Here is a 114,349-nt window from a genome sequence, read left to right on the forward strand (position 1 = left end):
GCCCGTCGCGTTGCAGGGCGTCGAGCTGACGCACCAGCGTGGACGCCTCGATCCCCACGCGCTCCGCGAGCCTCGCGCTGGAGGAGGCCGCCGTCTGCCTTCGACAGGACAAGCAGCAGCTGCCAGCGACTTTGCGTCAGCCCGGTTCTTCGGAGACGCTCGTCCAGGCGGGCGCGCCAGCGCCGGTGGATGAAGGCCAGTCGACGGGACAACTCGGAGTGAGGGTCAGTCAGATGCACTCGCTGCATGGCCAGTAGTTGGCATGCTAACTATCGCGCCGCAACCGGGTGCGGCAATCCGGCGCCCAATCGTCGCCGCTGAAGCCGGCGCTTGCTGACAGGCGCATCCCACGCGGCGCGCGCCCGCCCCTGCTGTAGCCCCTTGAGACCTGAACCCGGGAATGGCGACAAGGCGCGCCGCGTCGATGTCGCTCCGGCTAAGCCAGCCGGCCGTCGTCGGCAAGCCAGCGAATGGCTTCTGCCAAGTCGTTGTAGATCACCCGAAAATTGCCCTCCCCAAATGCCAGCCGGGCGATGTAGGCCAATCGCGTATTCGGAACCAGGAGCGCTGCGCGGACGCCGCGTCTCCGGAGCTCTTCACTGTTCGGCTGCTGCGCGAGGGTCAAATCGACGTCCGGAGGTTCCATCTCGAGGGCGTCATACAGCACCCGTGATCGGCCGCTTTCCGACAGGAGAAGCATGACTTGTGACTGGAGTTCGGTCACATCCTCGGCGGTCAACGCCCCTCGGATTCTTGCAACAATGATCTCGCCGCTGAGCTCGACCCAAATCCGCTGACTCTTCGGCATTTCTCTCACCCACGGTGCACCGTCACATCCGCCGCGGCTTGCGCGCGGATGCAGGCTGCTCTGCCCTGTAGCCCTCCGCCCCAGTTGCAACAACGTCTCAGCATCGAAGCCCCCTCCCATCGCAGCCTCGTCGACATTGTCGGCGGCCCGCGCGTGCAGGGGCGTCGTGGGGTTGAACCCGAAGGCGCCGGGTCATCGGCTGGGCGACGGCGAGGGCAACGCAGGGCGTCGCCAGAACTCCAAGTCGGCTCGGAGGAATAAACGATTGCCGAAGAGCCGCCGAGCGCAGCCGGACCGAGCTGTGAACCCGCCCAATTCCCGCGCACGACGCCACGTAGACGCTCTAGATTCCTTGGTGCGATTCCAATCCTGATCGAACCCGTCTGCGCCGCCTTTTCGATCTTGCCAACCAGGTCGGGAGACGACAGCGCCAATATTCTCAGCACGGCTAGCAGCTTGCCGGCCTCGCCGGGCGCAGGGCTGGTTCGCTCTCGCGTCAGGTCGCTCGCGAGCGGCGCAAGCTTTCGGGCAACGTCAAAAGATGGGTTGCGCAAGTTGCAGCTCGCCCTGCCGCCCTATCTGGCGCTGGTGCTGCGAAACTTCGTCACGGCTAGGGGGTTCGTTCGGCGACTGGCTGCTCATTGCTCGACCGGGCTTGCGACAACGGAAGTTGGGCTATGCCGGCTTCCGAGGACGCGCGGCGTCGGCGCTGACGCTGCGGATTTCACGAATCCAAGGCGCTCGCTTGGGCTTGGCCCGGTCCAACCGTCCCCCCAGCTGCTTTAATGCTGTACCATTCGTCCATCTTCGGGACGCGGCGCCACAGTGGATTGGCTGAACAGGACGGCCGGTCAGCAGAAGCGGAGACTTTCGCGATGAGCGGCATTCGCCGGCTGACCGACAGGGATGGCGGCGGCGTCCCCAGCGCTGACATTCTTGTTGCCGGGCTCAAGGCGGCAATGCGGCGCCACGGACGCGCGTTGAAGACGCTCCACGGCTTCATTGGAGCCGCCCTCGATCCCAACCATGCCGACCTGCTACGACCTGGAGAATCCTACCTCTTCCGCCACGAGGACGTTCTGCGGCCGGTAATCGCCGAGGTCGCGTCGGTCGTGGACGCGGGAATTCGCTCCGGAGAAGTGCGCGCCTGCGACTCCGGGGTGGCTGCAAGGGTCGTGCTCGGCCTCACGTTGTTCGCGCCGCTCGTCGGCCCAACCCCACTAACCGGTGCAGGAAGGCGTCGGACAATCGAAGCTCTGCAGGACCTGATCACGTACGGCTGCGTCGGCAATCGCGGAACGTCGCCGACCGGTGAGAGGAATCGGCACCAGCGCTTCCAGCCACTTGAGGCAGGTAGCCGGGACGCAATCCTCGCCAGCGCGTCTTACCTGTTGAACCGGCGCCCCCAGGCTCCCATGGAGGAGATCGCCGCATTTCTGAAGGTGAGCTCCCACACGCTTGGCCTCTACTTCGGCGAACGGGACCATCTCGTGTCCGCCTGCCACTCCCGCACCCTCACGATCTTCCTACACGTGCAGGACGCCACCCTTGCGCCTGGGCCTGTGACGGCTGCGGGCGTCGGACGCTTTGTCCGGGCGACGGCGCTCAGTTATTTCAGCCCCGACGTGCAGCCGCTAAGTCCGATCGCAGCGCTGAGCGGAGCGGACGGCCATAGCGAAGCCCGACGGCGACTACAGTGGGCGGGCCTTTGGATGCTATTACGGCCGCGCTTGATCGACGGCGTCGGCGCAGGCGAACTGCGGGAGCGGCACCATCAGTTGGCGCCCCGCTTCTGGCTGGCCCTTTGCAGTTCTCTCCCGTCCGGGCTCTGGCAGGAGGCGATCCAAGACCCAGACCGCGAGGCAGATAACGTGGCCGAGCTGATCTGCCTCGGATTGGCGCCGGCCGAACGGACGTTTTGATCTGCGTGACGGCTCCGAGCGGCGCACGACCTCGGACGTGGATGACTACTCCGTGGCGCCGTGGGTGCGGGTTCAATGGATGGGGGAGCGGGCAGGCTCAGCCCGGGCTCGTCGGATGGGCGAATGAGAGGGGGGCCGGCTGACCGCCCACCAACGCTCAGCGATGCCAGCTCTCGCGAGCGGTCGGCGCTCCTGAGCAGACGCGCTCGAGTCTTCAACGTGGGCGCCTATCGGTCCAGTTCGGCGCGGCGCCCGCGCCGGCCCCTCAACAACTCCGACCTGCCAGAACCTGCCGTCCTCGCTCTCAAGGGCCGCCGGTCACCCCTAGTCACGGCCAGCGCCTAACGACCCCATCGCTCGCAGCGCCGGCTGACGTTCAACGGCGGCGAGGCGCAGGTACATCCGCTGGAGGTCGAGGAGGTTCTGAGCGGCCAGTTGGATGACCGCGCCCCGCTCGAGCGCGGCGTCCGGCACGACAAACCCCCGACGAGCCCGCACGCAACTGCCCATTTCGGCAAGGTCCCACAGGCGGCGGCGCGTCGTTTCTATCGGTAAGCGCAGCCGCCGGGCGGCCTGCGAAGCCGTCACGGGCTGCCGGTCCACTTCGGCTCCCAGGCACGCGGTCCGGCAATCGAGTTCGGTGTTCGACCGAAAGACCTCAAACCAGATTGCCGCACTGACCACGTCTCCGAACGCCGCAAGCGCGAGCACCACAACGCGCAAGAGGTACTCGGACCAGAGACGGGCGGCGGCGCGTACCGGGGAGGCCTCGCCTTGGCGAGGCGCTGGCGCCTCAAACACGACGCCCGCTTGAGCGAGGGCGGCGTGAAGCGCCGATATCGCTGCATATCCTGCTTCGAGTTCGCGATGATGTCCTGGGAAGCCGACACGCGCTGCGGGTATCACCACTATCCCCCGGGGGCGTTGCGGCAAAGGCCGAGCTGAGCAAGCCGCCGCACCCGGCGACGGACCGTTTCGAACGGAAGCCCGAGGCTCTGCGAAATGGCGTTGATGCTGATCGGCCGCAGCAGGTCGTCCGGCGGCGAGGCGTCGTAGGTGACGAAGGCTGACTGGTGACCCGAATCGGGCATCCAGGCGCCTGAGTTGGCCTGTGTGAGCGTGGCCAGGACCACCGCATCGGTCAGGCTCGGGCCACGACGGGCGTTGACCTGGTCCATTAGGAACCCAGTCGTGATGCTCAAGACGCATAGTGTGTCCGTCATGCACGCCCTTTCGCGCTCGAGTTCACCCCGGGGGCTGCGGCAGTCCTCGTCTCGCTGGCGCCGGCGCTCCCTTGCCGACAATCTCTTGCGCGGCCAGTAACCTGTGCTGGAAAGCAGCAGCCATGCGAAGCGGTCGCAAGCCGTTTGCGCGAGTTCGTTCCTTCGGCGAAGGTGGCGCCGAATCCCTGGAGACACCCGCGGAAAGATGACGTCACGGCAGAAACAACACCCGAGGGGCGAGTCGGCGTACGCCGCCCAGGTCGAAGGCGCGGGCTTCCTGCTCGGTGACGTGACCCGCCTGATGCGGAAGGGGTTCGATCGACGGGTCCGGGATCTTGGCCTTACTCGCCCTCAATGGCGCGTGCTGGTCTACGTGCTTGAAAATCAAGGGTTGTCACAGTCAGAACTTGCAAGACGGCTCGAGCTCGAGCGCGCTCCGCTCGGGCAGCTCGTGCGAGCGCTGGAAGGCCTGCGCCTGGTAAGCCGCCAACGCTCGCCCTCGGACCAGCGGGAGTGGATCGTGGTTGCGGGAGAAGACGCCCCCTCAGTCCTCCCGCAGATGATAGCGGCGGCGCACTGGCTTCGTGAGATCACCTTTCAAGGCATCAGCCGTGAGGAACAGATCACCCTGCTTCGACTTCTCGATCGCATGAGGTCGAACCTCAGTTTCGAACTCGATCGCTGACGCCATCCTTGCGGCGACTTCCGCTCGGGACAGTGCGACGTCGCCGCAGTTGCCTCGACTCCACGTAGGCCCACCCGCGCAGGCCCAGAGGTGCGCCTCAAGGTAGCGCGCCTCCGAGAACTCGAAGTCCAGAGTTCGGCAACACGCCAATCCCACGCCGCCTAGCGCCGCATCAGCGGCCGCAAAAATTGACCGCGCCCAGAGAGCGCGGTCAAGGGGCTGCTGCGGGGAAGAACGGTGCGCAGCAAGTCAGATAGTAATGTCAGATACAAGCGGCAGGGGTCAAGCTGGGCGCGGCCAGCGGTATGACCTAAGCGGCAGGATCGGCGAACAATGGTCTCGCTCTTGACGTGGCGCTGAGACCGACAAAGGATGTCCCATACAATATTAACCGGGATCAATTCGCGGTTGTGGGGAGGAATAGATGTCGAAAAGGCAGTTGATGGCCACAGTCGCCGCAGTCGGCGTGATGGTGGCTCACGAGGCGCGCGCACAACAGGCAAACACGATCGAAGAACTCGTGGTCACCGCTGAGCGCCGAGAGCAAAGTCTACAGGACGTTCCCGTCGCGATTTCAGCATTCACATCTGAGAAGCGCGACCAGCTCGGCATATCGACGGTTTTCGACCTAACCAACTTCACGCCCGGACTGCAATATTCCAGCCAATTGGATCGGGTCAGTCTTCGCGGGGTGGGACGAACGACGAACGTACACGCGGCCGATCCATCCGTTTCGGTTTATTCAGATGGAATTTACACCACCTCGACGGTGGAAGCCGGCAAGACACCGCTGTTCGTGGAGCGGATCGAGGTGCTGCGGGGGCCACAAGCGACGCTGTACGGGCGCAATGCCATCGCGGGGGCGATCAACCTGGTGTCCAAGCGACCTACGGATGAGCCTTACGCCGAGGTCAGGGCGACCTATGCGAACTACAATCGTCACGTGCTCGAGGGCGCCGTTTCCGGCCCAACGACCATTCCCGGCGTGAAATTCCGACTCGCCGCCAATTGGGAAAAGCAGACGGAAGGCTGGTACGACAACATCGTGCCCGGGCAGCCCGATGAGGGCAACGTGATCGACACCAACATCGTCGAGGGCCAGCTGAAATTCGACTTCAACGACAATTTCGAAGGCTGGACCAAGCTCACCTGGATCCAATGGCGCAACGGCTCTGGCGGGCCCGGCGCCCGCGGCACGTTCACGCCGGGCCCCTACGCCAGCTTTGAGGTGGCCAACGGCGCAACGTCCCAGGAGCCGGGTTATGGCTGCAGCGGCCGGGTCACGAACGTGGTCAACCCCTCGCCTCTCGGCTGCGAGAACCCGGCTGACCGCGACCCTCGGAAGATCGCTTCGGTCATACCCTATCAGGTCAAGTTGGACGGCACCTGGATCTTTGCCAGCGAATGGATCTGGCACGCGCCCAGCTTCGACGTGAAGTACACCACCGGTGGCGCGCGCTATCACTACACGCTCAATCGGCCGCCGGACGACACCGTGGCGCCCGTGCAGAGCTATACGTTGGCCGGCGGCCTTCGGGTCTTCCCGCAACAGGTCTACAATTACCAGGAGATCGAGGAGTGGTGGAGCCACGAGCTCACCCTCAGTTCGACCCACGAGGGACCGCTACAGTGGCTCGCCGGCGTCTACTCCTGGAACGAGCACTTTGAGCAGCCCACGTCCACGTACCTGTTTCTTCAGCCACAGATCGCCGCCCCCTTGGGCGTGAGCTGCCCCCGCTTCGGCAACGCATGCCCGCCAAACCCGCTGTTGCAGCGGAGCTATGACGAGCCCAAGTTCCATATCCAGTCGAAGGCGGTCTACGCTCAGGTGGACTATGAGTTCACCGATGCCTGGAAGCTGACGGTCGGCGGACGATACTCGCTCGACGAGAAGTCGGGCTCGGAGGAGGCGCGCGTCCTGTGCTTCGCCTTCTTCGCCTGCACGCCCGGGCTGACGCCGGAGCAGACCGGGCCCTTCACGCCGGCGATCGACCTCACCCAGGCGCTGTTCATCCCCGGAGCCACGCCGCCGAAAGGCGTGTCGCAAGACTTCACATTTGACCCGGCCACAGGTCGCGCTCGGCGGGAGTACGACGCCGATTGGGACGCGCTTACCGGCAACGTCACGCTTCAGTGGGAGCCAGATCCCGCCACGACCGCCTATGTCCGCTACAGCCGCGGCTACAAGGCGGGCGGCTTCCGCATCGGCGTCGATACGGCGCTTACCGCCAACCCCTATACGAAGGCGGAATATCTGGACGACATCGAGGTGGGTCTCAAGAAGACCTTCGGGCGCAACCTGCAGACCAACATTGCGCTGTTCCACTATGACTACAAGAATGCGCAAATCCCGCTAACGATCATCGACACCGCCGGAGGTGTCACCCAGGCCCAGTCGGTGTTCTACAACGTGCCCAAAGCTATCTCGATGGGCGTTGAGCTGGAGACCATCTGGCAGCCGTTGGCTAATCTGCAGATACTCTTCAACTATTCCTATCTGAACTCCGAGATCAGACGAGCCAGCGGGGTGGTCGACCCCGCGGACCCGGCCGCACTCGACCCGGATGCAACCCCGCTGGGTTCAATCGGGGACTGCGTGGCCCGCCAGGCGACCCCGTCGGCCGCGGACAATTGCCCGGCCGACGTGTTCACCGCGCTCACGGGGGGCGGGTTCCAGCTCGGCCAGGACCTCAAGGGTCAGAAGCTGCCCAACGCGCCAAAGCACAAGGTCGCGTTGAATGTGAACTACACTTGGCTGTTCGAGGCCGCTTCGCTGACGGCTTCGGCCAGCTACACCTGGCGTGACGCTCAATACGGATCGATCTTCAACCGCGCCTACTCGCGCTCACCTTCCTGGGAACAGGTTGACGCGCGCGTGACCTGGACGCCTGCCAACGAGCGCTACACCGTCATCCTCTTCGCCAAGAATATCTTCGACGAGGTGGGGTATGAGGGCGGCGCAACGGCGGCGCGGCGAGCCGGCTACGTCGGTTCCGCCGCGGCCGGCGGCTCCACAATCATTCCTGTCACTCAGGGGGTTGCGACGAGCTATCCGCTCACGCCGCCCCGAACCTACGGGATCGAGCTGCAGTATCGGTTCTTCTGACGGTCGCTCCAGGCGGGGGCGGCCCTATCCCGCCGCCCCCGCTGACCGGCCCGGTTCGGGCCACGCGCCCGACGAGCCGACCATTGCATCCAGGCCAAACCGTCCCACCAGTCCTTCGCTTTGCACCCCAGATGCGGCAAGCGGCGCTTCGGGCGCGCCGGCTGGGCCTGAATTCGAATTCGTGACACCGGTGATCTCGATGGGACGAGATCCACGAAGTGGAGGTGACCCTAGGTGTGACCCGAAACTTCCTTGTTCGCCGGCTGGAGCGGATCACTCGCCAGCGGCCGACGAAACGTGCTGGGTTCATGTCGAGGCGGAAGTCATGTTCGGGGCGCTGGCCGGGGCCACCGCGTCGGAGGCGCCGCGCCGCGGAGATCTGCGGCCGCGGTCGGTGTTCGGCGGTCTGCGCGAGGCGCGCAACTGCCAGAGCTTCCCGTCCGCTGGTGACCAGACCCGGCGGAGGGATCTTGGAGCCGGCGGCCGCTGGGCAGGTCAGCGACCACCAACCGAGCCTCCGCTGATCCATCTCTGATCGCTGGCTTCGAAGCGAACGGTCGTGGCTCTGAGATTCAACTCACGGCGATCCGATCTCACTCGATCGCCAGCTGCAGCGTTTCTGCGAGGCGGCCGGCCAGGCCCAGGCGATCCGCTTCGTCTTCGAGGCCGTTGTTGTCGATCGCCCGGGACAGGGCAGCGCCCATGATGATCGCCCCTACCGCGCGGGCCCGGATCTGCGCATCCGGCCCACCCAGCCAAGCCTCTATCGGTTCGTAGAACCGTTCCTGAGTGTTCCGCCGAACCAGCGGTCCGGCCCTGGCGGACGACGCCGAGCGCAGGATGATCTGCAGCACCGCCAGCTTATGATCCTCTACGGGATCGAGAAGCAGCATCCGGGCGGCCCGGGCGCCGAAATCCTCGCGCGGGCCCTCCAGGAGGTCTCGAACCGAGCCGCTCTCGGCAAGTACCGCGGCGAGCAACTCCTCCTTCGAGCCGAAGTAGCGCAGCACCAACGCCGGATCGACGCCCGCTTCGCCCGCGATGCCGCGCACACTAGCGGCGTCGTAGCCTTCCTCCGCAAAGCGCGACCGCGCCGCCGAAAGGATAGCGCTCCGTGTGGCCACGGCGTTGCGGGCGCGGGTCGGGCCCTCAGCCTGCGTCATGGAAGTTCCTCCGCCAATGTCCACGCCCGTTGACTTACACCGATGGCGCCCATAGGTCACCGACCGTTGACTGACTGACCCGCGCCTCCCCAGCGCGCTCGAGGGACAGAGACCGATGCAAACCTTCCGAACGCTTGCGCTGATGGCGCTGGCGAGCTTGGCGCTTGTTGGCTGCGGACGGAAGGAAGGACCGCCGGTCGCCGCCGCGCCCGTCGTTTCCGTCGCAGCGCCGCTGAAGGCCACGGTCCGCGACTGGGACGACTTCACCGGCCGGTTCGAGGCGGTGCAGCAGGTCGACGTCCGCGCCCGCGCCGGCGGCTATCTGCAGGCCGTTCACGTCCGCGACGGCGAGGCGGTGCGCAAGGGCCAGTTGCTCTTCACCCTCGATCCTCGCCCGGCCCAGGCGCAGCTCGCCGCCGCCCAGGCCCAGGCAGGACAGGCCCGCACCGAGCTGAAGCGCGCCGAGAGCCTGCTGGCCGCAAAGGCGATCTCCCAGGAGGAATACGAGAGCCGCCGCTCGGCCGCCGCCGTCGCGGACGCCACGCTGCGCGCCCGGCAGCTCGACGTCGAGTTCACCCGCGTCACCGCGCCCATCGCCGGGCGCGTCTCCGCCCGGCGTGTCGATCCCGGCAACCTGATCGCCGGCGGCACCTCGGCCGGCGACGTGCTCACCACCATTGTCTCCGCCGATCCGATCCACTTCGTCTTCGACGCCTCGGAGGCCCAGTTGCTGAAGCTCCAGCGGCAGGCGGGCGGCGTGACCTCCGCGCCCGTGCAGGTGCGCCTGCAGGACGAGGCGGAATATCGCTGGGAAGGGACCGTCGACTTCCTCGACAACACCGTCGACCCGCAATCGGGCTCCACCCGCATCCGCGCCCTGATCCGCAACCCCAAAGGCTTCCTGAAGGCCGGCATGTACGGCGCAGCCAGGATGGCCGGCGCGGGCGCCTATGAGGCCCTGCTCATCCCCGAGACCGCCATCGTCGCCGATGGGCCGCGCAAGGTGGCCTATGTGGTGGCCGCCGACGGCGCCCCGCAGAGCCGACCTCTCACGCTCGGCCCGGTCATCGACGGCCTGCGGGTGATCCGCGCCGGCCTGCGTCCGGACGACCGGGTGGTGGTCAATGGGGTCCAGCGCGTCCGTCCGGGACAGAAGGTCCAGGCCCGCAACGTCGCCATCAGCCGCCAGGCCCGGGCCGCCGCCACGCGGCCCGCGCCCAATGCGGCGCCCGCCTCCACCGGCTCCATCGTCCGCTAGGCCGCCCCACATGAAGTTCTCCCGCTTCTTCATCGACCGGCCGATCTTCGCCGGCGTGATCTCGGTGTTCGTGGCCCTGCTCGGCCTCTTCGCCTATCCGCAGCTGCCGCTCTCCCAGTATCCCGAGATCGCGCCGCCCACGGTGGCGGTGATGGCGACTTACCCGGGGGCCTCAGCCGAGACGCTCGCCGAGACCGTCGCCGCCCCCCTGGAGCAGGAGATCAACGGCGTCGAAGGCATGCTCTACATGACCTCGTCGTCTTCCAACGGCACAGTCCAGCTGACGGTGACCTTTGAACCAGGGACGGATCTCGATTCGGCCCAGGTGCTCGTTCAGAATCGCGTGGCGCTCGCCGAGCCCCGTCTGCCCGCCCAGGTCCGCCAGATCGGCGTCACCGTGAACAAGCAGCAGACCGGCTTCCTGATGCTGATCGCACTGACCTCCAAGGATCCGGCCGTGGATGTCGATTTCGTCGGCAACTACGCCAACTCCACCTTGCGCGACCGGCTGCTGCGGGTGCCCGGCGTTGGCGGCGTGCAGCTGTTCGGCGGCGGCTTCTACTCCATGCGGATCTGGATCGACCCGCAGAAAGCCGCCGCCCGCAATTTGACCTCGCAGGAGATCGTCGCCGCGCTGCAGGCGCAGAACGTCCAGGCTTCGGGCGGAGCGCTCGGTCAGGCCCCGGCCGATCGCGGCGTGGCCACCCAGCTCCCGGTGGAGGTCCAGGGCCGCCTCGGCACGCCCGAGGAGTTCGCGAACGTGGTCATCCGCACCGACGCCGAGGGCCGCGTCATCCGCGTCCGCGACGTCGCCCGTGTTGAGCTGGGCTCGCAGGACTACAGCGTCCGCGGCTATTTCGGCGGCGAGCGCGGCATCGGCGTCGCGGTCATCCAGCAGCCCGGCTCCAACGCACTTTCCACCGCCGCCGGCGTGTTGAACGCGGTTGAAGCGGCCAAGGCCGACTTCCCGCCCGGCGTCGCCTATACGATCCCCCTACAATCCCACGGAGTACGTCCAGGCGTCTGTCGAGGCGGTGCAGCATACCCTGCTCGAGGCGGTCATCCTCGTGGTTCTGGTGATCGTGGTCTTTTTGCAGACCTGGCGGGCGGCGATCATCCCCATCCTCGCGATCCCTGTCGCGTTGGTCGGCACCTTCGCCGTGCAGCTCGCGCTCGGCTACGCGATCAACTCGCTGTCTCTGTTTGCGCTCGTGCTCGCCGTCGGAATCGTCGTCGACGACGCCATCGTCGTCGTGGAGAATGTGGAGCGGAACATGCGCGAGGGCCTCTCCCCTCGCGAGGCCGCGTACCGCACCATGGACGAGGTGAGCGGCGCCGTTGTCGCCATTGGCCTCGTGCTGCTGGCGGTCTTCGTGCCCACTGCCTTCGTGCCCGGCATTCCGGGCGAGTTCTACCGCCAGTTCGCGGTGACGATCGCCGCGGCGGCGACCATTTCGCTGCTGATTTCGCTGACGCTGTCCCCGGCCCTCGCCGCACTGCTGCTGAAGCCGCACCGCGAAGGGCACCACGGTCCGCGCTGGCTGCGCCCCCTGCAGCGCGCCGGGGATTGGTTCAACCAGTCCTTCGACGCGCTCTCCGAACGGTACGGTCGCATGACCGCCCGCCTGCTTCGCGCCAGTGTGATCGTGCTGGTCGTCTACGGCGGCCTGCTGACCGTCACCGGCTGGCGTCTCATCGCCACGCCCACGGGGTTCATCCCGCAGCAGGACCAGGGCGTGCTGATCGGCGTCGTCCAGCTGCCGCCGGGCGCCTCCCTGGAGCGCACCGACGCTATTGTTCGGCAGGCTGCCGCCGAGGTCGCCCAGATGCCTGGCGTCGAGACGGTCGCCGCCATGGCCGGCCTGGACGGGGCGAGCTTCTCCAACGCGTCGAACGCCGCAACCATGTTCATCCGCCTGAAGGACTGGCAAGAGCGTGGCTCCGCGCTGGGCGCCGACGCCATCGCGGGCGCGATCATGGGCAAGCTGGGCGCCGTCGAGGAGGCCAACATCTTCGTCCTGTCCCCCCCGCCCGTGCAGGGCCTGGGCAACGGCGGCGGCTTCAAGCTGATGGTCCAAGACCGCTCGGGGCTGGGTTACCGGGAGCTCGAACAGGCGGCCAATGGCTTGATGGGCGCCGCTTCCGGCACGCCGGAGGTCCAGGGGGTGTTCAACCAGTTCAACACTGGCGCGCCGCGCGTCTCCGCCGATGTGGACCGCGACCGGGCGCTGATGATGGGCGTCCAGCCGCAGGCCATATTCGACACCCTCGGAACCTACCTGGGCTCGACCTACGTCAACGACTTCACCCTCGGTGGCCGCACTTTCCGGGTGACCGCCCAGGCCGAGCCCTCCGGCCGGGAGGAGAAGGCAGATATCGCCGACTTGCGGGTCCGCTCCGCCGGCGGCGAGATGGTCCCCGTCGGATCGGTGGCGCAGCTTCTGGACGACACTGGCCCCACCCGTGTGGTCCGCTTCAACCTCTTCCCTGCAGCGGAGGTGATCGGTTCGGCCGCCTCCGGCGTCTCCTCGGGGGAAGCCCTCGGAAGCATGGAGCAGCTTGCCGACCGAACCCTGCCCCAGGGCATGGGCTACGAGTGGACCGAACTGGCCTTCCAGGAGAAGGCCGCCGGCAACTCCGGCGCCCTCGTGTTCGTCATGGCCGTGGTTCTGGTGTTCCTGGTGCTGGCCGCCCAGTACGAGGCCTTCACCCTGCCGCTGGCAGTGATCCTGATCGTGCCCATGTGCATCCTGGCGGCGCTCGTGGGCGTAAGCCTGCGGGGCATGGACAACAACATCCTGACCCAGGTCGGCATGGTGGTGCTCGTGGCGCTGGCCGCCAAGAACGCCATCCTCATCGTCGAGTTCGCCAAACAGGCCGAGGAGCGGGACAGACAGAACCGTTTCCAGGCGGCGGTCACCGCCGCCCGGACGCGCCTGCGGCCGATCCTGATGACCTCCTTCGCCTTCATCCTGGGCGTCGTGCCGCTGATGCTGGCCACCGGCCCAGGCCAGGAGATGCGCCAGGCGCTCGGCACGTCCGTGTTCTTCGGGATGCTGGGCGTGACATTCTTCGGGCTGGCCTTCACCCCCGTCTTCTACGTGGTCTGCCGCAAGCTCGCCGAAAGGCTTCCGAAGCGGGCGCCCAAGGCAGCTGCGCCGCAAGCCGAAATTAAAGGGAGCCGCCCGTGAGCGCCCGCAATCTCTCGACCGCGGCCGCTGCGGCCGTCCTCCTCACTGCCTGCGCCACCGGGCCTGACTACAAGGCGCCGGTCGCCCCGCCCGGAACCGGCGGCGGCTTCGTCAGCACCGCGGTCGCTCCGGTGAGCGCCGACCAGCCGCCCGCCGACTGGTGGCGCCTGTACCAGGATCCCGCGCTGGACGGCCTGATCGCCGAGGCCCTCGACAACAATCGCGATGTGGCCGTCGCCGCCGCCAACCTCGCCCAGGTCCGCGCCTCGCTCTCGGAGGCCCGGGCCGGCCGGCTCCCCGGCACGACGATGAGCGCCGCCGCCGCCCGCAGCCGCCAGCCCGACGCCACCGGCCGGATGGTCGAGGCGGACACCCTCTCCACCGGCCTGGACGTATCCTACGAGGTGGACTTCTTCGGCCGCGTCGGCCGCTCGATCGAGGCCGCCCGCGCCGAGCGCGACGCCGCCCGGGCCGCCCTCGACGTGGTCCGTGTCTCCGTCGCCGCTGAGACGGCCCGGGCGTACGCCGACGCCTGCGCTGCCGGCGCCCAGTTGGCCGTGGCCCAGCGCACCCTCGCGCTGTCCGATGAGACGGCCGGCCTGACCCGTCGTCAGATGGAAGCTGGCCGCGGCACTGGCCTTGACCTTTCCCGCGCCCAGGCCCAGGCCGAAACCGCGCGGGCCGCCATCCCGCCGCTGCAGGCCCAGCGCGACGCCGCCCTTTTCCGCCTGTCGGTGCTGGTGGGTCGTCCGCCGGCCCAGGTGTCGCCGGAGGCCGCCGCGTGCCAGGCGATCCCGCAGATCACCGCCGCGCTTCCGGTCGGCGACGGCGCCGCCCTCCTGGCTCGCCGCCCCGATGTGCGTCAGGCCGAACGCCGGCTCGCCGCGGCGACGGCGCGGATCGGCGTAGCTGCCGCGGCGCTCTATCCACAGGTCACCCTCGGCGGGTCCGTCGGCAGCGTCGGAGGCGGCGGGCGGGGCTTCGGCGACCAGGTGTCGTTCAGCGTGGGTCCGCTGATCAGTTGGAGCTTCCCCAACATCGCTGTGGCCCGCGCCCGCATAGCTCAGGCCGACGCCGCGACTCAGGCCGCGCTCGCCACGTTCGAGCAGACCACGCTCACCGCGCTCCAAGAGGCGGAGACGGCGCTCAGCGCCTACGGCCGCGAGCTCGATCGCCGAACTGCCCTGCGCAGGGCGCGGGACCAGAGCGCCGAGGCCGTCCGCCTGGCCCGCTTGCGACATGCGGCCGGTCTCGACAGCTTTCTCACCGTGCTCGATGCGGAACGCACATTGGCCGGCCTGGAAGCCCAGCTCGCCCTGTCGGAAGCGGCTGTGACGTCCAACCAGATCAGGCTCTTCAAGGCGCTCGGCGGGGGTTGGGAGCGTAGGGCTCTGTAGGCGTCGGGAGAGTCCGCCGCTCCCCGCCTTGTGCGCGGCGGCTCGCAGGGGCCCGCGGCCCGAAGCCCGGGCGGAAGAGCGGCGAGGTGGCATCAGCCGCCGTTGAGTTCACCAGGCAGCGCGGCCTCTAAGTCATATCCATGGCGAACGTTTGGACGAAGCTCGGCCTCTCTCCGACCGCGCTGCATAACCTGCGTCGCGGCCACCCTTTGAACAGCGATGTTGGATCAAGGCCTCGAGGCGCAACCGGGACGCCCGGGAACTCGCCGCAACGCAGAAAGTGCCGGCGCAGGTCGGACGCGCATGTGGGCTGATGCCCTAACGCCATGGTGGCGGCTCGACATGCCGGCTCCTGAAGTTCCGGCGGCCAACGCCGCACTGGCGGCCGTCTACGCCGCCCTGGAAGAAGGCAGCTTGGATGCGCCACCCGGCGCGCGCCGTGATGACGGTGCGGAATCAGGTGGAAGGCGCCCTTCGCGCCGCATTGCTCGCGCGGGGGCGGTCCCACTTGCAGTTTGTCCGCGGCGCTCTTGACACCGCAAGCCCCCGGGGCGGCCCTGACGGCGGACCTGCGACCGCTCCATTTCATCACCGAGACAGGCTTCCATGAGCACAGCGCCGACGGCGATTGGGTGGTGTCCCCGGACGTGGTGTAGCTGGGCGGTAGCGAAGCCGCTCGCGGAGCGCGCCCCTACAAGGCGCCGTAGGGAGCGAGCGGCGTAGCGGGGTGGTCATCCGCGATCTTCGGTTAGGGTCGGGTTTGCAGACACAAACCCCAAACCAGGAGACCGAAGATGACCGACGACATGATCGCCTTTCGCGGGCTGATGGAGAAGAGCGCCGACGCCGATTTGCTGCGCGAGATGATCGGCTTCACCGCCCAGCGGCTGATGGAGCTGGAGGTGGGCCAGCTCACCGGCGCGGGCCATGGTGAGAAGAGCGCTGAGCGGCTGGTCCAGCGCAACGGCTATCGCGATCGGGATTGGGAGACCCGGGCGGGCACGGTGGAGCTGCGGATCCCGAAACTTCGGAAGGGCAGCTACTTCCCGTTCTTTCTCGAGCCGCGGCGGCTGGCCGAGAAGGCGCTGACCGCAGTGATCCAGGAGGCCTACATCCAGGGCGTCTCCACCCGCTCGGTGGACGACCTGGTCCGGGCCTTGGACATGAGCGGCATCTCCAAGAGCCAGGTCAGCCGGCTGTGCGAGGAGATCGACGAGCGGGTGCAGGCCTTCCTGGAGCGGCCGATCGAAGGCGAGTGGCCCTACCTGTGGATCGACGCCACCTACGTGAAGGTGCGCCAAGCCGGCCGTGTCGTCTCGATGGCGGTCACCGTCGCCGTCGGCGTCAACACCGACGGCCGGAGAGAGGTGCTCGGCATGGGCATCGGCCCGTCCGAGGCGGAGACCTTCTGGACGGAGTTCCTGCGCAAGCTGGCCCGCCGCGGCCTGCGCGGCGTCAAGCTGGTGATCTCCGACGCGCACGAGGGCCTGAAGGCGGCCGCCGCGCGGGTGCTGAGCGCCACTCATCAGCGCTGCCGCGTGCACTTCGCCCGGAATGCGCTGGCCCACGCCGGCAAGAACGGCCGGCGGGTGGTCTCGGCGCTGATGGCCACCGCCTTCGCGCAGGACGACGCCGAGGCCGCAAAGGCCCAGTGGCGCAGGGTCCCCGACCAATTGCGCCTCAAGCTGCCGAAGCTCGCCGAGCTGATGGAGCGGGCCGAGGACGACGTGCTGGCCTACATGAGCTTCCCCGCCGCCCACCGGGTGAAGATCCACTCGGTCAATCCCATCGAGCGGGTGAACCGGGAGATCAAGCGCCGCACCGAGGTGGTCGGCATCTTTCCGAACGAGGCCGCGCTCGCCCGCCTGGTCGGCGCCATCCTGCTCGAGCAGTCCGACGAATGGGCCGTCCAGCGCTCCCGCTACATGCCGCTGGAAAGCTTCGCACTGCTCAGCGATGATGCCCTCGTCAGCCTGCCCGCCGTGGCCGCCTGACAAGTCCGGCCCAGCTGGAGAGCGCGGTGATCACACCGCCGAAGCTACACCACGGCTTGGGACACGATCGGCGATTGGCAAGCGCGGTTGGAGTGGCTCAGGCCGCCGATGATGAACCGGATCATTTTTCCGATCTCTCGCACTCGCTCACCAGATCAATTCCTGAGCGGTGGATGGGGTCGGGCGCGGCGGCCAGCCTTGCGTTATGTGATCGATCCGATCATCCCCGTCCCATGGCGCCCTTGACCTTTTCTCCCAGCGACTATCGCCGTCTTGCGACCGTGCTCCGCACCCTCGCTCGGACCGGTGCTCGACCTGTCTTGGTGCGGTTAGGTCTGCTTCGCGGCGCAGCCCCAGACGAGGTCGCCGAGGGCGCGGCATACGAAGGCTTAGTCGCGGCCCTCGAGGAGCTCGGCCCCACGTTCGTGAAGCTTGGCCAAATCCTGGCGACGCGGTCGGATCTGCTTCCGCCGGCGCTGACGGACCGGCTGAGCCGGCTTCACGCAGACGTCTCGCCCGCGCCCTTCGAGTGGATTCGCGAACAGCTGGCGATCGATCTGGGCGGCTCACCGGACGAAATCTTCGCGGAATTCTCCTCGACGCCGATCGCTGCGGCCTCGATCGCGCAGGTCTATGCCGCGCGGCTTAGGTCCGGTGAAGAGGTCGTCGTGAAAGTCCGCAGGCCTGGGATCGAGGCGATCATGCGCGCCGATCTGCGGCTGCTCGTGGCGGCCGCGCGTGTGGTCGAGCGCCGCGCGCCCGCGCTGCGCCGCCACCAGCCCGTGCGCGTCGTGACGGAACTCAGCGAGGCGCTTCTGGAGGAGATCGATTTGCGGATCGAGGCCCGCAATCAGTCGGAGATCCGCGAGCGGCGAACCGCGTTCCACGTGCCTCCTGTTCATGAGCGATTCACTACGGAAAGGACCATGGTCAGCACGCGCGTCCGTGGTCGCAGCCCGAACGGCGCCTTCCGCAAGGACGAGCCCGCCTTGGCGCGCGCTCTGGCGCCCGAAGCAGCCCGGGGGCTGCTGAGCATGATCCTGCTGGAGGGCGTGTTCCACGCAGATCCGCATCCCGGGAATGTTCTGGTTACGCCAGATGGCAGACTTGCTCTGCTGGACTTCGGATCGGTCGGAAGGCTCTCGGCGAAGCGGCGAGAGCAGGTCCTCGTCGTTCTCGGCTCACTGGTCGACGCGGATGTCCGGGGGTGTCCGATGTGCTGATGGACTGGTCTGGGCGCTCGGGCGCCCCGCCGCCTGGGCTCGAGCAAGCTGTCGACAGGTTCTTCCTGCGCTATGCCGCTGACTCAGGCCGGCCGATCCGGCTTGCGGAGGCGATCTCCGAATTCATCACGATCGCCCGCGAAAACGCGCTGACGCTGCCGTCGGACCTGCTGCTCTTGCTGCGCGCCCTGGGCATCGCCGAAGGCCTTGCGAGAACGCTCGATCCAGACCTGGATGTTATCGCCGCGATCGCGCCCGTGGTCGTCAGGGCGTTCGCCGCCCGGTTTGAACCGAAGGCGCTGGCCGCCCGCGCGTTCCGCACCTTCAAGGAACTGGACCAGGTTCTGGCGATGGCGCCCGAAGCGCTCCGGCGTGGAATCGGACGGGTCAGCCGCGACGGCCTTGTCGTGCAAGTGTCGAGCTCCGACTTGACCGACTTGCCGCGCGCCGTGAGACGCGCCGGCGACAGCATCGCGCTTGGGATCGTTGTCGCCGCCCTGCTTGTCACGGTCGCGATAGTCACGGTCGCGCAAGACGACCAACTCGCAGCGCTCGGGCGCGTCGCAATTCTACTCCTTGGGGGGCGCCGGCCTGATCGCCTTCTTGCGCCGTCTGTACCGGGACTGACGCTTGGCGCACGGGGGCGCGCTTGGCGTCGCCGCGCGTCCAAGCGGCCTTGGTCATTTCCACCACCAGCACGCCATTCTCAAGTGTCGCCTTCACCTGATCAGCATCGACGGCTTCCGGCAGATTGACGGTGCAGTCAAAGGGAGCTCCGATGCCACCGGAGCGGCGTGGACGACCGACCGCCTGCAATCGCAAACGCTGCGGTCCCACGTCCAGGATCAGGCCCTCTCTGCCATGGCCCGGGATGTCGAATTCTACGGTGACGGCCTCCACGGTCTGGCTGACGTTGAAGGGCGGACGCAAGTTCGCAGGGGAACTCACTCCCGCCTTGAGCCGGCGCCGAACGCCTTCGAGGCCCCGGCCGATGCGGCTGACGTATTCCAGCCGGGCTGAAGACACCCGCCGGCCCAACGTAAGGGACACATCACCGATCATCGCCAGCTCCTGGAAACATTTCGCTAGCTCAAGACCATGGCTGCAATGGCGGCGGATTCAAGGCGGCTCACCGCCTGACCTCGGACCACAGCTCAATGAGTTCTGCGGCGCAGAAGCCAACCACCGCGGGCACAACGGACAGGGCCGAGTTCAAAGTGGCCATAGTCTCGGCCGCGCGCCCATACGAGGACGCCTCAGCAGGTTCCATCCCGTCTTGTGATTGAGATGTGGCCGCTACCGCCTGGAGCGCGTCGCCCGGCTCAACTATCGGCGGCCGAAGGTGGACCTGGTGCGCGATGCGCAGTGTCCCGCCCGCATCGCCGTGGGCGCCCTGCGCAACGCCGCCGGCGCCCCCCGCCTGCCAGACCTCAGGTTACCGGATTATGGGCTGCGCCGCGTGTGGCTATGATGTAGGATCAGGCATCGTCAGTTCGAGGCCCGGCCGCGGGCGGCTGAGAAATCCTTCGCGCTCCCGCCCCGCTCCGTCTGGTTTGGCGCAATGTCTTCAGCCGTCGTCGAAACCCTTGAGGCCCTGGCGCGCGCCACGGCCACGGCGATGGAGCAGGTCCGCCTCGTGGCGGCGTTGTCGAAAGCTCTGGAGGAGGCGGAACTCGCCCGAGACGAACTGCGCCATCGGGTGAAGAACGCCTACACCGCCACTCAGGCGCTCGCGAGCCTGACCCTGCCGCCGGACCAGGCCCGCGCGCTCTCGGCGCGCATCGCCGCCCTCGCCCGGGCGCACGACCTGTTGGACCGCAAGCTAGCGCGCCAGGACCGCATCACCCTGCAGGAGCTGATCGACGCCGAACTCGAACCCTACGGCGTCGAGCTGCCTGGACGGATCAAGGTGTCGGGCCCGGCGGTCACCTTGCGAGGCGAGCGCGCTCTGGCGCTCGGCCTCGCGCTCAACGAGCTCGCCACGAACGCACTGAAGTACGGCGCACTGTCGGTGCCGACCGGCCGCCTGGACGTGAGTTGGCGAATCCAGCGGGGCCATGTCGTGCTGGAGTGGCGGGAGTCGGACGGACCCGCGGTGCAGGGGGGCCGGGATAGAGAGTTTCGGCTCCAGGCTCCTGCGTCGCCTGATCGAAGGGCAACTTGCCGGCTCGCTGCGTCGCCACCTCCACAATTCGGGCGTGACCTGCACGATCGAACTCCCCGCCCAGGAGTTGATCGGCTCGACCGTTTCCAGCGAGCCCTAGCCGCAGCGACCGGCGCAGTCTCCGCAGAAGAAGTAGAGTTCGTGCGCTCGGGCGGGGCCGCCGCCCGCTCGCGTTAGCGCCGCAGGCGTGGCAGGCGCGTTCCAGCGCACGGGCGTCGAAGGCTGCCATAAGGTCGCGGGAACGCCGGGCAAGACGACGGTCGGGCTGGTGCGAAGCACCCAGAGCACAAAGTCCGGAGCCCTCAGTAGGAGGGTTTCGGCCGTGCGTCCGTCGTTGCGGCCATCTGAAGGCGCATCCCGGACGGTGATCCCCGCGCCTTGCGCAGACAAGCCTCGCAAGGGAAGGCCGCCTCGAGTGCGGCGCTTCGTCGATGGCCTCGCCGCGCGCTCGGCTTGCCGGACGGACCGGTCCCTCGCGTCGCGGCGCCCGATACTCCGCCGATCAGCGGCGATTGAGACCATGGAGGCCGAAGAGCACCAGATCCGAACGATCCGCTCCCGCCCCTTCAGCGGGCGGCGCCTCAGAGCTGATGGAGGCGAAGGTGCTCAGTCAGAACTGTGCGCCCCCTTTGCCAGACGCGCCGGCGCGAGTTCTGCGGATACCCGCCTGCTGTTCGAGGCCACTCACGATATGGTCCAGGTGCGAAATCGCCTTCTCAAGCGCTTCTAGCTCTCCGGTCGACAAGCTGCCGAAGGTCTGACCGACGACCTCGTCGTAGAGCGGCAGCCCCTGCTCCAGCATCTTCCTACCGGCGTCAGTTATCTGAACCATCTTCGCTCTACGGTCTCCTTCGACCGGAGAGCGGCTGGCCAGGCCGTTCTGCTCCAGCCAATCGATCGCCTGGGTCACCGTTCGAGGCGCCTGATCGAAAAAGCCCGCGATATCGGTCGAGCGGCGCGGCTCTTCTGCAAGGAACGCGAGCAGCTTCAGGCGCGCCATCGACGCGCCATGGGCGGAGAGGTGCGTGTCGATTAGCCGTCGCATCCTGTACCACGCCCATCCAAACCTCGTCGCGACCGTGCGCAGCTCCTCTTTATTAGGTTCCATATGTTATGCGATTGCCACTTCTGGCGATGTGTGGCAAGGGCCGCGCCTTTCAACCAATGGGTGGCCAGGGATGGCGGATCATTCAGCGGGCGCCGTGGAGAATGGTGAAAGGACGGAGGGGCGTCGGGGTTCCCCACTCAAGTCCGGGCGGGTTCGGCTTGCGTTGCTCCTTGGCGCAATTGCCGTCCTGATTTCTGGAGCCCTCTGGTATTCGGATTACCAGGTACGAGGCAGATACTTGCAAAGCACCGACAACGCCTATGTGTCGGCAGACTCGGTTGTCGTGGCGCCAAAGATCGCCGGATATGTCGAGCGCGTGTTCGTTACGGAAAACCAGGCGGTCAGGAAGGGCCGGCCACTCGCGGAGCTCGATCCGCGCGAATACCGCGCCCAGGCCGAGCAGATTACCAGCCAGATCGATGCGGCGGCCGCCGCGGCGGAAACTGCGCGGTCCCAGATTGCTGAGCAGCAGGCGGCGATTGCGCAGGCGCAGGCGCAGCTAGGCGCCGCGCGTGCTGAGGCCGCGTTCGCCGGCCAGCAGGTCGCGCGCTACCAGCCGCTCGCCGCGTCCGGCGCAGAGCCTCGCGAGCGGCTGGCGCAGCTCGAGACCCAGGCGCACCAGGCGCGGGAACGGGTCGATGCCGCGCAGGCGGCGCTTCTGGCGGCGCAACGCCGTGTCAATACCCTCCGCGCTCAGGTGCGCCAGGCCCAGTCGCAGGCCGCGGCCGCACGCGCGCAACTCGCGGCGGCCCGCGTCACCGTCGAGTCGACCTCACTTAGGGCGGCGATTGACGGGCGGGTCGGTGATCTTGCGGTCAGGGTCGGCCAATTCGTGCAGCCCGGCACGCGGCTGATGACCCTGGTTCCGGTGGACCGGTTGTTCATCGAGGCGAATTTCAAGGAGACGCAGCTCGGGCTCATGCGGGTCGGTCAGCCGGTGAGCATCGAAGTCGATGCGCTGCCGGGCGTCGAGCTGACGGGACGGGTCGCCAGCTTTGCTCCCGGGACAGGCGCGCAATTCTCCGTGCTGCCGCCGCAGAACGCGACCGGCAACTTCACCAAGATCGTCCAGCGCGTGCCTGTTCGGATCGCGATCGAGGCGCCGCCGGAGGTGCGGCGGCTCCTGGTCCCCGGGATGTCGGTCGAAGTCATCGTCGACACACGCTCGGCGAAGGGCGAACTGGAGCGGATTCGGCAGGCTGCGAGCCGGGAGCGCTAAACCATGGCGACGGCCGCCGCCCCTGCAGGTGCAGTTCGCCCAGAACGGGCCGACGCGACCGCTTGGATCGCTGTCGCCGCCGGTGCGCTGGGGGCGCTGCTCGCGACGCTCGACATCTCGATCGTCAACTCCGCACTTCCCACCATCCAGGGCGAGATTGGCGCCACAGCCACGGAGGGGACCTGGATCGCCACGGCCTTTCTCGTCGCCGAGATCGTCATCATCCCGTTGAGCGCATGGCTCGAGCGGCTGTTGGGGCTGAGGACGCTGCTTCTCATCGCCGTCGTCGGCTTTACCGGCTTCTCGATCCTGTGCGGGGTGGCCACCGACTTGACAACCATGATCATCGGTCGCACCGGCCAGGGGTTCCTGGGCGGGGCACTCATTCCGACCGCGATGACGATCGTCGCCAAGCGCCTTCCGCCCCAGCAGCAGCCGATAGGCATGGCGCTCTTCGGAATGACGGTGATCCTTGGACCGGTGCTGGGGCCGTTGCTCGGCGGCTGGCTCACCGAAAACCTGAGCTGGCACTACGCCTTCTTCGTCAATGTGCCGGTTTGCGCCCTCCTGCTCATCCTCCTGCTGCTGGGCCTGCCGCACGAACGGACGAACTGGGTCTACCTGCGCGAGGCGGACTGGTTCGGAATCCTCGGGATGATCCTCGGCCTGGGAGGGCTGACCGTCGTTCTCGAGGAAGGGCACCGCGAGGAATGGTTTGAATCGTCCCTCATCGTCCAGCTGACGATCGTGACCGTCATCGGCTTCGTGATGTTGGGGATCGGCCAGATCCGGGCGGCGAAGCCTGTCTTGAAGCTGCGGATCGTTCTCAACCGGCAGTTCGGCAGCGTGGTGGTCATGGCGCTGGCGCTCGGGATGGTGATGTACGGCTCGATGTTCGTGATCCCCCAGTTCCTCGCACTGATCGCCGACTACAACGCGCTGCAGACCGGCCAGGTCATCTTTCTCATGGGCGTGCCCGCCTTCGTCTTGATGCCCATCGTGCCGTTCCTGATCCGGGTGGTCGACATCAGGGTCGCTGTCGGCGCAGGCCTGGCCATCATGGCGATCAGCTGTTTCGCAAGCACCAGTCTTACGGCGGAGTCCGCGGGCGAGGCCTTCACTGCCGGACAGCTGCTGCGCGGGGTGGGAATGATCCTGACCATGCTTTTTCTGAACCAGGCGACCATCGCCTCGGTCAGCAGCGAGGACGCCGGCGACGCCTCGGGCATCTTCAATGCGGCGCGGAACCTGGGCGGCTCATTCGCGCTCGCGGCGCTTGCCTCCTTCCAGGACCAGCGGATGTGGCTCCACAGCCGACGGATGGAGGAGACTCTCTGGGCCAGTGATCCCCTTCTGCAGGAATATCTCGCGGGGATGTCACATGCGCTCGGGAGCCCGCAGGCGGCGTTCCAGGCGCTCGCCGGCACCATCCAGCAACAGGCGTTCGTCATGACCTACAATGACATATTCTGGGCGATGGCCGTTGCGACGCTGGCGACCCTGCCGCTCGTGCTCTTCCTCCGTCCCCTGCCCAAGGGGCTGTCGCTAGCGATGCACTGAGACTTCGATGAGCAGGTTCAGACATTTCATCCTTGCCCCGCTGCTGCTTGGCGGATGCGTCGTCGGCCCGGACTATTCTGGACCGCCGGAGCTCGGCCGCGCGACCCCAGGCCCCACGTTCGTTCAAAAAACGGCAGGCGTGAGTTCACACGAGCCCACCGTGGCCGCCTGGTGGAGCGCGCTGCAGGACCCGGTGCTCAACGAGCTTGAGCGGCGCGCGCTTGCGTCGAACCCGTCGATCGAGGCGGCGCAGGCGAGAATCCTGCAGGCTCGCGCATCGGTCCGCCAGGAGCGCGCCGCCCTGTTCCCGACCGCAGGGGCTCAGGCGACGGCAGTGATCGCAGATCTGCCGGGCTTGGATCTACAGTCGGGCCGGGCAAGCGGCGCCCCCTCGCCTGCTCCCGTGCCGTCGTCCGAACAAGGTGGGGACACCTCGCTCGAGTTCTACAATTTCGGGCTGAACGCCAATTGGGAGATCGACCTTGCCGGCGGACAGGTCCGCCGGATCGAAGCGGCCAACGCCCTCGCGGCGGCGGCGGCCTACAACGCTGCGGATGCGCAGGTCCAGCTGACCAGCCAGATCGCGGATGCCTATACGAACCTTCGCGACCGGCAGCAGCGCGCCGCCGCCCTGGGGCGGGCGCTCGACCTGCAGCGTCAGCAACTCGACCTTGCCCAGCAGCGCTTCCGGCAGGGCACGGCGCCGGCGTTCGCCGTCGGCCAGGCGAACCGAGCGATGCAGGCGACAACCAACGATCTCGCAGTGGCGGAAGCCGAGATCGAGATCTACCTAAATGCGCTGGCTGTGCTCGCGGGCGAGGCGCCGGGATCGCTCGACGCGTTGCTGGCTGAGCCGCGTGACGTCCCCTTACCTCCCCAAAGCGTGGCGATCGGCGATCCCGCCTCGCTGTTGCGCCGGCGGCCGGACATCCGCGCCGCCGAGCGTAGCCTTGCGGCCGCGACGGCGCGCATCGGCGGCGCGGAGGCGGCCCGGTTCCCCAGGATCAGCTTCATGGGCATCCTCGGGATCGGCGGCACGTCGCTGGACGATCTCGTGGCCGGCGGCGACGTTTCCAAAATCGCCGTGCCTCAGCTTCAATGGGGCGTGCTGGACTTTGGACGAACCTCGGCGGCGGTCGCGCAGGCGCGCGCCGGTCGCGATGAAGCCGAGGCGCAGTATCGGCAGGTGGTGCTCAGCGCGTTGCGGGACGCCGAAACCGCGCTCGCGCGCTTTGCGCAGCAAAGGCGGACCGTCGCCGCATTGGCCGAGATCAAGCGGGCGGCCGACGAATCGGCGGTGCTGATGCGACAGCGCCACGAGCATGGCGTCGTCTCACTAGGCGACAGCCTGGAGGCCGAGCGCCAGCGGGTGCTGGCGGAGGCGAACCTGCGCAGCGCCGTCGCGGCGCTGACCGGTAGCTACGTGGCCATCCAAAAATCACTTGGCCTCGGGTGGACAATCCTGCGGAAGCCACCAGCAGCCGCCTGTCATCTTGAGCGGCCGCCTAGCACTGCCTTGGCAGATTCCGTGTGAGCCGTGCTCTGCAATGCGGACATCGTCGCGAGTCTGCCAGGAAGAGTTGATCGATGAGGGCCTGTCGGCTCGCCGGCAGGCTCGGCTGAGATGGCGGGCCGAAGGTTCGTTTTCCCCACCCGCCCGAGTCAGGCGGCGGCTTTGCAAGAAAGCGTAGGCGATCATTGTCATCAGCGCGTGCCGGTGCAGCCCTGTCCATGACCGCCCCTCGAATGGTCGAGGCCAGTTGTTCCTTGAGCTGCTGGTGGGCTTGCTCGCACGCCCAGCGCGCCTTGACCGCCGCGGCCAAGGTCTTCAGCGTGCTGTCTGTCAAACGGCGCGCAAAAATGGCTCTGACTCACTTTTGATAAAATCCGGCCGCCGGCTGGCGTTGGTTCGCAAAAGGAGTCAACGCCATGGGGCAGTCCCTCCGACCATCTTCCCCTCGTCCCGCGCGGCTTTGTAGTCGACGCCGCTATCAACGAGGGCGAGGCGACGTTGATCACGGTTCGGCCCTCGTACACTTCGAGCTCCTGTCCAGGCTGCGGAACGAGATCGGAGCGGATTCACAGCCGATATCGGCGACGGCTGGCGGATTTGCCGATTGCGGGTAAGCCTGTCCACCTCGTCGTCGTGGCGCGACGCTTTCACTGCGCCGCCGTGCTGTGTGGCCGGCGGATATTCGCCGAGCGCTTCGACAAGGACGTTCTGGCGCCATGGGCACGTCGAACTGCCCGCCTGGATCATATTGTCCACCATCTCGGGCTTGCCCTGGGCGGGCGACCGGCCGCGAGTTTCGCCCGCAGGCTGATGTTGCCAGTGAGCAACGACACGTTGTTGCGCGTCGTGCGACGTCGCGGCAGCCCGCGTTTCATTCCGCCGACGGTGATCGGGATCGATGACTGGGCGTGGCGGCGCAACCAGCGCTATGGGACCATCATTTGCGACCTGGAGCGGCGCAAGACCATCGCCCTGCTGCCAGACCGGGAGCCGGCGACAGCCCAGGCCTGGCTATCAGACCAACCTCAGATCGTATCGTCGCCCGTGACCGCGGCGGCGGCTACGCCTTGGCGGCGGCAAAAGCGTTACCAAGGGCGACCCAGGTGGCGGACCGGTGGCATTTGATGGAAAACGCCAGCCACGCCTTCCTCGATGCCGTGCGTAAATCCATGCGCCAAATTCGAACCGCCATCGGAGCCGCCACGATCAATCCCGACCTGCTCACCGCTGCCGAGCGGATCCAGTACGAGGGATATCTTCGCCGGGAAGACACCAACGCCGCCATTCTCGGGCTGGCAAAGGGCGGGGCGACCATCAAAGAGATTGTTCGTCGGACCGGGTACAGCCGCGGCTTTGTTCGCCGTGTGCTGCGCGGTCAACGCTCGGATGTCTTCCGCGTCCGGGAGAGTTCGCTTGAACTGTACCTGCCCTGGCTTGACGCTCAGTGGGCAGCCGGACAACGGAATGGCGCCGAGCTATGGCGACAGCTCAAGAGCCAAGGGTTTCGCGGCTGTCGTAGGGTCGTCACCGAGTGGGCTACGCGACGGCGTAAGGCTGAGAAGATGGATGGCGACGCCTTGAGCCGAGCCCCCTCGGCCCGGACCATTGCGCGGCTCATGACCATCGGTCGCGACGATCTTTCCAAGTCCGAGAGCGTCACAGTCGCGGCGATCGAGGGTGGCGTGCCTCTGTTGGTCGAGGCGCGGGAAACCATCGCCGCCTTCCAGGCCATGATCCGCAAGAAGTCTCTCGCCGATCTCGAGCCCTGGCTGGAGCGAGCCCGATCGAGCTTGGTCGCTTCCTTCGCCAACGGCGTCGTCAGAGACCGGGCGGCCGTCAGCGCGGCGATCGCCTCGCCATGGTCCAACGGCCAGACCGAGGGGCAGATCACCAAACTCAAGCTGGTGAAACGCCAGATGTACGGCCGTGGAAAGCTCGATCTGCTGCAGGCTCGCGTCATCGGCGCCGGATAAGCTCCCTCACCACCAAGATTGCGTCAGAGCCAATTTTCCACGCCGATTCACAATCCTTGTCCAGGCCGGCGAGGTCTTCAGCCAGCCGGTCGAGCTCACGGACATGCCGCTCTATCGCGACCCGCTCATCGTGGGGGACTGGCTGCCGCTCAAGCCAGGTCCGACCGACGCCGCTGAACAAATCGGCATGGGATCAGGTGCGCGTGCAGGATGGCGTGCACTTCGTTCTTGAGCCGGGTGCGGTGCCGAACGACCTGGTAGCGGCGAGCCGTCAGGCGTCGCCTCCGCTCGGTCTCGGCGTCCGGCGTCCAGATCTCGGGCAGGTAGCCGGCCGCGCGCAGGCTCGCCAGCGTGCCGGCGTCGATCTTGTCGGTCTTCACGCGGGCATGAGCGATCGCCTTCACCTGGAGGGGGTTGGCGATAATCACCCTCCCGACGAACGGCGAAAGGACCCGCGACACGGCCATGGCGTTGCCGGTCGCCTCGATCACCACCTCGTCGGTCTTGAGTAGGCTGCGGCCGAAGCCCTCCAGCGCGGGTCGGGTCATGTCCACTCGCCCCGCGCGCGTGAGCTTGCCTTCTTCCCAGATCACCACCTCGCCGAAGGTCCGGTGGATGTCTATTCCAACAACACGTCGCATTGCCTCCTCCTGTCGGGTTGGATGACGGGAGCGGCGGGCGACACGATAACTACGAATCCGCGCTCACAGCGCAACCGGGCGAGTCGCAGAGGCGGCCAGCTACTAACTCGAGCTCACGGCTCATCATGTGCATCGGCCTGCCCGCACCTTCGTGCTCCCGGCGCCTCTGTCCCGGATGGTCGCACGATAAGCCGCAGCTGCGACAGCCACAGCGGGACTTCGGCGCCGCCATCCTCATACCGGTTACGAATACGCTGGAGCGGCTGAACAAGGAGGTGAAGCGCCGGGCCGACGTCGTCGGCATCTTCCCCAACGAGGCCTCGATCATCCGCCTCGTCGGCGCCGTGCTCATGGAGCAGAACGACGAATGGCAGCTGCAGCACCGCTACCTCAGCCTGGAGCCGCTCGCCGATCTCGGCCAGCCCCCCGACGAGGATCAGATCCTACTTGTTCCACCCGCCGCAGCGCCCATACTTACACCGCGCTCGGCCTGAGACGTCACACCGCTAGGCCAGCCCAATTTCCACCACTCAGGGACGTGACCTGGGCGGATCCTGAAGGGCATCGGCTACGCGCGATTGTCGGCCCGGGCCACATGCTCTTTGTCCCTCGCGCCGCTTCAGTCGACGGGTCTCGCCGGCTGAATCTCCTCGCTACGCCGCCTGCAGCTGAGGCTGCTTGTACACGCCGCCCGAGCGAAGAAGTGCCCAGACCGCCCGCGGGGCCGCGGCTGGCGCCTCATAGACCGCCGCCAGCACAAGCAGTCGTCGGACCTGCCAGGCGTCGTTGTTGGCCCGTGCAAGCGCGCGAAGCTGAGCGGCGTCATAATCCTGGCGAAGCGCGATAGCTGGCATGGCGAACCCCTCCGGCTCGACCATCGAACCCTCTTCTCCGCTCAAAGGGAATCCCCACAGAGTCAGACGCAGCGCCGGTCGGTATATCATTGAACCTGGATCACCTCTCGGGGGCAGGCCACAGGCAGGCGCCCCACCAATCAGCGCCGTGGCGTGAGAATAGCGCTTGCATCTCAGAGGCACCTCGACGAGCTTCTCCCGTGGGCTTATACTCCCTTCTGCTGCGGCGTGATCGCCTCACCCGACTCGCATGGTCGCAGCGCCACCCTAGTAGATTCTCGCCAGCGGCACAGAGCAATCTGGACGTACGTTTCCGTTCCGGCCGGCAGATCAAGCGGTCGTCTCGCGGTTCAGCGTTGGCTCTGCGGCATGCGTGCGACGAGGCCGTTCAGGGCGTCGGTCACTTTGATCTGACAGGAGAGGCGGCTGTTCTCCTCAACCTCCTCGGCGAAGTCCAACATCGCGACCTCCGTGGCCGAGCGCCAACCGGCCACGTCGAGCCAGGCTTCGTCCACATAGACGTGGCAGGTCGCGCAGGCGCAGGCGCCGCCGCAGTCGGCGTCGATGCCCGGGATGTTGTTCTTCACCGCGCCTTCCATGACGGAGAGGCCGGACTTCACGTCGATCACGTGCTCGGTGCCGTCGTGTTCGATGTAGGTGATCTTGGCCATGGCGCTCCCCGTGAGCCGCGCGTTTAAGCGGCGACCTCTTTCATGGAAATCGTGGGATCGGCAAGCCGCGTCTTGTCGACGGGCTTGCGGTTGAGGATGAGCTGCTTGCCCATCATGAACTCGGGCGGGGCGTTGATCGCCTCCACCGCCTGCAGCTGGTCGCCCTTCAGATGGAAGACCGCGAACTTCGCCGTCGCGGGATCTCCGCGCAGCACGATCTGGTCGGCGTCGAACGGATAGCCGGCGATCTGGAGCTTCAGGTCGTACTGGTCGGACCACTGCCAGGGGCACTCGCCCGCCGGTCGCGGACGGCCGGTGATGGCGGCGGCGGCCTGCTTGGCCTGCTCCAGGGCGTTGGGCACGCTCTCCATCCGGAACATGCGCTCGTAGATCGGCATCGGCCGGTGGGCCACGTCGCCGATGGCGAAGATGGCCGCGTCCGAGGTGCGGGCGTCGAGGTCGACCACGATCCCGCGGGCGGTCTCGAGGCCAGCGTCGGCGGCGATCTCGTCGTTGGGCGCAGCGCCCACGCCGACCACGACGGCGTCGCAGGCGATGACTTGGCCGCTGGCGAGGCGGACGCCGGTCACACGCCCCTCGCCCTCGAAGGCCACCACGGAACAGCCCAGCTCGAAGCGGACCCCGTGGGCCTCGTGATAGCTGCGGAAGAAGTCCGACAGCGCGTTGCGGGCCACCCGGGCCAGGAGGCGCTCTTCGCGCTCCAGCACCACGACCTCTGCGCCCAGGGCGCGCCCGGAGGCGGCGACCTCCAGCCCGATATAGCCGCCGCCCACCACGGCCAGGGTCTTGCCCGGACCGACGGCGGCCTTCAGCTGCTCGGCGTCGGCGGCGGTGCGCAGCGCCATGACCCCGGGGAGGTCCGCGCCGGGGATCGGCAGGGCGATGGCGCGGGCGCCCGTGGCGATGATCAGGATGTCGTAGGAGAGCGCCCCGCCGTCCGAAAGGAGGACGACCTTGTCGCTGCGCTTCAGCTGGACGGCGCGGACGCCCGGCCGGAAGTCGATCCCGTGCTCGGCGTAGAATTCCAGCGGCTTCAGGGCCAGGGAGTCGGCGTCGGCCTCGCCCTTCAGCCAAGCCTTGCTGAGCGGCGGGCGCTGGTAGGGCGGGATCGGCTCCTCGCCGACCAGGGTGATCGGCCCCGCATGGCCGTACTGCCGCAGCAGGGCCGCGGCCGTGCCGCCGGCATGGCCGGCGCCCAGGATCAGCACCTTCATCATGTTGTTGGAACAGGCGGCGCGGGGTGAAGCACGGATCGGAACTCCTAAACTGTCGGTCTGAACGGCATCAGCTGATTATTGAGGCCTTCAGCTTTCCAGCTGCGCATAGACCAACCAGCTGGCGACAACGCCACAGAGCAGAGAGCGACCAGCGCCCAATGAGCCAGGCCCGCCGCGCCGAGCCCAAAAGGACCGGCGAGCAAGTCGCTCAGCTCGCCGGCGGAGACCGGACCGCCGGCCGGCGCGCTTTGGAGAAGGCCGCCGCCAGAGTCACCCAGCACATTGGGCAGCTGCACCCCGTCAGTCACGCAGACGAGGGCCACCTTCGCACTGTGGCCAACCTGGTCCACCGAGCCGGCGAGGCTGGCGCCGGCCCCGACAATGGATAGTGGGGCCTCCGGACACGCGCCGAAGTCGATCGGCGCATAGCCGGCTCCCTGCAGGTCCAGCGCCAATCGCGCGGCCAGCTCCACCAGGCTGACGGAGCCCCCACCAAGGTCGGCGGCCATGGTCAAGGCGCTGTTTCCCTAAGGACGTGACCGACGAGCGTCTTGACCTCCTGGGCCTTGTCCCATTGATCCCATTCGCGGGATTTGCCGAAGACATGCAAACGCACCTCCGGTAGGAACTTCAGGAGCAGGGAGGCGTGATCGAGGGTGACCGTCCGGTCATCACGCCCCCAGATCAGCAGTGTGTTTTGCGCGACCAACGGCGATAGCGCCTCGCCGGAAGGCAGAAGGCTGCGACTGAACGGCGGGTTAGCCGCATCGCCCGGATCATGGCTGGCATCAAAGCCTGGCATGAAAGCGGCATTCGACTAACTCGTCCGTGAGTTCGAGGGGGTCACGAACCCTGACATCCGCGGAACTGCCAGGCCTCTCGCGAGACGATACGGGGCGCTCGTAGGAGGCGAGAAGATGTTTGACACCGTCGCCTAGCATCGGCGCAGCGATTTCTCGTACTTTTATAGATCGCTTCGAAATCTCCCTATCTATAACCACCTTCATACACCACATTGTAGTTCACCACTTTAGACTCTAAGGAGATTCAGTTCCAGCCCCTGCCTGGGAGGCGAGATCGAGGGCGACATCGACGATCATGTCCTCCTGTCCGCCGACCATGCCTCGGCGTCCGAGTTCCAGGAGGATGCTGCGGACATCGACGCCGTAGGTGTCCGCCGCACGCTCTGAATGCCGCAGGAAGCTTGAGTAGACGCCGGCATATCCGAGGGTCAGGGTCTCACGATCCACGCGAACGGGGCGGTCCTGCAGAGGGCGAACAAGTTCGTCCGCCGCGTCCATGAGCGTGAAAAGGTCGGCGCCGTGTGGCCAGCCGTACAGATCCGCCACTGCGATGAAGACCTCCAGCGGGGCGTTCCCCGCCCCCGCGCCCATACCCGCCAAACTGGCGTCCACGCGGGTCGCGCCAGCCTGGACCGCCGCGACAGAATTAGCGACGCCGAGGGAAAGGTTGTGATGGGCGTGGATGCCACGTTCCGTCTCTGGCCTGAGGACCCGGTCGTAGGCCTCGAGCCGCGCCGTGACGCCGTCCATGGTAAGCGCGCCGCCCAGAATCCGTGACGTACACGCAATTCGCGCCATAGCTCTCCATGAGGAGCGCCTGCTGCGCCAGCTCTTCCGGACAAGCTCTATGGCTCATCATCAGGAAGCCGGCGACGTCCATGCCGAGGTCGCGCGCGAACCCGATGTGTTGTCTGGAAATATCGGCTTCCGTGCAATGCGTCGCGATACGAACCGACCGCACCCCCGCGTGGAATGCGCGCTTCAAGTCATGAACCGTTCCGATGCCGGGCAGAAGGAGGGTCGTAAGTGTCGCGTGGGTCAACTGTTCAGCAGCGGCGGAAATCCACTCCCAATCCGAATGGCGACCAAACCCATAGTTCAGCGAAGATCCGGCAAGACCGTCACCGTGCGCGATCTCGATGGCGTCCACCTTGGCCGCGTCCAGCGCCTTAGCGATCTTGATGATGGCGTCTAGACCGTACTGGTGGCCTATCGCGTGCATGCCGTCACGCAGGGTGACGTCCTGGATATAGAGCTTCCTCGGCTGTGCAATTCGGGTCACGCGCGCACCGCCTTAGTCCGGGCCGCCGCCACGCGCTCTGCAGTGTTGAGGGCGGCTGACGTCATTATGTCCAGATTTCCGGCATAGGGCGGAAGATAGTCCCCGGCACCTTCGACCTCCAAAAACGTCGTAACCTTATACCCGGTAAAGTTTTCGCTCGTATCTGGAATGTAGATCGGCTGATTATCTCCAATCCGCTCGATCTGCACTTCTTGCTTGAGCCGATAACCCGGAACGTAGGCCTGAACGCTTTCGACCATCTTTTCTATAGCCGCCTTGATCGCCGCAGGCTCCCCCCTTCAGCCAGACAGTACACTGTGTCGCGCATAACCAGCGGGGGCTCGGCCGGGTTGAGAATGATGATTGCCTTGCCGTGATCAGAGCCTCCTACTGCAGCGATGGCCCGGGAGGTTGTTTCGGTGAATTCATCGATGTTCGCTCGGGTCCCTGGCCCAGCCGACTTCGAGGCGATGGACGCCACGATTTCCGCATAGCGGACGCGCGCCACTGAACTTACCGCGGCGACGATGGGGATGGTGGCCTGGCCGCCGCACGTGACCATGTTGAGGTTCTGTGCGTTGAGGTGAGCGTCTCCGTTCACCACGGGGACGACATATGGGCCGACCGCCGCAGGCGTCAGGTCGATCATGACCTTGCCGTCCGCGAGACAGATCTCCTGATGCCGCGCGTGGGCTGCGGCCGAGGTTGCGTCAAAAACGATTTGAACCTCGGGCCAGCAATCAAGTTCGCGCAGACCGTCAATGCCGCGGTCGGTTGTGGCGACTCCCCAGGCGCTTGGCTCGCGCTAAACCCTCTGAGGCGGGGTCCACGCCCGCGAGGGCCCCCAGCGCGAGGTGGCGAGATCTGTAAAGGATCTTAAACATCAGATCCGTACCAATGTTGCCGGACCCGATGATCGCGACCTTCGTCTGTAAGCTCACGCTGCTACTCCGTACTTGAACCCGCGATCGCCGAGCCGGCCGATGGAAACCGTGACTGAAGCCCCCGGTGCGACCGACACCGCCGGCCCAAGCGCGCCCGTCAAAATCAGATCGCCCGCCCACAACGGCTCGCCCCTCGCCGCGAGCGTGCGCGCCAACCATGCGGCGGCGGTGAGCGGACTGCCAAGGCGAGCGGCGCCAACCCCCATCGAGGCAGCGCGCCATTGACCTCGAGGATCATTCCGCACCCGTCGGCGATCTCCATGTCAGAAAATAACGCGCCGAAGTCAGGTTGATTGAACCCGAGTTGCTTTTGTACGGCTTCGGACATCAGGCCTATCTTCTTGCCGATGATCCTTCGGCCGCCCTCTACCCAGTAGCGGGTATTGATGCTCAGGACGGCACAAGCGCCCTCCATGCCCGACAGATCAAGGCCGTCTCGCAGGGGCGTAAGAGGCCCCCGATCGTGGGCCTGCCGCAGATGCGCGGCCAAGTTATCAAGTTTCTCAGACGCCACTTAGGGCGACTCCCGATTTTGTGTTGTTGTTGGCGTAAGCGTAGAGCTCCGACGTGTCGACCAGCAATGGGTGCGTAATGGAGAGTCCCACATCGTGAGAAGACCAGGCGACACTCCTAATCTCGTGACCTGCCCCCCGCCGGTCCCTCGATCATTATGAGAGTCCTGGGGGGTTGGTAGCTGATCTCCAGCGTCGGCGGTAGCGGCCGGCCGGTGGAGCTGATCAAGTTGCGCAGCCGGCCGGCCGCGGGGTTCAGCCGCACGGCTTCGGGGGTAAGCCCGCCATGCGCCGAGTGCGGGCGCACGTGGTTGTAGTCGAGCCGCCAGCGCTCGATCACGGCGCGGGCCTCAGCCAGGTTGGCGAAGACCTCCTCGTTCAGACACTCGTCGCGCAGCTTGCCGTTGAAGCTCTCGACGAGAGCCGTTCTGCTGCGGCTCGCCCGGTGCGATGTAATGCCAGTCAACGCCGGTGCGGTTGGTCCATTCCAGCATGGCCCGGCTGGTCATCTCGGTCCCGTTGTCGCTGACGATGGTGGCTGGCTTGCCCCGCCGGGCGATCAGACCGTCCAGCTCGCGGGCCATGCGACGGCCGCCGATCGAGGTGTCCACGACCAGCGCCAGGGCTTCGCGGGTGAAGTCGTCGACGATGCACAGGATCCGGAACCGCCGGCCCCAGCTCAGCGCATCGGCCACGAAGTCCAGGCTCCAGCGCTGGTTGGGACCATCCGGCAGCGCCATGGGCGCGCGCGTGCCGGTCGCGCGCGCGGCCACGGCGCCTGCGCACCGCCAGGCCCTCCTCGCGGTAGAGCCGGAAGAGCTTCTTCTTGTTCATGCTGACGCCTTCACGCTCGAGCAAGATGCCCAGCCGCCGGTAGCCGAAGCGGCGACGCTCCGCCGCCAGGCTCCGCAGCCGCTCACGCACGTCCGCATCGCCCGCCTGAGCCACGCGACGCACCGTCTTGGGATCGATCTGGACCAGCCCGAAGGCGCGCCTCTGGGAGAGGCCGCGCTCCGTCACCAGACGATGCACGGCCGCCCTGCGCGCTGCAGGCCCGATCAGTTTTTTCCTAGAAGGTCCTTCAGGGCCGAGACGTCCAACATGGACTGGTGGTGTCCCCGGACGTGGTGTAGCTGGGCGGTAGCAAGCCGCTCGCGGAGCGCGCCCCTACAAGGCGCCGTAGGGAGCGAGCGGCGTAGCGGGGTGGTCATCCGCGATCTTCGGTTAGGGTCGGGTTTGCAGACACAAACCCCAAACCAGGAGACCGAAGATGACCGACGACATGATCGCCTTTCGCGGGCTGATGGAGAAGAGCGCCGACGCCGATTTGCTGCGCGAGATGATCGGCTTCACCGCCCAGCGGCTGATGGAGCTGGAGGTGGGCCAGCTCACCGGCGCGGGCCATGGTGAGAAGAGCGCTAAGCGGCTGGTCCAGCGCAACGGCTATCGCGATCGGGATTGGGAGACCCGGGCGGGCACGGTGGAGCTGCGGATCCCGAAACTTCGGAAGGGCAGCTACTTCCCGTTCTTTCTCGAGCCGCGGCGGCTGGCCGAGAAGGCGCTGACCGCAGTGATCCAGGAGGCCTACATCCAGGGCGTCTCCACCCGCTCGGTGGACGACCTGGTCCGGGCCTTGGACATGAGCGGCATCTCCAAGAGCCAGGTCAGCCGGCTGTGCGAGGAGATCGACGAGCGGGTGCAGGCCTTCCTGGAGCGGCCGATCGAAGGCGAGTGGCCCTACCTGTGGATCGACGCCACCTACGTGAAGGTGCGCCAAGCCGGCCGTGTCGTCTCGATGGCGGTCACCGTCGCCGTCGGCGTCAACACCGACGGCCGGAGAGAGGTGCTCGGCATGGGCATCGGCCCGTCCGAGGCGGAGACCTTCTGGACGGAGTTCCTGCGCAAGCTGGCCCGCCGCGGCCTGCGCGGCGTCAAGCTGGTGATCTCCGACGCGCACGAGGGCCTGAAGGCGGCCGCCGCGCGGGTGCTGAGCGCCACTCATCAGCGCTGCCGCGTGCACTTCGCCCGGAATGCGCTGGCCCACGCCGGCAAGAACGGCCGGCGGGTGGTCTCGGCGCTGATGGCCACCGCCTTCGCGCAGGACGACGCCGAGGCCGCAAAGGCCCAGTGGCGCAGGGTCCCCGACCAATTGCGCCTCAAGCTGCCGAAGCTCGCCGAGCTGATGGAGCGGGCCGAGGACGACGTGCTGGCCTACATGAGCTTCCCCGCCGCCCACCGGGTGAAGATCCACTCGGTCAATCCCATCGAGCGGGTGAACCGGGAGATCAAGCGCCGCACCGAGGTGGTCGGCATCTTTCCGAACGAGGCCGCGCTCGCCCGCCTGGTCGGCGCCATCCTGCTCGAGCAGTCCGACGAATGGGCCGTCCAGCGCTCCCGCTACATGCCGCTGGAAAGCTTCGCACTGCTCAGCGATGATGCCCTCGTTAGCCTGCCCGCCGTGGCCGCCTGACAAGTCCGGCCCAGCTGGAGAGCGCGGTGATCACACCGCCGAAGCTACACCACGGCTTGGGACACGATCCATGGACTCCGCCAGCAGCTTCTTCAGCCGCCGGTTCTCGTCCTCCAGGGTCTTCAGATTCGTGGCGTCCGAAACGCTCATGCCGCTGTACTTGGCCTTCCAGCGGTAGAAGGTCTGCTCGCTGATCCCGTGCCGACGGCGAACCTCCGCCGTCGGGCTCCCGGCCTCCTGCTCCCGCAGCACGCCGATGATCCGTAAGCGGCGCTCCGAGGGCACCTTCCAGGTCTGAATTGAAGCGATGACAATAGCGATCTCGATCGGAGACGAGATCCGCAGATGTCTGGTTTTGACCCTACGCACGACCTTACGTGCGAGCCGAAGCCGATTGTGGTGCGTCGGCTGGAGGTGATCACCGGTGTCGGCGGGCGGCGGACGTGGTCGGCGGACGCCAAAGCCGAGATCATGCTGGAGGCGCTGGCGCCTGGCGCGACGGTGTCGGAGGTGGCGCGTCGCCACGACCTGCGGCCGCAGCAGGTGTTCGGCTGGCTGCGCGAGGCGCGCAAGGCGGCAGAGCCGGCGCCGGCGTTCGTGCCCGTGGTGGTCGAGCCGGCCGAACCGCCGAGGACCGTGGCGGCGAAGAGACGGCGCAAGCCGCGGGTCGGCGGCGACATCGAAATCGAGATCGACGGCGTGTTGGTGCGGATCGGCCGCGGCGCTGAGGCCAAGACGGTGGCGACGGTGATCCAGGCGCTGAAGGCTGGCCAGTGATCCCAGGATCGGGGCCGCCGGCGGGCGTGAGGGTGCTGGTGGCGACCAGGCCGGTGGACTTCCGCCGGGGCATGATGGCCTGGCCCGGGCGGTGAAGGAGGATCTGAAAGCCGATCCATACTCGGGCGTGATCTACGTCTTCCGAGCGAAGCGGGCCGACCGGATAAAGCTGCTGTACTGGGACGGATCCGGCCTGGTGCTCTACGCCAAGCGCCTGGAACAAGGCGGCTTCCGTTGGCCGCAGATCACCGACGGCGTCATGCGGCTGAGCGCGGTGCACCTGGTCGCCGGAATGGAGTGGACGCGGGTGATGACCCCGCGGCGGACGCGGGCCCCGCAGGAGGTGTCCTGAACCCTGCGGCGAGTTGACTCAGGAGGCGCGCGAGGGCGCCTCAAAGCGGCCGCGCCGTGATCTACTTCGCTCGTGGAACTGCCGCGTGACATCGACGCCGGGACGCTCTGGGAACTGCTCCAGGCCGAGCGCGCGCGCCATGCCGCAGAGCTCGATGAGCGCGATCGGAAGATCGCCGCTCACGAGGACGCCCGGGCCGCGGACCACGAGGAGATCGCGCGGCTGACGCGGATCATCCGCGATCTCCAGCGAACTACCTTTGGCGCCGCTCGGAGAAGCTGGAGCCCGATCAGCTCGCGCTGGCGCTGGAGGATCTCGAGCAGGAGCTGGCCAGCGCTGAGCTGCGCCTGTCGACGCCGGCCGAGAAGGCCGCCACGGCGGCGAAGCGGCGGGCCAACCGCGGATCCCTGCCGGCCCATCTGCAGCGCGTCGAACGCGTGATCGACATCGACGACAAGACCTGCCCCTGCTGCGCGGGCGCCCTGCACCGGATCGGCGAAGACGTCGCCGAGCGGCTGGACGTCATCCCGGCGACCTTCCGGGCGCTGGTGATCCGCCGGCCCAAGTACGGCTGCCGAACCTGCGAAGAGGTGGTGGTGCAGGCCCCGGCCCCGGCGCGTCTGATCGAGGGCGGCCTGCCGACCGAGGCCACCGTCGCCCACGTCGTGGTCGCCAAGTACGCGGACCACACGCCGCTGTACCGGCAGGCCCAAATGTACGCCCGCCGCGGCCTCGTGCTCGACCGCTCGACCCTGGCGCACTGGACCGGGACCGCGGCCGAGCTGCTGAAGCCGCTGCATGCGCGGCTGCTGGAGAAGCTGAAGGGCTCGGGAAAGCTCTTCGCCGACGAGACCAGGGCGCCGGTGCTGGACCCTGGGCGAGGCCGAACCAAGCTCGGACAGCTATGGGCTTAGGCGCGTGACGACCGAGCCTGGGGCGGCCCCGCGCCGCCGGGCGTGGCCTTCGTCTATGCGGGGGATCGAGCGACCTCGTCGCCGGCGCAGCATCTGGCCGGCTACCGCGGCGTGCTGCAGACCGACGGCTATGGCGCCTACAAGGCCTTGGCCAAGGGCGGCGCTGTCGAGCTCGCCTTCTGCTGGACCCATACGCGCCGCTACTTCCACAAGCTGCTGGACGAGAAGAACCCGGCGAAGACGCCCATCTCCGCCGAGGCGATCGCCCGCATCCAACAGCTCTACGCCGTCGAGGACGAGATCCGCGGCCGATCGGCGGACGACCGGCGGGCCGTGCGTCAGGCAAAGAGCGCGCCGCTGCTGGCCGATCTGAAGCCGTGGCTGAGCGCCCGCCTCGAGCTGATCAGCCAGAAGGGCGACCTGGCCAAGGCGATCCGCTACGTCCTGAACCACTGGGAAGGCCTCACCCGATTGCGCATTCCAGTGATCGTGGGCACGGATTCCACGCGATGGTGGGCGCCTGTTCCACGTGATCGTGGGCGGCTCGGTCGGCCGACGTGGGCATGGAGTCATGTGTGGATGGCCCCACCCCGGCATGTGTGGATGGCCCCACCCCGGCAACCGATTTCCGCGCAAGAGCCCTCGCGCCAGCGAGGGCTACCCTTCCCTGGAGGGCATGGCAGCCCCACAGACGGCTGGTGAAGAGCGGTCAAGGAGCGCGCGGGACGCGCGCCCGGCGAAGCCGGCTTGTCCTTGACGGCTCGAAGCCAGCCGGCTCCCCTCGCTGCCGGCCTCCACCGGAGCGATCAGACACATCAACGAAGGTGAGTGGCGGTGGCTCGGCGCGCGGTCATGTGTCCGGCCTGTCGGTGCAGTCATCTTCGGCTGCTGGCCCTGATGGAGTGCGCGGGGCTCGGGTCCCGATCAAGGGTACGCGCTCGAGGCGCTACGACTCGCATGGTTTGCCGAGCCCAGGTGTCGACCCGTCGCCATCACCTCCGTCGTCGCCGACGCACACACCGCCCGCCGCGAGATGCAGCGGGCAAGCTCCTAAGCCGCCGCTTCGCGATAGACGCCGCCCTTCGCCAGCAATGCCCAGACGATCCGCGCATGCTTGTTCGCGAGCGCTACGGCTGCCAGCAACAGCGGCTTCCGCGCGAGCAGGCGGCCAAGCCAGCTGTCGCTAAAGCCGGGTCGCCGGCGCGCGGCCAACAGCACCGCCACGGCGCCCGAGACCAGCAGTCGTCTCAGGGTCCTGTCGCCCATCTTGCTGATCCGGCCCAGCCGCGCCTGGCCGCCTGTGGAGTGCTGTCGGGGTACGAGCCCCAGCCAGGCTGCGAAGTGTCGGCCACATTTGAAGCGGGCCGGATCCGGCACGGTCGCCAGGAGAGCGCTCGCGGTGAGCGGTCCTATGCCCGGGATTGTCATCAGGCGTCGGGCGTCTGGATCGGCGCGGCAGCGGCGCGCGATCACGACGTCGAGCTTGCCGATGCGGTCGCTGCAGTCCTCGATCTGGTCGATCAGCAGTTGCAGGCTCTCCCGTGCGTAGTCCGGGGCCTCCGTCGTCGCGTCTAATCGCTCCAGCAGCGTCGGCAGGTTGTGCAGCCCGACGCCGGCCGTGATGCCGAACTCCGCCAAGTGCCCACGCAAGGCGTTGACCGCCATGGTGCGCTGTCGGACCAAGAGTTCCCGGGTGCGGAGCGCCGCCTGGGCAGCCTGCTGGTCGGTCGTCTTCACCGGCACGAACCGCATCGACGGCCGGCTGATCGCTTCGTAGATCGCCGCAGCGTCCGCCGCATCGTTCTTCTGGCGCTGGACGAAAGGCTTCACGTAGATCGGCGGCACAAGCCGAACCTCGTGGCCCATGCCTGCGAGAAGCCGGCCCCAATAGTGAGCGCCGGAGCACGTCTCCATGCCCACGATGACCGGGCTCAGCTTCTCGAAGAAGGGCAACACCTCTGACCGACGGAGCTGGCGCCGCAGCACCACGTTGCCGGCCGCGTCGACGCCGTGAACCTGGAACACGCGCTTGGCCAAGTCGACGGCCACTGTGGTAATCTCACCCATGGATGGTCTCCTCCGCGCAATGGCAAGATGACGACCACCATGACGCTTCGGCGTCGGTCTGAGGGGGCCATCCACCCCATCAAGGGGTTGGCCTGAGCGTCAAGCTCGCGGTGGCCGGAGAGCCTGCGCAGGCTGTCGCCGGCGAGGGTCAGGCGGTGGGCGTTGTGGACCAGCCGGTCGAGGATGGCGTCGGCCAGGGTGGGGTCGCCGATGACGTCGTGCCATTGGTCGACGGGGATCTGGCTGGTGACGATGGTGGAGCCGCGGCCCTGCCGGTCTTCGACGATCTCCAGGAGGTCGATGCGCTGGTTGGGCGTGAGCCCGGCGAGGCCCCAGTCGTCGAGGATCAGGAGGTCGACACGCCCCAGCGTCTTGAGCAGGCGGGCGTGGCGGCCGTCGCCGCGGGCGAGCGCCAGGGCCTCGAAGAGGCGCGGGACGCGCTGGTAGAAGACGGAGCGGCCGTCGCGGCGGCCTTGTGGCCGAGCGCGCAGGCGATCCAGCTCTTGCCGACGCCGCAGGGGCCGGTGATCAGGCAGTTCTGATGGCGGCCGATCCAGTCGCCGGCGACGAGGCGGGCGAGCAGCGCGCGGTCCAGCCCGCGCGGCGTACGCAGGTCGATGTCCTCGACGCAGGCGTCCTGGCGGAGCGCGGCAAACTTCAGCCGCGCGGTCAGCCGCTTCCTGTCGCGCTCGGCCGCCTCGCGGTCGGCCATGATGCCGATGCGCTCCTCGAAGCTGAGCGCGGCGAGATCGGGCGCGGCGCGCTGCTCCTCGAAGGCCTTGGCCATGCCGGGCAGGCCGAGCGCGATCAGGCGCTCATAGGTGGGGTGGGCGAGCATCGGGTCTCCTTGGGTTTGAGGGTCAGTGGAAGTAGTTGCGGCCGCGGATGTTGCCGTGGCGCAGGGGCTGGTCATCGGGCTCGGGCTCCAGGAAGGCGCGGTCGAGGCCGGTCTGCAGGATCGAGCGGACCGAGCTGGCCGAGCGGGCCCTGATCTGGGCGGCGCGCTGGCAGGCCGCCTCCAGACGGGCGCGGCGTAGCGCTTCTCCAGGGCCAGGATGCCCATGCAGCTGCGGAAGCCCTGCTCCGGATGCGGCCGCTCGGCCATGATGGCCGAGACCAGCGCCGCCGCCGGGCCGATCTTCTGCGCGCCGGCCATCAGCCGCGCCGGCGTCCACTCGGCGTGCCGGCGGTGCGAGCTGGGCATGTGCTCGGGGATCGTCGTGTGGTCGCGGCGGCCTAAGGACCGGGCGTGGCTGGCGAGGCGCTGGCCCTTGTGGAAGACCTCCACCGTGCGTTCGCTCATCCGCACATCGACCTGCTCGGGGATCAGCCGGTAGGAGACGGAGTACCAGGAGCCGTCGATCTCGACGTGGTAGTCGAGCCCCGCCCGGCAGACCTTCCACTCGGCGAAGGCGTAGGGCGCCGCCGGCAGCGGCTTCAGCGCCGGGGCGTCCACCTGGGCGAAGAGCTCGGCGCGGCTCATGCCGTAGGCGCGCATCACCCGCCCGTTGAGCTCCGCCGTCAGCTCGGCGATGGCGGCGTTGAGCTCCGCCAGCCCGAAGACGCGCCGGTTGCGCAGCCGCGCCAGGATCCAGCGCTCGGCCAGCAGCACCGCCTGCTCGACCTTGGCCTTGTCGCGCGGCTTGTAGGGCCGGGCCGGGATCACCGCGGTCCCGTAGTGCCGCGCCAGGTCCTGGTAGGTCCGGTTGATCTGCGGCTCGTAGCGGTCGCCGCGCGCCACCCCCGCCTTGAGGTTGTCGCAGACGATCGTCGCCGGGACCCCGCCGAGGGCGGCGAAGAGCCCGACATGGCAGCCGATCCAGTCCGCCGGGCCCTCGCTCGGCCGGGCCTCGGCGTAGAGTAAGCGGTGCTTTTCCACCGTAGGTCGACGGCTTGACGGTCAGGCGGCGGCCTGAGCGGCCTTCCAGTTCCAGGGCGTGAGGTCGTCGAGGCGGCTGTTGAGGTGGCCGTTCACCAGTCGGGTGAGGACGTCCTCGAGATAGGCCGCGGGGTTCACGCCGTGGAGTTTGCAGCACTCGATGAGGGTGGCCAGGATCGCCCAGTGCTCCGCGCCTTCGTCGGATCCGGCGAAGAGCGCATTTTTCCGGTTGAGAGCGATGGGGCGCATCGTGCGTTCGACCGGATTGGTGTCGAGCTCGATGCGGCCGTCGTCGAGGAAGAGGGTCAGGCCGTCCCAGTGCGTCTGGATGTAGCGGATCGCCTCGGCGGTCTGTGAGCGCCCTGGCAGCCGCGTCAGCTGCTCCTCGAGCCAGGATTTCAGCGCCGCGATGAGCGGCGCGCTCCGCTGCCGCCGCACCTGTCGCCGCGCTTCGGCGGATTGGCCGCGGATCTCGGCTTCGACGGCGTAGAGCTGGCCGATACGGGCCAGGAGTTCGCCGGCGACCGGTGCAGATCCGCCCTTGGTCAGGTCGAAGGCTTTACGGCGGGCGTGCGACCAGCAGTGCGCCAGGGCCACGTCGTTGCGACGCGTCGCCAGGGTCTTGTAGGCGGTGTAGCCGTCGGTCTGCAGCACCCCGGAGAAGTCCTTCAGGAGCGTGATCGCGTGATCGGCGCCGCGGCCCGGGGCGTAGGTGTAGACGACGGCTGGAGGATCGGTTCCGGCCCAGCCGCGATCGTCCCGGGCGATTGCCCAGAAGTAACCGCTCTTGGTGCGTCCACGTCCTGGATCGAGCACCGGCGCCTTGGTCTCGTCGACGAAGAGTCGGGAGGCGCTCAGCAAGGTCTGGCGCATGTGCGCCCAGATCGGCTTCAGCTCGGCCGCCGCGTAGCCGGTCCAGAAGGCCAGAGTGGAGCGGTCGAGGCTGATCCCCTGGCGGGCGAAGCCCTGCGCTTGGCGGTAAAGCGGGACATGGTCGGCGTACTTGTCGACCACCACCTGCGTCACCAGCCGCTCGGTCGGCAGGCCGCCTTCGATCAGCCGTGCAGGCGCCGGGGCCTGGACGATCGGCCCCTCGCAGGATCGGCAGGCGTATTTCGGCCGGCGGGTGACGATCACCTGGTACTGCGCCGGGACGACGTCGAGCCGCTTGGAGACGTCCTCGCCGATCACGTGCAGCTCTCCGCCGCAGCACGAGCAAGCCCGCGTCTCCGGCTCGATGGTCACGTCGATCTGCGGCAGATGATCGGGCAGCGAGGGCCGGCGGTCCCGGCGCTGGCGCGTGCGATGCGCCTTCAGCTCCGGATCGGACCGCTCTTCTTCCTGTTCGATTTCGGCCAGGCCTTGGACCAGGTCCTCGAAGGCCAGCTGCAGCTGATCCTTGTCCAGCTGCTCCGAGCGCTTGCCGAACTGCAGCCGGCGGAGCTTGGCGATAATGAGCGCGTAGCGCTCATTCTGCGCCTCGAGCTGGGCGACCTGCGCTAAGAGTTGAGCGTGCTCGTTCTCGACGGCGGCAAGCTGGGCCTGCCCGGCCCGGATCTGCTCGATCTCGGCCTCCGCGGCCGCCGCCCGAGCCCGCGCCGCCAGGATCATGGCGCGTAGCGTCTCCACATCGTCGGGAAGATCGGCGGCGCCCAAATCCATAGGCGGAGTGAAGCACAAGATCGGCGGTTTGAGGCGCCCCCCGCGGAGCGGCTGATTCAATCCGCCGCAGCTAGCGGATCGCCTTTGGCGCCGCCCGTCTGGGCGGGTGAATCCGCGTCCAATCGAGCCCGTCGAGCAGCGCCGCCAGCTGCGACGAAGACAGGCGCATCACCCCGTCGCTGATCGGCGGCCATTTGAACGCCCCCTCGTCGAGCGCCTTCCACAGCATCACCAGGCCCGAGCCGTCCCAGGCGATGATCTTCACCCGGTCCGCGCGCTTGGCCCGGAACACCAGGACCACGCCGGCGGCGAACGGATCCTGACCCAAGCTCTCCTTGGCGAGGGCCGCCAGGCTCTCAGCCCCGCGGCGGAAATCCACCGGTTTCGTCGCCACCAGCACCCGGGCCCCGGATCCGATGCCGATCAACGTCCGCCCGCCCGCAACGCCATCACGATCGCGGCCGCCATCTGCCGATCCGCGTCGGGCCAAATCCGCACCGACGCGCCGCCCAGCTGGAGCTCGATCAAGCCCGCGGTGGGCGCACGCGGCGCCTCATCGGCGCCCGCCACTTCAATCTGCGCGAACGTCATGCCCGCGCTCGCCTCCCGGGCTTCTCGCCGCCAGTTGAACAACTGAGACTTCGACACGCCATGCCGGGCGGCCGCTTCGCCCACCGTCGTGGCGTAGCTGTCCTCGACAACCTGCGCCTTCTGCTCAGCGCTCCATCGCCGCCGACGCGCTGTCCCCGTGAAGACCTCGATCCGATGCGCCGGAGGCATCATCAGCACATCATCACCCGACATCATCAGCTCTCTTAAGCCCGCGGCCGCGACCGATGGGCCAAGCTCAGGGATCAATCCGTCGAGGGAAAGGTGGGGAAGAAGCCGCGCTTACGGCGTAGACGTAGCTCGACGCCCCCATGGCGGCCACGAAGAGCTTCATCGGCCGGACCGCGCCGGTCTCGGGATCGATCACCTCGAGGGTGTCGCCGGCGTAGTCGACGAAGACCTTCTCGCCGCCCCGATGCCGCTGGCGCATGGTCGGCGCCTGCCGCGCCTTCCAGGCGTCGTAGTGCTGGCAGAACCAGGCGTAGCCGTAGCCGTCGGGATGCTCCGCCCGGTACTCCTGCCACAAGAGCGAGCGGGTCACGCCCTTGCGCCGCAGCTCCCGGTCCACCGCCGCCCAGTCCGGCTCGGCCCGCGGCGCCTTGCTCGGCGGCTGGCCGGGAAACAGCCGCCGCTCCAGCGCGGTGTCGTCCAGCGCCTCGGGCAACGGCCAGCCCAGCCCCGCCACCTGGGCGCGCTGCAGGTAGTCGCTCACCGCGCCCTTGCTGATCCCCAGCGAGCTCGCGATCAGCCGGGTGCTCAGGCCGACCTCGAACCTCAGGCGCAACAACTCTCGTATCCGGCGCATCGACAATCTCTCGCTCGGCATCGGGTCCCCCCTGCTCACACAGAGGGGCTCCTTAGCCCTCAGATTGTCGGCCGAACCGTGCTCACCCCTTCAGATCAGGGGCGCCCACCATCCCGTGGAATGGCTGCCCACCTTCGCGCGGAATCCGCGCCCACCTTGCCGTGGAATCCGTGCCCACGATCGCGTGGAACACGCAACCCGATTCCTCGACGACGGCCGCGTCGAGCTCGACACCAACACCGTCGAGCGCGCCATCCGGCCGCTGGCTCTGACGCGGAAAAACAGCCTCTTCGCCGGCAGCGAAGGCGGGGCGGAACACTGGGCGGTGCTGGCCTCGCTCATCGCCACCTGCAAGCTCAATGGCGTCGAGCCCCAGGCCTACATCGAGGACGTCATCACAAAGCTGATCAACGGCCATCTCCAGAGCCGCCTCGACGAACTCCTGCCCTGGGCCTACGCCCCGACCTCCACCGCAATCGCGGCCTGATCTACATCCCGACCGCCGACTGCAGCGTGCCCGCCCGCGGCCCCGCAGCGCCGCTTACGATGATCCGCACCTCGTTGAACCTGCTCTTCTTCACATCCGTCTCCTCTAGGTGACGGACTCTCACTCAAACCGAGGGATCAGGAAGGCGGCAGGTCACCGGCCGACGTTCTCTGATGCGACGAGCCATGCCCAGGATCTGCGCCGCCAACGCATCACGGACCCGGCGCCGTGGATGAGCAGTCGCCTGAGATAGCTGTCCCCGCGCTTGCTAATCCCGCCGAGCTTGTCGACGCCGCCGGTTGAATGCTGGCGTGGGACCAAACCTAGCCAGGCAGCAAAGTGCCGCCCGGACTTGAAGTCGGCCGGGTCCCTGACAGAGGAAATGAGGGCTGCGGCGGTGATCACACCCACCTCCCCCCTACCAGGGCAATCAGGTCGAAGTCTGCGGGAAGCCGAGGCCGAAAAAGCGCAGCGCATTCCCGCGAAGAATCTGCCGTTTTTCGCTTTCGGAAAGTCCCAGTCGATCGATGCGCTGATTGGCCTCGCGGTCCATGATGAGGAACGGATAATCCGTCCCAACCATGAGTTGAGATATACCGAATTTTTCGATCAAATAGCGTAGTGCTCCCTCATCGTAAACCAGCGTGTCGTAGAAGAACTTGCGGGCGACTTCGTTGGGCGAGAGTGTGAGCTTCTCTTGAAGCTCCGGGGCCATGCTCCAAGAAAATTGTAGCCGCGGCAACACTTGTCCGAATGCTCCACCGCCATGGCTGAAAGCGATGCGCAGGTCGGGGTGCGCCTGCATGATTCCGCCGGTAACGAAGGAGGCGGCGGCAAATGCCGTCTCACAGGGGAATGCAATCACTTGTTCCAGCATTGCCCCGCCCACGAGGCGTTCTACACCCACCGGCCTCAGGGCATGCACAAAAACGGGAAGCGAAAGTTCATTCACTACCGCAAAGAAGGCCGCAAAATCGGGATGCCCGATCGGCTTTCCGTTGATGTTTGTACCAAGCTCGATCCCGTGGAGACACTCGTTCTCCGCAATATAGTGCAGCTCCCTGATGGCGAGATCGATCGATTGCAAGGGCACCATGCCGAGGCCCAAGAAACGGGCCCTATCAGCCGATACCATCTGCGCGATTTCATCGTTCGTATGCCGGGCCAGAATTGCCGCGTCGTCGGGCTGCAGCCAATACGACAGAAGCTCCGGCATCGGCGAAAGTGCCTGCCGTGCGATGCCACTGGCTTCCATTTCTTCCGACCTAAGGCGCGGGTTCCAGGAATTTGCCGTGATCGCCCGAAATGGCTTCTCGCCGGTATAAACGCAGGCATGGCCGCAGTCCTGGTGCACGACAGAGGGCCAAGCCACATCCTTCCTAATTCCCCTGTACGCAGGGAAGCTGGACGGAACCACGTGGGTGTGAATGTCTATCGTGCCAGTCATTGCCGCCTCAAGCGAGTCATTGGGGATTGAGCGCTAGTCGCCAAGGTCAAGCGGCGGACACGATTCTCCACTCGAGCAGGTGGTCTCTCGGCGCGCTACTGCCACTACTTTTATGAGCCAGCGCGAGAGAACGGCAAAACCAACTTCCCCGCGTCCGTTTAGAGCATCGTGCTTCCGCCATTCACGCTAATGACTTGGCCTGTGACGAAAGCCGCCTCCTCAGATGCGAGATAACGAACCATGGAGGCGACCTCGGCAGTCTGGGCCGGGCGGCCCTTCGGAACTACACCAATGGCATCTTCAAGCAGTGGGATGGTGTGCTGCTTCCGCATTTCGACCACGATTGGCGTATCTACAATGCAAGGCGCAACGGTGTTGAACGTAATGTCGTCAGCGGCAAACTCCCGTGCGAGACCCGTCGTTAGTCCGTGTACGCCGCCTTTGGCGGCGTTGTAGCCTGCGTGCTGCCAAAGGCCATTTCGGACCGAGTCCGCGCCGATAAAGATTACGCGTCCAAACTTCTTCGTGAGCATGTGCGGCAAAACTGTGCGTGTGCACCAAAGGGCCGTCCACAAATTTCGGTCCAGGGTTTCGCGCAGGGTCTCCGGAGTGTGGTCAAGGAATGGCCGGATCACACCACCCCCCGGCGTTGTTGACTAGGATATCGATAGTGCCGAATCGGGCCAACGCCGCGCCAACTAACCTATTTGCCCCCTCTTCCTTTGAAAGATCTGAGCAGACGGTTTCGATCTGCCCTGGCAGCCGCCCCGCCAAATCCTTCAACGTGTCCTCGGCTGTATCGCCAAGCACGAGATTGACACCGACTTCGGCCAATTTTTCGCAGATGGCCTGTCCGATACCGCTCGCTGCACCGGTGACGATTGCGACTTTGTTCTTGAAAGACATCGGCGTTAAGTCGCTTGGCTTTGAAGTGACTGAAACATTCCACTATTGCCGAAGCCCGGCTGCGGCAAGCCCCCCAAAAATCCACCGATTCGAGTTTCGCTTCGAGAAGGCGTGGATTACGAGGCCCGATCTCCGGGAACTCCTCCATTCCGAAACTGTATTCAACCGTGATCCCATCCGGGTCCAGAAAATAGAGGAAAATCGACTCAGATGGCGGGTGGCGGCCGGGACCATAAACGATCTTCACGTCGTTGGCCTTCATCCGATTCATTGCCCTTCCGATGTCGTCGATCTCGGTCACCATGAAATTCACGTGGTTCAACCTCTGTGCTTGGCCAGCACTCAAGCCCAGGCTGTGGTGGAACGGATTGGGGAAGCACCGCATGAAGGTGACCATACCATCGACGCGATCCGACGCACGAAAGTTCATTTGGTTCAGCAGAAAATCTTCCACCTCCCTGTGATGCGGAGTATTTAGCACCACGTGGCCCAAACGGGCGATCTTCGTGTGCGTCGGAGTGAATGCCGGCGCCGCCTTGTTCATTGCGGAATAATACTCAAAGACCGCACCCAGCTTATCGTAGACTGTGCGGAAGCCAAAGTCGATGCCCAAGCGCGCGGCTTCATCGTCAGGCACTTCAACTATTGGCAAGCCCAAAGACTGAAAATGGAACCGCGCAATATCCACTGTTTCGGGAGACTCCAATTCCCACCCAACCCGCTTGAGGCCGTGATCGTTTCCGTCCTGGCACAACATAAGATCATGGTGCCGGTCGCTACACCGGAAAAAAACCACATCTTCTGTTGAGTCTGCCGACGCGGTCAGGCCTACTATTGCGCCGTAGAAGGCTTCGCTGGCCTTGATATCGCTAACATTAAGCGCCACATAGCCGAGTCTCGTATGTCGAATATCCTTGGCCGCCATAACTGTGTCGCCTCCGTAAAATTGATTAGACTGGGACAAGCGCATGATTTGAGTGCGCATCCAGCATCTTGTGGATGCCCTGAGAGCTTCGGACCGCATCACAAGATGATGCTGACCTTACCCTGCTCTCGTATATGGTCGAGATCCAATTGAGATCTCTTGTTTCGGATCCGCAACCCGGCCTTCGCCAGCCTGAGCTCATAGGTGTGATGACCGAGATAAGTTTCCAAGATTCCGTTCTTGGAGCGGTAGGTGACGAATTTCGATTCCACATCAAATGAGTCGTCGTCTCCACCCAGTAAACGCACATTCGAAATAAGACGACAGCATTTGGAGTGCGGGTATTCGACGTGAGCCGTGTTTTTTTGAAGCCGCCGAACCCGCTGGACCAACCGCGGGTAGTCGTCGGCGATATAGAAGAGCGAGGACGCGGCACTCACATCGTCATCGGACCCGGCAGGGGGGAACTAAGTAGCTCGCACCCTCTTCGAACAGAGCGAGCCAATCGTCGAGCAGCCATCTGTCCAACAGGGCGGCCTCATCATACAGAAACGTCTCGACGTCCCGAACCGTCACCGAAAGCCCCGCGGCGGGCTTTTTCGCTACAGATCCCGTCATTATCCAGCCTCCCCTTCCATGCGCCGGCTCCACTCGCGCCAGAAACACCGCATCTGTTCTTCATCTTGACTGGTAGGACGATCCGAGAGCGCACCTTTCGAAATATCGTTCCAGCCGATGCCATCGATATCGGAGTTCTCGTACCCTCTTTGGCAAGCCTCCAACGCTTCCGCATCGTCGGGTGTAGCGAAGCCACCCGGGCCCAAGAACTCCAAGAAATTAAAGAGGCGGCGCTCACGCATCGCAGGGCTCTCTTCCATCGGAGCGAGCGCCCAGGCATTAACCTTCAGACGGCCTGGCGCAACCGGATAGAAGGTCCGGATTGTGATCGCCATGATGTCGTTGATGACCAGATTGGGAAAAATGAGCGTGTTGCGGTTGTTGTAGGCAATCCGTTCGGCAACGTCGCGGCCCACCCGCCTCTCCAGGCGCGCGAAGACTTCCTCGGTATCGCGCTTGCCGTCTTCGCCCCAGGATGGAACCGCCTGCGCGACGGGACGGCCCCATGGTGCGCCGTATTCGATGGTCGCGTGTCCGTTGCCGAGATCGATCGCGCGGCTTAGCTGGCTCTTTGCGTCGCCAAAACTACCATGGGTACTGAGCAAGTAATCGAAGTAGCTCGCATGCGTCGGTTGCCCGTGATATCCATCGATGCTGTTTTCGCAGAGAAGTTTCCAGTTGGCGCCAAAGCCGTATTCCTGGCAACCCCCAACGATCTCCATTCCGACATCTGTCTGATCCGAAATGAAGTCAAGGATGATCTTGGCGCCGGCAAGATACTCTTCGAGGCCAACCGCGTTTGGATCCAGATTCATGAAACAGAAGCCGCGATAGGATGCGAAGTGCGCCGGTTCCGGCAGGCTGTACATTTTCGGATCCCGGCAGGCGTCAGAATAATCCTCTTCGCCGGGTCGGGCGACGAGCTTGCCCGACGTATCGAAAGCCCAGGAGTGATAGAAGCATCGAAACAGCTTGGTTGAGCCCTGCGGCTCACGGCAGACCTGCGCTCCCCGGTGCGGGCAAGTATTGAAATAGGCCCGGGGGGCGATTGTCTCGGTCGCGAGTGAAAATCATTCGCCTACCGACGACTTCTCGGGTTACGAAGTCACCGGGTTGGCGAATTTCAGATTCATGGCCAACATAAATCCAACATTTGTCGAACAGGCGCTCTTGTTCGAGCCGCATGATCTGCGGGTCACCGAATGCTCGACGCGAAACCCGGAACGTTCCGGAGCTTCTGTCCTCCAGAACCATTCGCCCGGAGGTGGGCAGCTTCGATACAGTCGCGCTAGAGGGCATCGACATGGCCGTAATCTCCCAGAATCTAGAGGAGCCCACTTTGGACGTAAAAAGGTTAGCTTCGCGGTAAGTGATCTTACGTTATTCTTGGATGAGCGGCAAGGCTTCTAAGAGGTCCACTCGAAGACCCATGTGGAATCTAGCATGCCAAGCACACGCCTTCGGTTCGAAAACAGTCGTTGCGCTCTGAGCAGCAGCTGTTGCTGTATTCGTAATATTGAAATGTGCTCCATGCTAGCGGCCGGAGTGGTCCGGAACGCGCAGCCGATAGTACAGCAAGCTGTCTAAGATTTACTGGCTGCGGAAAAGAACCCTGCCGTAGTCCGATTGAACTCGTCCGCGTGCTCCCATTGAGCCCAGTGCCCGCATTGTGGTAAGACGAAAAGGCGTGCCTTCGGGATGAGCCTTAGAAGCGGCAGGGCCATATCCAGGGGCAAAACCTTGTCCTCGCGTCCCCAAATGATCATCGTTTCGTGGGGAAGCATCGTCAGTCGCGGATCGGACCAGAGCGGCTCGATCGCGGCATTCGGATCTGGCCGCATCGGCGGCGTGTCCACGATGTGGGGACTCAGCGCAACACGCATACGCTGCTCCAATAGCTCATCAGTGAGCTGGGACGGGTCGTACACGAACTCTTTCACGAAGCTCATGAGCTTCTCTTTGGTGGGTCCTTCACCTTCGTAGAAGGCGAATAGCGTCATGAGCGCCGGGCTCGGAAACTGGCTGAACAGTGGCATGCTCCCACCGGGGCCCATCAGGACCATCCGGTCAATCTTTTCGGGCCTGTCCATGGCTAACCGGGTGGTCACCAGTCCGCCGAGCGAATTTCCGACGAAGTGCGCCTTGTCGATGTCGAGCGCATCCAAGAACTGTCCGATTTTCGTGGCGTACCAACCTGGCATGGGACTGCCTTTAGGTTTCACGTCCGACTTGCCAAACCCGGGCAGATCCGGTGTAAGAACCCGGAAATGTTTCGAAAGCGGACCGATATTCCGGCTGTAGTTCGACCACCCCGTTGCCCCCGGTCCTCCGCCGTGGATCATCACTAGCGGCGGCCCAGACCCCGCCTCGTTATAGTGGATACGTACCCCGTCCACGACAACCGACTTGCTGGTCGATTCTTCCGTCATCGACTCCAACCGCGACATGACTTTCCTCCTTAGAAACCAAAAATCGTATCAGTGCTCTAGCTGGCGTTCGGGAATCTGCGCGAACCGCTATCGCAGCGGAAAATGACCTTCTGCGCAATATTCGCCATAACGCACTCGCGCCACCTGCGCGACTTAACTTAGCGGGGCGATCCGCAGATCGATCTCCGGTCTTCTGCGTTGCATGCGTTAAACTGTCAGTGCTCAAGGAAATCAAGAACCAGCCTTGAACGGCTCTGCATGCTCCCATTGCGCCCACCGTTCTAATTCAGCAGCAGGTCCGGGCGCACAGTAAACCGAATCCAATATTCGCGCCCGCGGTTGGTGGAGCCGAATACGTCCGGCTTGCCTCCGGGTCGCGACGTGCCGGTAAGCTGGGGATTGCCCGTTAGAGGCACGCCTGCACCGGATGTCGGCTGATATTCCTCAGTGAGGTTGCGACCGAGGAAACCGATTTCCCAACTTCCGTTAGCCGGACCGAAGGACACGAATGCATCGATCTTCGTCACTCCGTCCTGAAAAGACTCGGGCTGAAGCTGCTGCATGTAGGAATAGCGGCCTGTGTAGGTCGCACTCGAACCGACGGTCAGTAGAAAATCGTTCATCAGCGGCTTCTCATAGGTGAAGCCGAGGCTTGACGCCCATTTCGGAGCACGTGGCAACGTGCGGCCCGTCAAATCTTGCTTGTCGAAGCGACCATTCGAATCTGTATCGGCCGCGCTACAGCCTTCCGCGATGGTCTGCCCAGTGTAACAGTCGCCCAAGAAATCTTTATAGAACGACTCGTTGAAAGCTACGGCGCCAGTGATCGCGAGGCCCCGAATCTGGTACGGCTTGTAGTTGAAATCAAGCTCCACCCCCCGCACGACCGATCCGGTCACATTTGCGATAGTCGTCGAAGCGGACTGCGCCTCAAAACTGCTCAACTGCAGATCTTCATAGGCATACCGATAGACCGCCATATTGATCATCAGGGATCGATCCAATAGGGCTGTCTTCAGGCCGAGCTCCCCGCCGGTTACCGTCTCTTCGTCGAACGAATTGTCGAATGGACCGCGGAGCGCCGGTCCTGCGTCGAGCATGCCCACCTGGAAACCGCCTGACTTATATCCGGTCTTGTAGGACCCGAAGATCGTCAATGCGGACGATGGGCGCCACGTGAGCGTGGCTTCCGGAGATAGATTGTGAAACTTACGTTGGTCGGGAAGGTTCGCGGTGAGCTGAGCCTGAATCGATGGGACGACTGAAGCAATGTCCTGCTTCCTTTTTTCGTAGGTGTACCGCGCACCGGCCGATAGTTCGAGAGTATCGGTCAAGTCGAACGTGGCCTGGGCGAGATCCCGAAACTGTCGTCGAGTCGATGCTAAAGGATGTCGTCGGCAATACCAGAACTGGGGCCGCCGCGCGGCCGATGACTGTCGTCCCCACGGTGGAAAATTCGTCAAGCTGGAAAAATCCACCAAACATCCAGTTGAAACGTCCGGAGTTCTCGGAAAACACCCGAATCTCCTCGGACCAGGTGGACTTCTCGATCAGACTTGCGGATGACAGTAACGGAAGGCCGAAAGAAGCCGCATCCACGAGTTCGTAGCGCAGGTCGTAATACCCCGTGACAGAATTAATGCTGATCGCATCGGTGAGATTGTAATTGATGTCGAGCGTGCCAAGGATCTGCTCGATATCCTCGAACGGAACCCCGTCGCCAAAGCGCGGATCTAAGGCTGCCAAAGTCGGGTCGAGGTCGCTGCGCTCGACGCGATCGTCAGCCGAACAATCCTGAGCGCCCGGAATGGCGCCCGGAGGTGCTGGAATACCGTACGGGCAGGCAATTCTCTGCAACTGCATGTAGGCGGCGTTGTCCCGGCTCATTGTATAGCCAAGCTTGAATTCGGCGCTGAAGACGTCATTGGGCTCAAATCGCAAGGTTCCCCTGGCGGCGATCTCTTCCGTACCGGGTCCGAATTTATTGGCCGGGCCGAAGGTTCCTGGCGTGCCGACAGGGATGATATTTTCGATGTAGCCTTCCTGATCGGTATACCTAACAGCTAGCCGCGCGCCGAGGACCTCATTGATCGGACCAGCGACATAGGCTTCGCCGACAATTTCCTCGGCTCCGAACTCATAGGAGACCTTCGCGCGAGATTCGAATTCCTCCGTCGGGCCCGCCGACCTGAGCGAAATGATGCCGCCCGAAGCATTCTTGCCAAAGAACAGAGCCTGTGGGCCTTTGAGAACTTCAATCTGCTGGACGTCGAAGAAGCCCATCCGGACGACACCGCCATAACTGACCGTAACGCCGTCGAGATTCAGCGACACCGCTTGATCGATCGCGACGCTCGAGGTTGGGCTGGAAACGCCGCGGAGCGTGATGCTGCCGCCGAAGCCGCTGCCATTGGTCTGAATTTGAAGCTGCGGCACCATTTGCGGCAACTCAGTGAGATTGTCGATGCCCTGCTTTTCCAGGTTTTCGCCGGTCACCGCAGTGACCACGACCGGCGTGGAAATCGCTGTTTCATCGCGTTTGCGCGCGAAAACCACAATTTCCTCCACATTCTGAACAGCGTCCTGCGCCTGGGCTGCAGTCGGCAGTCCCATTGGCGCCACAAGCAGGGCGGCAAAGGCGGTTGCCCTCACCAAAACAACCTTTGAGCAGTCTTCTCGATCGCGCGATGCGGGCTCGGCTCTCCCGCTGGCGACGCACAGCATTTCTTGTTGATGATCTCGTGGCATACATCCCTCCCTGTCTAGCAATGCATTATTTATTGTTTGGCTTGTTGGCTGGCGCCGGTCGCGCGTTCGGCATTTTTTGTCCGAACGTTGAGACCGCCTCGGCGGCAGGGTGGCCAGATTGATTTCCTTAGGATCTTAAACATCAGATCCGTACCAATGTTGCCGGACCCGATGATCGCGACCTTCGTCTGTACGCTCACGCCGCTACTCCGTACTTGAACCCGCAATCGCCGAGGCCGCCGATGGAGACCCCGACTGAATCCCCCGGCGCGAGCGACACCATCGGCCCAAGCGCGCCCGTCAACACCAGGTCGCCCGCGCGCAACGGCTCGCCCCTGGTCGCGAGCGTGCGCGCCAGCCATGCGGCGGCGTTGAGCGGACTGCCAAGGCAAGCGGCGCCAACCCCCATCGAGGCCACCGCGCCATTGACCTCGAGGATCATTCCGCAAGTCCGAAGATCGAGATCTCGTAGGGGGATACGTTGCCGGCCCAAGACGAAGAATGCTGAAGACCCGTTGTCTGCCACGGTGTCGGCGAACGTTATCTTCCAATCCTCGATACGACTGTCGACTATTTCGATGGCAGGTGAAATGTGATCAACGGCCGCGACAATATCGCCAATGCTTATGTCTAACCCGTCCAGATCCCTGCCCAAAACAATGGCGATCTCCGCTTCCGCTTTCGGCTGAAGAACCTTCTTCGGGTCTAATTCTCCGCCATCGATGATTTCCATGTCAGAAAACAAAGCCCCGAAGTCAGGTTGGTTGACGCCGAGTTGCTTTTGCACAGCTTCGGATGTCAGACCTATCTTCTTGCCGATGATCCGGCGGCCGGCCTCTACCCAGTAGCGGGTATTGAGGCTCTGGACGGCATAGGCGCCTTCCATGTCCGACGGAGCAAGGCCGTCTCGCAGGGGCGGAACAGGCCCCCGATCGTAGGCCTGCCGCAGACGCGCGGCCAAGTTGCCAAATGTCTCAGACGCCATTTGGGCGTCCCTCCCGATTTTGTGTTTTGTTGGGGCAAGCGTAGAGCTCACAGGCATGGACCAGCAATGAGTGCGGAACAGGGAGTCCCACATCGTGAGAACGCCAAGCGAGGCCCCATGGTCTCAGGATCACACGAGCGGCGCCGCAGCTCTGGCGAAAGCGCTGGATCTGTGGCTGCGCCTTACGGCCGAGCCCGACCGATCTCTCCGCGAGGTCGCGGCGGATCTGCGGATTCCAGCTTCGACCGCCTATCGATTGATTTCCGTCTTCGAGAGCCGAGGCCTTCTTGCGAGGATTGGTTCGGGGAAATACGCGGCCGGCGGAGCGGTGGCACAGGTCGCGGGGCTGACGGATTTCAACAGCCTAGTAGCGGCGATGAGCCGACCGATCCTGCGCAAGTTGGCGTCTCAATTAGCTCGCACCATCCATCTTGGCGTACTTGAGGAGGATATGGTGACATACCTGGTCAAGGAGGGCGTGCATTCAGAACTCCTGTTCACACGGGAAGGTATGCAACTCGAAGCGTATTGCTCTGGTATTGGAAAGATCCTCCTGGCCGATCTACATGAGCAACGCTTATCCCAGTATCTGGGTAGTGGAGAATTTGTGGCTTTAACCAAGCATACGATAACATCGCCTGATCAGATACGTGAAGAACTTGAGACGGTTCGCGCATTGGGCTATGCCTTTGACAATGCCGAAGTGGACGAGGATTTGTACTGCGCCGCCGTGCCCGTGCGAGATGGCAATGGGCGTGTCGTAGCGGCAATCTCGGCTTCCGGTAAGAACACGCGCTGTGATGATCTTGGTTTGATCGAGGCGCTTAAGCAGAGCGCCGGAGAAGTGTCGGCGCGCCTGTTGGCGCTAGGCGCGGTCTTTTCACGACACATCGACGATCGAAATGGCTCTGTGGCCGCTGAGTGAACTGATAGATTCCCGCGAGGACCCCGACCGTTGGTCCCGTCTCTTGAGCCCTTGCATGGCTCGTTGAGGGTGAAGATGCGTCGCCGGTCCACCCAGTAGTCCGCGAGCGTCAACGAGGTGATCGCCCACCTACATTCCATGTGTGTCGCACTCATCGGCTACATGCTTCCAAGGCCCCTTGGCTGCCAATCGGCGCGGCGATCCGGCGAAGCCCGACCGTTGCCGCCCGACGGGTGGACGCAGCCAGCGCACATAGATCGTGGCCGTGGCTCAACGCGTCCGGCAGGTGAACCACCAGTTGAAGACTGCCAGCCGCAAGCTGCCACCCTCGTGAAACAGCTTGGCCGACCCGAAGCGATGCCGTCCCAGCAGCATCACGCGGGCGATGCCGTGCCTGGAGATGTGTGTCATGCCTGTTGGCGCCATGTGCCATCGACCGGCTATCCCTGGTCCCGCCTCGCCGTGCACCTCCACACGCACGCCAACTTCGCCTGGGGGCAGGCGATCGGCGTCCGGGCTCAGCGGCCCGGTGGGATAGACCTGAACTAGGGGCAGCTTCACAGTGAATCGCGCCGCCGCCTCGAAAAACGCCCGCTGAACGGAACACCGGAAGCAGGAGCGCCGCTCGCCAGGGAGCGACGCCCCTGCGGATCGAAGCCCTAGAATGTCTTTCTGATGCCGACCTCGACCACACGGCCAAGCGGGTTTCCCGAGGTGTAGTCGTAGTTGTACTGGCTCGGAACGTACGGCGGGTCCTTGTCGAAGACGTTCTGGATGCTCGCCGTCACCACCGAGTCCCACGGCGCTTCCCAGCGCACGATCAGGTCGTGCTGCCAGAAGGCCTTTGACTTGCCGACGGGCAGGAGGTCGCGCCCAGCGCACGACGTGGAAGCGCCCGCGCAGGCCGCCGCGCCCGTTGTCGCGGCCGAATTTGGGACGGTGACGAACAGCGGCGATCCGAAGGCAGGCGATGTGCCTTCCGAGAACCGCGTCTGCCAGCGCACCGAAAGCGGCCCCTTCACGAACGCCGCGAAGGCGTTGGCCTTGAGCTCGGGGTAGGAGAAGAAGTCGTTGATCAGGTCGGACAGACCTGCGCGGTCCTCCTCAGGCGAGATAGGGATGTCTGCGCCGAGCATGGTCACTTCGCCGCGCTTATATTCGATCAGGTAGGTGGCCTCGCCTCCAACTGCCCAATGGCCATCGAACCAGCCGTCCCAGTCGTACTGCGCGCGGAACTCCACCCCGGAAGTATCCGTCGTCGGGCCGTTGACCACAAAGCTGCGGAGGCGGGCCACGTTCGCCGCGCCGCAAGCGCCGGCGAACGTAAAGCGGGCTTGCAGCGCTGCGAAGGCCGGATTTCCGCAGTTCACGTTGGACGCGCCCGGGAACATTGTGGCGTACAGGCGAGCGCCACTTTCCTCGATGATCTCGTCCTTGAACTTGAAATTAAAGTAATCGACGGTGGCGGAGAAGCCGCCGAGATCCAGGATGGCGCCGACATTGAAGGTGTCGGCCTTCTCGGGCTTCAGGTCGGGATTGCCACAGCTCTGGAAGGCGCGGTAGGCGCTTCCGAGCACGCGCACGCCATTATTGCAGTTGTTGCCAACCAGGCCCGGCCCGGGCGCCCGGAAGGTGGTGCTAGCCGTGCCGCGCAGCGCAAGCCAGTCGACCACCTGCCATTTCAGGGCCACCTTGGGGTTGGTGGTGGAGCCGACGGCGCCTTGGTAGTCCTCGTGGCGGATCGCGAAGTTGACGTTGATGGCGGCCGTGACGGGGAACTGCAACTCAGCGAAGATCGCCTTCACATTCGCGTCGTCGTCGCGGTCGGAATCGGACCCGAAGAACTGTAGGGGCCCACTTTCATCGGCGCACGCCGGGCGGTCCGGGCATGGCGTCTCCGCCGAATTGAAGAGGGCGCCGTACTTCCGAATCTCCTGGGTGTAGCGGTATTGCGCGCCGGCCGCCCAGGCCACGGGGCCGCCGGGAAGCTCGATGCCGCTTTCGCCCGAGAAGACGACGTCGGCCACGAGCAGCCGGTTCGTCAAGACATTGGTGTAGTTTCCGTACAGCCAGGCGACCACCTGCGGGTCGTTCGCCACCGACGGGTTGAAGAACGGATTGGCCGCGCCATTCACCACGCTTGTGGCGACGCCGTTGGTGAACGGATTGAAGTAGTAGCACCCCAACGCGGCGTTGCCGGCGCCGGTCGTGAAGTTGGCGGTCTCGGCCGCGCTACAGCCGCCCGGATCGTCTGCCTTGGCCCCGAAGCCGCGCAGGGCCAGCTGGATATTGCGGACCAGGAGGTCGTTCGTGTTCGAGGTGTTCTTCTGCTCCATATAGGTGAGCGCCGTGTCGTAGTTGACGCTTCCGAACACCTTGCCCTGGAAGCCGCCCGAGACGCGGAAGCCGTCGTTCTGGATCGACTGGTGGTCGGCCTTGTCGGGGTTGAGCGGATGGCCGGCGAAGGCGATCGCGCGCCAGCCGAGCTGAACGATATCCACCCCCCGGGCGCCCAGGGGCGCGCCAGGCTGGGCGCCGACGCTGCTGTTGGCGGTGGCGCGGATCGCCGCGCATTGCGCGGCGGTCAACGGCGCGGCGCAGCTGTTCAGCAAGGCCACGAGGCCCGGGTGGTTGGCTGGAATGTTGTACGGAACTGAGAAGTTAGGGCCGTTGGGAGCTGTCGGCGAGAATGACGTGCCGCCCGCCGAAACTGGCGACGGATATTGGGCAGTCAGGTTCGCAGGCGAAATCCGCTGGACCGGCGTGTCGTTCTTCGTCCAGGCGACTTCCCCGCGGAAGGACATCGTCTCCGAAAGATCGAAGTTCACCTCACCGTAGAGTTGGTAGTGGTCCTCCTCATTGACCAGGTCGTTGAAGTTGGAGAACTGGAACCGGCACGTGGAACTGAATGTCGCTGGATTCTGCGGCCCCGTCGGCACCGCGACCGTGGCTGTGGCGCCCTGTCCTAGCGTGCCGTTCAGCGGATTCTGGTAGGTCACGTTGTTGGTGAGGACGCCGCCCAACTCCTCGCAGCCGTTATCGCGGAAGAGGTTCGCTCCGGCGAGGAACAGGCCGGGGTTCGACGCCCCGGTCCAGCCCCCTGCGCCTGCATAGCCGCCGAAATCAAACGACCGGAGCGCCCAGTCGCGGTCATGGATGTCAAGCCGCGAACGGTGGCGGTACCCGCCAGTGAGCAAGACGTTGCCGTTGTCGAACTGCTTGCCCCACGCCGCGTCGAGCCGGTAGTCGCCGTCCGAGCCGTCGATGAAGGCGTATTCGGCGCTGACCTCGAGGTTGTCGAGATCCTTGCGGGTGATGAAATTCACCACGCCCCCGATGGCGTCGGAGCCATAGGTGGCCGCCGCCCCGTCCTTGAGGATCTCGATCCGCCCGACGGCGGCGGTCGGGATGAAGTTGAGGTTGGCGCCGCCGCCTTGGAAGGCGGCTACGGGGCTGTCAGCGAGCCGACGGCCATTCATCAGGGTCAGCGTCCGTGCCGCACCGAAGCCCCGCAGGTTGATCGTCGCCGTCCCCGCGCCGCCGTTGTAGCGGTTGCTCTCGCCCAGCGCCGATTGCGACGAGGTCACGTTCTTGACGAGCTGGACGACCGTCGGCGAGCCCTGCTCCTCCAGGTCCTCTGCGCTGAGCACGTCGACGGGCAGGGCCGCGTCCTCGGGCGTGCCGGCGATAAAGGAGCCGGTCACGACGACTTCCTCCACTTCGGCCGGTTGGCTGGTCTGGGCCTGGGCGTCCGCCAAGCCCGCGCCCCCGAAGGAGATGGCGATGGAAAGTATCGAACCACCGAATAGGTGACTACGCCTGGTCAAGATAGACTCCTCCCTGTTTTTTCTCACTTCTTTGATTGTGTCTTCTGAGACCGTGCGGCATGGAAGCCGCCGAAATACGAACTGAGTACGATGAAAGGCCGGAGGCTGCGCATTGCAGCGCCCCGAAGGTCCGTGTCCGAAGCCAAGGTACGCGCGAAACGCTCGACACCTTCGCGTCCTCCAGTCGCGACGATGCTGCATCTTCGGCGCAGCAGACGGGACATGTAATCTTCGTTGCTTTAGCTTCGCCGCACTTTCCGGGTCACGCAATGAGAAAAGCGGGGCTGTGAGCTGCGCCGTCGGTGCGGCGGCGAAAAGCGCCCGCGACCAAGGGAGACACGAAGGGGACCTGCGCCGCCAAGGCCGATCTTCCGCGGGCCGAGTTTGCGCTGTATGTTACAATCGTATTTGGCGGTCTGAGCTGCAGCGTTGGAAATGGGGGATACAGGGTGAGGTTTCTGAAAGCATCTGTCGGAGGGCTCCTGGCGACGCTCGCAATCGTTGCAGCCGGCCAGGCCGCTGAGCCGGTCGTGGCGCAGCTTGAAACCGCGCTCAACGAGCCCTTAAAGATCGTCGCTGGCGGCGCTGTGTTCAATTGTCAGGACGCCCGCTGCGTGGCTCGGGCTCGGACCAACCAGACACTGAGCGTAAGCGCCTGCAAGCAACTCGCGAAGCGGGTCGGGGTGATCACTGCGTTCGGCGACTCTCGCGACAAGCTTCCCCCAGAGAAGCTGGCCGCCTGCAGACCCAACCGCTAGCCAAGGCGTCAGAACTCACTCGGGCGGTGACGGCTGCTATCCTCTGCCGGCGCTCAGCTCGGCTAAACGCTCATCGGTCGCCCACGAACTGCGGATGGTGCAGCCGGGCGACCGCCGGTCATCTGCCGGAGCCGCCCGGGCGGCGGCGGGTGCGCTGGCCTTTGGGTCACGCTATTCGCCCGTGAGATAGACGCCGCGGCCGCTGGCGTATAGGTCACCGCCAGCGCTTCGCACCATGCTTTCGGCCACTGACAGCCGCCGCCCAACCTTCACGATCCTTGAGGATGTGAGAATGGGCCCAGCGGTCGCCGGACGGTGATAGTCCACCGAGAGTGTAGCGGTCGCGGTGACCCGATGGCCGTGAACCAGCAGGACGTAGAACCCGGCGAGATCGATCAACGAGGCCAGAACGCCCCCATGGACGGAACCGATGCGGGGGTTGGAGACAATCTCGTCCCGCCAGGGCATCGCGAGTTCGAGGCCGTCGTCCGAGAGTGCCACGATGTCCAGGTCCAGCCAGTTGTGAAAGGGGGCGGCCCGCAATGCCGCCTGCCAGGCCTTGACAGGGGCAGCGCCAGGCAGCTCAGCGTCATCGGTCACCGCACGTCTCCCCAGCCCATCGCCCACTCAACAGAACTGACCGGCTCGCGTGAGGCTCTCCTCCGCGCTCCTGACGAGATCCTCCAGCACTTCACGCGCCGGACGTATCTGCCGGATCAAGCCGAGCCCCTGGCCAGCAAAGCCAGGCGCGATATCCTTGCGTTCCGCCTGGGTGGCGGCTGCGAGAACCGGTCCGGAGATCATCGACTGATAGGGCATCGGGAGGGGCTCCTTGCCGGCGTCGACCCAGGCCTGCGCCCACTTGTTCCGCACAAGCCTCGCGGGCTTGCCGGTCACGGACTTCGACACCACGGTGTCCGTGTCGCCGGATTCCACAAGGGCTTCCTTCTGGAACTGATGGATGCCGGCTTCCTCGGTCGCGAGAAAGGCCGTTCCAATCCAGGCGCCTTCGGCGCCAAGCATCAGCGCAGCGGCGACCCCCCGCCCGTCGGCGATACCGCCCGCACCAAGGACCGGCACGCGGCCCGCGAGCGCATCCACGACCTGCGGGATGAGCGCCATGGTGCCGACCGGGGAGTTATGGCCGCCGCCGTCATGACCTTGTGCGACAACCACATCCACCGCGGAAGCCGCCACCTGCAGAGCGTGCTTCACTGAACCGATGACCGCCATGACCTTGGTGCCGTTCTCGCGCATCCGCTCCATCCACGGGCCCGGATTGCCAAGCCCGGCGGCATAGACGGGGACCCTCTCCTCGACGACCACCTCCATCTGCTCCTCGAAGAATTCCTTCGAGAAGAACATCGGCCCGCCTTGCCCGTCGGCGTTGGACCGCCGTGGCGGCCGCGCCACTTTCGTCAAGCCCTCCTGGCGCATGAACTCGTCCGCGAAGGATTGGTATTCGCTCGCGAGGTCCAGGGGCGACGGCTTCCCCGGCCCCGCGGTGTCCCTCCCATCGCGCCGCACCGACGCCGGCAGAAGGGTGTCGACACCGAATGGCTTATCGGTGAGGGATCGAACCTCGCGGATCCACTCGCGCAGTTCCTCGCGCGAGCAGGCCGCCGCGCCCAGCACGCCAAGCCCGCCTGCATTCGAAACCGCCGCCGCCAGCCGCGGGACGCTGGCGCCGCCCATCCCGGCGAGCACGATCGGATACTGAATGCCGAAGATATCGCAGATGCGGCTATGAAGGGGCATGGGTGACTCCTGTCTGCGAGGGAGCAGTCGACGAACCCTGCGTTCGCCGATCCAACCGGGTCATGTCCGCACCACCCGCCTTGAGGCGCGGTCCGCCGATCCCGAGAGACGGAACCCGCGGTATCCGTCCGCCGCCACGGTGTTGCAGATCTGTCGGTAGTGGCCGCCGACGTAGGGCATGAAGACCCGCGGCTTTCCGGGGATGTTCGCCCCGATGTACCAGCTGTTGGCCTTCGGGAAGAGGGTCTGGTCGGCGGCCTCGTTGACGTTGCGGACCCAGTCCTCTTGGGCCTGCGGGTCGGCCGCGATGGCATCGACTCCGTTGGCGTCCAGCCACGCCAAGCAATCGGTGATCCATTCGACGTGCTGCTCGCAGCTGCTGATCATGTTGGACAGCACCGAGGGGCTGCCCGGACCGGTGATGGTGAAGAAGTTGGGGAAGCCGGCGACTTGCAGTCCCAGGTATGTCTTGGGCCCGTCCCGCCACCCCTCGGACAAGCTGAACCCGCCCTCCCCGCGGATGTCGATGTTCAGTAGCGCCCCCGTCATGGCGTCGAAGCCGGTGGCGTAGACGACGGCGTCGACCGGATACTCCTGCGCCTGCGCCTGCAGCCGCACCCCGGCCCGCGTGATCGCCTCGATGGGCGCCTTGCGCAGGTTCACCAGGGTGACGTTCTCCTGGTTGAACACCTCGTAATAGCCGGTGTCGACGCAAATGCGCTTGGCCCCGATTGGATGATCGTCCGGCAGCAGGGCCTCGGCCACGTCCGGGTCCTTCACGATGTCGCGGATCTTCTCGCGCACAAAGTTCGCCGCCGCGTCGTTCGCGATCGGGTTGGTCAGTAGGTCCGCCAGCGCGCCGAGGTAGCCGGCGCCGCCGATGTTCCAAAGCTCTTCGAACCTGGCGCGCTGCTGTTCGGCTGTTAGGCTGCGAAACGGGCTGCCGCCGGCGATCCCCGCCGTGCCCTCCAGCACCATCTGCCGGTAGGCCGGGTACTGCTCCCAAAACGCGGCGTAATCCTGCTCGGTCAGCGGCGCGTTTCGGGCCGGGACGCTGAAGTTCGGCGTGCGCTGGAAGACGTAGACGTGGTGTGCGGTCTTGGCGATTTCGGTAATCGACTGGATGGCTGATGAGCCGGTGCCGATCACCGCCACCTTCTGCCCCTCAAAGGTGACCGGCTCGTGCGGCCACGTGCCGGTGTGGAAGGTCCGGCCCTCGAAGTTGTCCTCGCCGGGGATGCCCGGCGCGCGAGGCATCGACAGGCAACCCGTCGCCATGATGCAGAAGCGGGCGGAGACGCGATGACCGCGGTCCGTGGTCACCGTCCAATGGCGGGCAGCCTCGTCCCAGACCGCCGACGTCACCTTGGTTTCGAAGGCGAAGGCCCGCTTCAGGTCGTATTTTTCCGCCACGAACTCGGCGTAAGCCAGGATTTCGGGCTGGGCGGCGTACTTCTCGCTCCAGCGCCATTCCTGCTGCACCTCGGCAGACCAGGTGTAGGAGTAGAAGAGGCTCGGGATGTCGCAGCGCGCGCCGGGATAGCGGTTCCAGTACCAGGTGCCGCCAACGCCGCCCGCGGCATCGAAGCCCTGGACGGTCATGCCGAGCTGCCGCAGCCGATGGACCATGTAGAGGCCGCCGAAGCCAGCTCCAACCACCACCGCGTCCACCGCGTCAGTGCTCACAGGCCTTCCTCCCCCGGCCCTGGCGCGCGCACGGGCAAGGTTTTGGCGCCCACGCCCGCGAGAACGACCTCGACGATCGAGTCGATGAAGCCCTCGATCTTCGCCAGCATCGCCTGACGAAGACGGCGGGGCGTCGTCCGGACGTGGTTGGTGACGCCCCCGACCACCAGATCCATGATCAGACCCGGGTTGACTGATGCGGCGAGCTCGCCCCTGGCGATCGCTCGCCGGATGATGTGCCGTCCCTGCGCGATGGTGGCCTCCGCATAGGGACGCAGGAACGCCAGGAGCTCGGGATGTTCGGCCAAGTCCAGGCTGATCCGTGGATGCGCACCGCTGAACGGACCCGTGAGGGTTTGAGCCACCATGCGAGCGAGGGCCCGCAGATCTCCCTGCAGGTTCCCGGTGTCGATTTTCGTGACGGCGAGCCAGCGCGCCTCGAAGGTCTGCCTCAACAGTTCGCCACGGCCAGGCCACCGGCGGTAAAGGGACGCTTTGCCCACCCCCGAGCGACGGGCCACCGCCTCGAACGAGAAGGCGGCCCAGCCGCCCTCCGCATAGACGGCCATCGCCGCGTCGAAGACCCGCGCCTCAATCGAAACGTCTCTTGGCCGTCCGCGGGCGGGCGAATCTGCACTCGACGCCAAAAGGCTCAAAACGTCCGCTCCGGATCGCCCATTCCTGTTTTAGACGAGAACCGTCCGATAATTCCGGCGCCACGTCAACGCGCCCCTCCAATAGCGTCGCCATGTCGCGGCGCAGGGGTGCAGCCGAGGACATCAAGCTTGCCGAGCAGTCCTCAATGCTATTTTGTGACGACGGTCGTCTATAAATCAGGCGTGAGCTATGCCGGCTTTGACCATCGAGGAACGCTCGGCCCTGAGGGCGGCCATTGGCAGGCTCCTGGATGACAGGAGCACGCTCGCGGATGTTCGGCGGGTCATGGATAGCCGCGAGGGCTATGATGCCGCTCTGTGGCGTGAGCTGGCCGCTTTCGGCCTGCTCGGATTGGTGATCGACGAGGAATACGGCGGCGCAGGCGCCGGACCCGTGGAACTCGAGTTCATCATGGAGGAAGCTGGCGCGGCGCTGCTTTGCGCGCCCTTCCTGTCGAGCGCGGTTCTGTGCGCGGAGCTTCTACGCCGGCTGGACGACGCCGAAGCGTCGGGCCGACTTCTTCCCGAGATTGCCGCGGGCTCTGTCATCGCCGCAGCCGCCCTGACGGGGCCCCGGGGGTGCTGGACACCTGATGGGGTCGCCGTGATCGCCAGCCCTGACGCCGAAGCCTGGCAACTGGACGGTGAGGCAGCCTTCGTCATCCACGGACACAGCGCAAACGTGCTGCTCGTGGCGGCGCGATCCGCCGGCGGGATCGATGTCTTCGAAGTGGATCCCGGCGCAAGCGGGGTCAGCCTGAAGTTGCTTCCGACTTTCGATAGGACCCTGCGGCTCGCGAATCTGACGTTTGACGGGCGCCGCAGCCAGACGGATCGGCGAGAGCGGCAGGGGCTGGCAAGCCATCGAGGCAGCGCTCGATCTCGCCCGCGTGGCGATCACCGGCGAGCAGGCCGGCGCAGGTCAGCACGTCCTTGCTTTCACGGTCGACTACGCCAGGACACGTATCCAGTTCGGACGGCCGATCGGCAGCTTCCAGGCCATCAAACATATGGCTGCGGATCTTCTCCTGGAGTCGGAAAGCGCCATCTCGGCGGCCCGCTATGCCGCCACCCAACTCGCGGCAGCGGCGCCCGACGCCAAGGCGGCCGTGGAGCTGGCGGCCTTCGCCTGTTCCGAGGCCTTCGTGAAGATCTGCGCCGATGCGATCCAGATGCACGGCGGAATCGCCTTCACTTGGGACCACCCGGCTCACCTCTACCTGCGCCGGGCTCGGGCCGACGCGCAGCTGTTCGGCGCGCCGACCCTCCACCGCGACCGCTACCTGCGAGAACTGGAGGCCGCCGATGGCTGACGACGCCGCGCGCTCCGTTGCGGAGGACAACCTGCGGGAGGAAGTCCGCGCGTGGCTGGCGGCCAACTGGACAGGCCCACTGCAAAGCGAGGCAGAGCGCCAGGCCTGGTTGGCCAAGGTCGTCCAGGCTCGCTGGGCCGTCCCCCCGATGGCCGGCCGAATGGATGGGCCGGAGCCTGAAGGACGCCCAGGCGCGCATCGTCGAGCAGGAGTTCGCCGCGGTCGGCGCGCCCGGCACGGGTCAGGACCGCACCAACCTATGGGCCAACACCCTGCTCGCGGGCGGAACTCAGGCTCTGAAGGAGAAGCTGATCGTCCCGCTGCTGCGCGGCCAAGTCGGCATGTGCCTGCTCTATTCCGAGCCGGGCGCGGGCTCGGACCTGGCGGGCGTCCGCACCCGCGCCGACCGCGTTGGCGACCACTTCGTGGTCAACGGCCAGAAGGTCTGGACCAGCTACGCCGCCACGGCCGACTACGGCATGCTGATCGCCCGCACGAACTGGGATGTGCCTAAGCACGGTGGGATCAGCTTTTTCTTCCTGCCCATGAAGCAGCTGGGGGTGGAGGTGCGGCCGCTCCGCCAGGTCACCGGGGAAAGCCAGTTCAACGAGGTGTTCATCACGGACGCCGTCTGTCCTGAGGAAAACCTGCTCGGCGAACTCGGCGAGGGCTGGGGCGTGCTGCAAACTGCCCTCGCCTACGAGCGTTCAGCGATGGGCGAAGCCGCGCGCGGCCCTCGCAGCGGCGTGCCCGAAGGCTCAGGCGAGCCGCTTATCGCGCTGGCGCGGGAGGCGGGCATGCTCGGTGATCCGCTGATCCGTCAGGAGATCGCCAGGGTGATCGGCCTCAAAAAACTCAACGCGCTCAACGCCTCCCGGGCGAAGGCGGACTTGAAGCAGGGCACATCCTCTCCGCTCATGAGTCTCGGGAAGCTGGCGATGAGCCGCATCCTCCACGAGGAGGCGCGTGTCCGGACGCTGATTCTCGGCGCCGGCAGCCTCCTGGAGGGGCCCGAGCACCCAAGGGCCGACGACGCCAACTTCCTGACGCTGAACGCCTACTTCACGTCCATCGGCGGCGGCACGGACCAGATCCAGCGCAACATCATCGGCGAGCGGGTCCTCGGCCTGCCGAAGGAGCCGGAGGTCGATCGGCATATTCCGTTCCGCGAGGTTCGCACGAGCTAGGGCCGCCAAGCCCCGGCGGTGACAAAGACACTGGGAGAAGAGAGCGTGGGTTGGAATTTCGGCGACATTCTCGAAGCCGTCGAGCCGGTTTTGCCGGTGGACGCACCAGCCTTCGTTCACGGCGAGCGAACCATCCCCTGGAGCGAGGCAAGCCGGCTCTCCAACAATCTGGCCCGCGCCCTGATCGCCCGCGGCGCGACTCCAGGCGACAAGATCGCCGTCTACATGCGCAACCGGCCGGAATACATGCTGACGGTCGCGGCGGGCTTCAAAGCGCGTCTGACCCACGTCAACGTCAACTACCGCTACACGCCCGACGAGGTCTGGTACATTTTCGACAACTCCGACGCCCAGACCGTGGTCTACGCGCCCGAGTTCCGCGAGGCGGTCGCCCAGATCCGCGAGCGCCTGCCCAAGGTGAAGACCTGGATCGAGGTCGCGACGAGCGGGCAGACCGCACCCTTCGCCGAAAGCTTCGACGCACTTGCCGGCGAAGGCGAAGGCTCGCCCCTGAACATCGAGCGCTCCGGGGACGATCTGTTCTTCATCTACACCGGCGGCACCACCGGCATGCCCAAGGGCGTGATGTGGCCGCACCACGACCTGCGCGAAATCACCCTCGGCGCCGCTCGCAAGATGGGCCCCGTGCCCGAGACGCTGGAAGCGCTCGCCGAGCACACCCGCAAGGTAGGCCCCGGCGGGCGGGCGCTGATTGCTCCGCCTCTGATGCACGGCACGGGCCTGCTTACCGCCATGGGCGCGCACCTGTCCGGCGGCTGCGTAATCACCCTGACGGGCGAGAGCTTCGATGCGGTCGAGACGCTGGAGGCCATCGACCGCCAGCGCCCACAATCGCTGACCATCGTCGGCGACAGCTTCGCCCGCCCTCTCCTGAACGCCCTCAACGCCAACCCAGGCCGCTGGGACGTCTCCAGCCTGGCGACCGTGGTCTCGTCGGGAGTGATGTGGAGCCTCGAGGTCAAGCGCGGCCTATTAGAGCACATGCCACAGGCGACGCTCAGCGACGCCTTCTCCTCGTCCGAGGCGCTCGGCATGGGCAGCTCGATCATGACCAAAGCCGGCGAGGTGCAGACCGCCAAGTTCATGATCAGCGAGCGCTGCCGCGTGTTCGACGAGAATGACCAGCCGGTGACGCCAGGATCGGGCGTACGTGGACTCGTGGCGCTCGGGCCGCCCAACCCGGTCGGCTACTACAAGGACGAGGAGAAGACGGCGCGCACATTCCGGGTGATCGACGGCGTCCGCTATTCCATGCCCGGCGACTGGTGCATCGTCGAGCCCGATGGCGCGCTTACTCTGCTGGGCCGCGGCAACGCCTGCATCAACACGGCTGGCGAAAAGGTCTTCCCGGAGGAGGTCGAGGAGGTCCTGAAGACCCATCCCAGCATCGAGGACGCCCTGGTGGTGGGCTTGCCTGATGAAAAGTGGGGTCAGGCGGTCACCGCTGTCGTCGACCTCGCCCCTGGCCAGGCGCTGGACGAGGCCGCCCTGAAGGCGCACGTGCGAAGGTCGCTGGCAGGCTACAAGACGCCAAAGCGAATTTTCGTCGCCGACCGATCCCTCCGCGTCAGCAACGGCAAGGCCGACTACGGAGCGGCCAAGGTCTGCGCCGAAGCCGGAGCCCGCGAGGCGGTGAGCGCATGAGCGAAGCCGTCCTCGTCGAGCGTCGTGAAAAGGTGATGATCGTCACCCTCAACCGGCCCGAGGCCCGTAACGCCGTAAACCGCGCAGTCACCGTCGGGGTAGGTGAGGCGCTGGAGGAGGCCCGCCGCAACCCGGAGATCTGGGCGGTGATCATCACGGGCGCCGGGGATCAGTCCTTCTGCGCCGGCGCCGACCTCAAGGCCCTGGCCAACCGAGAGCCGTTCGCCGTGGGCGAGCGCGAGCGGGCCTGGGGCTTCGCCGGCTATGTAGAGCACCACATCTCCAAGCCGACCATCGCGGCGGTGAACGGGACCGCGCTCGGCGGAGGCACCGAGCTGACCCTGGCTAGCGATCTGGCCGTCGCCTCGGAGACCGCCACCTTTGGTCTGCCAGAGGTCAAGCGCGGCATCCTCGCGGCCGCCGGCGGCGCCTTCCGCCTGGGCCAGCAGCTGCCGCGCAAGATCGCCATGGAGATGATGCTGACCGGCGAGCCGATCTCGGCCCCACGGGCGCTGGAGCTCGGCCTGGTCAACGCCGTCGTGCCGCAGGCGCAAGTGATGGACGCAGCCCTGAAGATGGCGGCGCGGATCACCGCCAACGCGCCGCTGGCGGTGCAGGCCTCGAAGCGGATCGCGCTCGGAATCCAGCACGGCGAGATCGCCTCCGAGGCGGCCGCCTGGGCGCAGACCCGCGCCGAGATCGGGACCGTGATGCGCTCCGAAGACGGTCGCGAGGGCCCGCGCGCTTTCGCCGAGAAGCGCGCGCCGGTTTGGCAGGGCCGCTGAGAATTCAGTTCGAGGTGAGGGACGCAAGATGAGGGACGACGCCGCGCGCATTCCGGTGATCGTGGGGGTGGGCCAGCTCAACGACCGGCCAACGGACCCGCGGCAGGGCCTGGACCCCATCGGCCTGATGGAGGCGGCTCTGCGCGAGGCCGACCGCGACGCCGGGACCGGGTGGATCGCCCGGCTGGACTCCCTGGCCGTTGTCGACCAGCTGTCTTTCCGCGAGCTTGGCGACGTCTCGAGCCCACTCGCGGCCAAGCTCGGGGCGAAGCCGAGGCTCTGCTACAAGAGCTCCTACCCCGGCGGCGACACGCCCATTCTAATGCTCAATGAGGCGGCACGCCGGATCGCCGAAGGCGAGATCCAGGTCGCCGCCGTGGCCGGCGGCGAGGCGCTGCGCACCGCCGCCCAGCTGGCCGCTCTCAGGACCGGAGATGATCCCTCTGCCCACAATCCGCTACGCCAGGCGACCAGCGGCGCCGGCCAGCCCTCCCTGCGCCAGCGTTACGGTCTGACGGCGCCGGTGGACGTCTATCCACTCTACGAGAACGCCGGCCGCGCCGCCTACGGCCAGACCTTCGCGGAAGCCCAGGCCGAGAGCGGCGCGATCTGGTCGCGGTTCTCCGAGGTCGCCGCGGAGAATCCCGGCGCCTGGATCCGCAAGCCGACAACGCCGGAGGCGATCGTGACCCCCTCCGCGGAGAACCGGCCCATCGCCTTCCCCTACAACAAGCTGATGGTCGCCAACTCCTCGGTGAACCAGGGCGCCGGCTTCATCGTCGCCAGCCTGGCCGCCGCCCGCCAAGCGGGCATTCCGGAGGACCGGCTAGTGTACGTCGGCGCAGGCGCAGCAGCCCACGAACCGGGGGATTACCTGAAGCGCGACCGCTACGATCGGTCGGTCAGCATGGCCGTCTCGCTCAGCCGGGCGCTGGACCTGAACGGCGTCACCCCCTCGGACCTGGACCTGGTCGAGCTCTACAGCTGCTTCCCGTGCGTGCCGAAGATGGCGAGGCGGGTGATCGGCTGGCCGGTGGAGAAGCCGGCCACCGTCGTCGGCGGCCTGACCTTCGGCGGCGGGCCGATCGGCAACTACATGAGCCACGCCGTCGTCAGCATGGTGCTGAAGCTGCGTGAGAGGGGCGGCAACGGCCTCCTCTTCGCCAACGGCGGGTACGCGACGAACAATCACACTATCGTCTTGGGGAGAGAGCCCTTCCCGCTCGACGTCGTCCGCCGGGACTTCGACTTTCAAGCGGAGGCCGACGCCGCCCGCGGATCGGTCCCCGAGCTCGACGAGACTTACGCCGGTCCCGGGATCATCGAGACCTACACCGTTCTCTATGAACGCGACGGCCGGCCCAAGTTCGGCGTCGTCGTCGGGCGGGGGCCGGAGGAACAGCGGTTCTTGGCGAAGGTCCCGCCCTCGGACGAGGCGGGCATCGCCTTCCTCACAGACGGCAAGTTCGAGCCGGTGGGATCCCAGGGCGATGCGGCTCTCGAGCCGGACGGCGACTGCATCTGGAGCATCAGAGGCGCGGCGACTGGGCTTGGCGCTCCGCCCGCGGCCGCGTCGGGAACCCAAGCATGAACGCTCGCCCCCCGGATCCCAGTCAACGACTGATCGACCTCCCCGGCCGGGGCGGGGCCATGGGCCCTCGATTTTGGCGACCCGAACCGTCCGGTCGACGTGGTCTTCTCCCACGCCAATGGATTCAACGCCCGCACGTATCGCACCATCCTTGCGCCACTGGCGCTCCGCCACCGGGTTTTGGCGCTGGATTTGCGTGGGCACGGCCGCAGCACGCTTGCGACGCATGCGGAGGGGCGCTCGACTTGGACCGACATCGCCGAGGATCTGCTCGCACTTACGGAGGCCATCGACGCCCGCAACATCGTGCTTTCGGGGCATTCGATGGGGGGGGACGGCCAGCCTCCTGGCCACCCACATGGCGTCTGAGCAGAATCCGGGCTCTCGTGCTCTTCGAACCCGTCATCCTGTCCCGCGAAGCCGCCGAGCTGGCCCGCAAGGGCCCCGTCAACTCGCCGCTTGCGGACGGCGCGCGCCGACGACGAGCGACATTCGCCTCCCGGCAAGAGGCGCTCGAGGCCTACCGCGGACGGGGAGCGTTCAAGTCGCTCAACGAGGCACAGCTGGAGGATTACGTGGCCGACGCCTTCCGCGACCGGCCGGCTGGTGGTGTTGAGCTCGCCTGTTCGCCGGAATGGGAGGTGAGCAACTTCGTCTCCCACGGGCATGACGCCTGGTCGGCCCTGCTCGCTCCGGGGCCTCCGGTGCGCATCCTGCGGGCCGAGCACGGATCGACCTGCGCGTCACTCGCGGCGGCTGACACAGAGCTGAGCGCGGCCGGCAGAATTTCGATGGACCAGGTGAATGGCGCCACTCACCTGCTTCCCATGGAACATCCCGAGCTTGTTCGGTTCGAGCTCGAACGGGCTGTCGAGACCAGGTGAGCGGCGACAAGCCGCCGACCACTGAAGGGAGGCGCCGACCAGTATCGGCGCAGGGGAGATTCGATCTATGGAAACAACCACCGTCCTGAAGCCAAGACGCTTCGACTTCGAGCTCGGAGCGGGGGGTCACCCTCGCAGCTGATGTGTTCGGCGCGGATCGGCTCGGCGTGGTCATTCTTGCGCACGGCGGAGGCCAGACCCGCCATTCGTGGGCCGGCGCTGCGCAGAAGCTCGCGGCAGAGGGCTGGGAAGTCATCGCGCTCGATCTCCGCGGTCACGGCGACAGCAGTTGGGCGCCAGGTGGCGACTACGGCATCGAACGGTTCGCCGCCGATCTTGTCGAGGTGGCGAGGCGTCAAAGGAGGGGAGCCCACCTGGTCGGAGCCTCGCTCGGAGGACTTGCCGGACTGGTGGCCGAGACGCAGGTCGCCCCCGGCGTCTTCCGCTCCCTGACGCTGGTCGACATCGTGCCCCGCATGGAGCCCACCGGCGTGGCCAGGATCATGGGGTTCATGGCCGCCAACTTGGAGCAGGGATTCGAGAGCCTCGAGGCCGCGGCTGAGGCCATCGCCGCCTATGTTCCACACAGGCCGCGCCCTACCGACCTTTCCGGTCTGCGCAAGAACCTGCGCCTCGGCGATGACGGCCGATATCGATGGCACTGGGACCCGAGCTTCGCCAGCGGGGTTCGGCGTGATCGGACAGAGGACGGAATGGCTGCGCTCGAGGAGCGTGCCGCTCGGATCCAGATTCCGGTGCATCTCATCCGGGGCAGGTTGAGCGAGCTGGTGTCCAGCGAGGCTGCCAGAGCGTTTATCGAGCGCATTCCCGGAGGCGTTCTCACCGACGTGGCCGGCGCTGCGCATATGATCGCGGGGGATCGTAACGACCGCTTCACCGACGCTGTGCTGAGCTTTCTCAGCAGCGTGGCGGAGCTCGCCGAGTGAGCCATAGCTCAATGGCGCCGAACGGACACGGGCGCCGCCAGCGCGCCCCCGGACAATCGAGGAAGCGCTGCATCAGGCTTCCGCGGCGCTGCTGGAGGGGCGCTTCGAACCGGCCGAACGCCTGGCGGCCGCGGTCGTCCGATCGGCGCCGGGAAACGGGACCGCCGTCCGCCTGCTCGCCCACGCGCTTCTGCTGCAAGGGCGCTACGCTGACGCCATTCCCGCCCTGCAACGCGCGACCCGGCGCAATCCTGACCCGGAGCTCGAGGCGCTGCTGGCGCGGGCGTTCAACGGCGTCGGCCGGGAGGATGAAGCGCTGACCCAACTGCAGCGCGCCGTCACCCGACGCCCTCCGTTCCCGCTGGCGTTCCTGCAACTGGGTGAGATGCTTGGCGAACGAGGTCGCTTCACCGAGGCGATCGCGGCTTTCGAGGCCGGGCTTGCCGCGATGCCCGGCGAGCCGAGCCTCAGGGTGGGTCTAGCCTACCTCCACCTCAGACGTCAGGACCACGCTGGGGCACGTGCGATCCTCGAAGATCTGCTGGCCGAAACGCCAGACCGACACGACGTCCACCTCGCTCTTGCCCGAACCCTCGCGCTCGAAGGCGACCAAGCCGCCGCGAGCGATCTCTACGAGCGGGCCCTGACCATTGGGCCCGACGATCCCCTCACCCGCCTCGCCTTGGCCAAAAGCCTGCTCGAACAAGGCAGGCGCGCGGCAGGCGAGGCTCATCTCCGTGCGGTCGTTCGAGCCGCGCCCCAGCTGTTGGGCGCTGCGATCACGACTCTATCCAGCGCGCCGCACGGGCGACTCTTCCTGAACGCCAGCACGGCAGCGGCCTTCTTGACGAGCAGGGGCTGATCTCAGGCCCGGAAGCGGCGGCGATAGACCCCGCGCGCGCGCCGAATTGCATCGAGGGTGGCTTGAGCATCGTGGCTTTGCGCCTCGTCCAACGTCGCCATTTCCACATCCCAGCTCTCTCGTTTGACCGGAATGCAGTGCGCGATCGGCGTCCCCTTGGGCAGAACGCCCTTGAACTTCGGGTCACGCCAAAGGGCGGGAAAATGAGTCCCCAGGTTCGAAAAGCGATCGCAGTCCACCAACCCGGTGAGCGTCACGAACGGGAGATCGTGGCGGTTCAGCGGGTGGGTGAACAGCACGGAGTAGCCGGCCGGGACTTCGATGGCCCAGGGGTTGTGGAACTTCACGATGAACTGGTCTTGTTCCGCAAAGGGGGCCCCGGAGATCTGGGCAGGGTCGTGGAACAACATCGGCGAGCGCGGGAACTCGACGCTCCGGCCCGCGGGAAGCTCCATATCCCAGGTGAACTCTCCGTCCTCCACCCGCACGTCACACATCAGTGGCATCAGGAACCCCGTGGTCATCGCATCGAGGAGCGGGGGACATCGCTTCGCCGTGTCTTCGTTCCTTCCGAGAAGGGCGCTGAACGCCTCGGCCGGCATCGACTTCAACCAACCGGGAAGACCCTCCGCGGCCGGCACGGGCAACGGGAGCAGATCCTTGAGCTCGCTTGGGCACCGGAAGATCAACCGCACGCACTCAAGTCCTTGCATCTGGGCGCGCCAAGCGCGCGGCGATATCAGCCCAACCCAGTCTGCCCCGCGACGGCGCCTCTCTCAAGGTTTGGATGATGAATGATCCGGGGCTGCGTCGTTGGGACGGACGCTACGGCCAGCAGGGCTACCTGTTCGTGGAGCAGTCCAACGCCTTTCTCGCGCGCCAAAGGCATCGGCTGGCGTCCCGCGTCCGCGCTCTGGCGGTGGCGGACGGAGAGGGTCGGAATGGCGTGTGGCTGGCGGAGCAAGGTCTTGAGGTGGTCTTTATCGACGGATGGCGCGCTGCGCAGGAGAAGGCGCGACGGCTCGCCGAGCGTCGCGGTGTCGAGATCACCTGCAAACTTGCCGACCTGACCAGGTGGACTTGGCCGGGCGCGGCGTGCGACGTCGTCGCCGGGATCTTCATCCAGTTCGCCGGCCGAGCTGCGCAGTCGGATGTTCAAGGGCATGGAGCGAGCGCTGCGGCCGGGTGGGCTGCTCCTGCTGAGGGTTACCGGGGCGGAGCAGCTCGCCTACGGCACGGCCGGCCCTTCTGCCGTCGAGAACCTATTCACAGAGGGGATGCTCCGTGAGGCCTTCGCGGGCATGCAGAAGTTTTTTGCAGGCGAGAGTCCTAGTCGGAGCACGATTCATAATACGAAGCGCATCATCAACGAGGTTTCATATCTACCTGTTTTTGTTACTATCTTGAAGCCTCGCTCACTCCCACTCGATGGTGCCCGGCGGCTTTGACGTCACGTCGTAGACGACACGGTTCACACCCCGCACCTCGTTGATGATCCGGGTGGCGCAGCGACCCAGGACCTCCCAGGGGAACTCGAAGAAATCGGCGGTCATCCCATCCGTCGAGGTGACCGCCCGAAGAGCAAGGACGCTCTCGTAGGTGCGGGCGTCGCCCATGACGCCGACCGTCTTCACCGGCAAGAGCACGGCGAAGGCCTGCCAGATGCTGTCGTAGAGCCCCGCCTTGCGGATTTCCTCGAGGTAGATGGCGTCGGCCTGTTGGAGGACGGCGACCTTCTCGCGGGTGATCTCGCCCGGAATGCGGATCGCCAGGCCTGGCCCCGGGAACGGATGGCGACCGACGAACTGCGGCGGCAGGCCAAGCTCGACGCCGAGGGCGCGCACCTCGTCCTTGAACAGCTCGCGCAGCGGCTCGACCAGCTTCAGCTTCATGTAGTCCGGCAGGCCGCCCACGTTGTGGTGGCTCTTGATGACCACGGACGGGCCGCCGCTCGCTGAGACGCTCTCGATCACGTCGGGATAGAGCGTGCCCTGGGCCAGGAACTCGGCGCCTTCGATCTTGGCGCTCTCCTTGTCGAACACGTCGATGAACAGCCTGCCGATGGTCTTGCGCTTGGTCTCCGGGTCGGTGACGCCCGCCAGCTCGCCGAGGAAAAGATCAGACGCATCAACGTGCACGAGCGGGATGTTGTAGTGGTCCCGGAACATGGTGACGACCTGGGTCGCCTCGTCCTTGCGGAGCAGGCCCGTGTCGACGAACACGCAGGTCAGCTGGTCGCCGATCGCCTCGTGGATCAGCACCGCGGCGACCGAGCTGTCGACGCCGCCCGACAGGCCGCAGATCACTTTGGCGTCGCCAACCTGGGCGCGGATCTTGGCGACCTGCTCCTGGCGGTAGGACGCCATGGTCCAGTCGCCCTTCAGCCCGGCGATGCGGTGGGTGAAGTTGCGCAGGATCAGCGCGCCGCGCGGCGTGTGGGCGACCTCCGGGTGGAACTGGATGCCGTAGAAGCGCCGGCCCTCGTCGGCGATGACGGCGTAAGGGCTGCCTTCGGACGTGGCGACCACCTCGAAGCCCTGCGGGATCGCGGTGATCTTGTCGCCATGGCTCATCCAGACAGTTTCGGAATGGCCGAGGTCGCCCAGGCCCTCGAGCAGCGGCGAGCCGCTCTGGATGTGGATCTCCGCGCGGCCGAACTCGCGGTCGTGGCCGCCCTCCACCGCCCCGCCCAACTGGGCGCACATGGTCATCTCGCCGTAGCAGATGCCCAGGACGGGGACGCCCATCTCGAACACCTTCTGCGGCGCGCGGGGACTCGCCTCGACGTGCACGCTGGCCGGTCCGCCCGAGAGGATGATCGCCTTGGGACCGAAGGCCTCCAGCATCGCGTCGTCCACCTTGTCGTACGGGTGGATCTCGCAATAGACGCCGCTCTCGCGCAGGCGCCGCGCGATCAGCTGCGTCACCTGGCTGCCGAAGTCGACGATCAGGACCTTTTCGTGAGCGGGCGTGGTCATGGGGCTCCGTTAGCGGGTCTTCTCCAGCACCGCGACGTAGAAGCCGTCGGTGGCGGAGGTGTGGGGGGGTCAGGCGCAGGTCGCCATCGGACGTCAGATGGGGCGTGAGCTTCGGGTCTTCGGTCGCGGGCCTGCGCGCAAAGCCCGGATGGCGCGCAAGGAAGGCGGCGACGCGATCCTCGTCCTCCTCCGGGAGCACCGAACAGGTGACGTAGACGATCCGACCGCCCGGCTTCACGAAGGCGGCCCCGTCGTCCAGCACCTGGTCCTGGTCGGCCTGGCGCTTGGCGAGCGCCTCGGGCGTCAGCCGCCACTTGGTGTCCGGATGGCGTCGCCAGGAGCCCGTCCCGGTGCAAGGGGCGTCGATGAAGACGACGTCCATCTTGCCTTCCAGTCCCTTCAGAGGTTCCGGGTTCACTGGCGAGCGGACCTGCAGGTTGCGAGCGCCGGCGCGGTCGCCGCGGCGGATGGTGTCGGTGAGGCGCCGGGCGTCGCTGTCGTAGGCGTAGATCTGTCCGGTGTTGCCCATGGCCGCCGCCAGCGCCAGCGTCTTGCCGCCGCCGCCGGCGCAGAGGTCCAGCACCTGCTTGCCCTTCACCTCCCCAGCGGCCGCTGCAGCGATCTGGCTGCCGAGGTCCTGCACCTCGAACCAGCCCTTGGAGAACTGCGGGATCGCCTCCACCGCGCCGCTGCGGGCGCTTGGGTCGGGCGCGGCGATGCGCACGGCGTTGGCCAGCACGCCCGTCGGCTGGGCATCCACCGAGGCCAGGGCCTTCAGGCCGCGCTCGGGGTCGGTCTTCAGCGTGTTGATGCGCAGGTCGACCGGCGCGCGTTCCGCCAGCGCCTCGCCCTCCTCCGCCCGAGCGTCGCCGAACACGCGCTCAAGGCTGGGCTCCAGCCAGTCCGGGTAGTCGCCCCGGACCGCGGCGGGCGCCTCAGCCAGGTCGCGGGGTCTTTCCAAGGCTGCCCGTTCCGCCTCGGTCAGGGGCCCCGGGCCATGCGGCTCTTCGGCCGCGGCGTCGGCGATGCGGTCCAGCGGCCAGTCCCAAAGGAAGCGCAGCGCGCCGAGGGCGGCTGCGCGCGGCCCCTCTTCGCCCATCCGCCAGGCCAGCGAGCGCTTTCGGCGCAGAACGTCCAGCACCAAGCCCGAAACGAACGCGCGGTCCTTGGCCCCGGCGAACCGGGAGGCGTCGCCCCAGGCCTTCAGGGCCAGGCGGGCCGGACGGTGGCGACCTTCGATCTCGCCCAGGATCTCGATGGCCGCCGAGAGTCGCCCGCCGTCGCGCATCAGACCGCGCTGGGGTAGTTCGGGGCCTCGCGGGTGATCATCACGTCGTGGACGTGGCTTTCGCGCAGGCCGGCGTTGGTGATGCGGATGAACCGCGCCCGCTGCCGGAATTCCTCCAGCGTGCCGCCGCCCACGTAGCCCATCGCGGCCCGGAGGCCGCCGATCATCTGGTGCAGGATCGGGGCGATCGGACCCTTGTACGGCACCTGGCCCTCGATGCCTTCCGGTACGAGCTTCAGGGCGTCTTTCACGTCTTTCTGGAAGTAGCGGTCCGCCGAGCCCTGGCCCATGGCGCCCAGCGAGCCCATGCCTCGGTAGGCCTTGTACGAGCGGCCCTGGTACAGGAACACCTCGCCCGGCGCCTCGTCGACGCCGGCGAACACCGAGCCCATCATGGCCACCGACGCGCCCATGGCGAGCGCCTTGGCGAGGTCGCCCGAGTACTTGATGCCGCCGTCTGCGACGACCGGCACGTCCGTGCCTTCCGCCGCGCGCACCGCGTCTGCGATGGCGGTGAGCTGGGGCACGCCCACGCCGGCCACGATCCGCGTGGTGCAGATGGAGCCCGGGCCGATGCCCACCTTGATGGCGTCCGCACCCGCATCGATCAGCGCGCGCGCGGCGTCGTAGGTGGCGATGTTGCCGGCGACGACCTGGACGCGGTTGCTCTCGCGCTTCACGCGCTGCACGGCCTTGGCCACCTCGGCGTTGTGGCCGTGGGCGGTATCGATGACGACCACGTCGACGCCCGCGTCGACGAGCGCCATCGAGCGCTCGTAGCCCGCGTCGCCCACCGTCGAGGCGGCGGCGACCAGCAGACGGCCCTGCGCATCCTTGGCGGCGTGCGGGTGGGCTTCGGACTTCTCCATGTCCTTCACGGTGATGAGGCCGACCGCGTGATAGTCGTCGTCCACCACGATCAGCCGCTCGATCTTGTGCCGGCGCAGCAGGTCGCGCGCCTCGGCCTGGCTGACGCCTTCCTTCACCGTGACCAGGTTCTCCTTGGTCATCAGCACATGGGCCGGCGTGTCGTCGCGTCCCTCGAAACGCATGTCACGGTTCGTCAGGATGCCGACGAGCTTGCCGCCGGAGTCCACCACCGGGAAGCCGCTGATCTTCCGCCTGGCCTTGATCTGGCGGATCTCACCCAGCGTCGTCTCGGGCCCGATCGTCAGCGGATTGATGACCATGCCGCTTTCGTAGCGCTTCACCTCGCGCACCTGGTCGGCCTGTTCCTCGACCGTCAGGTTCCGGTGGAGCACCCCGATGCCGCCCGACTGCGCCATGGCGATGGCCAGGCGGCTTTCGGTGACCGTGTCCATGGCGGCGGACACGAGCGGAATGTTCAGCTTGATCTCTCGCGTGAACCGGGTGGAGACATCCACCTGCGTGGGCATCACATCGGATGCGCCGGGTTCGAGCAAAACATCGTCGAAGGTGAGCCCTTCGCGAATCTCCATGGAGACACCTCGTTTTGCGGCGCGGGTATACGCGGCGCGGCGTGCAGGAAGCAAGGGCCGTGACCCTCAGTCGCGGGCGAAAACCAGGTAGTCTCCGGTCGTGGGCCTGGGCTCGAGCGTCCCCGCAGATAATGCGGCGTCCAGGGCGGCGAAACCCTCGGTCAGCTCGTCTTCGCTCATATGCTCGAAGACCGAGACGGCGCGCAGCTTCAGCTTCTCCACCGCATTGGCGAGGTCGTTCTCCAGCGGAATGGTCGGCGTTTCCCAGCCGATGGTCCGGAAGCCGCGATCCTCGAAATAGAGCCTGGCCTCGGCGACGCTTGGAAACATTGCTTCCTCGATCTGCTGGCTGCGCGGGAAGTAGCTGCGCCACCAGTGGTTCGGGATGCGCTCCCTGAAGGTGCTGCGCAGGATCGCCCGGCCGCCCGGCTTCAGCACCCGGTGGATCTCGCGCACCGCCGCCTCGCGGTCCGGATAGTGATGAAACGAGAGGAACATCAGGACGAAGTCGGCGGCGCCGTCCGGCAACGGGATGCCGGCGGCGTGCCCCGCCAGGTAGCGAACGGCGGGATGCGCCGACTTCACCTCGGCGGTCTCGCGCATCCGTGCAGCGGGCTCCACGCCGTAGACCGGACCGCCGAACGCGTCGGCCAGCGCCGGGGTGAAGCGCCCCGTGCCGGACCCGAGGTCGATGCCGACCAGGGGCCGCTCCGGCGGCAGGTAGGCCGCGAAGGCGTCCATGTACCAGGCGATGGCGCGGGGCTGGAGCGCGCGGGCTTTGGCGTAGCCGGCGTGCTGGGCCTGATCGTAGTCGACCGGCTTGAGGGCGGTGCTCTGTCCTTGCATGGCGAGTGGATGCCCAGATTGCATTGCGGCGTAAATTGAAATAGCCGCACCGCCATGTTCCAAAAACTCACAAGCGGACCTGCGCCCAGCCTGAACGCGCTGCGGGCGTTCGAGGCCGTGGCGCGCACCGGCAAGGTGACGCTCGCCGCCGAGGAGCTGAGCGTCACGCCCTCGGCCGTCAGCCGACAGGTGAAGGCCCTGGAGGCGGTGTTGGGCGTGCGTCTGCTGTCGGGGCCGAAGCACCGGCTGGAACTGACGACCGCCGGCCGCGAGCTGGCGCCGCAGCTCACCGACGCCTTCGGCCGCATCCACGCCGCCGTCCGCGGACTGCGCCAGGAGGGCGAGGACCTCCATGTGGCGGTGAACGCCAGCATCTCGGTGAAGTGGCTGATCCCCCGTCTCCCTGGCTTCCAGGCGCGGCATCCCGACATCCGCCTGCACCTGACGGAACTGGCGCCGCACGCCACCTCGCACCGCGACGCCCATGCGGTGGTGCGGATCGTCCCTGCGAGCCGCCTGTCCGACCCCAACTGCGCCGCCTTCATGCGCAACGCCCTGGGCGCGGTGATGTCGCCGGCGTGCGCCGCGCGCGCCGAGGGCGACCTCCTGAAGGCCCCTCGCCTCGCCGCCGCCACTCATCCCGAGGCCTGGCCGGTGTTCGCCGAGTTGGCCGGGCTGGAACTGCCCAACGTGGCGGAGCGGCCGTTCGCCCACGTGCACTTCGTGATGGACGCGGCGCTCGCCGGCCTGGGCGCGGCGGTGCTGTCCTGGCCGCTGTGCGTGGACGAGGTGCGATCTGGGCGGCTGGTCGCGCCCGCGGGCTTCCACCGCTCGGCCAGCGCGTTCGCCCTGCTCACCCAGCCCGGCGCCGACAGCCGGGCGCTGCGGCGGTTCCGGGACTGGCTGGTGGAAGAAGGCGCCCGGACGCCCGAGCCGCCATCAGCCCAAGTCAGCGTCCCTTGAAGCCCGTCGCGACGAGGAAGACCTCGGAGCTGTCCTGACGACTGGCCTTGGGCTTCACGTTGCGGACGTCGGTGAAGTGCTGCTTGAGGCCTGCGATCAACTGGTCGGTACCGCCGCCCTGGAAGGCCTTGGCGACGAACGCGCCCCCGGGCTTCAGCACCTCGAGCGCGAAGTCGATCGCCGCTTCGATGAGGCCGACGATCCGCAGGTGATCGGTCTCTCGATGGCCGATGGTGTTCGGCGCCATGTCCGACATCACCACGTCCGGCGGTCCGCCGAGCAGCTCGATCAGCTTCGGGCCGCACTCGGGATCCGTGAAATCCATCTGCAGGATGTGAGCGGGGGGCAGCGGCTCCACGGGCAGCAGGTCGACGCCCACGATATTCGTGACACCCTTCTGTATCGCGTACTGGGTCCAGCCGCCGGGGGCGAGGCCCAGGTCGACGACCCGCACGCCCTTCCTGAACAGGTGGAAGCGGTCGTCGATCTCGCTGATCTTGAACGCCGCCCGACTGCGGTAGCCGAGCGCCCGCGCCTTGGCGGCGAACGGATCGTTCACCTGACGCTCGAGCCAGGCCTGCTGTGATGGGGTGCGCTGCTTGGCTGTCTTCAGGCGCGCGGGCTTGCCGCGGCCGCCTTCCTGGCCGCCGGTCGGCAGCTTCACCATGCGCTTGCGGGGCGGTTCGGTCATGAGGCGCTCCGGCCGTTGCGGCCGCGGCGGCGTTTGCGCCGGCGGCGCGGCCCACGGTCGGACATTAGGGATAGGAGGATGCCCTCGCGCAGACCGCGATCGGCGACGCGGACGCGCGAGCAAGGCCAGTGTTCCTGCACGGCCTGCAGGATGGCCGCGCCCGCCAGCACGAGGTCTGCGCGATCGGGCCCGATGCAGGGCTGGTCCGCGCGCTCGCGCGCGTTCAGCGCCAGCAGGCGGCCCGCCGCAGCGTCGCACTGGTCGCGCGTCATCCAGATGCCGTCGACCCGGCTCCGGTCATAGCGCGGCAGTTCCAGGTGCAGGCCGGCCAGGCTGGTGATGGCGCCGGACGTCCCCACCAGGTGGGCACGGTCCGCCTCGAAGATCGGCCGCATCGGCTCCGCGCGGGTGAAGGCGACCAGTTCGGCCTTCACCGTCTCGACCATGGTGCGGAACCAGGCGTCCGTAGCCGCCTCGCCCTCAGGAAACCGCTCGGCCAAGGTAACGACGCCGATCGGGATGGACAGCCAGGCGCGGACCGGCGGCATGCCGGCGGGCGGCGCCTCGCGCAGGTCGACCCACGAGAGCTCGGTGGAGCCGCCGCCGACATCGACGACCAGCGCCGCGTCCTGCGTCCGGTCCAGCAGGTTCAGACATCCGGTGACCGAGAGCCTCGCTTCCTCCTGCGGGCTGATGACCTGCAGGCGCACGCCGGTCTCGCTGGCGACGCGCTCGACGAAGGCCGGGCCGTTGCCGGCGATCCGGCATGCCTGCGTGGCGATGGCGCGGAAGCGCACGACACGGCGACGGCGAACCTTCTCCGCGCTGACCTTCAGGGCCGCCAGCGCGCGCTCCATGGCCGCCTCCGAAAGCCGGCCGCTCTGGGTGAGGCCTTCGCCTAGCCGCACGATCCGGGAATAGGCTTCCACCACCCGGAAGCCGGAGGGGGCCGGCGTCGCGATCAGCAGGCGACAGTTGTTCGTCCCGAGATCCAGCGCCGCGTAGCAGGCCTCGCCGACAGCCTTGTCGCGGTCACGCTCTCGATCCCGTCCCCGACCCGGGCCACGTTCGGCCATCGCGGGGCGCGGCGCGCGGCGCCTCTTCCATGGGCCACATCCGTCCCTACGCAGACCACCCGGCGGGCGGCCTCATTTCGCCGCGACTGTAGCAAAGGCGCCGCTGGCCCCGGAAGCACCGGCCTTTGAACGCGGGGTCTGGAGAGGTACGTTCACCTTCCAGTCAGCAGATGGGGTCTAGATTCGACGGCATGAGCACGCGCTTCGCCAAATTTACGATCGGCCAGGTCGTCCGGCACCGCGTCTACCCGTTCCGCGGCGTGATCTTCGATGTGGACCCGGAGTTCAGCAACACCGAGGAATACTGGCTGTCGATCCCGGAGCACATCCGGCCCCACAAGGACCAGCCGTTCTACCACCTGCTCGCCGAGAACGACGAGAGCGCCTACGTGGCCTACGTTTCGGAGCAGAACCTCGTCGCCGACGACACGGGCCAGCCGGTAGGCCACCCGCAGGCCTCGCTGCTGTTCGAGTCCTTCCGCGAAGGGCAGTACACGCTGCGCCCGCGGATCAGCCACTGAGGCGAAACGTTTTGCCGCCGATCTTAGCTTGGGCGGCCTAATCAGAACGGAACTTCCGCGCAAACGGGGCCATTCTCGTCGCCATGAGCGCCGACGGCTTTGGAAGCGGCCCGCCGCCCGGCGCGCGGGCCGATTGGACCATCGACCAGAACTGGGAGGCATACTCCCAGGCCGAGCATGATGTCTGGATCACGCTCTACGAGCGCCAGGCCAGGCTGCTGCCCGGCCGGGCCGCTGACCCGTTCCTCAAGGGACTCGAGGCCCTCGACCTGCATCGCGCCGGCATCCCCGACTTCGCGCGCATCAACGAGGAACTGAGACGGCTGACCGGGTGGACGGTGGTGGCGGTGCCGGGCCTCGTGCCCGACGATGTGTTCTTCGACCACCTGGCCAACCGGCGGTTTCCCGCGGGCCAGTTCATCCGCAAGCCGGACGAGCTGGATTACCTGCAGGAGCCGGACATCTTCCACGACGTCTACGGCCACGTGCCGATGCTCACCGACCCCACCTTCGCCGACTATATGCAGGCGTATGGCGAAGGCGGCCGCCGCGCCCTCGGCCTTGGCCGGTTGCACAACCTCGCCCGTCTCTATTGGTACACCGTGGAGTTCGGCCTGCTGGAAACCCAGCAGGGCCTCAGGATCTATGGGGCGGGCATCGTTTCGAGCTTCGCGGAGTCCGTGTTCGCCCTCGACGATCCGTCACCTAATCGCCTCGGCTTCGACCTGGAGCGGGTGATGCGCACGCCCTATCGCATCGACGACTTCCAGCAGGTGTATTTCGTGATCCCGTCGCTGCAGAGCCTGCTCGACGCGACGCTTCAGGATTTCGGCCCGATCTACAGCCGGATGGCGGCGGCGACCGACATTCCGATCGAGGCCGTGCTGCCGCAGGACCGCGTGTTCACCCGCGGCACCCAGGCCTACGCGCAGAAGGGCGGCCGCAACGCCGCCTAGCCGCGGCTCAGTAGTCCCGCCGCCAGCGAACCGCCAGGCGGTTGTCGCCCTGCCCTGTAATCCGCGAGATGATCGCCAGATTGCGGCGGATGCGCCATTCCACCTGGGCTGCGCCGCCTTCCCGTCCACCGCCGGTCAGTTCCAGGTACACGTCGTCCGTCAGGTATTTGCCGCCGGACACCGTCACGCCCGCTTCGTCGCCGCCGCCGAAGGCCAGCCGGTCCAGGCCGGCGAAGGTGCGCAGGTTGCCGATCACGTCCAGTCCGCCCCCGCCCGTCAGCGACGAGAGCGCCGAGGCGAGTTGGGCTGCTTCCACGGGCGAAAGTTGAGATGCGGATCGGCCGAACAGCACCTGTGACAGCACCTCGTCGTTCGGCAGGGTCGGCGAAGATGCGAGCGTCACCTGCGGCTCGGCCGCGGTGCCGCGGATGCGCACCGTGACGCGCAGGGTGGGATCATCACGCACCGCGTCGAGTTGCAGGCGGATGCCCTGTGGACGGGTCGCCAGGTAAACCACGCTGTCGTCGTCGAACTCGAAGCGCTTGCCCGCGAACTCGTAATCGCCACGCACGACGCGCGCCACGCCCGACAGGTCGGGACTCGTGGTGGTGCCGCCGACGTGGGCGTCGAGTGAAAGCTCCACGTCCAGGCCACGCCCCCCTCAGGAACACGCGGCGCGGCGCCTTGAGGTTCACATCCAGCAGCCACCCCTGGCCGCGCGAGCGCGGGGGCGGCAAGCCGGTGTTGAGCTGGTCCGGACGATTCACCTCCTTCACCTCGAGCGCCACGACGCCCGACGGCGTCGGCAGGTCTGCAGCGATGTCGGCGCGATCGATGGTGAGGTCGCCCGACAGGCGCACCTTCCCGTCCGCCGCCCGCGCGATGGTCGCCTGGCCGGTCGCCGCAGCAGTGGCGACCTCGTTGTCGATCAGACGGAAGTCGCGCAGGTCGAGCCGGAAGCTGGAGACGCCATTGCGCGCCAGGCTGATGCGGCCCTGGCCCGAGACCCGGCCGCCCTCGCCGTCGACGCCCGAGGCTTGCGTCACGTCCACGCTGTTGCGGGTGAAGTTGGCCGCCAGGGTCACGTCGCGGAGCGAGAGGCCGGTGGCGCCGTCGTCGAACCGCCCCCGTGCGACGCTGATCTCCCCCACCGCGTTGGGGTCGGCCAGCGTTCCGCCCAGTGTTCCTTGCGTGCGGACGAAGCCGGCGAGAGCTCGCTCGCCGCCGAAAAGCAGGTCCCAGAGCGGGCGCACCTCGCCCTCGGCCGAGAAGCGTCCACGCATCGGCCGCTGGCGCGCGATCGCGATACGGAACGGGGCCGCGGAGGCCTCCGCCGGCAGCATGAGATCGGCGTCCGCGCGCAGCCCCTGCTCGTTGCGCGTCTCAGCCTGGAGGGTCAGGGCATTCCCCGCCAGCTTGCCGCGGACCACTCCATCCATGCCCTGAATTTCAGGCGCGCCGCGGCCCCGCGCGTCGGCCAACCGGGCCTCGAAGCCGCCGGACAGGCTCTCTCCGCTGCCGGAAAGGTTGAGCGTGGCGTCGATCCGGCCGGCGAGGTCCGGGTCGAACATCTCGAGCGTCACACCGGCGACGCGGGCCTGCACCGCGGCGGCGTCGCCCCGCAGAGCGCCGTCGAGATCGATGCGTCCGCCATCGGAGCTCGCGAGGCGAAGCCGCGCCCCGCGCTCGCCGCCGCCGAAGCGGAACACCGCCGTCTCGAGCGTGCGGAGGTCGCGGCGGCCCAATCGGCCCAGCCCGTCGAAACCCAGGGTGTAACCAGGTCGCGTCTCGGCGAGCGTGCCTCGTCCGTCGATCCGCCACGCCCCGCGTCGTGAGCCGCCTTCCGCCAGCACCGTGTAGGGCAGCCGCGACAACGGACCGTCCGCGGTCAGGCGGCCGCTGCGGATCGCCAGCGCCGTTCCGGCGGGCCGGGCGTTCTCCGCCCGCAGATCGAGCGTGGCCCGGGCTCCGCCCGCATCGACGATCCGGACGTCCCCGGAGACGCGGCCCGCGTCGAGGAAGGCGCCCTGGGTGACCAGGACGTCAAGGTCGGCGGCCGACGGACTGCGACGCCGCAGCGACAGGGCGCCGGTCGCCTTCACGCCGCCCGCATCGATGGCGATCTCCGTAAGATCCACTCCGCCCTCGGGGAAACGGAACGCGGACTTGGCCTGCGCCGGGCCATAGCCGCTGTCGGCCGCCAGCGCCACGAGGCCCGTCGAGCCGTCCGTGCGACGCAGGAAGGAGAGCGTGAGCCTGGCGTTCTTGAGCGGCAGGCGCGGTACGTCGATCGCGTCGATGTCCGCGATCAGGTCCAGCCGCGGCTCCGCGAGCACACCGGTCACCGCCCCTGTGCCTTTGGCCCGGCCAGAGATCTCCACCGGCCCGGCGCGGAACGGGCCCTGCGCCGACCAGTCCGCCTTGAAGGCGAGGCTGCGGTCTCGACGCAGCGCGCCTGTCAGTGTGGCGTCGAGCGCCGCCCCATCGAGGGTGGCGCGGGCGATGGAGAGCGCGCCCTGATCCCAGTTCGCCTGACCCTGCAGCCGCGGCTGCGGCCCCAGCAGCCGGTCCAGCTCTTCCATGCCCGTCGCCAACCGGCGCCCCCGCGCGTCGAGGCTCACGGTCCAGGGCCGCTGGGCGCCCCCCTGGGACGCCTGGAAGTTCAGCTCGGCTCCGCCAGCCGCTCCGGGGCGGGCCGCGGCGAGATTGGAGACTTCCGCCCGCCCCTTGAAGGTCAACGTCCCCAGCAGGCTGCGGCCGCCGCTCGCTTCGACCTTGAGACCTTGTCCGGTGACGTCGAGCTCCCGCAGCAGCAGTCGCCCGTCGGCGAGGCGCGCACCGTCCAGCGCGGCTACGGGCGCACCTCCGAGCATGGCTGCGACGAATCCCCTGCCCGCGCCCGCCAACGCCCGCCAACCTCGCCTTCACCGAAAGCGCGCCCTTGTCGCGGGCCACCTGCAGCGGACCGCCGATCCGCGCCAGTCCATACCCCCCGAGGGCCACGTCGGACACCGCGCCGTCGCCCGCGAAGCGCCAGGCGTCCAGCGCGCCGGTCAGGACGCCGGTGACCCGCGCCGCTCCGGCTTCGGGCCCGCCGGCAAGCCGCTGTACATCCCTGGTTTGGGCGTCGACGCGGACGCCCTGGGGTCCGAGCCTCCGCTCCCCGAGATTACCCCGGCCGGAGAGCACGACGGTCAGGTTGTCGGCGTAGATGCGCCCCTCCAACGCATGGAAGTCCGCGTCGGCGCGCCGGCCGGCCAGACCGAACCGCAGTTCGGGGCCAAAGCGGGCCATGTAGGGGCTGGTGAGGCTGGAAGCGTTCAGCAAGATCCGCCCGCCGGCGACTCCGCCATCGGGCCGCCAGGCGCCGCGGGCCAGCACCGGCGTCACCTCGCCTGAGCGAGCCACCGCCTCGAAGCGGCCTTCGGAGGCCTTGCCCGAGGCCCGGACGGTGAGTTCGAACGGCTGGTTCGCCGGCAGGCCCAGTGAGCCGGCCAGCGCGCCGCCCTGCGCCTCGACGGCGTCCGCGCTGAGGCGCAACGGCGCGAGAGGACCGAATGCGAAATCCACATCGAGCCGGTCGCCGGGATGCAGCACGCTGGTCGCCGCCACCTTGCCGCTGCGGCCGCCCGCGCGCGCGATGTCGAGATTGGCCGAGAGGTCGTAGACGCCGCGCTGATAGCTGAAGGCTTCCTCGAAGATCACTCGCGCCTTCAAGGCGTCGATGTGGAACGAGACCGGCAGGCCCCTATCCTTGCCCTTGGGACCCAGCGCGGGTCGTCGGACGAGCCGCACGCTCTCGGCCTCGATCAGGTCAGCGTCGAAGCGCCGCCTGAGAAGTTCGAGGTAACGCCATTGAACGTGAACGTTCTCCGCCTCTAGCCAGACACCCTGCTCGTCGCGGATGGTGAGGCGACGCACACGAACGTCGCGCCAGATGTCGCCCGTCAGCCCTTCGAGCTTGAGCTGGCCGATCCGACCGAGCTTCAGGCCGTCCGTGCGGGCCTCGATCAGCAGCCGCGCCTGCGGCGTCAGCACGCCCCAGCGCCCAGTTGCGAACAGCAGCGCGAAGACGGCGAGGACCGCCAGCGCGATGGCTGTGATCGCCTTCGGGACGGCCGAGCGCTTGACGACGGCCGGCGCCTCTTCGATGTCGGACGGCTCGCTCAAAAGCTCTGCCCGATGCTGATGTAGACCTGGATCGGCGACTGACCGCGGCGCCGGGCAACCGGGGTGGCGATGTCGACGCGGATCGGTGCGAAGCCGAGGTTGTAGCGGACGCCGAGGCCTGCGCCGACCGCCAGTTCATCGAAGTCCACCGCGCCTTCCGAACCCACCGAACCGGCGTCGACGAAGAGCGCGAAGCCCCACTTGGTTGTCAGCTCGCGCCGGAACTCCGCCGAGGCCTCGAACAACGAGGTGCCGCCGCGCGGCGTGCCGTCGTCGAGGCGGGGGCCTACGCCCTGGTAGGAGAAGCCGCGGACCGAACCCCCGCCACCGGCGTAGAAGCGTCGTGACGCCGGCACCTCCGGGATCGTGCCATTGATGATGCGCCCCACTCGCAACCGGCCCGCCGCCACGGTTCGGGCGTCACGATCCAAAGGCAGATAGGCCGTGCCCTGAACCTGGAGACGCAGGTACGGCAGGTTCTCCTCGCCCAGGATGACGGTCGGCTCGGCGCGGGCCGAAAGCCTCCAGCCACGGCGTGGATCAAGCGGGTCGTTCGAACGGTCGAGCAGGACGTCGCCGAGGATGGCCGCCGTCACCAGGTCCCGGCCGAGACTAGAGAGATCCTCCTCGTCGGTCTCCTGGTTCCGGCTCGCGTCGAGGCTGGCGCCGAGGGTGACGTAGGAGGTCTTGCCGTAGCGCCGGGTGACGTCGCCGCGGACGCCAAAGCCGGTCTCATCGAAAGCGTCGGTCGTGATGTCGTAGGCGGCCGCTCCCAGGCGCAGCGTCTGCTGGGCGCGGCGCCAGTGCGGCAGGGTAAGCTCCGGCTCGATGCGACTGTCCTTGTCGGAGAGGCGGCCCAGGACGGAGAGGGTGTCAGCCCGACCCAGGACATTGTAGCGCGTCCAGCGGGCCTCGACGCCGGCCCCGTCGGTGGTCGAATAGCTCGCGCCGGCCTCGATGCTGTGTCGCTTGCGCTCCGCAAGGCTGACGACCACCGGCCGCAAGCCCTCCGACGTGGCCTTGGCCGGGGGGCGAGCGCCACGGTGACGCTCTCGTAGACCCCGGTGTCTAGGAGCCGGCGCTCAAGTTCGGCCACGTCGTCGGGATCGTACGTGTCCCCGGAATTCCAGGGCGCCAGGCTGCGGACCCAGGCGGCGCGCGTGCGCCCGTCCGTGGTGATCTCCAGCCCGTCGAGCTTCACCAGTTCGCCGGCCTGGATCCGATAGGTGGGCGTCAGGCTCGCATCGGCATGGTCGACGATGACCTCGCGAGGCTGCGGGATGGCGTCTGGATAGCCGCGCCCCTGCAGCAGCGCGATGACCCGTCCCTCGGCCCCTACGACAACGGCTGCGCGGCCGGGATCGCCGGGCTTGAGCTCCATCGCGCTCCGCGCGGCGCGCTCGGTCTCCGGGTCGGGCGCAGCGCCCTGCCATTGGATCGCCGCCTCCCCGAGCCGGAACCGTGGGCCTGGCGTGATGCGGACCAGCGGCGTCGGCGGGTCAGCCTCGCTGACGTCGGGCTCGACGCCATAGGCGTAGTAGCCTTCCGATCGCAGGACCGCGATGGCGTCCTCGGCGGCGGCGCGCGCGCGGCGGCGCGCCTCGAAACGCGTCTCGATCCTGTCGTCCGTGTTGCCGATCGCGCGCTGGATTGCGGCGCGCAGATCGCCGTCCAGCTCGCCCTCGACAACGGCGCGCGGTTCGGCGGCGAAAGCCACGCCATGAACGCACAAGGCCGCCGTAGCGGCAAAGGCGTGGAGCAATCGACCCAAAGCTCAGAATCCCAGCGAGCCCCCCAAGCCGGTGTAGCTGTGCGGTGCCGCGCTGTCACGTGGCGCGACGATCGGAAAACGGGAAGAGGTTCGAAGTTCTCGCTTGCGGCGATTTGCTGCGGCGACGGCGACACGCCGAACATCGAGAATGTCCGTCGTAAGTAAACAAGCTCGGCCGTTGAGATGTATTTGGCCGCTGAATTACGGCCAGAATGCGACGTCACTTGCGGCGTGCGACGCGCCGCCACAGCCTAATCATGTCTTCGAGAATAACTTTGAAGCTTCACAACAGTATAGTGTTGCGACCGCCGAACGACGCATCTAAGGCGCAATTCGTCGCGGGGGCACGCCGTGCGGTCTGCTGACCGCCCGCCGGATCACCATCAACCCACATCGAGCGTCGGAGTTCCTTCGATGGGCTATCGCAACGCGTCGGGCGTCATGCTGCCTGACACGAACCAGTATGGCGTGCGCTACGTAAAGGGCACGTGGGCCAGTGAGACGTTGTGGGGTTCGGACGGGCCGGATGAGTTCGAGGGCGGCGGCGGCCGCGACACCTTGGTCGGCGGCGGCGGCGACGACTTCTATTGGGTTCGCGACACCCGCGACGTGGTGCGGGAGAACGCCGGCGGCGGCGTCGACACCGTCAAGATCTGGTCCTCCTACACCCTGCCCGCCCACGTCGAGAACCTGATCGTGTTCGGGGGCGGCAGCTACGCCGCCGGCAACGACCAGAACAACATCATCCAAGGCCTCGACGGCGACCAGTTCATCTACGGCGGCCGCGGCGAGGACGTGCTGCTCGGCGGCGGCGGGTCCGACACCTTCATCGTCTACCGGGGCGAGGGCAACAAGGTGATCCAGGACTTCCAGTCCTGGTCCGACAAAGTTCGCCTGGTAGGCGGCGACCTCTACACCTTCGACCAGGTGAAGGCCGCCATGACCCAGGTCGGATCCGATGTCGTGCTGAACGACGGCGGCACACAGATCATCTTCCGCAACGCCACCATCGGACAGTTCACCGCGCGCGATTTCCAGCTGCCGCTGAACTATGGGGCGCTGGGCTCCCAGACCTTCGTCGACAACTTCGACAGCCTTCAGCTCGGCTCGGTCTGGAAGACCAACTTCGGCTATGCGGGCGACGGCCTGAACAGCTTCACCCTGCCCCGCAACGGCGAACTGCAGGTGTACGTGTCGCCCGACTTCAAGGGCACGACCGGCGCCGCGCTCGGGCTCAATCCCTACAGCGTCAGCAACGGCGTGCTGACGATCACCGCCCAGCCGGCCGGGTGGCAGTCGCAGAACATGTGGGGGTATCAGTACACCTCCGGGATGCTGGATTCCCACCACACCCAGACCTACGGCTACTTCGAGATGCGGGCCGAGCTGCCGGACGGCCAGGGCCTGTGGCCGGCGTTCTGGCTGCTGGGCGAGAACAACAACGAGATCGACATCCTCGAAGGTCTCGGGTCCGACACCAGCGTGCCGCACACGGCCATTCACTCGAATTCGGTGCCGGCGCTCGGCCTGCAGAACTACATCCCGAACAGCGCCGGCTTCCACACCTATGGCGCGCTCTGGAGCCCGTCCGAGATCATCTTCTACGTCGACGGTTCCGAGATCTGGCGGACCGCGACGCCTTCCGACATGACCAAGCCGATGCACATGATCGTCAACCTGGCGGTCGGCGGGCATTGGCCGGGCTCGCCCGACGCGACGACGCCGTGGCCGGCGCAGCTGAAGGTCGATTACGTCAAGGCCTGGAACCTGCCTGGGGTCGGCGCGGCGCCGACACCTTCGCCGACGCCGCCTCCGGCTCCGCCGCCGCCGCCGACCTCCGGGTCGGGCGTGGCGCTGACGTCGCAAGCGTTCGGCGACGTGCTGAAGGGCGGTGCGGGCGCCGATACCCTGACGGCCGGCAACGGCGGCGAACAGATGACGGGCGGCGCCGGCGCGGACGTCTTCGTCTTCGGCCGCGTTCCGTGGTCGCCCACGGTGATCAAGGACTTCCAGATCGGAACCGACAAGCTGGACATCGCCGCCCTTCTGAAGGGAGCCCCCGCGGCCGAGCGCGTGGTGCTGATGGATGACGGCGCGGGCGGCACCAAGGTCGTGATCGATCCCGATGGCCCCGGCGGCGCCTGGCCGGACTACGTCGCGCAGCTGCAGGGCGTCCGGGTCACGAGTGTCGCCGACCTGGGCGCTGGCGGCTCGACCGCGCCGGCTCCGACGACGCCTCCGCCGCCCGCCGGCGGTTCGCCGGGCGTTACGCTGACCTCGGCGTTTCCCGGAGACACCCTCCGTGGCGGTTCGGGCGCCGACACGCTGAACGCCAGCCGAGGCTCCGACACTCTGACCGGCGGCGACGGAGCGGATCGCTTTGTCTTCGCCCAGACGCCCTGGAGCCCGGCCACGATCACCGACTTCAAGGACGGCGACGTGCTCGACCTGCGGGGCATGTTCAAGGCGGGAGGCGCCTGGAGCGCCGACCCGGTCGCCGAGGGATACCTCAAGCTGCTGAGCGACGGCGCCGGGGGCGCCAAGGTGATCTACGACAGCGACGGGCACGGCCACGCCGACCCGTGGGGAACCTACTTCCTCCACCTGCCCGGCGTCCCGCCGTCCAGTCTCGACGGCGCGGACTGGGTCATCCGGTAGAGGCTGCGGGCCTGCCCAAATGTTGGGCAGGCCCGTACCGGCTCGTCCGAAGCGGCAGAATTCGGCTCCGCACCTTCCTGCGAGCCCGTAACCGTCCTAGAGGTTGAGCCTCGAGTGGATCGGAGCGCGTGGTAGCCGACGTGGGGGAACTGAGCAGGGTCAAGGCCGAGGCCTCCGTCGCGGACCGCCCCTACGACGAGGCGCGGGGCGCAGACGGGCACGTGCGCCCGCACTACGCCGCCCTGCAGGCGCGTCTCGCCACGCTGTCGCCCGACGAGCTGGCGGAGCGGCAGAAGACCCAGGAGCGCTTCTTCCTGCTCCAGGGGATCACCTTCACGGTCTACGGCGCCGAAAGCTCCACCGAACGGATCATCCCGACCGACATCCTGCCCCGGATCATTCCGGCGTCGGAATGGGCCAAGGTGGAGAGCGGGCTGATCCAGCGGCTGCAGGCCCTGAACATGTTCCTGGCCGACATCTACTCGGAACAGCAGATCCTGATGGACGGCGTCGTGCCGCGGGAGCTGGTGCTGACCGCGCCCTCCTACCGGCGCGAGATGCAGAACCTGTACGTGCCGCACAAGGCCTACGCCAACGTCTGCGGCTCGGACCTCATCCGCCAGCCCGACGGCGCCTTCGCCGTTCTGGAGGACAATCTCCGCGTTCCGTCCGGCGTCTCCTACATGCTGGCCAACCGCGAGGCGTCCAAGCGCGTGTTTCCCGGCACGTTCCGCGGCGCCGGCGTTCGCTCGGTTGACCGCTATCCCGACATGCTGCTGCAGACGCTGAAGAGCATGGCGGCGGACTGGCGGCCCAATCCGCAGGTCGTGGTCCTGACGCCCGGCGTCTACAATTCCGCCTATTACGAGCACGCCTACCTGGCCCGGCTGATGGGCGCGCCGTTGGTCGAGGGTCGCGACCTCGTCGTGCACGACAACTACGTCTACATGCGCACCACCACGGGCCTGCGCCGGGTGGACGTGATCTACCGCCGCGTCGACGACGACTTCATCGACCCCCTCACCTTCCGGCGGGATTCGGCCCTGGGCGCGGCCGGCCTGTTCAACGCCTACCGGGCCGGCAACGTCGTGATCTGCAACGCGCCCGGCACCGGGGTCGCCGACGACAAGGCCGTCTATGCCTACGTCCCCGACATCATCCGCTACTACCTCGGCGAAGAGCCGATCCTCCCGAACATCGAAACCTACCTGTGCCGCGAGCCCGCCCAGCTCAGCCACGTGCTGGCGAACCTCGACAAGCTGGTGGTCAAGGCGGTGGGCGCATCCGGCGGCTATGGAATGCTGGTGGGTCCGCACTCGACCAAGGCCCAACAGGCGGAGTTCGCCGAGGCGTTGAAGGCCGATCCGGAAAACTACATCGCCCAGCCCACCATCCAGCTCTCCACCGCGCCCTGCCTGATCGACCACGCCGTCGAGCCGCGGCACGTCGACCTGAGGCCCTTCATCCTGTGCGGCGAGAAGATCGTGGTCACGCCAGGCGCCTTGACCCGCGTGGCGCTCAAGAAGGGCTCGCTCGTGGTGAACTCGAGCCAGGGGGGCGGCTCCAAGGACACCTGGGTGCTGACCGAGCCGAAGGAACCGCGCGCATGATGCTCGCACGGGTGGCGGACAGCCTCTACTGGATCGGCCGGTACGTCGAGCGCGCGGAACACATGTGCCGCCTCGCCGACGTGATGCTGACGGCGACGCTCGATCGCTCGGACGCCGCCACCCAGGTGGCGCGGATCGCGCTCGCCGCGGTGGGCGACCTCGACGGCGAGAAGGCGAAGGATCCCTACGCCGCGGCCAAGGCGCTGGTCTTCGACCGCGAGGACGCCGGCTCGATCGTATCCTCCATCAGCCGGGCGCGGGAGAACGCCCGCCAGGTCCGCGACCAGATCACCACCGAGACCTGGGAGCGGCTGAACCTCATCTATCTGCGCACCACGGGCGCGGCGCTGAGACGGCCTACGCCGACGGTTCCCAGGCCTATCTCCACGACATCATCGCCGACCTGCATCTCTTCAAGGGCGCCGCCGACGCCACCATGAGCCATGGCGAAGGCTGGCGCTTCCTGCTGCTGGGCGTCTACCTGGAACGGGCTCAGCTGATCGGCTCCCTGCTGGAGGTCTGCTTCGGCGATGGCCGCAAGAGAGCGATCAGCGACCACTTCGCCCTCACCAACGTTCTGCGCATGAGCTGCGCGCTGGAGCCCTATCTGCGCGCCTACACCGCGGAGATGCAGCCCCGCTACATCCTGCAGTTCCTGATGCTGGACGAGGACTTCCCACGGTCCATGCGCTTCTGCACGGCGCAGATGGAATCGCACCTCCGGGCGATCAGCCGCCGGGCCGCCATGTCGGCGGCCGCCGGTCCGGAGCGCATCGCGGGTCGCCTGGCCGCGCGGCTCCAGTACGCCGACCTCGACGAACTGGAGGCGCAGGGGCCCAGCGCCTTCCTTTCCACGGTGCTCGACGAGTGCGCCGCCATCCACCGCGCCGCCTATGAGACCTTCGTCGCCTATCCGCTCGAAGAGCGGCTACCGGCCTAAGGGGGATTTCCGATGTTGCTCGAGATCCGCCACGTCACCCAGTACCAGTACGCCGCTCCGGTGCGGGAAAGCGTGATGGAGCTGTGGATGCAGCCCCAGAAGAGCGCCCGTCAGCGACTGGTCAGCTTCGACCTCGAGCTGGATCCGCCCGCCCAGCTGTTCTCCTACGCGGACAGCTTCGGCAACGCGGTCTACCACTTCGACGTGCCCCAGCCGCACGATCGGCTGACGATCACCGCCCGCTCGGCGGTGGAGACGTCTGCGCCGACCGGCCTCCCCGAGGCGCTGGACATGGGCGAGTGGGATCGTCTGCGGTCAGACTTCGTCCTGGGCGAGCACTTCGACTACCTGCGGCCGCACGGCTTCGCCCGCGAAACCGATGCGCTCCGTGTGTTCGAGACCGAACATGAACTCGAACGACTGCGGATGCGCGACCCGCTCAGCGCCGTCCGCGAGCTCTCCAAGGTCATCTACGGCGCCTTCGGCTACGAGGCCGGCGTGACCCGGGCCGACTCGCCGATCGACGATGTGCTGAAGGCGCGCGCCGGGGTCTGCCAGGACTTCGCCCACGTCATGCTCGCGATCTGCCGCTCCTGGGGCGTCCCTGCGCGCTACGTGTCGGGCTATCTGTTCACCGACCGCAAGGGCGGCGACCGCTCGGACCCGGACGCGACCCATGCCTGGGTGGAGGTGTTCCTGCCCTCGACGCGCTGGATCGGCTTCGATCCGACCAACAACACCGAGGCGGGCGAGCGCCATATCGCCTGCGCCGTCGGGCGGGACTATTCCGACGTGCCGCCGTCGCGGGGCGTCTACAAGGGCGAGGCGGACAGCGAACTCTCCGTCGGCGTCTCCGTGCGCCGGGCCCGCGCGGCGATCAGCGAGCCGGAATTCATGCGCACCTCGCGACCGACCGCCCGGCCAGGGGGGCGACGGCCTTCCGGTTCGGCGCTGGCCGAGCAGCAGCGGCTACACCACATGCAGCAGCAACAGCAGCAGTAGCTCGCGGGAGGTCGCTGCGGCGGGAAAGCCGCCTTGCGGCAAGCTTTGACCCACCGTCCTTGATGGGGCCCGGAAGCGGGCGCGCCGGTGGGCCGTCGTAGCCCGCCGCAGCGCCTCCCAATCTAGGGATTCAGGCGGGCGCGCGGTAGGCCCGCGCGATCGCGGCCACCGCAGCCTCCGCTTCGGCCCGGTCCGGTGTCTCGTTGGCGTCGTCGTAGCCCCACGCCTCGTCCGATCCGGTTTGCTGGATCACCACGCCGTCGCGACGGCCCAGCATGCTGACGTTGTCGTAGATCAGGCCGTAGTTCACCTCCGGCTGCGGAATCAGCCACGCGATCTGCCCCCGCACCGGCACGACGGTCTCGTCCCGCCAGAGCGCCCGGGCGCCATAGCCGGTGCAGTTGATGACCACCTTCTGCTTCAGCCTGGCGAGGTCGGCCGGGGTCCGGAACTCCATGGTCTCGATCCTGCCGCCGGACATCAGGAACTCGGCCATCAGGACGCGGCTGAGCTCCGTGACGTTGAACATCGGCAGCGAGGTCCGGCGCACGACCGGCGCGGCGAAGGGGTAGCTCTCGGGCGGCAGCCGCTCGACAGGCGGCGTCAGATCGGCCACCCGGCCGCCGAGGTGCGCGAAGCCGATCGGATCGCTGCGCCGTCCGGGCGGCCCTTCCGCGACCATGTAGCGATCGATCCACTCGACCGGAGCGCCCGGCAGTCCGAGGTAGCTCGCGTAGGTCCGGAACGAGGCGCGGCTCATCCGCTCCCACAACGGGCCGAAGGTTGGGCCGATCGCATCGGCCTTGGCGATCCGGCTGTCCGGCGACCAGACGCCGGTGGCGCGCGAGGAGCGCACCTCGGGCGGCCGCTCCTTGGCATAGATGGTGACCCTCGCCCCGGCTCGTTGGGCGGTCAGGGCCGCCGTGAGGCCGAGCGCGCCGCAGCCGAGCACAGCCAGGTCCCGTTGCCCGGTGGAGAGCGCCTTCGGCACGACCTCCAGGGCCGAACCCCAGGACAGCGACCAGCCGCTGCCGCCGTGGCCATAGTTGTGGACCACCAGCTTGTCGCCCACCGTCTCGGCGTCCAGCCGTGGCCCGGCCGCCCGGAACGGCCGCAGACAGACGGTGATGTTCATGATCCGGCCAGGCCGGGCGTCCAGGGCCGCGAGCGGCGGCACGGGGCGGAATGGCGGCTTGGCGGGCGCCAGCGGCGCGGGCGGCGGCGCGGCGCTCGTCGCGCAACCGCCGAGGCCCATCAGTCCGAGACCTGCCGCGCCCCGCAGGAACCCGCGTCGATCGTTCTGAAGCGCCTCTTGAATCATCCGGTCTACCCCGCCCGCCATGCGGCCAGACTGCCGTTCCGCCGGGACGACGCAAATGCAAACCGCGACGGCTTGCGCCGGACCGGAGCGGCGCCTATGGTCCGCGCCGCTTCGCGACCCGCGTGCGGGCCGGTAGCTCAGTGGTAGAGCATTCGACTTTTAATCGAATGGTCCTGGGTTCGAATCCCAGCCGGCCTACCACCGCGAAGCTCTCCACGCCCTACGGCGCGGCTATTTCCGATAGAGTCCCCAGAAGGAGAAGTCGGCCACCGTCTGGCTGACAGCCGCCGCATCCAGGCGCCCGGCTTCGACCTCCGCGAACCGGTCGCCGATCAGCGCCCGCACGTCGACGCCGTCGTTCGCCCAGAACTTCTCCACCGTCGGCACGGCGCGGCCGAGGTTGTTGACCACCATGAAACGGCCGCCGGACTTCAGGGCCCGGTACAGCAGGTCGATGTCCGCGACAGGGCGAGCGCAGTGCTGCAGCACCCAAACCGAGATCGCGGCGTCGAGCTGGACGCCGGCCTTCACCATGGCGATCAGCAGCTCCGGGGAGATCACCGAGAACCGCGAGGACCGCAGATAGCCCGGCGCGAGCGCACGCATCTCCGGGCTCAGATCAACCCCGAGGACATGGCAGCCCGTTCGCTCGATCAGCTCCTTCGCCATTCGACCGATCCCGCAGCCGAAGTCGATGACGACGCTCTCGGGCGTCAGCTCGAGCCGTCCCGTGACGAGCTCGCCCAGATAGGGCGTCTCGCGCACCCCGCGCTCGTCGGTCGCGAGGCCGCCTTCGCGAGTGAGGATGATGTGGCGGGCGGCGGGCTCGTTGGCGACGCGGAAGCCGCGGGAACTGTAGGTCAACTCGGCCACGGCGAGCCTGGACACGGCCGCAGCCCTTGAGAAGCCGATCGCCTTACGAGCGCCCAAAGTCGCGATATGGTCGCGCTCGACATGCGCCGAACCGCCCTCGCTCCGATCCTCGCCGCCGCCGGCCTCCTTCAGGCCACCGCCGCTGCCGCCCAGCCGCCGCCGGGCCCGGTCGACGCCCCCGGTCGGGTGAAGACCGCCGACGAGCTGAAGCGTGAGAGCGTGCAAGGCGCGGCCACCGCGCCGCTCCGCGATCTGAACGTCGTCCGCGCGAAGATCCCGCGCGTGCTTCTGGAGGCCATGGCGGACCCCTACGCCCGACCGCCCAAGGGCTACACCTGCCGCACCTTGATCCCGATGGTGCAGGCGCTGGACGACGCGCTCGGGCCGGATCTCGACCGCATCGCCGTTGAGGAGCAGGACGTCATGGAGCGCAGCCGCGAGACGGCGCTGGGAGCCGCCGCCGACCTGGCGTCGGACGCCATTCCGTTCCGCGGCTGGGTCCGGAAGCTGACCGGGGCCGAGCGGCACGACCGCCTGGTGCGCGACGCCATCTTCTCGGGCGGAGTTCGCCGGGCCTATCTGAAGGGTCTGGGTGAAGCCAAGGGCTGCAACCCGCCTGCGACGCCCAGCCACGAAAAGGCGGGCACGCCGCCGCCCGACCCGAACCGCCGCTTTATCCCGCGCTTCCCGACGAGGACCCCTGACGCGCCGCAAAATCCCGGCGGAACTGCTCCATCCGACCCTCCGCGATAGCCGCCCGCATCTGCGCCATCAGCGCCTGGAAGAAGGCGACGTTGTGCCAGGACAATAGCACCTGGCCGAGGATCTCGTTGGCGCGCACCAAATGGTGCAGATAGGCCTTGGAGTAGTCGCGGCTGGCCGACACCGGAATGGCGGCGTCCAGCGGGCTTTCGTCCTCGGCGAAGCGGGCGTTCTTCAGATTGATCGGCCCGTCCCAGGTCCACGCCTGGCCGTGACGGCCGGAGCGGGTGGGCAGAACGCAGTCGAACATGTCGACGCCGCGATAGACAGCTTCGACGATGTCGATCGGCTTGCCCACGCCCATGAGGTAACGCGGCCGCTCGACGGGCAACATGCCCGGCGCGAAGTCCAGCACCTCGCACATCGCCTGGTGGCCCTCGCCCACCGCCAGGCCGCCGATGGCGTAGCCGTCGAAGCCGATCTCGCGGAGCCGCTCGGCCGACTCACCTCGCAGGGCCTCGTCCGTGCCGCCCTGCTGGATGCCGAACAGCGCCTGGGCACCGCGTTCGCCGAACGCGTTCTTTGAACGCTGCCCCCACCGCGCCGAGCGGCGCATCGCTTCGGCCGCCTTTTCCGGCGTCGCCGGCAGGGCGACCAGCTCGTCCAGCTGCATGACGATGTCGGACCCGAGCAGGTCGGCCTGGATCTCGATGGAGCGCTCGGGGCTCAGCACATGGCGGCTGCCGTCCAGGTGGCTCTGGAAGGTGACGCTATCCTCGGTCACCTTGGAAATCTGCGACAGCGACATGACCTGGAAGCCGCCCGAGTCGGTCAGGATCGGCTTCTCCCAGCGCATGAACCTGTGCAGGCCGCCCAGACGGCGCACCCGCTCGGCCGTGGGCCGGAGCATCAGGTGGTAGGTGTTGCCCAGCAGGATGTCGGCGCCGGTTGCGGCCACCTGCTCCACCGTCATCGCCTTGACCGTGCCGGCGGTGCCGACCGGCATGAAGGCGGGCGTGCGGATCTCGCCGCGCGGGGTGGCCAGCACGCCGGTCCGGGCCTTGCCGTCGGTGGCGGCGATCGTGAACGGGAACGCGGCCATCAGGCCCTCCAGAGCAGCGAGCTGTCGCCGTACGAGTAGAAGCGGTAGCCCGTCTCGATCGCGTGCCGGTAGGCCTCGCGCATGGTTTCCATCCCGGCGAAGGCCGACACCAGCATGAACAGCGTCGACCTCGGCAGGTGGAAGTTGGTCATCAGCCCGTCGGCGGCCCGGAAGCGGTAGCCTGGGGTGATGAAGATCGCCGTCTCGTCGCGAAACGGCCGGATCGCCCCGTCCTCGTCGGCCGCGCTCTCCAGCAGGCGCAGCGAGGTCGTGCCGACGCAGACGATGCGTCCCCCGGCGGCGCGGACCGCGTTCAGCCGCTCGGCCGTCGCTCCGTCCACCTCGCCCCACTCCGCATGCATGCGATGCTCGGAGACCTCCTCGGTCTTGACGGGCAGAAAGGTGCCGGCGCCGACGTGCAGGGTGACCTTCTCGACGCCGATGCCGGCCGCGGCCAGGCGGGCGAACAGATCGGGCGTGAAGTGCAGGCCGGCGGTGGGCGCCGCGACCGAGCCATCCTCGTCGGCATAGACGGTTTGGTAATCGGCGCGGTCCTGTTCGTCCTCGCCTCGCTTCGCGGCGATGTAGGGCGGCAACGGCATGGCCCCTCGCTCGGCGATGGCGGCGTCGAGCTCGGGTCCGGAAAGGTCAAAGGCCAGGGTCACCTCGCCCCCCTCGCCCTTGTCCTTCACCGTCGCGCCCAACGCGGCGGCGAGGCAGGCCCGGTCGTCCATCGCGCCGAAGCTGATCCGGTCGCCCGGCTGCAGGCGCTTGCCCGGCCGCATGAACGCGGTCCACACGCTCGGCGACTTTCGCTGATGCAGGGTCGCCTCGACGGCCGTCCGGTTCTCGTCCCGGATCCGGACGCCCTTCAGCCGCGCCGGGATGACGCGCGTGTCGTTGACGACCAGCACGTCGCCGGCCCGCAGCAGGGTCGGAAGGTCGCGTACGGTCAGGTCCTTCAGCTCCCGCCCCGGTTCGACCAGCAGCAGCCGCGCGGAATCCCTCGGATTCGCGGGGCGGAGCGCGATGCGTTCCTCAGGAAGGTCGAAGTCGAAATCGGCAAGACGCATGGGCCGCGTCCAAGGCCACGGGGCTGCAGGCGCGTCAAGCGCCCCGCCGTGCTAGCCACGTCCATATGCGCGCCCTGCGAGTCGTCCTGACGGTGCTTCTGGCCCCGCCGCTGTTCCTCGGCGGGGCCCTCTGCGCCGGCGCCGCGGCGGCGGCCCACATGGGTCGCGAGAGCCTGCGGTTCGACATCCTGACGCATTTCGCGCCGCTCTGGCTGGCCGGCGGCCTCCTGGCCCTGGCCGGCGGCCTCGCCTTCCGTGGCTATGTCCGGGCGCTGATCCTCGGCATGGGCGCCACGGCCGTGCTGTGCGCCGGCGCCCTGATGGTCCCGGAGTTCCTGCGCGACACGGGTCCGAAGGCGCCGACCGATGCGCCGGGCCAGCTGAAGCTGGTCCAGATGAACGTGTGGAGCCGCAACGCCGACCTTCAAAGCGCCCTCGACTGGGCCTTCTCCGAGGATCCGGACATCATCGTTCTGGAGGAGACCACGCCCGCCCTTCGCGAGCGCGTCGCCGCGCAGCCGGGCTGGCACGCGAGCTGCCCGACGTGCGAGGTGATGATCCTGTCGAAACGGGCCCCGCTGCAGACTGGGCAGGTCCGTTTGCGCGGCCCCCATCCGGGCCCTCTCACCCGCGCCATGTTCAGGGACGAACGGGGCGCCTTCGCGGTGATCGGCGTTCACTACGCGTGGCCCACCGACAGCTCGGACCAGCAGGCCCAGGAGGCGGGCTTGGCTCAGGTGATCGCGATGTCGCCACGCGAGCGCACCATCGTCGCAGGCGACTTCAACTCCACGCCCTGGAGCTTCTCCCGGCGTCGCTGGGATGCGGAGTTCGGCCTCATCCGCCGCGACCGGGCGCTCTTCTCGTGGCCGGCGCAGCAGTACAAGCGCCTGCGCTGGCTGGGCGCCTTCCCGTTCCTGCCGATCGACCACGTCTACGCAGGATCCGACTGGGCGACGGTGAAGGTCAAGCGCGGGCCGCGACTGGGCTCGGACCACTATCCCGTGGTCATGACCTTAGCGCCCGTTTCGCCGCGCTGAGCTGCCCCTGCAGACGGGCGCGGTCGGCGGAGCCCTTCGCCTCCAGCGCCTGACGCTTCCGTTCGAGGTCTTCCAGCGCCTGCGTGTGCGCCGCCTCGGCGGCGGCGAGACGCTTCTCGAGGTCGGCGACCTTCTTCAACGCCGCCTTCGAGGGTCCGGCGGGCTTCTTCGGCGCAGCCGCCTTCTTCGCCGGCTTCAGCTTGGCCAGTTCGCCGCGCGTGCCGGCGGGACGACGCAGCACTTCGCCAGGCTGCGCCGTGGCGGCCGCCCGCAGGTCGGCGTCATCGGTCTCGTGAGCGAAGCCGGTCTTGAACAGGTCCTGATGGCTGCCCCAGGCCGCCAGCGCCTTCGCCTTGGAACTGGTCGCGACGATGTAGTCGGTGAGACCGTCCGAGGTGACGAAGACCTTCAGCCGGGGCGCCATGCCGGGAGCTCCCTAGGCGTCCGCAGCGACCTTCATCGACACGATCTTGCCGGGCTCGCGCGGCGGCTCGCCCTTGGGCAGGCCGTCGATCAGCTCCATGCCCTCGGTCACCTCACCCCAGACGGTGTACTGGCCGTCCAGGAAGGTGGCGTCGTCGAAGCAGATGAAGAACTGGCTGTTGGCCGAGTTGGGGTTCGGCGTGCGGGCCATCGAGCAGACGCCGCGGACGTGCGGCTCCCGGCTGAACTCGGCCGGCAGGTTCGGCTTGGACGAGCCGCCGGGCGCCGGTGCCCGTAGGGTCGCCGCCCTGGGCCATGAAGCCGGGGATGACGCGGTGGAAGACCACGCCGTCGTAGAAGCCCTCGCGAGCCAGTTCCTTGATCCGCTCCACGTGCTTGGGCGCGAGATCGGGCCGGAGCTTGATGGTCACCGGACCGCTCTCCAGCGTCATGATCAGGGTGTTTTCGGCGTCCATCTTATTTCACCTCGACAGGGATGTTCACGTCACAGGCCGAAAACATCGACCCTTGGGCCGCCGCCTTGGCGCGGGCGACCTCGGCTTTGAACCAGGCGCCGGCGGGGTCGATCACGCGGATCTTGGGCCGCTCGGCCTCCGGAATGTCGGAGAGAACGCGCACCCGCTCCATGCGGTCCTGCGGATCGGCCACCGGCTCTCCGACCTTGATGGCGTTGATCACGTCCTGGCCGACCAGCGCGCGCCCGAAGGCCGTGTAGCGCTTCTCCAGCCGCGGGTACTTGTCGCGCATGAGGAAGAACTGGCTGTTGGCCGAGTTCGGCTCCTCGCCGCGCGCCATGCCCAGTACGCCGGGACAGTAAAGTCCCCAGGCCTGCACCTTCCCGTCGGCGGTCAGCGGCGCAAGCATCATGCTCTGGCTGGTGATCGGCAGCGCCTTGATGAAGCCGATCTCGGCCACCTGCTGGTTGTCGGCGAGCGCCACCGGCATGTCGGGGCCACGGCGGAAGAAGAATTCGGCGCGAATGTCCGGCAGTTCGGACGCGCCGGTGCCCTTGTTCTCCGGGTCGCCGGTCTGGGCCATGAAGCCCTCGATCACCCGGAAGAAGGTCAGGCCGTTGTAGAAGCCACGCTTCGCCAACTCGCGCACCCGGCCAGCCGTCTCGGGCGCGACCTCGGGAACCAGCTCGACGATCACCCGGCCCTTGTTCGTGTCGATCACGAGCACGTCGTCGGGATTGGGCGTGCGCCAGTCGGCGGCCGTCGGCGCGCCTGGCGCGGGCGGCGGAGCGGTGGCGGTGTTCGGCTGGGCCACGGCGGTGGCGGCGCACGCCGCGAGGGTCGCGGCGATGAGAGCGGTCTTCCTGGTCATCGGGTGCTCTCGTAGCGGCCGGGCCGGCGCAAGGCCAGCCCCCGCTTGAGCCTCAGGACCGGCCCACCTTGGCCAGGAGCCGCGACTGGACCGCCGGGCTGACGAACTTGCCGACGTCGCCGCCCAGGACGGCGATTTCCTTCACGAGCTTCGAGGCGATCGCCTGATGCCGCGGGTCGGCCATGAAGAACACCGTCTCGATGTCGCGATCCAGCTGCTGGTTCATCGCCGTCATCTGGAACTCGAACTCGAAGTCGGCGACCGCACGCAGCCCACGGACGATCACGCTGGCGCCCACGTCCCGGGCGAAATGCATGGTCAGGCCCTCGAAGGGCTGCACGATGATCTCGGCGCGGTTCCGAAGGCCGTCGATGGCCTCTTCGACGATCGCCACCCGCTCATCCAGGTTGAACAGCGGGCCCTTGCCGGCGTTGATCGCCACGCCGATCACCAGCCGGTCCACCAGCTTCACGGCGCGACCGATGATGTCGGTATGGCCGTTGTGGATCGGATCGAACGTGCCCGGATAGAGGCCGACGCGGGTCATCTGGCTCGGGGCTCCCCCTTACTCAACCACCCTCGCCTTTCGCCGCAGCGCAGCAATCTGGCAAGCGAAACTTGCCGGATGTTACGCGCCGTCAGCTTCGGGAGGCGCGTCTTGGCCGCCCTCTGCCGGGACGTCCGCCTCATCCTCGCCGGTGTCCGCGAGCCGTTCCACGGAGACGACGTGCTCATCCTTCGCGGTCCGGAAGATGATGACGCCCGAGGTGTTGCGCCCGACCATCCGGACCTGGCTGACCGGCGTGCGGATGAGCTGGCCCTGGTCGGTGACGAGCAGGATCTGGTCGCCGTCGTCCACCGGGAACGATGCCGCCAGCCGACCGCCGCGCTTGGTGAGGTCCTGGGCCAGCAGGCCCTGGCCGCCCCGGCCGGTGCGCCGGAACTCATAGGCCGAGGTCCGCTTGCCGTAGCCTTCGGTCGACACCGTCAGGAGGATCTCCTCCGCCGCGCCCAGCTCTGCGATGCGCTCCGGCGACAGGGCGGCGTCGCCCGCCGCCTCTTCGTCGTCGTCGGCCCCGGCGACGTCCTCGAGTTCTTCCCCTTCGCCGGCCGCGGCGCGGCGCATGGCGTTCGCGTGCTTCACGTAGGCGGCGCGTTCGTCGGCGGTGGCGGCCACCGAGCGGAGGATCGCCATCGAGATCACGCTGTCCCCCTCGGCTAGGCGGATGCCGCGGACGCCGGTGGAATCGCGGCCCGCGAACACCCGGACCTCATCGACCGCGAAGCGGATGCAGCGGCCGAGCGCCGTGGTCAGCAGGATGTCGTTCTGCTCGGCGTTGCAGACGCCGACGCCGACGATGGCGTCGCCTTCGTCCAGCTTCATGGCGATCTTGCCGTTGCGCTTGATGCCGATGAAGTCGCTGAGCTTGTTGCGGCGGACGTTCCCCGACTTCGTCGCGAACATCACGTCGTACTGCCCCCAGGTCGCCTCGTCCTCGGGCAACGGCAGGATCGAGGTGATGCTCTCGCCGGGCTCGATGGGCAGCAGGTTGACCCAGGCTTTCCCGCGGGACGTGGGAGTGCCCACCGGCAGGCGCCAGACCTTGAGCTGGAACGCCTTGCCGCCGCTCGAGAAGAACAGCATCGGCGTGTGGGTGTTGGCCGAGAACACCCGGGTGACGGCGTCCTCGTCCTTCGTCGCCATGCCCGAGCGGCCCTTCCCGCCCCGGTGCTGGGTCCGGTAGATGGCCAGCGGCGTGCGCTTCACGTAACCGCCGTGGGTGACGGTGATCACCATCTCCTCGCGCGCGATAAGGTCCTCGTCCTCGACGTCGGCGTCACCGTCGACGATCTCGCTGCGGCGCGGCACGGCGAACTGCTCACGGACCTCGACCAGCTCTTCGCGGACGATGCCCATGACCCGCTCGCGCGACGCCAGGATTTCGAGGTGGCCGCGGATGACGTCCGCCAGCTCGCGCGCTTCGCCGAAGATCTCGTCCCGGCCGAGACCGGTCAGGCGCGACAGCGTCAGCGCCAGAATCGCCCGGGCCTGCTCGTCGGTCAGGCGGATCTTGGAGCCTTCGACCACCACGGTCCGCGGGTCGGCGATCAGCTCGACCAGCGGCAGCATGTCGCCCGCCGGCCAGTCCTTGGCCACCAGCCGCTCACGGGCCTCCGTCGGATCCTTGGACGAGCGGATGATGTGGATGAACTCGTCGATGTTGGCGACGGCGATGGCGAGGCCGACCAGCACATGGCCGCGGTCGCGGGCCTTGCCGAGCTCGAACTTGACACGCCGGACGACGACCTCTTCGCGGAACTCCACGAAGGCGACCACCATCTCCCGCAGGCCCATCTGCTCGGGGCGGCCACGGTTCAGCGCCAGCATGTTGACGCCGAACGAGCTTTGCAGCGGCGTGTAGCGATAGAGCTGATTCAGGATCACCTCGGCCGAGGCGTCGCGCTTCATCTCGACGACGACGCGCATGCCATCGCGGTCTGACTCGTCGCGCAGGTCGCCCACGCCCTCGATCCGCTTCTCCCGAACGAGTTCGGCGATCCGCTCCACCAGGGCGGCTTTGTTCACCTGGTAGGGGATCGAGTGGATGACGATCGCCTCGCGATCCTTGCGGATCTCCTCGATCGAGGCCACGCCGCGCATGATCACCGAGCCGCGGCCGGTCATCAGCGCCTGGCGTGCGCCGCTGCGGCCGACGATCTGGCCGCCGGTCGGGAAGTCCGGCCCGGGCACGATGTCCAGCAGCTCGTCCAGCCCGATCTCCGGATTGTCGACGTAGGCCAGGCAGGCGTCGACCACCTCGCCCAGATTGTGCGGCGGGATGTTGGTCGCCATGCCGACGGCGATGCCGCCCGCGCCGTTGACCAGCAGGTTGGGGATTCGCGACGGCAGGACCACCGGCTCCTGCTCGGAGCCGTCGTAGTTGTCCTTGAAGTCGACCGTGTCCTTGTCGAGGTCCGCGAGGATGGCCATCGCCGCGCGGGTCATGCGGCTCTCGGTGTAGCGCATGGCCGCTGGCGGGTCGTTGTCCACCGAGCCGAAGTTGCCCTGGCCGTCGATCAGCAGCAGGTTCATGGAGAACGGCTGCGCCAGCCGCACGAGGGTGTCGTAGATCGCGACGTCGCCGTGCGGGTGATACTTACCCATCACGTCACCGACGATGCGCGCAGACTTCACATAGCCCCGGTCGGGCGTGTGGTTGTTCTCGCCCATCGAGAACAGGATCCGCCGGTGCACCGGCTTGAGGCCGTCGCGCACGTCGGGCAGCGCACGGCTCACGATCACGCTCATGGCGTAGTCGAGGTAGGAGCGCTTCAGCTCGTCTTCGATCGCGATGGGGGCGACGCCCCCGCGACGGTCGTCCGGAGGCGTTTGGGTTTCGTCGGTCAAGGGGGATTTGCCGTGAGAATCGGACTGGTTACGTAAGCCCGCTGATTAGCATCTGCATCCCCCGGACGCCACTTTCCCCGCGCGCCGCCCGCGCGTGCGTGCGCGACACGCGCGCATGAGCCGCAGCTCGACCGCGAATTGACCGAACGTCGGTTTCGCGTTTCAGTTGTCTCGCCTGCTTTTCCGTGGGGAAACATCGTGGCGGCCACACCGAACGAATTCGGCCTCGGCGATTTCGGGGCCGCGCTCGCGGCGCTCAGCGCCCTCTCCACCGCCGCCTTTGGCCTGCTGGACTCCTCCAAGGCGCTGTGGGGCGGCATCTCGAACGTCGGCAAGGGCCACCTCCAGAAGGCGCTCACACCCTTTGCGCCTGCGCTCACCGCGGCGGTCGGCGCCGACTGGTGGGGCGTCGTGCGCGCCAACTGGATCAACGGCATGCCCAAGGCCGACCAGAAAGCCCGCGTCTCGGCGCTCATCAAACTGGGCCTGTCCAAGGAGACCGCCGTGGCGCTGTCCGTCGGCGGCAAGGTCGATGGCCCGGCGCTGGAGCGCGTCGCCGCCAAGCTGGCCGAGGGCCGCGACCTGACGAGCGCCGATCTCAACATCCTCGGCCGCATGAACGCGGCGCTGGAGGCGCGCCTCGACTACGCCTTCGAGATGGCCGAGCAGCAGTACCGGAACGTCGCCCGCCTGGCGGCCGGCGCCATCGCGGTGGCCCTCTCGTTGGCGGTATGGATGTGGTGGCCGTACTTCTTCGCGGTCGGCGAGGCGCCGGCGCAGCCCAGCCTCTTGCTGGCCCTCGGCGTAGGCCTGTTGGCCGTGCCGCTGGCCCCGGTGGCGAAAGACCTGACATCGGCGCTCTCCGCCGCCCTTCATGCACTGAAGGCGGCCAAGGCGGTCTGAGCCGGTGACCCTGTTCATCACCACGCGCGCCGAGAGGGGCTACGACGGCTCGAAGTACGCGAGCTGCGTCTCCGCCCAGCCCGTGGAGACCCCCAGGTACGACAAGGTCGACGCGCTGGAGGTGCGCCGGAAGGTCGAAGACAAGCACGTCATCCTCGCCATCCATGGCTTCAACGTCTCCCGCGACAGCGGTGTGCGGTCTCTGGCGGCGCTGGAACGGCGCCTTGCGCTCCGGGACAACGAGCTCTTCTTCGGCGTGCTGTGGCCGGGCGATTGGTGGCTCCCGGTGATCAACTATCCCGCCGAGGCCGACGACGCCGTTCGGGCCGGACGGCAGCTCGCGGCCTACGTCGACGAGAACATGGCCCACGCGCCGGCGGTCTCGATGGTCTCCCACAGCCTGGGCGGACGCGTGTTGCTGGAGGCGGCCCAGCACGTTCGCCGACCAGTGCGCGAGCTGTGCGTCACCGCCGGTGCGGTCGACAACGACGTGCTGGGCAAGGGTTACGCTCGCGCCAAGGCCGTCAGCCGGCGGGTGTCGGTGCTGAGCTCGCGCAACGACATGGTCCTGCGCCTGGCCTACCCGCTGGGCGACTTCGGTTCGGACATCTTCTGGGGCGACAACGACAGCCCCTGGCGAGGCGCCCTTGGCCTCAAAGGCCCGCGCCCCGTCGAGCGCGAGAAGGTGGAGCATTGGCCGATCCCGCTGCGCCCCAAGTACGGCCACGGCGACTACTTCCCGCCGGGCGGTTTCGGTGCGGCGGACCAGGACCCGGACGGTGAGTGGACACGGGCTGTCCGGTATATCCGCCGCTGCCTGGATGGCGAGCCGGTGGCCTGGTGAGGCGTGACGGGAGCGGCGGGCGGCCTTAGGTATGGCGCATGCCGCTCTCTCTCGGCGAGCCGGCGCCGTGGTTCACGGCGTCTACCGCCTCAAAACCCGAGTTCGTGTTCGACAGCGCCGCCGGCCGCTATGTCGTGATGCTGTTCCTGCCTGCCGAGGCCCCCGCGGCCGGCGCGGCGCTCAAGGTGCTGGCGGCCCATCAGCGGCTGTTTGACGACGATCGCGCCTCCGCCTTCGTCGTCGCCCCGGCGCCCGAACTGCTCGGCGGCCTGCGCGACCTGCGTGGCCTGCGCTGGATCCCCGACGCGGCGCGCGCCGTCCACAAGGCGTTCCAGGCCGATGCGCCGCACTGGCTGTTGCTGGACCCGGCGTTGCGGGTGGTGGACCAGGCGCCCATCGACAGCCCGGAGCCTCTTCTGGAGCAGCTGGCGGCCGCCGGGCCGCCGGGCGCCCATGCCGGCGTGCCGCTGCACGCGCCGGTCCTGATCGCGCCGCGCATCTTCGAACCCGCGCTTTGCGAGCGGCTGATGGCGCTCCACGGCGCCTCGGGCGGGAAGTTCACCGGCGTCATGCGGGATGCGGGCGACCGCACTGTCTATGTGATGGACGACCTGAAGAAGCGCCGTGATGTGGCCGTCCGCGACCCCGACCTGATCGCCGCGATTCGGGAGCGGTTCGAGCGCCGGCTCTTCCCCTTCATCGCCCGCGCCTTCGGCTTTGAGGCCACCCGCATCGAGCGCTACCTCGTGAGCTGCTACGACGAGGCCGACGGCGGGGTATTCCGGCCGCACCGGGACAACACCACCCAGGGCACCGCCCACCGCGCCTTCGCCTGCTCCATCAACCTCAACGACGGCTTCGAGGGGGGAGATCTACGGTTCCCCGAGTTCGGCTCGACCACCTACAGGCCACCGGTCGGCGGCGCCGTCGTGTTCGGTTGCGGCCTGCTGCACGAAGCCCTGCCGGTCACCCGCGGCCGTCGCTATGCCTTCCTGCCGTTCCTCTACAATGAGGCCGGCGCCGAGATCCTGGCCGCCTACCGGGCGCGGACCGGCGAGACATCGGCTTGAGCCGCGCCTACATCCGGTAAGCTGCGGTTCATCCGGCCGCCGCCACGTTGTCGCCCGACCTGAAGGCCAGAGACGCCCCATGATCCGCCCGACCGCCGCCGCCCTGATCCTCGCGCTCCCGCTCCTGGCGTCGCCGGCCGCCCGGGCGGCGCCGCAGGCGATTGAGCCCGGCTACTGGGAGTCGACCAACAAGCTGCTGTCGCCGATCCGCCAGACGAAGGTTGAACGCCGCTGCATCACCCCGGCCGAGGTCGACAAGTTCATGGCCGGGCCGTCGAACCGACACTACACCTGCACCTATCCCCACAAGGTGATCGCCGGAGGCAGGATCAGCCTCAAGGGCACGTGCGTCAGCAAGAAAGGCCGCAAGGTCGCGGTGCAGGGCTCCGGGGCCTATACGCCGACCAGTTTCAACCTGACGGCCAGCATCGCCACCGAATTCCTGGGCCTGGACATCGCCGGCAAGGCGTCGACCGAGGCGCGGCGTATCGGTGATGTCTGCCCGGCGTCCGAAACCCCCGCCGCGACGAACTAGCCGCCGCCGCCGACGGCGCTTGGATAACCGTTAACCGGATCGCCGAATCCTCCCCTCCGACCGGAGGAGATTCGATGGCGCGGCACGGCGCTCGGCTTGACGACATGACGGGCGCGGCAGCCGCCCCCTCCTCCGCCGGGCCCAGGACGCCGACCGGCGGCGGGACTATGCCCTGGCGGCGCGGCTCGCCGGCCAGGCTGCCGCCGCCGCTCCGGCCAACGTTCAGGCCTGGCGGCTGACCGGGCTGTTCCGGGAGAAGCTCGGCGACGGTCTCGGCGCCTTCCAGGCCTACGACCGGGCGGTGTCCCTCGCCCCCGAGGATGCGACGCTGTCCCGGGATCTGGCCCGCCTCGCCGGGCTCATGGATCGTCCCGACCTCGCCGAACAGTTCCTGCATCGCGCGCGGCGGCAGGACCCCGCCTCGGTCGAGATCGTCAACGACCTGGCTTGCGCCTGGTGCGCCCAGGCTCGCTTTGGCGAGGCCATCGGCCTGCTGCAGGAGGCGCTCACGGCCGACCCGAGCGCGGCGCTCTTGTGGAACACCTTGGGCTGCGTGCTCTTCGAGCAGGGCGATGCCGCCCAGTCGCTGGTTTTCTTCGACGAGGCGATCCGCCTGGACGCCCGCATGCACGCCGCGTGGTTCAATCGCGCCAACGCGCGCAGGGCCGTCGGCGACCCGCGGGGCGCGCTCGCCGACTGCGAGCAGGCCATCGCGCTCGGCGCCGATAGCGCCGCCCAAGGCGCGATGTATCGCTACGGCCGGGCCCTTGCGCTACTGACGGCGGGCGAGGTCGGCGCCGGCTGGGACGCCTATGCGGTCCGCAACGAAGCCAGCTATGCCGGGTACGTCCAGCACGAGTTGGCGGGGCAAGTCTGGCAGCGGGGCCGGCCCCTCGCCGGCCGTCGGTTGCTGGTGGTGGGCGAGCAGGGGCTGGGCGACGAAGTGCTGTTCGCCAGCGTGATACCCGACGTCGCGCGCGATCTCGGGGCGGAGGGCAAGCTGATCCTCGCGGTCGAGCCGCGGCTGGCGCCCCTGTTCCGGCGTTCGTTCCCGGCCGCCGAAGTGGTGGCCTACGAGACCCGTCTGGAGAACGCCCGTCCGGTGCGCTGCATCCGCGGCGTCGCGCCCGAGGACTATGACGCCTGGGCCCGCATGGGCGACTTCCTGGCGACTCACCGGCGGGGGATCGCCAGCTTCCCGACGACGCCTGGCGGCTTCCTGAAGGCCGATCCAACCCGCGTGGCGCACTGGAGCGCCGTGCTCGCCGAGTTCGGCGAAGGCCCCAAGGTCGGGGTCATCTGGCGCAGCCTGATGGTCACGGCCCAGCGGCAGAAGTTCTATCCGTCCCTGGAGCTCTGGGCGCCCCTGTTCGCCACGCCGGGCGTGATCTTCGTCAATCT

At 67.2% G+C, this 114,349-nt stretch carries 94 protein-coding genes, 1 tRNA gene and 21 pseudogenes (2 of these 116 only partly in view); 50 read left to right on the plus strand and 66 right to left on the minus strand.

Annotated elements, in window-relative coordinates; all coding sequences use genetic code 11:
• Together LRS10_RS17995 and LRS10_RS18000 are read right to left on the minus strand one after the other, a co-directional pair.
• Positions 1-58: the start of a hypothetical protein gene (locus LRS10_RS17995; RefSeq protein WP_257838459.1), read on the minus strand. The gene continues 194 nt to the left of window position 1, outside the view; the window shows 58 of its 252 coding nt (coding positions 1-58); the start codon lies at positions 56-58; its stop codon lies beyond the left edge, outside the window.
• A 378-nt stretch (positions 59-436) separates the two neighbouring features.
• Complete coding sequence (locus LRS10_RS18000) at positions 437-808, minus strand: STAS/SEC14 domain-containing protein (RefSeq protein ID WP_257817824.1); 372 nt, start codon at positions 806-808, stop codon at positions 437-439.
• A gap of 785 nt (positions 809-1,593) precedes the next feature.
• Here LRS10_RS18000 and LRS10_RS18005 point away from each other — a divergent pair.
• Positions 1,594-2,730, plus strand: a complete 1,137-nt coding sequence (locus tag LRS10_RS18005; protein ID WP_257838460.1) for a hypothetical protein — start codon at positions 1,594-1,596, stop codon at positions 2,728-2,730.
• A 324-nt stretch (positions 2,731-3,054) separates the two neighbouring features.
• Here the strand turns inward: LRS10_RS18005 and LRS10_RS18010 are convergent, their stop codons facing one another.
• Positions 3,055-3,453 carry a hypothetical protein gene (locus tag LRS10_RS18010; protein WP_257838461.1) on the minus strand — a complete coding sequence of 133 codons (399 nt, stop codon included), beginning with the start codon at positions 3,451-3,453 and terminating at the stop codon, positions 3,055-3,057.
• A gap of 185 nt (positions 3,454-3,638) precedes the next feature.
• Positions 3,639-3,932, minus strand: coding sequence for an Lrp/AsnC family transcriptional regulator (locus tag LRS10_RS18015; protein WP_257838462.1), 294 nt, complete (start codon positions 3,930-3,932; stop codon positions 3,639-3,641).
• 226 nt (positions 3,933-4,158) lie between these two features.
• Here LRS10_RS18015 and LRS10_RS18020 point away from each other — a divergent pair, with 226 nt between their 5' ends.
• Together LRS10_RS18020 and LRS10_RS18025 are read left to right on the plus strand one after the other, a co-directional pair.
• A complete protein-coding gene (locus LRS10_RS18020; protein WP_257838463.1) occupies positions 4,159-4,638 on the plus strand; it encodes a MarR family winged helix-turn-helix transcriptional regulator in 480 nt (159 codons plus the stop codon).
• A gap of 442 nt (positions 4,639-5,080) precedes the next feature.
• A complete protein-coding gene (locus LRS10_RS18025) occupies positions 5,081-7,744 on the plus strand; it encodes a TonB-dependent receptor (RefSeq protein ID WP_257838464.1) in 2,664 nt (887 codons plus the stop codon).
• A gap of 593 nt (positions 7,745-8,337) precedes the next feature.
• On the opposite strand, the gene LRS10_RS18030 is transcribed toward LRS10_RS18025, so the two are convergent.
• Entirely contained in the window at positions 8,338-8,907 is a 570-nt protein-coding gene (locus LRS10_RS18030) for a TetR/AcrR family transcriptional regulator (protein WP_257838465.1), read from the minus strand.
• 115 nt (positions 8,908-9,022) lie between these two features.
• Between LRS10_RS18030 and LRS10_RS18035 the strand changes: the two genes are divergently transcribed.
• From LRS10_RS18035 to LRS10_RS18055, 5 genes and pseudogenes are all read left to right on the plus strand, one after another.
• Complete coding sequence (locus LRS10_RS18035) at positions 9,023-10,165, plus strand: efflux RND transporter periplasmic adaptor subunit (RefSeq protein WP_257838466.1); 1,143 nt, start codon at positions 9,023-9,025, stop codon at positions 10,163-10,165.
• A gap of 10 nt (positions 10,166-10,175) precedes the next feature.
• Positions 10,176-13,356 (plus strand): annotated as a pseudogene (locus LRS10_RS18040) (efflux RND transporter permease subunit).
• Complete coding sequence (locus LRS10_RS18045) at positions 13,353-14,753, plus strand: efflux transporter outer membrane subunit (protein ID WP_257817818.1); 1,401 nt, start codon at positions 13,353-13,355, stop codon at positions 14,751-14,753. The pseudogene LRS10_RS18040 and the gene LRS10_RS18045 overlap by 4 nt, the downstream one beginning before the upstream one ends.
• A gap of 794 nt (positions 14,754-15,547) precedes the next feature.
• On the plus strand, positions 15,548-16,747 hold the full coding sequence (locus tag LRS10_RS18050; protein ID WP_257817799.1) for an IS256 family transposase: 1,200 nt from the start codon (positions 15,548-15,550) through the stop codon (positions 16,745-16,747).
• Between the two features lie 26 nt (positions 16,748-16,773).
• The gene (locus LRS10_RS18055; RefSeq protein ID WP_257838467.1) at positions 16,774-17,970 is read left to right on the plus strand and encodes an AarF/ABC1/UbiB kinase family protein; all 1,197 of its coding nucleotides are present in this window, start codon (positions 16,774-16,776) and stop codon (positions 17,968-17,970) included.
• An 83-nt stretch (positions 17,971-18,053) separates the two neighbouring features.
• On the opposite strand, the gene LRS10_RS18060 is transcribed toward LRS10_RS18055, so the two are convergent.
• Entirely contained in the window at positions 18,054-18,503 is a 450-nt protein-coding gene (locus tag LRS10_RS18060) for a hypothetical protein (RefSeq protein ID WP_257838468.1), read from the minus strand.
• Positions 18,490-19,032, minus strand: a complete 543-nt coding sequence (locus LRS10_RS18065) for an Hsp20/alpha crystallin family protein (RefSeq protein ID WP_257838469.1) — start codon at positions 19,030-19,032, stop codon at positions 18,490-18,492. The genes LRS10_RS18060 and LRS10_RS18065 overlap by 14 nt, the downstream gene beginning before the upstream one ends.
• 499 nt (positions 19,033-19,531) lie before the next feature.
• Here LRS10_RS18065 and LRS10_RS18070 point away from each other — a divergent pair, with 499 nt between their 5' ends.
• Positions 19,532-20,311, plus strand: a complete 780-nt coding sequence (locus LRS10_RS18070) for a sensor histidine kinase (protein WP_257838470.1) — start codon at positions 19,532-19,534, stop codon at positions 20,309-20,311.
• 433 nt (positions 20,312-20,744) lie between these two features.
• On the opposite strand, the gene LRS10_RS18075 is transcribed toward LRS10_RS18070, so the two are convergent.
• Positions 20,745-21,134 (minus strand): MarR family winged helix-turn-helix transcriptional regulator, encoded by a 390-nt coding sequence (locus LRS10_RS18075; RefSeq protein WP_257838471.1) that lies wholly within the window; start codon positions 21,132-21,134, stop codon positions 20,745-20,747.
• Between the two features lie 346 nt (positions 21,135-21,480).
• On the opposite strand from LRS10_RS18075, the gene LRS10_RS18080 reads away from it, so the two are divergent.
• Genes LRS10_RS18080 through LRS10_RS18090 form a run of 3 tightly spaced genes read left to right on the plus strand, consistent with a single transcriptional unit; the run spans position 21,481 to position 25,555 of the window.
• Positions 21,481-22,461, plus strand: coding sequence for an HlyD family secretion protein (locus LRS10_RS18080; RefSeq protein ID WP_257838472.1), 981 nt, complete (start codon positions 21,481-21,483; stop codon positions 22,459-22,461).
• 3 nt (positions 22,462-22,464) lie between these two features.
• Complete coding sequence (locus LRS10_RS18085; protein WP_257838473.1) at positions 22,465-24,021, plus strand: MDR family MFS transporter; 1,557 nt, start codon at positions 22,465-22,467, stop codon at positions 24,019-24,021.
• A gap of 7 nt (positions 24,022-24,028) precedes the next feature.
• Positions 24,029-25,555: an efflux transporter outer membrane subunit gene (locus LRS10_RS18090; protein WP_257838474.1), complete on the plus strand. Its 1,527-nt coding sequence runs from the start codon at positions 24,029-24,031 to the stop codon at positions 25,553-25,555.
• On the opposite strand, the pseudogene LRS10_RS18095 reads toward LRS10_RS18090, so the two are convergent.
• Positions 25,510-25,853 (minus strand): annotated as a pseudogene (locus LRS10_RS18095) (IS701 family transposase); the annotation flags it as partial. The gene LRS10_RS18090 and the pseudogene LRS10_RS18095 overlap by 46 nt on opposite strands.
• 158 nt (positions 25,854-26,011) lie before the next feature.
• Here LRS10_RS18095 and LRS10_RS18100 point away from each other — a divergent pair.
• Positions 26,012-27,507, plus strand: a pseudogene (locus LRS10_RS18100) (ISL3 family transposase).
• 149 nt (positions 27,508-27,656) lie between these two features.
• Here LRS10_RS18100 and LRS10_RS18105 read toward each other — a convergent pair.
• Positions 27,657-28,148 (minus strand): transposase, encoded by a 492-nt coding sequence (locus LRS10_RS18105; RefSeq protein WP_257838475.1) that lies wholly within the window; start codon positions 28,146-28,148, stop codon positions 27,657-27,659.
• Between the two features lie 245 nt (positions 28,149-28,393).
• Between LRS10_RS18105 and LRS10_RS18110 the strand changes: the two are divergent.
• Positions 28,394-28,642, plus strand: a pseudogene (locus LRS10_RS18110) (transposase); the annotation flags it as partial.
• 159 nt (positions 28,643-28,801) lie between these two features.
• On the opposite strand, the gene LRS10_RS18115 reads toward LRS10_RS18110, so the two are convergent.
• The 10 genes and pseudogenes from LRS10_RS18115 to LRS10_RS18160 form a co-directional block, all read right to left on the minus strand.
• A complete protein-coding gene (locus LRS10_RS18115; protein ID WP_374570377.1) occupies positions 28,802-29,026 on the minus strand; it encodes a hypothetical protein in 225 nt (74 codons plus the stop codon).
• A gap of 326 nt (positions 29,027-29,352) precedes the next feature.
• Positions 29,353-29,673 (minus strand): 2Fe-2S iron-sulfur cluster-binding protein, encoded by a 321-nt coding sequence (locus tag LRS10_RS18120; protein WP_257817806.1) that lies wholly within the window; start codon positions 29,671-29,673, stop codon positions 29,353-29,355.
• Positions 29,674-29,696: 23 nt separating this feature from the next.
• Positions 29,697-30,908, minus strand: coding sequence for an NAD(P)/FAD-dependent oxidoreductase (locus LRS10_RS18125; protein ID WP_257838476.1), 1,212 nt, complete (start codon positions 30,906-30,908; stop codon positions 29,697-29,699).
• Positions 30,909-30,955: 47 nt separating this feature from the next.
• Complete coding sequence (locus LRS10_RS18130; protein WP_257817804.1) at positions 30,956-31,426, minus strand: hypothetical protein; 471 nt, start codon at positions 31,424-31,426, stop codon at positions 30,956-30,958.
• On the minus strand, positions 31,423-31,713 hold the full coding sequence (locus LRS10_RS18135) for a hypothetical protein (protein ID WP_257838477.1): 291 nt from the start codon (positions 31,711-31,713) through the stop codon (positions 31,423-31,425). Before LRS10_RS18135 ends, LRS10_RS18130 begins: the two co-directional genes overlap by 4 nt.
• Positions 31,714-31,948: 235 nt before the next feature.
• On the minus strand, positions 31,949-32,464 hold the full coding sequence (locus LRS10_RS18140; RefSeq protein ID WP_257838478.1) for a hypothetical protein: 516 nt from the start codon (positions 32,462-32,464) through the stop codon (positions 31,949-31,951).
• Complete coding sequence (locus tag LRS10_RS18145; RefSeq protein ID WP_257838479.1) at positions 32,361-32,996, minus strand: hypothetical protein; 636 nt, start codon at positions 32,994-32,996, stop codon at positions 32,361-32,363. The genes LRS10_RS18140 and LRS10_RS18145 overlap by 104 nt, the downstream gene beginning before the upstream one ends.
• A pseudogene (locus LRS10_RS25260) lies at positions 32,993-33,937 on the minus strand (acetaldehyde dehydrogenase (acetylating)). Before LRS10_RS25260 ends, LRS10_RS18145 begins: the two are co-directional and overlap by 4 nt.
• 106 nt (positions 33,938-34,043) lie before the next feature.
• Complete coding sequence (locus LRS10_RS18155; RefSeq protein WP_257838480.1) at positions 34,044-34,454, minus strand: hypothetical protein; 411 nt, start codon at positions 34,452-34,454, stop codon at positions 34,044-34,046.
• A gap of 116 nt (positions 34,455-34,570) precedes the next feature.
• Positions 34,571-35,561 (minus strand): annotated as a pseudogene (locus tag LRS10_RS18160) (IS3 family transposase); the annotation flags it as partial.
• A 161-nt stretch (positions 35,562-35,722) separates the two neighbouring features.
• On the opposite strand from LRS10_RS18160, the gene LRS10_RS18165 reads away from it, so the two are divergent.
• Entirely contained in the window at positions 35,723-36,922 is a 1,200-nt protein-coding gene (locus LRS10_RS18165) for an IS256 family transposase (RefSeq protein WP_257838481.1), read from the plus strand.
• Between the two features lie 69 nt (positions 36,923-36,991).
• Here LRS10_RS18165 and LRS10_RS18170 read toward each other — a convergent pair.
• Positions 36,992-37,207 (minus strand): annotated as a pseudogene (locus LRS10_RS18170) (transposase); the annotation flags it as partial.
• A gap of 60 nt (positions 37,208-37,267) precedes the next feature.
• Here LRS10_RS18170 and LRS10_RS18175 point away from each other — a divergent pair.
• Both LRS10_RS18175 and tnpB (LRS10_RS18180) read left to right on the plus strand, forming a co-directional pair.
• A complete protein-coding gene (locus tag LRS10_RS18175; protein WP_257838482.1) occupies positions 37,268-37,699 on the plus strand; it encodes a transposase in 432 nt (143 codons plus the stop codon).
• A gap of 79 nt (positions 37,700-37,778) precedes the next feature.
• Positions 37,779-38,051, plus strand: a complete 273-nt coding sequence (gene tnpB / locus LRS10_RS18180) for an IS66 family insertion sequence element accessory protein TnpB (RefSeq protein ID WP_257839202.1) — start codon at positions 37,779-37,781, stop codon at positions 38,049-38,051.
• 18 nt (positions 38,052-38,069) lie between these two features.
• Here the strand turns inward: tnpB (LRS10_RS18180) and LRS10_RS18185 are convergent, their stop codons facing one another.
• Positions 38,070-38,234 carry a hypothetical protein gene (locus LRS10_RS18185; protein ID WP_257817797.1) on the minus strand — a complete coding sequence of 55 codons (165 nt, stop codon included), beginning with the start codon at positions 38,232-38,234 and terminating at the stop codon, positions 38,070-38,072.
• Between LRS10_RS18185 and LRS10_RS18190 the strand changes: the two are divergent.
• Positions 38,223-39,433, plus strand: a pseudogene (locus LRS10_RS18190) (IS66 family transposase); the annotation flags it as partial. The gene LRS10_RS18185 and the pseudogene LRS10_RS18190 sit on opposite strands and share 12 nt — an antisense overlap.
• Before the next feature lie 582 nt (positions 39,434-40,015).
• Here LRS10_RS18190 and LRS10_RS18195 read toward each other — a convergent pair.
• The 7 genes and pseudogenes from LRS10_RS18195 to LRS10_RS18225 form a co-directional block, all read right to left on the minus strand.
• A complete protein-coding gene (locus LRS10_RS18195; protein ID WP_257817796.1) occupies positions 40,016-41,032 on the minus strand; it encodes an IS110 family transposase in 1,017 nt (338 codons plus the stop codon).
• A 122-nt stretch (positions 41,033-41,154) separates the two neighbouring features.
• Positions 41,155-41,870: pseudogene (gene istB, locus LRS10_RS18200) on the minus strand (IS21-like element helper ATPase IstB); the annotation flags it as partial.
• Between the two features lie 22 nt (positions 41,871-41,892).
• Positions 41,893-42,890, minus strand: a pseudogene (gene istA, locus LRS10_RS18205) (IS21 family transposase); the annotation flags it as partial.
• 42 nt (positions 42,891-42,932) lie between these two features.
• Positions 42,933-44,573 (minus strand): IS66 family transposase, encoded by a 1,641-nt coding sequence (locus tag LRS10_RS18210; protein ID WP_257838483.1) that lies wholly within the window; start codon positions 44,571-44,573, stop codon positions 42,933-42,935.
• Between the two features lie 70 nt (positions 44,574-44,643).
• Positions 44,644-45,000: an IS66 family insertion sequence element accessory protein TnpB gene (gene tnpB / locus LRS10_RS18215; protein ID WP_257838484.1), complete on the minus strand. Its 357-nt coding sequence runs from the start codon at positions 44,998-45,000 to the stop codon at positions 44,644-44,646.
• Positions 44,997-45,377, minus strand: a complete 381-nt coding sequence (locus LRS10_RS18220) for a transposase (RefSeq protein WP_257838485.1) — start codon at positions 45,375-45,377, stop codon at positions 44,997-44,999. The genes tnpB (LRS10_RS18215) and LRS10_RS18220 overlap by 4 nt, the downstream gene beginning before the upstream one ends.
• A 76-nt stretch (positions 45,378-45,453) precedes the next feature.
• Positions 45,454-46,008 (minus strand): annotated as a pseudogene (locus tag LRS10_RS18225) (IS21 family transposase); the annotation flags it as partial.
• Positions 46,009-46,174: 166 nt separating this feature from the next.
• On the opposite strand from LRS10_RS18225, the pseudogene LRS10_RS18230 reads away from it, so the two are divergent.
• A pseudogene (locus tag LRS10_RS18230) lies at positions 46,175-46,474 on the plus strand (transposase domain-containing protein); the annotation flags it as partial.
• 204 nt (positions 46,475-46,678) lie between these two features.
• Here LRS10_RS18230 and LRS10_RS18235 read toward each other — a convergent pair.
• The 12 genes and pseudogenes from LRS10_RS18235 to LRS10_RS18275 all read right to left on the minus strand — a co-directional run.
• Positions 46,679-46,885 (minus strand): annotated as a pseudogene (locus LRS10_RS18235) (transposase); the annotation flags it as partial.
• Positions 46,886-46,904: 19 nt separating this feature from the next.
• Complete coding sequence (locus LRS10_RS18240) at positions 46,905-47,921, minus strand: amidohydrolase family protein (protein ID WP_257838487.1); 1,017 nt, start codon at positions 47,919-47,921, stop codon at positions 46,905-46,907.
• Between the two features lie 158 nt (positions 47,922-48,079).
• Positions 48,080-48,556 (minus strand): SDR family oxidoreductase, encoded by a 477-nt coding sequence (locus LRS10_RS18245; RefSeq protein ID WP_257838488.1) that lies wholly within the window; start codon positions 48,554-48,556, stop codon positions 48,080-48,082.
• Positions 48,537-48,827, minus strand: a complete 291-nt coding sequence (locus tag LRS10_RS25265; protein WP_374570390.1) for an SDR family oxidoreductase — start codon at positions 48,825-48,827, stop codon at positions 48,537-48,539. Before LRS10_RS25265 ends, LRS10_RS18245 begins: the two co-directional genes overlap by 20 nt.
• Before the next feature lie 169 nt (positions 48,828-48,996).
• Positions 48,997-49,851: pseudogene (locus LRS10_RS18250) on the minus strand (VOC family protein); the annotation flags it as partial.
• Positions 49,851-50,192: an aromatic-ring-hydroxylating dioxygenase subunit beta gene (locus LRS10_RS25270; RefSeq protein ID WP_374570393.1), complete on the minus strand. Its 342-nt coding sequence runs from the start codon at positions 50,190-50,192 to the stop codon at positions 49,851-49,853. The gene LRS10_RS25270 and the pseudogene LRS10_RS18250, both read right to left, overlap by 1 nt.
• Before the next feature lie 177 nt (positions 50,193-50,369).
• Positions 50,370-51,239 carry an RHO alpha subunit C-terminal catalytic domain-containing protein gene (locus LRS10_RS18255; RefSeq protein ID WP_257838490.1) on the minus strand — a complete coding sequence of 290 codons (870 nt, stop codon included), beginning with the start codon at positions 51,237-51,239 and terminating at the stop codon, positions 50,370-50,372.
• 42 nt (positions 51,240-51,281) lie between these two features.
• Positions 51,282-51,419, minus strand: a pseudogene (locus LRS10_RS25275) (Rieske 2Fe-2S domain-containing protein); the annotation flags it as partial.
• A gap of 534 nt (positions 51,420-51,953) precedes the next feature.
• Entirely contained in the window at positions 51,954-52,817 is an 864-nt protein-coding gene (locus LRS10_RS18260; protein ID WP_257817789.1) for an alpha/beta fold hydrolase, read from the minus strand.
• A 263-nt stretch (positions 52,818-53,080) separates the two neighbouring features.
• The gene (locus tag LRS10_RS18265) at positions 53,081-54,277 is read right to left on the minus strand and encodes a TonB-dependent receptor (RefSeq protein ID WP_257838491.1); all 1,197 of its coding nucleotides are present in this window, start codon (positions 54,275-54,277) and stop codon (positions 53,081-53,083) included.
• A gap of 733 nt (positions 54,278-55,010) precedes the next feature.
• Positions 55,011-55,547 (minus strand): annotated as a pseudogene (locus LRS10_RS18270) (TonB-dependent receptor plug domain-containing protein); the annotation flags it as partial.
• Positions 55,548-55,743: 196 nt separating this feature from the next.
• Positions 55,744-56,433, minus strand: a complete 690-nt coding sequence (locus LRS10_RS18275) for a 2-keto-4-pentenoate hydratase (RefSeq protein WP_257817786.1) — start codon at positions 56,431-56,433, stop codon at positions 55,744-55,746.
• A gap of 193 nt (positions 56,434-56,626) precedes the next feature.
• Here LRS10_RS18275 and LRS10_RS18280 point away from each other — a divergent pair, with 193 nt between their 5' ends.
• A complete protein-coding gene (locus LRS10_RS18280; RefSeq protein WP_257817785.1) occupies positions 56,627-57,457 on the plus strand; it encodes an IclR family transcriptional regulator in 831 nt (276 codons plus the stop codon).
• A gap of 270 nt (positions 57,458-57,727) precedes the next feature.
• Here the strand turns inward: LRS10_RS18280 and LRS10_RS18285 are convergent, their stop codons facing one another.
• From LRS10_RS18285 to LRS10_RS18310, 6 genes are all read right to left on the minus strand, one after another.
• The gene (locus LRS10_RS18285) at positions 57,728-57,868 is read right to left on the minus strand and encodes a hypothetical protein (RefSeq protein ID WP_257838492.1); all 141 of its coding nucleotides are present in this window, start codon (positions 57,866-57,868) and stop codon (positions 57,728-57,730) included.
• A 248-nt stretch (positions 57,869-58,116) separates the two neighbouring features.
• On the minus strand, positions 58,117-61,284 hold the full coding sequence (locus LRS10_RS18290; protein ID WP_257838493.1) for a TonB-dependent receptor domain-containing protein: 3,168 nt from the start codon (positions 61,282-61,284) through the stop codon (positions 58,117-58,119).
• 929 nt (positions 61,285-62,213) lie between these two features.
• A complete protein-coding gene (locus tag LRS10_RS18295; RefSeq protein WP_257817783.1) occupies positions 62,214-62,642 on the minus strand; it encodes a PaaI family thioesterase in 429 nt (142 codons plus the stop codon).
• Between the two features lie 27 nt (positions 62,643-62,669).
• On the minus strand, positions 62,670-63,800 hold the full coding sequence (locus tag LRS10_RS18300) for a nitronate monooxygenase family protein (RefSeq protein ID WP_257838494.1): 1,131 nt from the start codon (positions 63,798-63,800) through the stop codon (positions 62,670-62,672).
• A gap of 60 nt (positions 63,801-63,860) precedes the next feature.
• The gene (locus LRS10_RS18305) at positions 63,861-65,486 is read right to left on the minus strand and encodes an NAD(P)/FAD-dependent oxidoreductase (protein WP_257838495.1); all 1,626 of its coding nucleotides are present in this window, start codon (positions 65,484-65,486) and stop codon (positions 63,861-63,863) included.
• A complete protein-coding gene (locus LRS10_RS18310) occupies positions 65,483-66,055 on the minus strand; it encodes a TetR/AcrR family transcriptional regulator (RefSeq protein WP_257838496.1) in 573 nt (190 codons plus the stop codon). Before LRS10_RS18310 ends, LRS10_RS18305 begins: the two co-directional genes overlap by 4 nt.
• 277 nt (positions 66,056-66,332) lie before the next feature.
• Between LRS10_RS18310 and LRS10_RS25280 the strand changes: the two are divergent.
• The 10 genes and pseudogenes from LRS10_RS25280 to LRS10_RS25285 form a co-directional block, all read left to right on the plus strand.
• Positions 66,333-66,623: pseudogene (locus LRS10_RS25280) on the plus strand (acyl-CoA dehydrogenase family protein); the annotation flags it as partial.
• A 328-nt stretch (positions 66,624-66,951) separates the two neighbouring features.
• Entirely contained in the window at positions 66,952-67,455 is a 504-nt protein-coding gene (locus LRS10_RS18315; protein ID WP_257838497.1) for an acyl-CoA dehydrogenase family protein, read from the plus strand.
• A gap of 164 nt (positions 67,456-67,619) precedes the next feature.
• Positions 67,620-68,642: an acyl-CoA dehydrogenase family protein gene (locus LRS10_RS18320; RefSeq protein ID WP_257838498.1), complete on the plus strand. Its 1,023-nt coding sequence runs from the start codon at positions 67,620-67,622 to the stop codon at positions 68,640-68,642.
• Between the two features lie 45 nt (positions 68,643-68,687).
• A complete protein-coding gene (locus LRS10_RS18325; protein WP_257838499.1) occupies positions 68,688-70,307 on the plus strand; it encodes an acyl-CoA synthetase in 1,620 nt (539 codons plus the stop codon).
• The gene (locus tag LRS10_RS18330) at positions 70,304-71,092 is read left to right on the plus strand and encodes a crotonase/enoyl-CoA hydratase family protein (RefSeq protein ID WP_257838500.1); all 789 of its coding nucleotides are present in this window, start codon (positions 70,304-70,306) and stop codon (positions 71,090-71,092) included. Before LRS10_RS18325 ends, LRS10_RS18330 begins: the two co-directional genes overlap by 4 nt.
• A 28-nt stretch (positions 71,093-71,120) precedes the next feature.
• On the plus strand, positions 71,121-72,683 hold the full coding sequence (locus LRS10_RS18335) for an acetyl-CoA acetyltransferase (protein ID WP_257817775.1): 1,563 nt from the start codon (positions 71,121-71,123) through the stop codon (positions 72,681-72,683).
• Between the two features lie 99 nt (positions 72,684-72,782).
• Positions 72,783-73,052, plus strand: a complete 270-nt coding sequence (locus LRS10_RS18340; RefSeq protein ID WP_257838501.1) for an alpha/beta fold hydrolase — start codon at positions 72,783-72,785, stop codon at positions 73,050-73,052.
• A 17-nt stretch (positions 73,053-73,069) separates the two neighbouring features.
• Positions 73,070-73,567 carry a hypothetical protein gene (locus LRS10_RS18345; protein ID WP_257817773.1) on the plus strand — a complete coding sequence of 166 codons (498 nt, stop codon included), beginning with the start codon at positions 73,070-73,072 and terminating at the stop codon, positions 73,565-73,567.
• 143 nt (positions 73,568-73,710) lie between these two features.
• Positions 73,711-74,514 carry an alpha/beta fold hydrolase gene (locus LRS10_RS18350; protein WP_257838502.1) on the plus strand — a complete coding sequence of 268 codons (804 nt, stop codon included), beginning with the start codon at positions 73,711-73,713 and terminating at the stop codon, positions 74,512-74,514.
• Positions 74,515-74,581: 67 nt separating this feature from the next.
• Positions 74,582-75,376, plus strand: a complete 795-nt coding sequence (locus tag LRS10_RS25285) for a tetratricopeptide repeat protein (protein ID WP_374571025.1) — start codon at positions 74,582-74,584, stop codon at positions 75,374-75,376.
• 2 nt (positions 75,377-75,378) lie between these two features.
• On the opposite strand, the gene LRS10_RS18360 is transcribed toward LRS10_RS25285, so the two are convergent.
• Positions 75,379-76,071 carry a hypothetical protein gene (locus LRS10_RS18360; protein WP_257838504.1) on the minus strand — a complete coding sequence of 231 codons (693 nt, stop codon included), beginning with the start codon at positions 76,069-76,071 and terminating at the stop codon, positions 75,379-75,381.
• A gap of 95 nt (positions 76,072-76,166) precedes the next feature.
• On the opposite strand from LRS10_RS18360, the gene LRS10_RS25290 reads away from it, so the two are divergent.
• Positions 76,167-76,664, plus strand: a complete 498-nt coding sequence (locus tag LRS10_RS25290; RefSeq protein ID WP_374570409.1) for a methyltransferase domain-containing protein — start codon at positions 76,167-76,169, stop codon at positions 76,662-76,664.
• 127 nt (positions 76,665-76,791) lie between these two features.
• Here LRS10_RS25290 and guaA read toward each other — a convergent pair whose 3' ends face one another.
• The 4 genes and pseudogenes from guaA to LRS10_RS18385 all read right to left on the minus strand — a co-directional run bounded on the left by guaA (position 76,792) and on the right by LRS10_RS18385 (position 81,948).
• Entirely contained in the window at positions 76,792-78,354 is a 1,563-nt protein-coding gene (gene guaA, locus LRS10_RS18370) for a glutamine-hydrolyzing GMP synthase (RefSeq protein WP_257838505.1), read from the minus strand.
• A gap of 184 nt (positions 78,355-78,538) precedes the next feature.
• A pseudogene (locus tag LRS10_RS18375) lies at positions 78,539-79,642 on the minus strand (RsmB/NOP family class I SAM-dependent RNA methyltransferase); the annotation flags it as partial.
• The gene (guaB, locus tag LRS10_RS18380) at positions 79,642-81,102 is read right to left on the minus strand and encodes an IMP dehydrogenase (protein ID WP_257838506.1); all 1,461 of its coding nucleotides are present in this window, start codon (positions 81,100-81,102) and stop codon (positions 79,642-79,644) included. The pseudogene LRS10_RS18375 and the gene guaB, both read right to left, overlap by 1 nt.
• A 66-nt stretch (positions 81,103-81,168) precedes the next feature.
• Complete coding sequence (locus LRS10_RS18385; protein WP_257838507.1) at positions 81,169-81,948, minus strand: class I SAM-dependent methyltransferase; 780 nt, start codon at positions 81,946-81,948, stop codon at positions 81,169-81,171.
• A gap of 54 nt (positions 81,949-82,002) precedes the next feature.
• Here LRS10_RS18385 and LRS10_RS18390 point away from each other — a divergent pair, with 54 nt between their 5' ends.
• A complete protein-coding gene (locus tag LRS10_RS18390) occupies positions 82,003-82,911 on the plus strand; it encodes a LysR family transcriptional regulator (protein WP_257838508.1) in 909 nt (302 codons plus the stop codon).
• Here LRS10_RS18390 and LRS10_RS18395 read toward each other — a convergent pair.
• Complete coding sequence (locus LRS10_RS18395) at positions 82,898-83,602, minus strand: RlmE family RNA methyltransferase (protein WP_257838509.1); 705 nt, start codon at positions 83,600-83,602, stop codon at positions 82,898-82,900. The genes LRS10_RS18390 and LRS10_RS18395 overlap by 14 nt on opposite strands.
• Positions 83,599-84,678: a Ppx/GppA phosphatase family protein gene (locus LRS10_RS18400; RefSeq protein WP_257838510.1), complete on the minus strand. Its 1,080-nt coding sequence runs from the start codon at positions 84,676-84,678 to the stop codon at positions 83,599-83,601. The genes LRS10_RS18395 and LRS10_RS18400 overlap by 4 nt, the downstream gene beginning before the upstream one ends.
• Before the next feature lie 191 nt (positions 84,679-84,869).
• Between LRS10_RS18400 and hspQ the strand changes: the two genes are divergently transcribed.
• Positions 84,870-85,199 carry a heat shock protein HspQ gene (gene hspQ, locus LRS10_RS18405; RefSeq protein ID WP_257838511.1) on the plus strand — a complete coding sequence of 110 codons (330 nt, stop codon included), beginning with the start codon at positions 84,870-84,872 and terminating at the stop codon, positions 85,197-85,199.
• 83 nt (positions 85,200-85,282) lie between these two features.
• Positions 85,283-86,155, plus strand: coding sequence for a phenylalanine 4-monooxygenase (gene phhA / locus LRS10_RS18410; RefSeq protein WP_257838512.1), 873 nt, complete (start codon positions 85,283-85,285; stop codon positions 86,153-86,155).
• Between the two features lie 7 nt (positions 86,156-86,162).
• Here phhA and LRS10_RS18415 read toward each other — a convergent pair whose 3' ends face one another.
• Both LRS10_RS18415 and LRS10_RS24565 read right to left on the minus strand, forming a co-directional pair.
• Positions 86,163-86,798, minus strand: coding sequence for a translocation/assembly module TamB domain-containing protein (locus LRS10_RS18415; protein ID WP_257838513.1), 636 nt, complete (start codon positions 86,796-86,798; stop codon positions 86,163-86,165).
• Between the two features lie 76 nt (positions 86,799-86,874).
• Positions 86,875-89,028 (minus strand): annotated as a pseudogene (locus LRS10_RS24565) (translocation/assembly module TamB domain-containing protein); the annotation flags it as partial.
• On the opposite strand from LRS10_RS24565, the gene LRS10_RS18425 reads away from it, so the two are divergent.
• On the plus strand, positions 89,027-89,554 hold the full coding sequence (locus LRS10_RS18425; RefSeq protein WP_257838514.1) for a hypothetical protein: 528 nt from the start codon (positions 89,027-89,029) through the stop codon (positions 89,552-89,554). The pseudogene LRS10_RS24565 and the gene LRS10_RS18425 sit on opposite strands and share 2 nt — an antisense overlap.
• Before the next feature lie 767 nt (positions 89,555-90,321).
• Here the strand turns inward: LRS10_RS18425 and LRS10_RS24570 are convergent.
• Positions 90,322-91,320 (minus strand): BamA/TamA family outer membrane protein, encoded by a 999-nt coding sequence (locus LRS10_RS24570; RefSeq protein ID WP_308237981.1) that lies wholly within the window; start codon positions 91,318-91,320, stop codon positions 90,322-90,324.
• A 254-nt stretch (positions 91,321-91,574) separates the two neighbouring features.
• Between LRS10_RS24570 and LRS10_RS24575 the strand changes: the two genes are divergently transcribed.
• The 6 genes from LRS10_RS24575 to LRS10_RS18455 all read left to right on the plus strand — a co-directional run bounded on the left by LRS10_RS24575 (position 91,575) and on the right by LRS10_RS18455 (position 98,306).
• Complete coding sequence (locus LRS10_RS24575; RefSeq protein WP_308237982.1) at positions 91,575-92,261, plus strand: hypothetical protein; 687 nt, start codon at positions 91,575-91,577, stop codon at positions 92,259-92,261.
• A 249-nt stretch (positions 92,262-92,510) separates the two neighbouring features.
• Positions 92,511-94,754 carry a family 16 glycosylhydrolase gene (locus LRS10_RS18435; protein ID WP_257838515.1) on the plus strand — a complete coding sequence of 748 codons (2,244 nt, stop codon included), beginning with the start codon at positions 92,511-92,513 and terminating at the stop codon, positions 94,752-94,754.
• A 221-nt stretch (positions 94,755-94,975) separates the two neighbouring features.
• On the plus strand, positions 94,976-96,364 hold the full coding sequence (locus tag LRS10_RS18440; protein ID WP_308238026.1) for a circularly permuted type 2 ATP-grasp protein: 1,389 nt from the start codon (positions 94,976-94,978) through the stop codon (positions 96,362-96,364).
• Positions 96,361-96,804 carry an alpha-E domain-containing protein gene (locus tag LRS10_RS18445; RefSeq protein WP_257838516.1) on the plus strand — a complete coding sequence of 148 codons (444 nt, stop codon included), beginning with the start codon at positions 96,361-96,363 and terminating at the stop codon, positions 96,802-96,804. Before LRS10_RS18440 ends, LRS10_RS18445 begins: the two co-directional genes overlap by 4 nt.
• The gene (locus LRS10_RS18450) at positions 96,768-97,304 is read left to right on the plus strand and encodes an alpha-E domain-containing protein (RefSeq protein ID WP_257839203.1); all 537 of its coding nucleotides are present in this window, start codon (positions 96,768-96,770) and stop codon (positions 97,302-97,304) included. The genes LRS10_RS18445 and LRS10_RS18450 overlap by 37 nt, the downstream gene beginning before the upstream one ends.
• Before the next feature lie 12 nt (positions 97,305-97,316).
• Positions 97,317-98,306 (plus strand): transglutaminase family protein, encoded by a 990-nt coding sequence (locus LRS10_RS18455; RefSeq protein WP_257838517.1) that lies wholly within the window; start codon positions 97,317-97,319, stop codon positions 98,304-98,306.
• Between the two features lie 130 nt (positions 98,307-98,436).
• Here LRS10_RS18455 and LRS10_RS18460 read toward each other — a convergent pair whose 3' ends face one another.
• Positions 98,437-99,627, minus strand: a complete 1,191-nt coding sequence (locus tag LRS10_RS18460) for an FAD-dependent oxidoreductase (RefSeq protein ID WP_257838518.1) — start codon at positions 99,625-99,627, stop codon at positions 98,437-98,439.
• A 126-nt stretch (positions 99,628-99,753) separates the two neighbouring features.
• On the opposite strand from LRS10_RS18460, the gene LRS10_RS18465 reads away from it, so the two are divergent.
• Positions 99,754-99,828 (plus strand) — tRNA-Lys (locus LRS10_RS18465).
• Positions 99,829-99,858: 30 nt separating this feature from the next.
• Here LRS10_RS18465 and LRS10_RS18470 read toward each other — a convergent pair.
• A complete protein-coding gene (locus LRS10_RS18470; RefSeq protein ID WP_257838519.1) occupies positions 99,859-100,515 on the minus strand; it encodes a trans-aconitate 2-methyltransferase in 657 nt (218 codons plus the stop codon).
• A gap of 51 nt (positions 100,516-100,566) precedes the next feature.
• Between LRS10_RS18470 and LRS10_RS18475 the strand changes: the two genes are divergently transcribed.
• Positions 100,567-101,253 (plus strand): hypothetical protein, encoded by a 687-nt coding sequence (locus LRS10_RS18475; protein WP_257838520.1) that lies wholly within the window; start codon positions 100,567-100,569, stop codon positions 101,251-101,253.
• On the opposite strand, the gene tgt is transcribed toward LRS10_RS18475, so the two are convergent.
• Complete coding sequence (gene tgt, locus LRS10_RS18480; protein ID WP_257838521.1) at positions 101,174-102,304, minus strand: tRNA guanosine(34) transglycosylase Tgt; 1,131 nt, start codon at positions 102,302-102,304, stop codon at positions 101,174-101,176. The two genes, LRS10_RS18475 and tgt, sit on opposite strands and share 80 nt — an antisense overlap.
• Positions 102,304-103,377, minus strand: a complete 1,074-nt coding sequence (queA, locus tag LRS10_RS18485) for a tRNA preQ1(34) S-adenosylmethionine ribosyltransferase-isomerase QueA (protein ID WP_257838522.1) — start codon at positions 103,375-103,377, stop codon at positions 102,304-102,306. Before queA ends, tgt begins: the two co-directional genes overlap by 1 nt.
• Positions 103,378-103,442: 65 nt before the next feature.
• On the opposite strand from queA, the gene LRS10_RS18490 reads away from it, so the two are divergent.
• Positions 103,443-104,417, plus strand: a complete 975-nt coding sequence (locus tag LRS10_RS18490) for an endonuclease/exonuclease/phosphatase family protein (protein ID WP_257838523.1) — start codon at positions 103,443-103,445, stop codon at positions 104,415-104,417.
• On the opposite strand, the gene LRS10_RS18495 is transcribed toward LRS10_RS18490, so the two are convergent.
• The 5 genes and pseudogenes from LRS10_RS18495 to gyrA form a co-directional block, all read right to left on the minus strand.
• Positions 104,386-104,841, minus strand: coding sequence for a hypothetical protein (locus tag LRS10_RS18495; RefSeq protein WP_257838524.1), 456 nt, complete (start codon positions 104,839-104,841; stop codon positions 104,386-104,388). The genes LRS10_RS18490 and LRS10_RS18495 overlap by 32 nt on opposite strands.
• A gap of 12 nt (positions 104,842-104,853) precedes the next feature.
• Positions 104,854-105,316 (minus strand): annotated as a pseudogene (locus tag LRS10_RS18500) (peptidylprolyl isomerase).
• Position 105,317: 1 nt separating this feature from the next.
• A complete protein-coding gene (locus LRS10_RS18505; RefSeq protein WP_257838525.1) occupies positions 105,318-106,187 on the minus strand; it encodes a peptidylprolyl isomerase in 870 nt (289 codons plus the stop codon).
• A gap of 52 nt (positions 106,188-106,239) precedes the next feature.
• Positions 106,240-106,734, minus strand: a complete 495-nt coding sequence (coaD, locus tag LRS10_RS18510) for a pantetheine-phosphate adenylyltransferase (protein ID WP_257838526.1) — start codon at positions 106,732-106,734, stop codon at positions 106,240-106,242.
• Between the two features lie 81 nt (positions 106,735-106,815).
• Positions 106,816-109,596 carry a DNA gyrase subunit A gene (gene gyrA, locus LRS10_RS18515; RefSeq protein ID WP_257838527.1) on the minus strand — a complete coding sequence of 927 codons (2,781 nt, stop codon included), beginning with the start codon at positions 109,594-109,596 and terminating at the stop codon, positions 106,816-106,818.
• A gap of 198 nt (positions 109,597-109,794) precedes the next feature.
• Here gyrA and LRS10_RS18520 point away from each other — a divergent pair, with 198 nt between their 5' ends.
• The 6 genes and pseudogenes from LRS10_RS18520 to LRS10_RS18545 all read left to right on the plus strand — a co-directional run.
• Complete coding sequence (locus LRS10_RS18520) at positions 109,795-110,499, plus strand: hypothetical protein (RefSeq protein WP_257838528.1); 705 nt, start codon at positions 109,795-109,797, stop codon at positions 110,497-110,499.
• 4 nt (positions 110,500-110,503) lie between these two features.
• The gene (locus tag LRS10_RS18525; RefSeq protein ID WP_257838529.1) at positions 110,504-111,343 is read left to right on the plus strand and encodes an alpha/beta hydrolase; all 840 of its coding nucleotides are present in this window, start codon (positions 110,504-110,506) and stop codon (positions 111,341-111,343) included.
• A gap of 38 nt (positions 111,344-111,381) precedes the next feature.
• The gene (locus LRS10_RS18530) at positions 111,382-112,413 is read left to right on the plus strand and encodes a 2OG-Fe(II) oxygenase (RefSeq protein ID WP_257838530.1); all 1,032 of its coding nucleotides are present in this window, start codon (positions 111,382-111,384) and stop codon (positions 112,411-112,413) included.
• Between the two features lie 79 nt (positions 112,414-112,492).
• Positions 112,493-112,948, plus strand: a complete 456-nt coding sequence (locus tag LRS10_RS18535) for a DUF3617 domain-containing protein (RefSeq protein WP_257838531.1) — start codon at positions 112,493-112,495, stop codon at positions 112,946-112,948.
• Positions 112,949-113,090: 142 nt separating this feature from the next.
• Positions 113,091-113,261 (plus strand): annotated as a pseudogene (locus LRS10_RS18540) (hypothetical protein); the annotation flags it as partial.
• Positions 113,250-114,349, plus strand: the 5' portion of a protein-coding gene (locus tag LRS10_RS18545; RefSeq protein ID WP_374571029.1) for a tetratricopeptide repeat protein. 349 nt of this gene lie beyond the right edge of the window; 1,100 of the gene's 1,449 nt are visible here — the first part of the coding sequence; the start codon lies at positions 113,250-113,252; the stop codon falls past the right edge of the window. The pseudogene LRS10_RS18540 and the gene LRS10_RS18545, both read left to right, overlap by 12 nt.

Source organism: Phenylobacterium sp. J426 (genome assembly GCF_024699945.1).
Taxonomy (GTDB): Bacteria; Pseudomonadota; Alphaproteobacteria; order Caulobacterales; family Caulobacteraceae; genus Phenylobacterium.

What these genes read in the sequence shown, in the direction of transcription:
- LRS10_RS18165 (WP_257838481.1), top strand. Translation starts at nt 35,723, where the DNA reads ATGACCGACGACATGATCGCCTTTCGCGGGCTGATGGAGAAGAGCGCC.
- LRS10_RS18075 (WP_257838471.1), bottom strand. Translation starts at nt 21,134, where the DNA reads ATGGCGCGCCTGAAGCTGCTCGCGTTCCTTGCAGAAGAGCCGCGCCGC.
- LRS10_RS25290 (WP_374570409.1), top strand. Translation starts at nt 76,167, where the DNA reads ATGAATGATCCGGGGCTGCGTCGTTGGGACGGACGCTACGGCCAGCAG.
- LRS10_RS18035 (WP_257838466.1), top strand. Translation starts at nt 9,023, where the DNA reads ATGCAAACCTTCCGAACGCTTGCGCTGATGGCGCTGGCGAGCTTGGCG.
- tgt (WP_257838521.1), bottom strand. Translation starts at nt 102,304, where the DNA reads ATGGCCGCGTTCCCGTTCACGATCGCCGCCACCGACGGCAAGGCCCGG.
- LRS10_RS18495 (WP_257838524.1), bottom strand. Translation starts at nt 104,841, where the DNA reads ATGGCGCCCCGGCTGAAGGTCTTCGTCACCTCGGACGGTCTCACCGAC.
- LRS10_RS18285 (WP_257838492.1), bottom strand. Translation starts at nt 57,868, where the DNA reads ATGACACACATCTCCAGGCACGGCATCGCCCGCGTGATGCTGCTGGGA.
- LRS10_RS18385 (WP_257838507.1), bottom strand. Translation starts at nt 81,948, where the DNA reads ATGCAAGGACAGAGCACCGCCCTCAAGCCGGTCGACTACGATCAGGCC.
- LRS10_RS24575 (WP_308237982.1), top strand. Translation starts at nt 91,575, where the DNA reads ATGGTCGACGATGACCTCGCGAGGCTGCGGGATGGCGTCTGGATAGCC.
- LRS10_RS18390 (WP_257838508.1), top strand. Translation starts at nt 82,003, where the DNA reads ATGTTCCAAAAACTCACAAGCGGACCTGCGCCCAGCCTGAACGCGCTG.
- LRS10_RS18135 (WP_257838477.1), bottom strand. Translation starts at nt 31,713, where the DNA reads ATGCCAGGCTTTGATGCCAGCCATGATCCGGGCGATGCGGCTAACCCG.
- LRS10_RS18460 (WP_257838518.1), bottom strand. Translation starts at nt 99,627, where the DNA reads ATGATTCAAGAGGCGCTTCAGAACGATCGACGCGGGTTCCTGCGGGGC.
- LRS10_RS18125 (WP_257838476.1), bottom strand. Translation starts at nt 30,908, where the DNA reads ATGAAGGTGCTGATCCTGGGCGCCGGCCATGCCGGCGGCACGGCCGCG.
- LRS10_RS18005 (WP_257838460.1), top strand. Translation starts at nt 1,594, where the DNA reads ATGCTGTACCATTCGTCCATCTTCGGGACGCGGCGCCACAGTGGATTG.
- LRS10_RS18210 (WP_257838483.1), bottom strand. Translation starts at nt 44,573, where the DNA reads ATGGATTTGGGCGCCGCCGATCTTCCCGACGATGTGGAGACGCTACGC.
- LRS10_RS18025 (WP_257838464.1), top strand. Translation starts at nt 5,081, where the DNA reads ATGGCCACAGTCGCCGCAGTCGGCGTGATGGTGGCTCACGAGGCGCGC.
- LRS10_RS18335 (WP_257817775.1), top strand. Translation starts at nt 71,121, where the DNA reads ATGAGGGACGACGCCGCGCGCATTCCGGTGATCGTGGGGGTGGGCCAG.
- LRS10_RS18300 (WP_257838494.1), bottom strand. Translation starts at nt 63,800, where the DNA reads ATGCCCCTTCATAGCCGCATCTGCGATATCTTCGGCATTCAGTATCCG.
- LRS10_RS18085 (WP_257838473.1), top strand. Translation starts at nt 22,465, where the DNA reads ATGGCGACGGCCGCCGCCCCTGCAGGTGCAGTTCGCCCAGAACGGGCC.
- LRS10_RS18120 (WP_257817806.1), bottom strand. Translation starts at nt 29,673, where the DNA reads ATGGCCAAGATCACCTACATCGAACACGACGGCACCGAGCACGTGATC.
- LRS10_RS18275 (WP_257817786.1), bottom strand. Translation starts at nt 56,433, where the DNA reads ATGGAAGGCGCCTATGCCGTCCAGAGCCTCAATACCCGCTACTGGGTA.
- guaA (WP_257838505.1), bottom strand. Translation starts at nt 78,354, where the DNA reads ATGACCACGCCCGCTCACGAAAAGGTCCTGATCGTCGACTTCGGCAGC.
- LRS10_RS18260 (WP_257817789.1), bottom strand. Translation starts at nt 52,817, where the DNA reads ATGTCGCGGTTGGAGTCGATGACGGAAGAATCGACCAGCAAGTCGGTT.
- LRS10_RS18445 (WP_257838516.1), top strand. Translation starts at nt 96,361, where the DNA reads ATGATGCTCGCACGGGTGGCGGACAGCCTCTACTGGATCGGCCGGTAC.
- LRS10_RS18105 (WP_257838475.1), bottom strand. Translation starts at nt 28,148, where the DNA reads ATGCGACGTGTTGTTGGAATAGACATCCACCGGACCTTCGGCGAGGTG.
- guaB (WP_257838506.1), bottom strand. Translation starts at nt 81,102, where the DNA reads ATGGAGATTCGCGAAGGGCTCACCTTCGACGATGTTTTGCTCGAACCC.
- LRS10_RS18490 (WP_257838523.1), top strand. Translation starts at nt 103,443, where the DNA reads ATGCGCGCCCTGCGAGTCGTCCTGACGGTGCTTCTGGCCCCGCCGCTG.
- queA (WP_257838522.1), bottom strand. Translation starts at nt 103,377, where the DNA reads ATGCGTCTTGCCGATTTCGACTTCGACCTTCCTGAGGAACGCATCGCG.
- LRS10_RS18070 (WP_257838470.1), top strand. Translation starts at nt 19,532, where the DNA reads ATGTCTTCAGCCGTCGTCGAAACCCTTGAGGCCCTGGCGCGCGCCACG.
- LRS10_RS18220 (WP_257838485.1), bottom strand. Translation starts at nt 45,377, where the DNA reads ATGTCGGGTGATGATGTGCTGATGATGCCTCCGGCGCATCGGATCGAG.
- LRS10_RS18425 (WP_257838514.1), top strand. Translation starts at nt 89,027, where the DNA reads ATGGCTGCGACGAATCCCCTGCCCGCGCCCGCCAACGCCCGCCAACCT.
- LRS10_RS18050 (WP_257817799.1), top strand. Translation starts at nt 15,548, where the DNA reads ATGACCGACGACATGATCGCCTTTCGCGGGCTGATGGAGAAGAGCGCC.
- LRS10_RS18175 (WP_257838482.1), top strand. Translation starts at nt 37,268, where the DNA reads ATGTCTGGTTTTGACCCTACGCACGACCTTACGTGCGAGCCGAAGCCG.
- LRS10_RS18505 (WP_257838525.1), bottom strand. Translation starts at nt 106,187, where the DNA reads ATGACCAGGAAGACCGCTCTCATCGCCGCGACCCTCGCGGCGTGCGCC.
- LRS10_RS18140 (WP_257838478.1), bottom strand. Translation starts at nt 32,464, where the DNA reads ATGGACGGCGTCACGGCGCGGCTCGAGGCCTACGACCGGGTCCTCAGG.
- LRS10_RS18435 (WP_257838515.1), top strand. Translation starts at nt 92,511, where the DNA reads ATGGGCTATCGCAACGCGTCGGGCGTCATGCTGCCTGACACGAACCAG.
- LRS10_RS18310 (WP_257838496.1), bottom strand. Translation starts at nt 66,055, where the DNA reads ATGGCCGTCTATGCGGAGGGCGGCTGGGCCGCCTTCTCGTTCGAGGCG.
- LRS10_RS18000 (WP_257817824.1), bottom strand. Translation starts at nt 808, where the DNA reads ATGCCGAAGAGTCAGCGGATTTGGGTCGAGCTCAGCGGCGAGATCATT.
- LRS10_RS18090 (WP_257838474.1), top strand. Translation starts at nt 24,029, where the DNA reads ATGAGCAGGTTCAGACATTTCATCCTTGCCCCGCTGCTGCTTGGCGGA.
- LRS10_RS18240 (WP_257838487.1), bottom strand. Translation starts at nt 47,921, where the DNA reads ATGACTGGCACGATAGACATTCACACCCACGTGGTTCCGTCCAGCTTC.
- LRS10_RS18195 (WP_257817796.1), bottom strand. Translation starts at nt 41,032, where the DNA reads ATGGGTGAGATTACCACAGTGGCCGTCGACTTGGCCAAGCGCGTGTTC.
- LRS10_RS18065 (WP_257838469.1), bottom strand. Translation starts at nt 19,032, where the DNA reads ATGATCGGTGATGTGTCCCTTACGTTGGGCCGGCGGGTGTCTTCAGCC.
- LRS10_RS18330 (WP_257838500.1), top strand. Translation starts at nt 70,304, where the DNA reads ATGAGCGAAGCCGTCCTCGTCGAGCGTCGTGAAAAGGTGATGATCGTC.
- LRS10_RS25265 (WP_374570390.1), bottom strand. Translation starts at nt 48,827, where the DNA reads ATGTCTTTCAAGAACAAAGTCGCAATCGTCACCGGTGCAGCGAGCGGT.
- phhA (WP_257838512.1), top strand. Translation starts at nt 85,283, where the DNA reads ATGAGCGCCGACGGCTTTGGAAGCGGCCCGCCGCCCGGCGCGCGGGCC.
- LRS10_RS18530 (WP_257838530.1), top strand. Translation starts at nt 111,382, where the DNA reads ATGCCGCTCTCTCTCGGCGAGCCGGCGCCGTGGTTCACGGCGTCTACC.
- LRS10_RS18255 (WP_257838490.1), bottom strand. Translation starts at nt 51,239, where the DNA reads ATGTACAGCCTGCCGGAACCGGCGCACTTCGCATCCTATCGCGGCTTC.
- hspQ (WP_257838511.1), top strand. Translation starts at nt 84,870, where the DNA reads ATGAGCACGCGCTTCGCCAAATTTACGATCGGCCAGGTCGTCCGGCAC.
- LRS10_RS18400 (WP_257838510.1), bottom strand. Translation starts at nt 84,678, where the DNA reads ATGGCCGAACGTGGCCCGGGTCGGGGACGGGATCGAGAGCGTGACCGC.
- LRS10_RS18115 (WP_374570377.1), bottom strand. Translation starts at nt 29,026, where the DNA reads ATGGTCGAGCCGGAGGGGTTCGCCATGCCAGCTATCGCGCTTCGCCAG.
- LRS10_RS18320 (WP_257838498.1), top strand. Translation starts at nt 67,620, where the DNA reads ATGGGCCGGAGCCTGAAGGACGCCCAGGCGCGCATCGTCGAGCAGGAG.
- LRS10_RS18455 (WP_257838517.1), top strand. Translation starts at nt 97,317, where the DNA reads ATGTTGCTCGAGATCCGCCACGTCACCCAGTACCAGTACGCCGCTCCG.
- LRS10_RS18030 (WP_257838465.1), bottom strand. Translation starts at nt 8,907, where the DNA reads ATGACGCAGGCTGAGGGCCCGACCCGCGCCCGCAACGCCGTGGCCACA.
- LRS10_RS18020 (WP_257838463.1), top strand. Translation starts at nt 4,159, where the DNA reads ATGACGTCACGGCAGAAACAACACCCGAGGGGCGAGTCGGCGTACGCC.
- LRS10_RS18535 (WP_257838531.1), top strand. Translation starts at nt 112,493, where the DNA reads ATGATCCGCCCGACCGCCGCCGCCCTGATCCTCGCGCTCCCGCTCCTG.
- coaD (WP_257838526.1), bottom strand. Translation starts at nt 106,734, where the DNA reads ATGACCCGCGTCGGCCTCTATCCGGGCACGTTCGATCCGATCCACAAC.
- LRS10_RS18475 (WP_257838520.1), top strand. Translation starts at nt 100,567, where the DNA reads ATGGTCGCGCTCGACATGCGCCGAACCGCCCTCGCTCCGATCCTCGCC.
- LRS10_RS18395 (WP_257838509.1), bottom strand. Translation starts at nt 83,602, where the DNA reads ATGACCGAACCGCCCCGCAAGCGCATGGTGAAGCTGCCGACCGGCGGC.